114 protein-coding genes, 3 tRNA genes and 2 other annotated features (2 of these 119 only partly in view) are annotated in these 115343 nt (G+C 51.2%); of the genes, 31 read left to right on the forward strand and 86 right to left on the reverse strand.

Features of this window, described 5'->3' with window-relative positions; translation table 11 throughout:
• The 12 genes from alaS to merR form a co-directional block, all read right to left on the reverse strand.
• Positions 1-556, reverse strand: the 5' portion of a protein-coding gene (gene alaS, locus CTH_RS10230) for an alanine--tRNA ligase (protein ID WP_107753795.1). The gene continues 2108 nt to the left of window position 1, outside the view; the window shows 556 of its 2664 coding nt (coding positions 1-556); the start codon lies at positions 554-556; the stop codon falls past the left edge of the window.
• Between the two features lie 45 nt (positions 557-601).
• Positions 602-748 (reverse strand): hypothetical protein, encoded by a 147-nt coding sequence (locus tag CTH_RS14155; protein WP_159071924.1) that lies wholly within the window; start codon positions 746-748, stop codon positions 602-604.
• Between the two features lie 139 nt (positions 749-887).
• Positions 888-1040, reverse strand: a complete 153-nt coding sequence (locus CTH_RS14160; protein WP_159071925.1) for a hypothetical protein — start codon at positions 1038-1040, stop codon at positions 888-890.
• A gap of 66 nt (positions 1041-1106) precedes the next feature.
• Complete coding sequence (ptsP, locus tag CTH_RS10235; RefSeq protein WP_107753797.1) at positions 1107-2831, reverse strand: phosphoenolpyruvate--protein phosphotransferase; 1725 nt, start codon at positions 2829-2831, stop codon at positions 1107-1109.
• Positions 2831-3100, reverse strand: coding sequence for an HPr family phosphocarrier protein (locus tag CTH_RS10240; RefSeq protein WP_078665616.1), 270 nt, complete (start codon positions 3098-3100; stop codon positions 2831-2833). The genes ptsP and CTH_RS10240 overlap by 1 nt, the downstream gene beginning before the upstream one ends.
• Before the next feature lie 16 nt (positions 3101-3116).
• Positions 3117-3569, reverse strand: coding sequence for a PTS sugar transporter subunit IIA (locus tag CTH_RS10245; protein WP_078665617.1), 453 nt, complete (start codon positions 3567-3569; stop codon positions 3117-3119).
• Between the two features lie 76 nt (positions 3570-3645).
• Positions 3646-5010 (reverse strand): PTS fructose transporter subunit IIC, encoded by a 1365-nt coding sequence (locus CTH_RS10250; protein WP_078665618.1) that lies wholly within the window; start codon positions 5008-5010, stop codon positions 3646-3648.
• A gap of 29 nt (positions 5011-5039) precedes the next feature.
• On the reverse strand, positions 5040-5984 hold the full coding sequence (pfkB, locus tag CTH_RS10255) for a 1-phosphofructokinase (RefSeq protein WP_078665619.1): 945 nt from the start codon (positions 5982-5984) through the stop codon (positions 5040-5042).
• An 11-nt stretch (positions 5985-5995) separates the two neighbouring features.
• A complete protein-coding gene (locus CTH_RS10260; protein WP_174182996.1) occupies positions 5996-6763 on the reverse strand; it encodes a DeoR/GlpR family DNA-binding transcription regulator in 768 nt (255 codons plus the stop codon).
• A 126-nt stretch (positions 6764-6889) separates the two neighbouring features.
• A complete protein-coding gene (locus CTH_RS10265; RefSeq protein WP_078665621.1) occupies positions 6890-7375 on the reverse strand; it encodes a (2Fe-2S)-binding protein in 486 nt (161 codons plus the stop codon).
• 252 nt (positions 7376-7627) lie between these two features.
• Entirely contained in the window at positions 7628-9118 is a 1491-nt protein-coding gene (locus CTH_RS10270) for an IS200/IS605 family accessory protein TnpB-related protein (protein WP_107753799.1), read from the reverse strand.
• Between the two features lie 654 nt (positions 9119-9772).
• Complete coding sequence (merR, locus tag CTH_RS10280) at positions 9773-10171, reverse strand: Hg(II)-responsive transcriptional regulator (protein WP_078666418.1); 399 nt, start codon at positions 10169-10171, stop codon at positions 9773-9775.
• 129 nt (positions 10172-10300) lie between these two features.
• On the opposite strand from merR, the gene CTH_RS14385 reads away from it, so the two are divergent.
• The gene (locus CTH_RS14385; RefSeq protein WP_278307340.1) at positions 10301-10435 is read left to right on the forward strand and encodes a hypothetical protein; all 135 of its coding nucleotides are present in this window, start codon (positions 10301-10303) and stop codon (positions 10433-10435) included.
• A gap of 4 nt (positions 10436-10439) precedes the next feature.
• Here the strand turns inward: CTH_RS14385 and CTH_RS10285 are convergent, their stop codons facing one another.
• The 3 genes from CTH_RS10285 to CTH_RS10295 form a co-directional block, all read right to left on the reverse strand.
• Complete coding sequence (locus tag CTH_RS10285) at positions 10440-12803, reverse strand: endonuclease MutS2 (protein ID WP_078666417.1); 2364 nt, start codon at positions 12801-12803, stop codon at positions 10440-10442.
• 4 nt (positions 12804-12807) lie between these two features.
• Positions 12808-15255 carry a U32 family peptidase gene (locus CTH_RS10290; protein WP_107753801.1) on the reverse strand — a complete coding sequence of 816 codons (2448 nt, stop codon included), beginning with the start codon at positions 15253-15255 and terminating at the stop codon, positions 12808-12810.
• A 127-nt stretch (positions 15256-15382) separates the two neighbouring features.
• Positions 15383-16333 carry a Nif3-like dinuclear metal center hexameric protein gene (locus tag CTH_RS10295; RefSeq protein ID WP_078666415.1) on the reverse strand — a complete coding sequence of 317 codons (951 nt, stop codon included), beginning with the start codon at positions 16331-16333 and terminating at the stop codon, positions 15383-15385.
• Between the two features lie 128 nt (positions 16334-16461).
• On the opposite strand from CTH_RS10295, the gene CTH_RS10300 reads away from it, so the two are divergent.
• From CTH_RS10300 to CTH_RS10310, 3 genes are all read left to right on the forward strand, one after another.
• Positions 16462-16734: a hypothetical protein gene (locus CTH_RS10300; RefSeq protein WP_078666414.1), complete on the forward strand. Its 273-nt coding sequence runs from the start codon at positions 16462-16464 to the stop codon at positions 16732-16734.
• Positions 16735-16853: 119 nt separating this feature from the next.
• Complete coding sequence (locus tag CTH_RS14550; RefSeq protein WP_078666413.1) at positions 16854-17150, forward strand: DUF6922 domain-containing protein; 297 nt, start codon at positions 16854-16856, stop codon at positions 17148-17150.
• On the forward strand, positions 17060-17752 hold the full coding sequence (locus CTH_RS10310; protein ID WP_159071926.1) for a nucleotidyl transferase AbiEii/AbiGii toxin family protein: 693 nt from the start codon (positions 17060-17062) through the stop codon (positions 17750-17752). The genes CTH_RS14550 and CTH_RS10310 overlap by 91 nt, the downstream gene beginning before the upstream one ends.
• Positions 17753-17768: 16 nt before the next feature.
• Here the strand turns inward: CTH_RS10310 and CTH_RS10315 are convergent, their stop codons facing one another.
• The gene (locus tag CTH_RS10315; protein WP_242952074.1) at positions 17769-18152 is read right to left on the reverse strand and encodes a protease complex subunit PrcB family protein; all 384 of its coding nucleotides are present in this window, start codon (positions 18150-18152) and stop codon (positions 17769-17771) included.
• A 60-nt stretch (positions 18153-18212) separates the two neighbouring features.
• Positions 18213-18446 carry a cell division protein ZapA gene (locus tag CTH_RS10320; RefSeq protein ID WP_078666410.1) on the reverse strand — a complete coding sequence of 78 codons (234 nt, stop codon included), beginning with the start codon at positions 18444-18446 and terminating at the stop codon, positions 18213-18215.
• A 245-nt stretch (positions 18447-18691) separates the two neighbouring features.
• On the opposite strand from CTH_RS10320, the gene nuoE reads away from it, so the two are divergent.
• Genes nuoE through hydF form a run of 6 tightly spaced genes read left to right on the forward strand, consistent with a single transcriptional unit; the run spans position 18692 to position 26820 of the window.
• On the forward strand, positions 18692-19222 hold the full coding sequence (nuoE, locus tag CTH_RS10325; RefSeq protein WP_078666409.1) for an NADH-quinone oxidoreductase subunit NuoE: 531 nt from the start codon (positions 18692-18694) through the stop codon (positions 19220-19222).
• 16 nt (positions 19223-19238) lie between these two features.
• Positions 19239-21110 carry an NADH-quinone oxidoreductase subunit NuoF gene (gene nuoF / locus CTH_RS10330; RefSeq protein ID WP_078666408.1) on the forward strand — a complete coding sequence of 624 codons (1872 nt, stop codon included), beginning with the start codon at positions 19239-19241 and terminating at the stop codon, positions 21108-21110.
• Between the two features lie 22 nt (positions 21111-21132).
• A complete protein-coding gene (locus CTH_RS10335; protein WP_200803506.1) occupies positions 21133-22845 on the forward strand; it encodes an NADH-dependent [FeFe] hydrogenase, group A6 in 1713 nt (570 codons plus the stop codon).
• A 48-nt stretch (positions 22846-22893) separates the two neighbouring features.
• The gene (gene hydG / locus CTH_RS10340) at positions 22894-24276 is read left to right on the forward strand and encodes a [FeFe] hydrogenase H-cluster radical SAM maturase HydG (RefSeq protein ID WP_242952073.1); all 1383 of its coding nucleotides are present in this window, start codon (positions 22894-22896) and stop codon (positions 24274-24276) included.
• A 12-nt stretch (positions 24277-24288) separates the two neighbouring features.
• Complete coding sequence (gene hydE, locus CTH_RS10345) at positions 24289-25611, forward strand: [FeFe] hydrogenase H-cluster radical SAM maturase HydE (RefSeq protein ID WP_107753806.1); 1323 nt, start codon at positions 24289-24291, stop codon at positions 25609-25611.
• Positions 25612-25626: 15 nt separating this feature from the next.
• On the forward strand, positions 25627-26820 hold the full coding sequence (gene hydF, locus CTH_RS10350; protein ID WP_078666405.1) for a [FeFe] hydrogenase H-cluster maturation GTPase HydF: 1194 nt from the start codon (positions 25627-25629) through the stop codon (positions 26818-26820).
• Positions 26821-27027: 207 nt separating this feature from the next.
• On the opposite strand, the gene CTH_RS10355 is transcribed toward hydF, so the two are convergent.
• Complete coding sequence (locus CTH_RS10355; protein ID WP_107753809.1) at positions 27028-27837, reverse strand: class I mannose-6-phosphate isomerase; 810 nt, start codon at positions 27835-27837, stop codon at positions 27028-27030.
• 141 nt (positions 27838-27978) lie between these two features.
• On the opposite strand from CTH_RS10355, the gene CTH_RS10360 reads away from it, so the two are divergent.
• Positions 27979-28224 (forward strand): PGPGW domain-containing protein, encoded by a 246-nt coding sequence (locus CTH_RS10360; protein ID WP_107753811.1) that lies wholly within the window; start codon positions 27979-27981, stop codon positions 28222-28224.
• On the opposite strand, the gene CTH_RS10365 is transcribed toward CTH_RS10360, so the two are convergent.
• From CTH_RS10365 to CTH_RS10380, 4 genes are all read right to left on the reverse strand, one after another.
• A complete protein-coding gene (locus CTH_RS10365) occupies positions 28212-28832 on the reverse strand; it encodes a YigZ family protein (RefSeq protein ID WP_078665569.1) in 621 nt (206 codons plus the stop codon). The two genes, CTH_RS10360 and CTH_RS10365, sit on opposite strands and share 13 nt — an antisense overlap.
• Positions 28833-28862: 30 nt before the next feature.
• A complete protein-coding gene (locus CTH_RS10370; RefSeq protein WP_079906491.1) occupies positions 28863-29579 on the reverse strand; it encodes a DUF2935 domain-containing protein in 717 nt (238 codons plus the stop codon).
• Between the two features lie 241 nt (positions 29580-29820).
• Positions 29821-31059 carry an Nramp family divalent metal transporter gene (locus CTH_RS10375; RefSeq protein WP_078665567.1) on the reverse strand — a complete coding sequence of 413 codons (1239 nt, stop codon included), beginning with the start codon at positions 31057-31059 and terminating at the stop codon, positions 29821-29823.
• 71 nt (positions 31060-31130) lie between these two features.
• Complete coding sequence (locus CTH_RS10380) at positions 31131-31475, reverse strand: Smr/MutS family protein (protein ID WP_078665566.1); 345 nt, start codon at positions 31473-31475, stop codon at positions 31131-31133.
• Positions 31476-31950: 475 nt separating this feature from the next.
• On the opposite strand from CTH_RS10380, the gene CTH_RS10385 reads away from it, so the two are divergent.
• From CTH_RS10385 to CTH_RS10400, 4 genes are read left to right on the forward strand one after another with little or no spacing between them, the layout of a single operon-like run.
• Positions 31951-32346, forward strand: coding sequence for a DsrE/DsrF/DrsH-like family protein (locus CTH_RS10385; RefSeq protein WP_078665565.1), 396 nt, complete (start codon positions 31951-31953; stop codon positions 32344-32346).
• Positions 32347-32365: 19 nt separating this feature from the next.
• Complete coding sequence (locus tag CTH_RS10390) at positions 32366-32605, forward strand: sulfurtransferase TusA family protein (protein ID WP_078665564.1); 240 nt, start codon at positions 32366-32368, stop codon at positions 32603-32605.
• Positions 32606-32640: 35 nt separating this feature from the next.
• Positions 32641-33780, forward strand: a complete 1140-nt coding sequence (locus CTH_RS10395; RefSeq protein ID WP_078665563.1) for an NAD(P)/FAD-dependent oxidoreductase — start codon at positions 32641-32643, stop codon at positions 33778-33780.
• 15 nt (positions 33781-33795) lie between these two features.
• A complete protein-coding gene (locus CTH_RS10400) occupies positions 33796-34392 on the forward strand; it encodes a helical membrane plugin domain-containing protein (protein ID WP_107753814.1) in 597 nt (198 codons plus the stop codon).
• Between the two features lie 109 nt (positions 34393-34501).
• On the opposite strand, the gene hcp is transcribed toward CTH_RS10400, so the two are convergent.
• The 5 genes from hcp to aroF all read right to left on the reverse strand — a co-directional run bounded on the left by hcp (position 34502) and on the right by aroF (position 40757).
• The gene (hcp, locus tag CTH_RS10405) at positions 34502-35785 is read right to left on the reverse strand and encodes a hydroxylamine reductase (protein ID WP_078665561.1); all 1284 of its coding nucleotides are present in this window, start codon (positions 35783-35785) and stop codon (positions 34502-34504) included.
• Positions 35786-35899: 114 nt separating this feature from the next.
• Complete coding sequence (locus CTH_RS10410; protein WP_078665560.1) at positions 35900-36346, reverse strand: hypothetical protein; 447 nt, start codon at positions 36344-36346, stop codon at positions 35900-35902.
• Between the two features lie 120 nt (positions 36347-36466).
• Complete coding sequence (gene pheT, locus CTH_RS10415) at positions 36467-38893, reverse strand: phenylalanine--tRNA ligase subunit beta (RefSeq protein WP_107753815.1); 2427 nt, start codon at positions 38891-38893, stop codon at positions 36467-36469.
• Positions 38894-38910: 17 nt separating this feature from the next.
• Complete coding sequence (pheS, locus tag CTH_RS10420) at positions 38911-39933, reverse strand: phenylalanine--tRNA ligase subunit alpha (RefSeq protein WP_174183025.1); 1023 nt, start codon at positions 39931-39933, stop codon at positions 38911-38913.
• Between the two features lie 14 nt (positions 39934-39947).
• A complete protein-coding gene (gene aroF / locus CTH_RS10425) occupies positions 39948-40757 on the reverse strand; it encodes a 3-deoxy-7-phosphoheptulonate synthase (protein ID WP_079907358.1) in 810 nt (269 codons plus the stop codon).
• 49 nt (positions 40758-40806) lie between these two features.
• Positions 40807-41068 (reverse strand) — a binding site (T-box leader).
• Between the two features lie 165 nt (positions 41069-41233).
• Here aroF and phnD point away from each other — a divergent pair.
• From phnD to glgP, 4 genes are all read left to right on the forward strand, one after another.
• Positions 41234-42115: a phosphate/phosphite/phosphonate ABC transporter substrate-binding protein gene (gene phnD / locus CTH_RS10430; RefSeq protein WP_159073861.1), complete on the forward strand. Its 882-nt coding sequence runs from the start codon at positions 41234-41236 to the stop codon at positions 42113-42115.
• Positions 42112-42855 (forward strand): phosphonate ABC transporter ATP-binding protein, encoded by a 744-nt coding sequence (locus CTH_RS10435; protein ID WP_078665555.1) that lies wholly within the window; start codon positions 42112-42114, stop codon positions 42853-42855. The genes phnD and CTH_RS10435 overlap by 4 nt, the downstream gene beginning before the upstream one ends.
• Positions 42848-43690, forward strand: a complete 843-nt coding sequence (gene phnE / locus CTH_RS10440) for a phosphonate ABC transporter, permease protein PhnE (RefSeq protein WP_207656814.1) — start codon at positions 42848-42850, stop codon at positions 43688-43690. Before CTH_RS10435 ends, phnE begins: the two co-directional genes overlap by 8 nt.
• A gap of 119 nt (positions 43691-43809) precedes the next feature.
• Positions 43810-45477 (forward strand): alpha-glucan family phosphorylase, encoded by a 1668-nt coding sequence (glgP, locus tag CTH_RS10445; RefSeq protein ID WP_318262822.1) that lies wholly within the window; start codon positions 43810-43812, stop codon positions 45475-45477.
• Positions 45478-45576: 99 nt separating this feature from the next.
• On the opposite strand, the gene CTH_RS10450 is transcribed toward glgP, so the two are convergent.
• The 10 genes from CTH_RS10450 to CTH_RS10495 all read right to left on the reverse strand — a co-directional run bounded on the left by CTH_RS10450 (position 45577) and on the right by CTH_RS10495 (position 53657).
• Positions 45577-46374: a TrmH family RNA methyltransferase gene (locus CTH_RS10450; RefSeq protein ID WP_107753821.1), complete on the reverse strand. Its 798-nt coding sequence runs from the start codon at positions 46372-46374 to the stop codon at positions 45577-45579.
• A gap of 2 nt (positions 46375-46376) precedes the next feature.
• A complete protein-coding gene (locus CTH_RS10455; RefSeq protein WP_078665552.1) occupies positions 46377-47027 on the reverse strand; it encodes a potassium channel family protein in 651 nt (216 codons plus the stop codon).
• 15 nt (positions 47028-47042) lie between these two features.
• Positions 47043-48386, reverse strand: a complete 1344-nt coding sequence (locus CTH_RS10460) for a TrkH family potassium uptake protein (protein ID WP_107753823.1) — start codon at positions 48384-48386, stop codon at positions 47043-47045.
• Positions 48387-48487: 101 nt separating this feature from the next.
• The gene (rplT, locus tag CTH_RS10465; protein ID WP_078665550.1) at positions 48488-48841 is read right to left on the reverse strand and encodes a 50S ribosomal protein L20; all 354 of its coding nucleotides are present in this window, start codon (positions 48839-48841) and stop codon (positions 48488-48490) included.
• A 15-nt stretch (positions 48842-48856) separates the two neighbouring features.
• Positions 48857-49051 carry a 50S ribosomal protein L35 gene (gene rpmI / locus CTH_RS10470; RefSeq protein ID WP_078665549.1) on the reverse strand — a complete coding sequence of 65 codons (195 nt, stop codon included), beginning with the start codon at positions 49049-49051 and terminating at the stop codon, positions 48857-48859.
• A 16-nt stretch (positions 49052-49067) separates the two neighbouring features.
• Positions 49068-49565, reverse strand: coding sequence for a translation initiation factor IF-3 (gene infC / locus CTH_RS10475; protein WP_242946648.1), 498 nt, complete (start codon positions 49563-49565; stop codon positions 49068-49070).
• Between the two features lie 204 nt (positions 49566-49769).
• On the reverse strand, positions 49770-51689 hold the full coding sequence (gene thrS / locus CTH_RS10480; protein WP_078665547.1) for a threonine--tRNA ligase: 1920 nt from the start codon (positions 51687-51689) through the stop codon (positions 49770-49772).
• A gap of 48 nt (positions 51690-51737) precedes the next feature.
• Positions 51738-51970: a binding site (T-box leader), on the reverse strand.
• An 18-nt stretch (positions 51971-51988) separates the two neighbouring features.
• Entirely contained in the window at positions 51989-52579 is a 591-nt protein-coding gene (locus CTH_RS10485; protein ID WP_078665546.1) for a DUF445 domain-containing protein, read from the reverse strand.
• Between the two features lie 16 nt (positions 52580-52595).
• Positions 52596-53480 (reverse strand): putative sporulation protein YtxC, encoded by an 885-nt coding sequence (ytxC, locus tag CTH_RS10490; RefSeq protein ID WP_159071929.1) that lies wholly within the window; start codon positions 53478-53480, stop codon positions 52596-52598.
• Between the two features lie 102 nt (positions 53481-53582).
• A tRNA-Cys gene (locus CTH_RS10495) sits at positions 53583-53657 on the reverse strand.
• Between the two features lie 119 nt (positions 53658-53776).
• On the opposite strand from CTH_RS10495, the gene CTH_RS10500 reads away from it, so the two are divergent.
• From CTH_RS10500 to CTH_RS10510, 3 genes are read left to right on the forward strand one after another with little or no spacing between them, the layout of a single operon-like run.
• Positions 53777-54124 carry a PadR family transcriptional regulator gene (locus tag CTH_RS10500; RefSeq protein WP_079906396.1) on the forward strand — a complete coding sequence of 116 codons (348 nt, stop codon included), beginning with the start codon at positions 53777-53779 and terminating at the stop codon, positions 54122-54124.
• Entirely contained in the window at positions 54125-54604 is a 480-nt protein-coding gene (locus CTH_RS10505) for a VIT1/CCC1 transporter family protein (protein WP_078665543.1), read from the forward strand. It abuts the gene before it with no gap.
• Entirely contained in the window at positions 54601-55131 is a 531-nt protein-coding gene (locus CTH_RS10510) for a permease (protein ID WP_078665542.1), read from the forward strand. Before CTH_RS10505 ends, CTH_RS10510 begins: the two co-directional genes overlap by 4 nt.
• 64 nt (positions 55132-55195) lie before the next feature.
• On the opposite strand, the gene CTH_RS10515 is transcribed toward CTH_RS10510, so the two are convergent.
• The 12 genes from CTH_RS10515 to ftsE form a co-directional block, all read right to left on the reverse strand.
• Complete coding sequence (locus tag CTH_RS10515) at positions 55196-56170, reverse strand: hypothetical protein (protein WP_107753826.1); 975 nt, start codon at positions 56168-56170, stop codon at positions 55196-55198.
• Positions 56170-56586, reverse strand: a complete 417-nt coding sequence (locus CTH_RS10520; protein WP_078665540.1) for an OsmC family protein — start codon at positions 56584-56586, stop codon at positions 56170-56172. Before CTH_RS10520 ends, CTH_RS10515 begins: the two co-directional genes overlap by 1 nt.
• A 17-nt stretch (positions 56587-56603) precedes the next feature.
• Entirely contained in the window at positions 56604-59438 is a 2835-nt protein-coding gene (gene uvrA / locus CTH_RS10525; protein ID WP_107753828.1) for an excinuclease ABC subunit UvrA, read from the reverse strand.
• A gap of 17 nt (positions 59439-59455) precedes the next feature.
• Positions 59456-61441: an excinuclease ABC subunit UvrB gene (gene uvrB, locus CTH_RS10530; protein WP_107753830.1), complete on the reverse strand. Its 1986-nt coding sequence runs from the start codon at positions 61439-61441 to the stop codon at positions 59456-59458.
• Positions 61442-61530: 89 nt separating this feature from the next.
• Entirely contained in the window at positions 61531-62421 is an 891-nt protein-coding gene (locus tag CTH_RS10535) for a DUF8189 domain-containing protein (protein WP_107753832.1), read from the reverse strand.
• A gap of 38 nt (positions 62422-62459) precedes the next feature.
• Positions 62460-63725 (reverse strand): sugar ABC transporter substrate-binding protein, encoded by a 1266-nt coding sequence (locus CTH_RS10540; protein WP_159073862.1) that lies wholly within the window; start codon positions 63723-63725, stop codon positions 62460-62462.
• Positions 63726-63757: 32 nt separating this feature from the next.
• The gene (locus CTH_RS10545) at positions 63758-64330 is read right to left on the reverse strand and encodes a uracil-DNA glycosylase (protein ID WP_078665535.1); all 573 of its coding nucleotides are present in this window, start codon (positions 64328-64330) and stop codon (positions 63758-63760) included.
• Positions 64321-65475, reverse strand: coding sequence for a hypothetical protein (locus CTH_RS10550; RefSeq protein WP_078665534.1), 1155 nt, complete (start codon positions 65473-65475; stop codon positions 64321-64323). The genes CTH_RS10545 and CTH_RS10550 overlap by 10 nt, the downstream gene beginning before the upstream one ends.
• A gap of 26 nt (positions 65476-65501) precedes the next feature.
• Complete coding sequence (locus tag CTH_RS10555) at positions 65502-66653, reverse strand: S41 family peptidase (protein WP_318262676.1); 1152 nt, start codon at positions 66651-66653, stop codon at positions 65502-65504.
• A gap of 82 nt (positions 66654-66735) precedes the next feature.
• Positions 66736-67896: a murein hydrolase activator EnvC family protein gene (locus CTH_RS10560; protein ID WP_159073863.1), complete on the reverse strand. Its 1161-nt coding sequence runs from the start codon at positions 67894-67896 to the stop codon at positions 66736-66738.
• Between the two features lie 16 nt (positions 67897-67912).
• Positions 67913-68800 carry a permease-like cell division protein FtsX gene (ftsX, locus tag CTH_RS10565; protein ID WP_078665573.1) on the reverse strand — a complete coding sequence of 296 codons (888 nt, stop codon included), beginning with the start codon at positions 68798-68800 and terminating at the stop codon, positions 67913-67915.
• On the reverse strand, positions 68790-69476 hold the full coding sequence (ftsE, locus tag CTH_RS10570) for a cell division ATP-binding protein FtsE (RefSeq protein ID WP_078665532.1): 687 nt from the start codon (positions 69474-69476) through the stop codon (positions 68790-68792). Before ftsE ends, ftsX begins: the two co-directional genes overlap by 11 nt.
• A gap of 148 nt (positions 69477-69624) precedes the next feature.
• On the opposite strand from ftsE, the gene CTH_RS10575 reads away from it, so the two are divergent.
• The 3 genes from CTH_RS10575 (at position 69625) to CTH_RS14165 (ending at position 73055) form a co-directional block, all read left to right on the forward strand.
• Positions 69625-71358, forward strand: a complete 1734-nt coding sequence (locus CTH_RS10575; RefSeq protein ID WP_159073864.1) for a two-component system sensor histidine kinase NtrB — start codon at positions 69625-69627, stop codon at positions 71356-71358.
• Positions 71359-71374: 16 nt separating this feature from the next.
• Positions 71375-71842 (forward strand): hypothetical protein, encoded by a 468-nt coding sequence (locus tag CTH_RS10580; RefSeq protein WP_107753839.1) that lies wholly within the window; start codon positions 71375-71377, stop codon positions 71840-71842.
• A gap of 496 nt (positions 71843-72338) precedes the next feature.
• Complete coding sequence (locus tag CTH_RS14165) at positions 72339-73055, forward strand: ATP-binding protein (protein ID WP_159073865.1); 717 nt, start codon at positions 72339-72341, stop codon at positions 73053-73055.
• A 34-nt stretch (positions 73056-73089) separates the two neighbouring features.
• Here the strand turns inward: CTH_RS14165 and CTH_RS10590 are convergent, their stop codons facing one another.
• From CTH_RS10590 to CTH_RS10660, 15 genes are all read right to left on the reverse strand, one after another.
• Entirely contained in the window at positions 73090-74148 is a 1059-nt protein-coding gene (locus CTH_RS10590) for a Gfo/Idh/MocA family oxidoreductase (RefSeq protein WP_318262823.1), read from the reverse strand.
• Positions 74079-75023, reverse strand: a complete 945-nt coding sequence (locus CTH_RS10595) for a transketolase family protein (RefSeq protein WP_107753843.1) — start codon at positions 75021-75023, stop codon at positions 74079-74081. The genes CTH_RS10590 and CTH_RS10595 overlap by 70 nt, the downstream gene beginning before the upstream one ends.
• Before the next feature lie 15 nt (positions 75024-75038).
• Positions 75039-75857 carry a transketolase gene (locus CTH_RS10600; RefSeq protein ID WP_107754323.1) on the reverse strand — a complete coding sequence of 273 codons (819 nt, stop codon included), beginning with the start codon at positions 75855-75857 and terminating at the stop codon, positions 75039-75041.
• Between the two features lie 22 nt (positions 75858-75879).
• Positions 75880-76731, reverse strand: coding sequence for a YitT family protein (locus tag CTH_RS10605; RefSeq protein WP_078664646.1), 852 nt, complete (start codon positions 76729-76731; stop codon positions 75880-75882).
• A 68-nt stretch (positions 76732-76799) separates the two neighbouring features.
• A protein-coding gene (gene prfB, locus CTH_RS10610) for a peptide chain release factor 2 (RefSeq protein WP_177592992.1) occupies positions 76800-77910 on the reverse strand; the annotation gives its coding sequence in 2 pieces (ribosomal slippage) (positions 76800-77840 and positions 77842-77910; 1110 coding nt in all).
• A 1-nt stretch (position 77911) separates the two neighbouring features.
• Positions 77912-80581 (reverse strand): preprotein translocase subunit SecA, encoded by a 2670-nt coding sequence (gene secA, locus CTH_RS10615; RefSeq protein WP_078664647.1) that lies wholly within the window; start codon positions 80579-80581, stop codon positions 77912-77914.
• A gap of 102 nt (positions 80582-80683) precedes the next feature.
• The gene (locus tag CTH_RS10620) at positions 80684-81217 is read right to left on the reverse strand and encodes a DUF5317 domain-containing protein (protein ID WP_242947934.1); all 534 of its coding nucleotides are present in this window, start codon (positions 81215-81217) and stop codon (positions 80684-80686) included.
• An 11-nt stretch (positions 81218-81228) separates the two neighbouring features.
• Complete coding sequence (locus CTH_RS10625; protein WP_159073866.1) at positions 81229-81813, reverse strand: HD domain-containing protein; 585 nt, start codon at positions 81811-81813, stop codon at positions 81229-81231.
• Positions 81814-82051: 238 nt separating this feature from the next.
• Complete coding sequence (locus CTH_RS14170; protein ID WP_159073867.1) at positions 82052-82798, reverse strand: HD-GYP domain-containing protein; 747 nt, start codon at positions 82796-82798, stop codon at positions 82052-82054.
• A gap of 761 nt (positions 82799-83559) precedes the next feature.
• A complete protein-coding gene (locus CTH_RS10635) occupies positions 83560-84204 on the reverse strand; it encodes a hypothetical protein (protein ID WP_078664651.1) in 645 nt (214 codons plus the stop codon).
• A 159-nt stretch (positions 84205-84363) separates the two neighbouring features.
• Complete coding sequence (hpf, locus tag CTH_RS10640) at positions 84364-84888, reverse strand: ribosome hibernation-promoting factor, HPF/YfiA family (RefSeq protein ID WP_078664652.1); 525 nt, start codon at positions 84886-84888, stop codon at positions 84364-84366.
• A 93-nt stretch (positions 84889-84981) separates the two neighbouring features.
• Positions 84982-85701, reverse strand: coding sequence for an amino acid ABC transporter ATP-binding protein (locus CTH_RS10645; RefSeq protein ID WP_078664653.1), 720 nt, complete (start codon positions 85699-85701; stop codon positions 84982-84984).
• A complete protein-coding gene (locus tag CTH_RS10650) occupies positions 85688-86368 on the reverse strand; it encodes an ABC transporter permease subunit (RefSeq protein WP_207656839.1) in 681 nt (226 codons plus the stop codon). Before CTH_RS10650 ends, CTH_RS10645 begins: the two co-directional genes overlap by 14 nt.
• Before the next feature lie 57 nt (positions 86369-86425).
• On the reverse strand, positions 86426-87223 hold the full coding sequence (locus tag CTH_RS10655; RefSeq protein WP_107753851.1) for a basic amino acid ABC transporter substrate-binding protein: 798 nt from the start codon (positions 87221-87223) through the stop codon (positions 86426-86428).
• 123 nt (positions 87224-87346) lie between these two features.
• Positions 87347-87868: a CPBP family intramembrane glutamic endopeptidase gene (locus CTH_RS10660; RefSeq protein WP_079933478.1), complete on the reverse strand. Its 522-nt coding sequence runs from the start codon at positions 87866-87868 to the stop codon at positions 87347-87349.
• Between the two features lie 112 nt (positions 87869-87980).
• Between CTH_RS10660 and CTH_RS10665 the strand changes: the two genes are divergently transcribed.
• The 3 genes from CTH_RS10665 to CTH_RS10675 are packed head-to-tail and all read left to right on the forward strand — an operon-like array spanning position 87981 to position 90634.
• On the forward strand, positions 87981-88616 hold the full coding sequence (locus tag CTH_RS10665; RefSeq protein WP_159073868.1) for a DUF4912 domain-containing protein: 636 nt from the start codon (positions 87981-87983) through the stop codon (positions 88614-88616).
• Positions 88585-89022, forward strand: coding sequence for a DUF4912 domain-containing protein (locus tag CTH_RS10670; RefSeq protein WP_078664657.1), 438 nt, complete (start codon positions 88585-88587; stop codon positions 89020-89022). Before CTH_RS10665 ends, CTH_RS10670 begins: the two co-directional genes overlap by 32 nt.
• On the forward strand, positions 89015-90634 hold the full coding sequence (locus CTH_RS10675) for a glycoside hydrolase family 57 protein (protein ID WP_107753855.1): 1620 nt from the start codon (positions 89015-89017) through the stop codon (positions 90632-90634). The genes CTH_RS10670 and CTH_RS10675 overlap by 8 nt, the downstream gene beginning before the upstream one ends.
• On the opposite strand, the gene CTH_RS10680 is transcribed toward CTH_RS10675, so the two are convergent.
• From CTH_RS10680 to CTH_RS10715, 8 genes are all read right to left on the reverse strand, one after another.
• The gene (locus tag CTH_RS10680; protein ID WP_107753858.1) at positions 90631-93048 is read right to left on the reverse strand and encodes a sugar phosphate nucleotidyltransferase; all 2418 of its coding nucleotides are present in this window, start codon (positions 93046-93048) and stop codon (positions 90631-90633) included. The genes CTH_RS10675 and CTH_RS10680 overlap by 4 nt on opposite strands.
• Before the next feature lie 20 nt (positions 93049-93068).
• Positions 93069-94241, reverse strand: coding sequence for a glycosyltransferase family 4 protein (locus CTH_RS10685; protein ID WP_174182997.1), 1173 nt, complete (start codon positions 94239-94241; stop codon positions 93069-93071).
• 80 nt (positions 94242-94321) lie between these two features.
• Positions 94322-94699: a carbohydrate-binding protein gene (locus CTH_RS10690; protein WP_318262679.1), complete on the reverse strand. Its 378-nt coding sequence runs from the start codon at positions 94697-94699 to the stop codon at positions 94322-94324.
• Positions 94700-94711: 12 nt separating this feature from the next.
• Positions 94712-95035: a carbohydrate-binding protein gene (locus CTH_RS10695; RefSeq protein WP_242946644.1), complete on the reverse strand. Its 324-nt coding sequence runs from the start codon at positions 95033-95035 to the stop codon at positions 94712-94714.
• Between the two features lie 14 nt (positions 95036-95049).
• Positions 95050-95361, reverse strand: coding sequence for a carbohydrate-binding protein (locus CTH_RS10700; protein ID WP_107753860.1), 312 nt, complete (start codon positions 95359-95361; stop codon positions 95050-95052).
• A gap of 89 nt (positions 95362-95450) precedes the next feature.
• Entirely contained in the window at positions 95451-96203 is a 753-nt protein-coding gene (gene sdhB, locus CTH_RS10705) for a succinate dehydrogenase iron-sulfur subunit (protein ID WP_078664663.1), read from the reverse strand.
• A complete protein-coding gene (gene sdhA, locus CTH_RS10710) occupies positions 96203-97963 on the reverse strand; it encodes a succinate dehydrogenase flavoprotein subunit (protein ID WP_079933481.1) in 1761 nt (586 codons plus the stop codon). Before sdhA ends, sdhB begins: the two co-directional genes overlap by 1 nt.
• Positions 97964-97979: 16 nt before the next feature.
• On the reverse strand, positions 97980-98594 hold the full coding sequence (locus tag CTH_RS10715; RefSeq protein WP_078664665.1) for a succinate dehydrogenase cytochrome b558 subunit: 615 nt from the start codon (positions 98592-98594) through the stop codon (positions 97980-97982).
• A gap of 251 nt (positions 98595-98845) precedes the next feature.
• Between CTH_RS10715 and CTH_RS10720 the strand changes: the two genes are divergently transcribed.
• Positions 98846-98922: transfer RNA gene (locus CTH_RS10720), tRNA-Pro, on the forward strand.
• A gap of 6 nt (positions 98923-98928) precedes the next feature.
• Positions 98929-99015, forward strand: a tRNA-Leu gene (locus CTH_RS10725).
• Positions 99016-99247: 232 nt separating this feature from the next.
• Here the strand turns inward: CTH_RS10725 and CTH_RS10730 are convergent.
• From CTH_RS10730 to CTH_RS10780, 11 genes are all read right to left on the reverse strand, one after another.
• Positions 99248-99673 (reverse strand): Hsp20/alpha crystallin family protein, encoded by a 426-nt coding sequence (locus CTH_RS10730; RefSeq protein ID WP_318262680.1) that lies wholly within the window; start codon positions 99671-99673, stop codon positions 99248-99250.
• 47 nt (positions 99674-99720) lie between these two features.
• The gene (cydB, locus tag CTH_RS10735; RefSeq protein WP_078664667.1) at positions 99721-100737 is read right to left on the reverse strand and encodes a cytochrome d ubiquinol oxidase subunit II; all 1017 of its coding nucleotides are present in this window, start codon (positions 100735-100737) and stop codon (positions 99721-99723) included.
• Between the two features lies 1 nt (position 100738).
• Complete coding sequence (locus tag CTH_RS10740; protein ID WP_078664668.1) at positions 100739-102061, reverse strand: cytochrome ubiquinol oxidase subunit I; 1323 nt, start codon at positions 102059-102061, stop codon at positions 100739-100741.
• A 70-nt stretch (positions 102062-102131) separates the two neighbouring features.
• Positions 102132-102527, reverse strand: coding sequence for an RrF2 family transcriptional regulator (locus CTH_RS10745; RefSeq protein WP_078664669.1), 396 nt, complete (start codon positions 102525-102527; stop codon positions 102132-102134).
• Between the two features lie 126 nt (positions 102528-102653).
• Positions 102654-103220 (reverse strand): GNAT family N-acetyltransferase, encoded by a 567-nt coding sequence (locus CTH_RS10750; protein WP_159071936.1) that lies wholly within the window; start codon positions 103218-103220, stop codon positions 102654-102656.
• Between the two features lie 135 nt (positions 103221-103355).
• Positions 103356-104549, reverse strand: a complete 1194-nt coding sequence (locus CTH_RS10755; RefSeq protein ID WP_078664671.1) for a pyridoxal phosphate-dependent aminotransferase — start codon at positions 104547-104549, stop codon at positions 103356-103358.
• 16 nt (positions 104550-104565) lie between these two features.
• Positions 104566-104973, reverse strand: coding sequence for a hypothetical protein (locus CTH_RS10760; RefSeq protein ID WP_078664672.1), 408 nt, complete (start codon positions 104971-104973; stop codon positions 104566-104568).
• Positions 104970-107129: an HD domain-containing phosphohydrolase gene (locus tag CTH_RS10765; RefSeq protein WP_107753862.1), complete on the reverse strand. Its 2160-nt coding sequence runs from the start codon at positions 107127-107129 to the stop codon at positions 104970-104972. The genes CTH_RS10760 and CTH_RS10765 overlap by 4 nt, the downstream gene beginning before the upstream one ends.
• Positions 107126-107488, reverse strand: a complete 363-nt coding sequence (locus CTH_RS10770) for an STAS domain-containing protein (RefSeq protein ID WP_159073869.1) — start codon at positions 107486-107488, stop codon at positions 107126-107128. Before CTH_RS10770 ends, CTH_RS10765 begins: the two co-directional genes overlap by 4 nt.
• Positions 107489-107499: 11 nt before the next feature.
• Entirely contained in the window at positions 107500-109503 is a 2004-nt protein-coding gene (locus CTH_RS10775) for a FapA family protein (protein WP_107753864.1), read from the reverse strand.
• Entirely contained in the window at positions 109385-111616 is a 2232-nt protein-coding gene (locus tag CTH_RS10780; protein ID WP_159073870.1) for an HD domain-containing phosphohydrolase, read from the reverse strand. The genes CTH_RS10775 and CTH_RS10780 overlap by 119 nt, the downstream gene beginning before the upstream one ends.
• 132 nt (positions 111617-111748) lie before the next feature.
• Between CTH_RS10780 and CTH_RS10785 the strand changes: the two genes are divergently transcribed.
• The gene (locus CTH_RS10785; protein WP_159071939.1) at positions 111749-112342 is read left to right on the forward strand and encodes a flavodoxin family protein; all 594 of its coding nucleotides are present in this window, start codon (positions 111749-111751) and stop codon (positions 112340-112342) included.
• On the opposite strand, the gene CTH_RS10790 is transcribed toward CTH_RS10785, so the two are convergent.
• The 3 genes from CTH_RS10790 to CTH_RS10800 form a co-directional block, all read right to left on the reverse strand.
• Complete coding sequence (locus CTH_RS10790) at positions 112323-114314, reverse strand: HD-GYP domain-containing protein (RefSeq protein ID WP_107753868.1); 1992 nt, start codon at positions 114312-114314, stop codon at positions 112323-112325. The genes CTH_RS10785 and CTH_RS10790 overlap by 20 nt on opposite strands.
• 63 nt (positions 114315-114377) lie before the next feature.
• Positions 114378-115097 carry a PIG-L deacetylase family protein gene (locus tag CTH_RS10795; RefSeq protein ID WP_159073871.1) on the reverse strand — a complete coding sequence of 240 codons (720 nt, stop codon included), beginning with the start codon at positions 115095-115097 and terminating at the stop codon, positions 114378-114380.
• Between the two features lie 5 nt (positions 115098-115102).
• Positions 115103-115343 carry the 3' portion of a DMT family transporter gene (locus CTH_RS10800; RefSeq protein ID WP_078664681.1) on the reverse strand. 650 nt of this gene lie beyond the right edge of the window, so 241 of the gene's 891 nt are visible here — the last part of the coding sequence; its start codon lies off the right edge, out of view — the gene reads right to left on this strand; the stop codon is at positions 115103-115105.

Below are 115343 nucleotides of genomic sequence, written 5' to 3' on the forward strand. Positions count from 1 at the left end.
CACAGCGAAACTCTTCCCCGCGGTCAATCAGGATTTCTGAACAGGGACCGCAGGGCCCGGTGTCCCCCATGGCCCAGAAATTGTCCTTTTCCCCCAGTCGGATGATTTTTTCCGGCGGCAAACCGGCGATTTCCTGCCAGAGCTGGAAGGCTTCCTCATCATCCAGATAGATGGTAGCATAGAGGCGCTCTTTGGGTAAACCCAGCTCCTCGGTGAGAAACTCCCAGGCAAAGCGGATGGCATCCCGCTTGAAGTAGTCCCCGAAGGAGAAGTTGCCCAGCATCTCAAAGAAGGTATGATGGCGGGCTGTGCGCCCTACCGTATCCAGGTCATTGTGCTTGCCCCCGGCCCGCACGCACTTCTGAGCGGTAGTAGCCCGCCGATAGGGTCGCTGCTCCAGCCCTAAGAAGACATCTTTAAACTGGTTCATCCCGGCATTGGTAAAAAGCAAGGTGGGGTCATTGTGCGGCACCAGCGACGAGCTGGCAATGCGGGCATGGCCCTGCCGCTCAAAATAGGACAGAAATTTTTCCCGAATCTGGTTTCCTGTCAGCATCTGTGTCTCTCCCTTCTAAAACTGCGCACTTAAAAGAAAAAACTCTCACCCCCACAGGGACGAGAGTTTCTCTCGCGGTACCACCCTGGTTACCGGCCTGAAACCGGTCACCTCATGGAAAGCGCTGCTTTCCTGGCTGTAACGGGCCCCCCGGGCCCGGTCCTCCCGGGCCGGCTCCGGACTGGCTGTCACCCGCTCACGCCAGAAACCTTGCAGCCTGTGGGTTTCCTCTCTGGTGACGGAGTAATGGGCAACTCGGTCCTTCTTCGCCTTTGCTCTCAGTCATGATGGAATATTGTAGCATAAGATGGGAGAATTGTCAAACTGGTACTCAATATTCGAGCCCTTCATTAGCTAACTCTCTTAGAGCTAGTTCATATTCTTTTATAAAACTAGTTACCAGACTAACATAGTTGTTATCTATATCATTCTGCATTTGTGCATTATCTTCTTCGTGGCTGTTTTCAGTGTTGCGAATTAGCATATTACCACCTCCCAACTACTATGTTAGTACAGTTCTTACAAATGTAAAGAAAAAACCTTCCACCCTTTAGTGATGGAAGGTTTGCAGTAATTCTCTCACTTCAGCTGTGGTATTGAGTTGCAGGGCCCGCTCCGCCAGTTCAGCACATGCCCTGGCATCCAGTCCGGCAATAATCCGCTTAATCTCTTTGATACTGCCAGCTGACATACTCCACTCATCCAGCCCCAGCCCGACCAGCAACGGTGCCGCCAGGGGGTCTCCCGCCATACTGCCGCACATTCCTACCCACTTGCCTTCCCGATGGGCAGCATCAATTACCAGTTTAATCAAGCCCAGCACAGCCGGATGGAAATAGTCATAGAGATAGGCGACTTTTTCATTCATCCGGTCAACGGCAATGGTGTATTGCACCAGATCATTGGTCCCGATGCTGAAGAAATCCACTTCTTTTGCAAACCTGGCAGCCAGCACAGCGGCAGAAGGTACTTCCACCATAATGCCCAGCTCCAGGCCAGCTTTGAATTCTTTCCCTTCCTGTTTCAAATCAGCTTCGGCTTCCTGATAAATCCGTCTGGCCTCCCGCCATTCCTCCAGACTGGAGATCATGGGGAACATAATCTTGATATTGCCATAAACACTGGCCCTTAAAATGGCCCGCAACTGCGTTTTAAGGAGCTGGGGCTGATTCAAGCCAATGCGGATTGCCCGGTAACCAAGGAAGGGGTTCATTTCTTTTTCCAGCTCCAGGTAGGGTAATTCCTTGTCCCCGCCAATATCCAGAGTCCGGATAATTACCGGGCGTTCGCCCATGATTTCAGCTACCCGGCGATAAGCCTGGAACTGCTCTTCTTCATCAGGCATTTGTTCCCGGTGCATAAAGAGAAATTCAGTACGGTAAAGGCCAATTCCTTCTGCTCCCTGTTCCAGAGCCAGTTCTGCCTCTTCCGGAGTGCCGATATTGGCCACAATCTCAAAGCATTTGCCATCTACTGTACAGGCAGGCCTGTGGGCAAAAGCCTGCAGTTCCTGCAAACGTAACTGCTCTGCTGCTGCCTTCTCCTGATATTCTGTCAGTGTAGCCTGTTCAGGATTGATTATACACAAACCTGCCTGTCCATCAATCAAAAGGTTATCGCTGTGATTGATGCTTTCAATTTCGGCTCCAACTCCCAGAATAGCCGGTATCCCCAGGGAACGGGCCAGAATGGCGGTATGGGAAGTCTTGCCCCCCACTCTGGTGACAATCCCCTTGACCAGGTTCCGGTTTAGCTGAACAGTATCAGAAGGAGTCAGGTCGTCAGCGACTAAAATCACTTCCCGGTCAAGCTCAGCTAAGCTCAGCTGCTGCCCTCCCTGCAAGAGAGTTAACAGCCTCCGCCCCACATCCCGGATATCCGCCGCCCTTTCCCGCAGGTATTCGTTGGGCATCTGTTCGAAGATGCGGGCAAACTCTTCAGTTACTTCCTGAACAGCTCTTTCGGCCGGATAAGAACGGGTCTCCACCCGTTTTATCATTTCCGGATAAAAACCAGGGTCGAGTAAAAAGCTAATCTGGCCTTTAATAATGGTGGATTTTTCTTCCCCCAGTGTTTCCCGGGTATAGTCCACCAATTTGTGCAAATCAGCTTCACACTGCTCTTTCGCTGCCTGCAGTCGCGCCAATTCCCCGGCAATATCCTGTACCTCAGTCAGTTGAGGCTGTTGCTGACTGAGGTGCGGCCGGTAAAGAAACGCCGGGCCCAGGCCGATACCGGCTGAAACCCCCAGCCCATAAATGCGTTTTTCTGCCATTATTCCTCACCAAACTTGCTTTCTATTAATTGAACCAGGGCTTCTACTGCCGCCTGTTCATCATCACCTTCAGCTTCTATGGTAATTTTATCCCCTTTGCTCAGGCCCAGAGCCATCACCCCGAGAATGCTCCTGGCATCAGCCTGATGACCACTGGCGGTTTTAACAGTAATCCGGGAGGTAAAGCGACCGGCTGTTTCAATCAACAACTGGGCCGGTCTGACATGGAGACCGGAGGCGTTTTGAAGTTCCACTTCGCGTGCATACATAGTTATTACCTCCAAACTACAGATTTTGTAGCAGGTTGACCAGTTCTTCAGCAGAAGCTACGGTGTGCAATTTTTGCCGGAAATCTTCATGCATCAGTTTGCGGGAAATGGCGATCAATATTTGCAAATGCTCATTTCCTACCTGTTGTTCCGGTACAGCTATCATAAACACAGAAGTTACGGGTTGTCCATCCATAGCCTGCCAGTCTACCGGCTGAGCCAGGCGGGCAAAAGCCAGTCCGGGAGCTTGAACTGCTGCCGATTTTCCATGGGGGATAGCCACTCCGAATCCAATCCCGGTAGTACCGGTTTCTTCCCGTCTTTTTACAGCATGCAGATACTGGTCAAGGTCTGAAACAAATCCGGCTGCAGCAAGAGCCGCTGCCATTTTTTCCATGCATTCTTCCTTGCTGTTAACTGTCAGGTCCAACAAAGTCGTGTTTTCATTCAGCATATTGCTCAGATTCATGGTTATTTCCTCCTCAAATGGTTGGGATAAGGAACAGGAAAACCTGCCCCTTATCCCATTATGCCCTGTTAACAACTTATTTTTGCTTTTTCAACAGGTTGACCAGTAAAGCGGTAACAACAGTACCTATGACAATGGCCAGCGCATACATCGGCAAATTGCCTACCGCATTGGGAATGGGGAGTACGAAAATACCGCCGTGGGGTGCCCGCAAGGTACAGCCAAAGGCCATGGAAAGAGCACCGGTTACAGCTGAACCAATCATGATAGAAGGAATTACCTTGAGGGGATCAGCGGCAGCAAAGGGAATGGCTCCCTCGGTGATGAATGAAATCCCCAGGACTGCGGCTGCTTTACCAGCTTCTCTTTCTTCCTCGGTGTATTTGTGAGGAGCCAGCAATGTAGCCAGCCAGAGACCCAGGGGCGGAGTCATCCCGGCCGCCATGACTGCTGCCATGGGCCCATAAACATCACTGCCCAGCAAACCGACAGCAAAAGTATAAGCGGCTTTGTTGACCGGACCACCCATATCAAAAGCCATCATCGCGCCCAGAATCAGGCCCAGCAGCACGGCATTGCCGGCACTCAAGCTCTTCAACCAGGCAGTCATCGCATCCATGATAGTTTTAATCGGAGTACCAATTACATAAATCATCAGCAGGCCTACAATCAAGGTAGCAAAAAGAGGTATGATGAGTACAGGTTTAAGGCCTTCCAGATTTTTGGGCAACTTAATGTTATCCTTTAGCCATTTCGCTACATAACCGGCCAGGAAACCGGCAGCGATACCCCCCAGGAAACCGGCACCGATCTTAGAAGCCAGCATACCGCCTACCAGACCAGGAGCCAGACCGGGCTTTTCAGCAATGGAAAAAGCGATAAAGCCGGACAGTACAGGCACCATCAGAGCAAAGGCAGAACCGCCGCCGATATCCATCAGGGCTGCCGCCAGAGTCCCTTTTTGTTCGAAAGCCTTGATGCCAAAAACGAAGGAGAGGGCAATCAACAAACCACCGGCTACGACAAGAGGAATCATATAGGAAACCCCATTCATCAGGTGCTTATAGGCGCCAGTCCGCTGTTTGCTTCTTTCTTCCTTGATTTGCTCTACCTGAGCTACATAAGCGCTGGCAGCCGCCTTTTTGTTAAGGGCCTCGTCCAGCAGTCTTCCCGGGTTCTTGATAGCTTCACCAACTGAGGCTTTGACAACCGGCTTGCCGGCAAAACGGCCTTCATCGACATCGGTATCAGCAGCAACAATAATGGCATGAGCGTCGGCAATTTCCTGAGGAGTAAGCGCATTTTCCACTCCCACTGCTCCTCTGGTCTCTACTTTCAGGTCGATGTTTTTTTCCTTAGCTGCTTTAATCAATGCTTCTGCTGCCATGTAGGTGTGGGCAATCCCGGTCGGACAAGCAGTAACGGCTAAAATCTTTTTCATAAAATTTCCTCCCCCTCTTGCTATATAGCTCATCTCCAATTGATAACCTTGACTCGGGCCAGATTGGCCTCCACTTCTTCCCGGGTACAGACCTGGGTTCCCGCTTTGGAAGCTGCAATGGTGCCTGCTGCTGTGGCCCAGGCTGCAGTTTCAGCCAGAGGCTTTTGTTGCAACAGAGCATAGACCAGAGCTGCCACCATGGTATCCCCGGCTCCCACTGTACTCTGCGGCACTATGGGAAAGGGCTCGGTTACGATCACTTCCTCCCGGTTTAACACTACCGCCCCTTTACTGCCTCTGGAGATTACCGCCAGCTCCACTCCTTGTTCCAGTAGTTGACTGCCTGCAGCGATGATAGCTTCCGTATCTTGCAATGAACGGCCCAGCAGATTTTCCAGTTCTGCCAGGTTGGGCTTGACCGCAAAGGGTTGAGCGGCAAGACCAGCGCGCAGGGCCTCTCCATCGGCATCCAGGACTACTTTCACCCCCTTTGCTTTTGCTCTGCTGATCAGTTCCCGATAAGTATCAGCAGCAGCTCCCTGGGGTAAACTACCGCCCAGAATCAGGTAAGCCGTCTGTTCCAGAACTGAATCAAGCAGCTGGTAAAACGTTTGCATACGAGCAGAATCCACTACAAATCCAGGTTCATTGATTTCCGTAGTTTGTCTGGTGGCAAGATCAACCACTTTCAGGTTGGTGCGGGTTTCCCCCGGTACGCTGACAAAAGCAGTCGTTATCCCCTCATCCTCCAGAGCCTTTAACAGCAGTTTACCCTGCATTCCAGCAATGAACCCGGTAGCCAGTACGCTTACCCCGAAATTTTTCAGTACCCTGGCCACATTTACCCCTTTGCCCCCGGGGTCCAGCCGTACCTCCTGAACCCGGTTTAAGCTTCCTGCGGTAAAGCCTTCGACAGTTACCGTCTTATCCAGAGCCGGGTTTAAAGTTACCGTGACTACTGCAGCTGAATTCATTTTGTTTCCTCCTATGGCTGTGCAAGATGAACCTGAACTCCTTTTTTCTTCAAAGCCATCACCACCTCAACGGGAGCAGCAGCATCCATGATGCAGTGATCAATATCGGCCAGACCGGCAAATCTGGCAAAAGAAATGCGACCGATTTTACTGTGGTCAGCCAGCAGAATTACCTGGGTAGCCGCTGCAATCATTTTGCTTTTTACTGCCGCTTCCAGCAGATTGGGAGTGGTTAAACCTTTTTCTAAATCCAGCCCATTGGTAGCGATAAAAACCTTGTCCACCCGTACCTGCTCCAGGGCCCGTTCGGTTATGGGCCCGACCAGGGCCAGCGTCTCCCGGCGCAGACTGCCTCCGGTCACCAGTACCTCGATACCGGGATTACCCTGTAATTCCTGGGCAAAGAGCAGGGAATTGGTGACCACTGTCAGGTGATTGAAGGTTTTAAGCTGCTGTACCAGATGAAAGGTGGTTGTGCCGGAATCCAGTAAAATGGTATCGCCATTTTCAATCAGCTTAACTGCTTCACGGGCAATGGCTTCTTTTTCACTTTTAAACCTGTCTTCTTTTTCCCAGTAAGTGGGTTCAAAATTAACTGCCTGCAACGAAATGGCTCCACCATGGGTCCGGTTTAACAGTTTGGCTTCTTCCAGTTCTTTCAAATCCCGGCGGATAGTGGACTCCGAAACCTGCAAAAAGTTACTGAGCTCCTGTACTGATGCACGACCATGCTTGTTGACATAGTCCAGAATCAGTTGTTTGCGTTCCTCCCCAAACACCTGCCAGCCCCCCAGTGATTGCCTGATTTTGCTCATTTGTTGATTGTTTTTGATTGTTTCTGCTTATTTTTGATTGTAATTGATTGTTCTGGTCTTGTCAAGAGCAGAAAAAAACTTCGGCCCGTTTTAGCCGAAGTTAATATTTCCCTCCAGTTCCTGAAGATATGCCTGAATCGCCGAACTACAACAGCGTCCCGCCGGGTTTTCGTATTCACAGCGCCTGCCACCCATGGCACCGGTGGCCTTGACTATTTCGGCAAAAGTTCTGGCTCCCTTTTCCCAGGCTTCCCGGATCTGTCCTCTGGTTACCCCCTTGCAATAACAGAGGGGAACATCCAGCCCCGGGTCCTTCCACCAGACCTTGACTGTCAGGGCATCGCGGCCAAAAATCTGACCCAGCTCCCGGTGAAAATAAACCACCTGGCATTCCGGATTCTGACAGAGATGATAGTCTTCCTCCACAATCTGTTCGATTAGTCCGGTTTTGAGCAGATTGCGTAAAGTACGGGGGCTTACGGGCTGCCCCTCATTTCCACAGATAGGGCAGCGGGGAATTTGATTCTTTTCTCCGCAACCTTCCTGGCTACAACAGGCTTGTCCACATCCGGCCATGGCCTGACCTGGTTCAAAAAACTTGACTATTTTTATTTTCAGTCAAGTCGGCCCCCAGACCAGGATTTCGCCTCCTTTCCGAATACTTGATTTGCCCCCGCAGGGCAGGGCGACAGGGGACCTCGGCCCGGGAGTTCCACCCGGACGGGAGTACTGCACCGGTTTTTGCTGACCTCCCCGGTGGGAGTATAACTCCGCCTCCCGCGTCCTGTTAGGACGCCTACCGGTTTCTCCGACACCGGCTAAACTGGGTCACCGTACGGACAGGGCCAATAACTTCAGGTCAGACCAGACGGAGTTATACGCCTCCTGCTCACTCTGGGCAAGCCCGTTATGCACAGAAAGCCTCTCCTCCAGCCGCCTCAAGCAGGCCCTGACCCCACGGGTCATCCCTTTTCCTTCCCCAGGTCTATCAGGATTAACCTTCCGGGTCAGGTTTTGCTTGATTTGCGATACCAGTTGCCTGAGTTCTTCAGTCACCCGTTCCCTGAACCCCATTGCCCGGCGTCCTATAACCAGTGCCGCCGCACAATGCACCGGAACGGCGTAACGTTTCATATACTTCCAGTAACCTATGGTTGAAGTATGCCGGGGTGATACTAACTTGAAAGGCACCCCTTCTTTTGTCGCTCTCCGATACATTGCTCCTACCATTTTCGCAAATGGAAAATTGGAGGCCATGCGGTTAAACTTTTTATTAGTGTCCAGTCTGTCTTTGCTAAAGTTCAGGTTTTCTAAAACAATGGGTTTGCCTGAAAAGAAAGCTATATCTACCATTACTCTGGCTAAAACGCCTATCAGGTAGCTACGCCGGAAGCTGGAAGCATGGGCTAAGTCTGGTATTCTGATATAAAGAAAACCGTTCGGGTAAGGGATAACCTGAAACTCTCCTTCGTACTTGCCCAGGTTGCCGGGATAAGGAACGCTGAAACCCTCCGGCCACGGCTCCGGCTGGCCGGAAGCGCTAACGTTACACAGGGCTACCCCATCAGGGTTTGTGTCTATAGCCAGACAACCTTTAGCAAAGTCCGGTTCCTGCACCCTGACCACTTCAAATGTCAAATGTACCAAGTAGCGTCCTTCATAAAATATCTTAATGTTGGGGTTGCCTCCCTTGCTCTCGTCTCCCCGGGAGTAGAGGCGGTTCCTGCGGGCGTGCCGCCATTTTTCACGGGCGGCCCGGCCCTGGCAGACCTTTTCCCACAGCCTTCTGCCCCCAAAGACTACCTCTGGTATTGTACCCTTCTCCCGGTAATCCTTCAGTTCAGCCAGCCTTTTTGCCAGTGAAACCACCCGCTTGTTCCGCCCCTTGACTGCCAGGCGGAGCTTTTCAATAACTTCTGAAGCAGCCCCCTTTTCCTCTGCCTTCGCCAGTTTCCTCATAGCCAGGCTGAGCTTCTTTCTGGCCCGGCCCAGTTTCTTTTCTGTTTCTTCATTTTCTAACTTCAGCAGTTCTGTTTGGGAGTCCAGCAGGGCCTGTGCTTTAAGTCTGGCATCATCCGCATAGCGGGAGTTCAGCCCGAAAAGTTCTTGTCCTGCCTTCTTGATTTCATGGCGGGAAGCACCTTCCAGGAGCCGGTTAAAGGCCCACCGCATACAGGCACAGAAGAGACGCATCTCCGTAGTCAGCGGGTCTTCTTCACCCCTGCTCCACTTCGAAGACCGGTGAGCCGGGTAAATCTCTGGAAAAAACTCCCTGCACACAGTTATGCTAAATTTGTTCTTCTCGTGTTTCATTGACATTCCTGATCAGCTCCCCGAAACCCTGCCGGACTTTGCTGCTTCTCCAATGGATAATAGTTCCATTTTTTTATTGTAACAAAACAGTTAAATACAATCAATTATAGTCTAGTTTTCTGAAGCTGCTGCATACCTCCTTATTAACTCCTTATAGAGTTCGAACTGTAGTATAAAGCAAAATTCCCACAGCCATTAAAGTAGAAACCCATAAGATAACTTTATTATACTTATTATCGCTAGGATTTTTCGAGGCCCAATAATGAGACATACCCAACAGTATGATAGTTAAAATAAAAAAGAGTGTCCGATACCTGGACAGGGAAGCTGCTAAAATACTACTGAGGCCACTTAGACCAAGTGGTACCAATATAACTGGCCCCAGTCAGCAAATAGATGCGAAGAAAGCGGAGAATACTGAACCGATGCTGGCTATTTTCTCTTTCATATATTTTTTTCCTCCTCTATCTACAATAAAATGGGCAGTTTTAGGTCATGCCCAGGACCTTAAGCCCAGGACCTTAAGTCAGCAGCCACCTTTACAGTGAGCTACCGGCCGCAACATATACCGTTTCCTCAGCATGTTTCTACCCTCCCTTTCCCGTATACGTAATTTCTTGGAAAGATCAAAATCAGTTGTCATCCTCAACAGCTTTAAGTTCAATCATCTTTTAAAGTTTCAAGGATTGGACATTCTTGTAGCTCTTCCTTATTGGGACAGCGTTCTTTCAATTCGTTCAATATTTTTTCAATCCGTCTTAAATCTTTTATTCGTTGTTGAACTTCATCTATTTTTTGAGAAATAAAATTATACATATCCTTACATCGAATTTCACCTTCATCTATAACCTTTAGTAAGTTATGAATTTCACCCAGAGAAAACCCTAGTTCCTGCATGCGTTTAATAAAAAATATACGCTTTACAGTCTCTTCCGAGTACATTCGATACCCAGAATCTGTTCGTAAAGTTTCTTTGATTAATCCTTTTCTCTCATAATACCTGATAGTTTCTTTATTGACATTACATTTAACAGCCAGTTCACTAATACGATATTTCATCTTATTATCACCCCCTGGATAAAGTATAAACCCTGTACTACGGTACAGGGTCAATAACATTTTTTAACGCGTTTTTTTCAGTTCAAAGGGGATAAACTAATAACAAACCGGCAAAGGAGGTTAAAAACTATGCACCTTTTGTTTGGTCGCCGCCGTGAAAAAGATACCTTCGATTTTCCCAATGCCGGCTTCTGGGCCCTGCATCTGGCCACTATTCCCCTGGTTTACATGCTGGGTAAAATGGCCGGAAGGGACCGGGAATAGGAAATTATAACTCGACTACCGTCACGCCGATGCCGCCCTCATTGGCTGCACCGTGACGGTAATTTTTTACCCGTGGATGTTCTTTTAACGCCTGGGTGATGGCTTTGCGCAAAGCCCCTGTCCCTTTGCCATGGATGACATAGACCTGGTTCAGTCCGGCCACCAGGGCGTTATCCAGATATTTTTCCAGTTCATAAAGAGCCTCATCGACCGTCATGCCCCTTAAATCCAGTTCCCGCTTGATAGCAGCGGTTTTGGCCGACATGAGGCTGCCTGCCCCCTGCACTTGCCCCGCTTCCGGATCAGAACCGGCCCGCAAGCGCAGATCCTCCCAGCGTACCGTCATTTTCAGGGCTCCTACCTGAACTACGGCACTAACACCGGGTTTTATCCCACCGACCACAGTGCCTTCCTGGTTTAAACTCAAGACCTTGACCCGGTCCCCCACTTCCAGCTCCCGCGGTGGTCTGCCTCCGGTAGCAACAGACGGGGTTGTCGGGGTGACAGCCTTGTCCGCTTGCAATTTGCGTAAACGGGAACGGGCATCATAGGCTGCTTGCAAGGTCTGGGCCGAAGGCGCCTCTGCCAGTCGGGCCTTCAACTCTGCCACGATATTTTCCGCCTCCTGGCGGGCCTTTTTCACCTCCGCCCAGGCCTCTTCCCGGGCTCTGGCCAGAATCCGTTCCCGCTGAGCCTCCAGTTTTTCCTTGAGCTGCGCATACTCCTGCCGCAGGCGCTCGCTTTCCCGGCGCAACCGCTCGGCTTCCTGGCGTTCCGCTTCTGCTGCCCGCTGGCTGGCCTCCAGGCTCTGGATCAGATCGGCCATTTCCGTTTCCGCCTTGCTCATAAAGGAACGGGCCCGTTCCACCAGCTCCGGAGCCAGCCCCAGCCGGGCGGCAATTTGCAGGGCATTGGAACTCCCCGGCTGACCGATGAGCAAACGGTAAGTAGGCTGCAGGGTATTGACATCAAACTCCACACTGGCATTTTCAATCCCTGGCTGGCTGAAGGCAAAGGTTTTGAGCTGGCTGTAGTGGGTAGTAGCGATGGTTTTGGCTCCCCGCCGATGCAGCTCTTCCAGAATGGCCTGGGCCAGAGCCGCTCCTTCCGCTGGATCGGTACCTGCCCCCAGCTCATCCAGCAAAACCAAACTATCCCGGTCAGCCTCGGCCAGAATGGAGATGATATTGGTCATATGGGAAGAAAATGTGGAGAGGGATTGTTCGATGCTTTGCTCATCCCCGATATCGCAAAAAATCTGCTGATAGAGGCCAATTTCCGTTCCCAGCTCAGCGGGCAGATGCAAGCCCGCCTGAGCCAGAATCACAAACAGGCCTACTGTCTTTAGAGTCACAGTTTTACCGCCGGTATTGGGCCCGGTGATAATCAGGGTGGTGAAATCCCGGCCCAGCCAGATGGTAACCGGCACTACCCGGCCTTTGATTAAAGGATGGCGCCCGCCTTTAATGTAAATATAGCCATCCCGGTTCAGTTTTGGCCCTACGCCATCCCAGCGCTGGCTCAAAGTCCCTTTGGCCAGGGCAAAATCCAGATGGGCCAGGGCCTCCACCGCCAGTTCCAGCTGGTCAATTTCCGCCACCACCCGGGCCGTCAGTTCCTGCAGAATGCGTTCAATTTCCTCTTCCTCTTCCGCCTTCAGCCTTTTCAGATCATTATTGATTTCCACCACGGCCATGGGTTCAATAAACAGGGTCGCCCCGCTGCCTGACTGGTCATGGATCAGACCGGGGAACTGGCCGCGATATTCATTTTTCACCGGCACCACATAGCGGTCCCCCCGCTGGGTGACAATGGGGTCCTGCAGCATTTTCTGCCATTCCGGGGAACGGATAATCTGTTCCAGTTTTTCCTTCACCCGGACACTATGGCTGCGAATCTGCCGCCGCAGGGCAGCCAGCCGGGGAGAAGCTTCATCAGCCACTTCCCCGCCCGGTAAAATCGCGCGGTAAATGGCATCCTCGACCGGTTTAAAGCTGGCCAGGTTAGCGGCATATTCCTGGAGCAGCGGATAATGTTCCTTCAGTTCTGCAAAAAAGCGCTTCAAGCGGCGGCTGGCCCGCATGCTGTCTGCAACAGCCAGCAGTTCCTCCGGAGCCAGCACCGCGCCCCGTTTGGCCCGGCCCACAGCCTGACGCGGGTCTTTTAAACCGGACCAGGGCAGATCGGGATACACGCGCAACAATTCCCGGGCTTCCTGAGTCTCCTGCTGGCGGCGGCGAATTTCCGCCTCCTCGGTAGTGGGTAACAGGTTTTCCGCCAGCTCCCGGCCCAGGTTGCTCATGGTGCAATCGGCCAACTGGGCGATGATTTTGCTGTATTCCAGTTTTTCCAGAGCGCGATTGTTCATTGTCTTAATCCTTTTCCTCCTCTTCCACCTGCAATACCCCCCGGTACCAGTGGCCTTTGGTCAAACCGCCCGGACTGAGTTTTTGCAGGAATTCCCGGGCCTGAGGCAGCACCTTTCCGGCCAGAGCCTGCCGGTAAACCGCCACCACCTGCCGGATTTTCTCGGAATCTGCTAAACGCAAATCCAGCCGCAGGGCTTTGAGCCCGGACAGGCCGGGAAGGGGCAATTCATCCAGCAAAGCCAGTTCCCTGGGATTAAAAACATGCATGTGACAGAACTGGTCCATGCGCAAGGGGAACACCAGATTGAGGCGGTCTTTCAGCCCGTAAGTTCCCTGGCGACAGGGCTGGGAACACTTTTTGCCGGGCCGCCGTCCCCCCAGCAAACTGCCCACTGCACAATATTCGGAAACCATCATGGTAATATGGCCGTGAACCAGGACCTCCAGCGGCAAGCCCGTGGCCGCCAGCTCCATTACCTGTTCCCCCGTCAGTTCCGGGGAAAGGGTGATGCGGCTGGCTCCCAGCTGCTGCAAGATCTGGACTGTGACTTGATTAAAGGCATTTAAGGGCCAGTCTGCTACTAATTCGCCCTGGTAGCCCTGGGCCCGCAACCAGTGCAGCAAACCCAGATTGCTGACCAGCAAACCGGCAGGGGGCTGTTGCTGCAAGATCTGCTCCAGCCAGGGAATATACCCCTGCCATTCTTCCTCCTGCAGAATGCGGGGAGTAGCCAGCCAGAGCCGCTCCGTTCCGGGCAGTTGCGCCCAATCTGTTTTCTCCCGCTGGTGCCGCCACCATTCTGCACCCAGATAGACCAGGTCCGCCCCGGCGGCCAGGGCCGCTTCCGCTCCTGACCAGCTGGCTACCTGGACGGTGAGCAGTGGTCTGCCCTGATTGCGGCTTTCTTGCCGGGGTAAAGGTTGCCAGTGTACTGCCGGTGCTGCCGGTCTGGCCCAGGGTTTAAGCCGGGCGGCCGTCAAGCGGGATATAGCCTGGCGGCGAGCCTCATTGAGCAAACTGAGGGGCACCATAATCTCCCCTTGCAGCCGGGCCTCCAGCCCTATCAGCTGATAGGGGGTATTGCCCAGGCGTCCCAGCTGCTGCCACAGTACCTCCTCGGTCAGGGGACGCTTCTGGGCCTGCTGGGCTGGTTCCGCTGTCCAGGCTTCCCCCCGGTTCCCCTGTTCATCCAGATAGACCAGGTGTAACGGCTGTCCCACTGACCCCTCTACCTGTACCGTTACCGGCAGGGGTTTAACTTCCCTGCGGGCCCGTTCCATCAAATCTATATCCAGGGTCTTGAAGACCCGGTCACCTACACTGACCTGGCCTGGACTGGGTAACCAGACCTTTTCTCCGGCAGCTGCCGCCACCGGACTGGTCAGCCCCAGCCGTCCGCCTATTTTGACCCAGATTTCCAGACCGTCCCCTACCCGCAGGAGTTCCTCCAGGACCAGCTCAAACCGGCGTTTGGCCCGATCCACCCGGGACACCCGGCCGATTTTCAGGCCCCGGTTATTGGGCCGTTTATAACTCATCAGTTCTGCCCCGGGATTGCCGGCAAAATAGCCGCGGGTGAAATCCCGGTTAAAAATCTGGGCCAGATCTTTTTTCTCCTCAGCTGTTACCTGGAAGGCCCCGGCCGCCAGGCGGTCCAGAGCCTGGCGATAAACCCGCACTACAGTAGCGACATATTCCGGCCGTTTCATTCGACCTTCAATTTTGAGAGAAGTAATCCCTGCTTCGACTAAACGGGGCAAATCTTCCACCAGATTCAAATCCCGGGGACTGAGCAGATGTTTACCCACTTCCTCAGCGGTTAGCTCCCGTCCCTGCTGATCCACGAGGGTATATTGCAAGCGGCAGGGCTGGGCACAGCGGCCCCGATTGCCACTGCGGCCGCCAATCAGGGAAGACATCAAACACTGGCCGGAATAGCAAATACACAGGGCACCATGGACAAAAACTTCCAGTTCGGCCCTGGTCCGGGCCCGAATCCGTTTCATATTTTCCCAGCTGACTTCCCGGGCCAGCACCACCCGCTGAAAGCCCAGTTCTTCCAGCTGCCTGACTCCTGCTGCATTGTGAATAGTCATCTGGGTAGAAGCATGCAACTCCAGATCAGGGAGATATTTACGGGCCAGGGCCGCCAGCCCCAGGTCCTGCAGTATAACCGCATCTGCTCCTCGCTCATAGAGAAAACCCAGGTAATCCAGAGCTTCCGGCAGCTCCTGGTCTGCTACCAGGGTATTAACGGCAACAAATACCTTCACTCCGCGCAAGTGGGCAAAATCCAGCGCTTCCCCCAGTTCCTGGCGGTCAAAATTGGCGGCATACTGGCGGGCACTGAAGTTTTTGCCCCCCAGGTAAACGGCATCAGCCCCATTGGCCACCGCCGCTTCCAGTGCCTCCCAGGAACCTACCGGGGCCAGCAATTCGGGTAGTTTCACAGCAATTACCTCCACCTTATCACTTAAACAATTCTATTCTATCCTAATGGCCAGCTGGCTTCAACTTGGTTTCCATAAAAATACACCTCCAGCCATAGTATGGCTGAAGGTGTCCTGTCCTAAACGGTTAGCGCTTGACCCGAATCAGGCCAGAGCAGGGAATGATTTCAATCCCCGCCGCTTCCAGCCGGTCCAGGAAAAGGTTCATGCCCAGGGAGTCACTGGCAATGTGGCCGGCGATCACTACATTGACACGGGCTTTTTCTGCCCGCTCCCGGTGTTTTTCGCTGATATGCATGCCCACCAGAGTGCCTACTCCTGCTTTAGCCCATTCATCATAGGCATCCTCAGAACCGCCAGTGCCACCGGTCATGTCCACGAAAATCCTACCACAGCGGCGGGATTCATCCCCGACAAAAATGGTGGGGCCTGCCCCCTGCCGGGCTGCTTCGGCATATTCGGGGATGGTTTTCAGTTCTTTCAGCAAATCGGCAATGGTTTCCGGCTGTTTCTCGTCCAGATATTTTTGCAGCCAGGAAGTTACCAGGTTATCCGAAGGAGTATGACAGCACATCAGGGGGATTTCCAGCAAACGGGCCACATCCACCGGCCGCTGGTGGTTATAGGGCATGATATTGCGCATGACTTCCTTGATGCGTCCAGCCATAATGCTTTCAGCGATATTAACCGGCACCCCCCACTGATAGAGGAGGTCGGACTGGATATGCATGACCTGATGCAGGGCCGCAAAAGCCCGCCCCTCCGGATGGTGGGCCAGCACCAGGTCGATTTCCTTGCCTTTTTCCCGCAGCCGGTCAGCCAGCAATAATTCACCGGCTTCGATATCGATGCCCACCAGAATCCGCTTGACTTCCTTCTCCGGGTCCCCCCAGAGAATCCTGGTGTCACTGTAAGGATTGGTCAGGGACTCGGTATCGAAAAAAGCCTTATCTTCCGCTTCCAGTTTTTCGTAGCTTTTCCGGGTCAGGCGCAAATCCCTTTCTACTGCCTGTTTCCCCCGCGGGTCAGCTTCCATTCCCATTTCTACCGCCAGCTGATAGATCTCTTTCAGTTTCATTAAATAGTCCTCCTCTGTCTACGGTATCCTGAAATATTTTACCACAGTATGTCGTAAAGGGCAAATTGACTTGCCAGGGTATGTATATTATGATGAAATTAACCTCTGGGCTGTAAAGGAGAATGGAGATGGCAAGCAAAATTCTTGGCCTGACTGCGGAAGAAATACAGGTGGAATTGAAACGTATTGGTCAGCACTGTCACTGGACGCTACTGGAAGAAAAAAACAATTCGCTGATCTTCCGGACGGAGTTCGGAAACCTGACCTTGACCTGGTCTAGCTTGCCTCCTGAGCAACTGGGCAGTTTCTTTTTGCCAAGAACGCAATTGTTTATGGAAGGGGAACCCACTGCTCTGGTACGGCTGGATGAGGCCCTGCGCTGCCTGCGGGCGGGGGGGTAGGGTTGTTAATTCTATTGTAGTTTCACGCTATTCAACTTATAGCAATTATAATTACGTGGTATAATTATATTAAGATAGTGATTGTCTTGAAGTATAATACAACCAGAGGGTGATAAACCATGCTACCCGTGGAATTGCATCAATTTTTTTGGGAATATGATGTGCAAACATTAGACCAAACCGCCCATTGGTTTCAAATTATAGAACGGATCCTGGAATACGGAGATCTGGAAGCCAACCGCTGGCTTTACCGAACCTATACCAGGGAACAGATTGCAGAAGTAGTCAGGAACAGCCGGAATATATCCAGGAGGACGGCTATTCTGTGGCAAAACCTATTGGGTATACCAAAGGAGGAAGTGGTTTGTTTGAACACATCATGTCAAAGGAACGATATATCCTTCTTGAGCAATTAGCAAGACACTCCCTGGTACAAACCTTTTATTTAGCAGGAGGGACCGGGGCAGCTCTTTATCTGGGCCACCGTTGGTCAGAAGACCTGGATTTTTTCTCAGAGCAAGAATTTGACCCTTTTCAACTTGCCGGAAAACTGGCCAATTTTGAGGGGTTTCTTTTAACCAGCCAGGGACCGGGAACTCTCCACTGTTTTATTTACGGCGTAAAAGTAAGTTTTCTCTATTATCCCTATCCCCGCCTCGAAACCGGGCTTACCTACAAAAACATTCAATTAGCATCATTAAAGGATATTGCCTTAATGAAACTGGTTGCTTTAGTGCAACGGGGGACAAAAAAAGATTTTGTGGACTTATTCTTTTTGGACAAGGAACAGATTAAGTTCGAAGATATTTTTAAAGCTTATCCGGATAAATACCCGGTTAAAACCTTTCAGCCACTGGTTTTTTTAAAATCCCTCGGATATTTTGATGATGCAGAATTAGAGCCAATGCCCAGGCTGTTTCGGGAGGTATCCTGGTCAGAGATCAAAAAATATTTTTTACAACGCCAAAAAGAATTAACAGATTATTTTATATGTAAAGACACTAATTTAGAAAAATAGTAAGAGCAATAAGTCTCTAGCGACACCGTACTTCTACCGCCTGCCGCTCCTTCTTGGCATTCCAGTAATATTTAATACTGATCCGGCTACCCTTGCGGAAATTGAGCTTACCCTGGTAACGAAAAACCAGCACTTTCCCCTGCACCCGGGCCTTGAAAGCCATAGCTCCCTGCCGTCCCAGATACTGCCCCTGTACGGTATAATAGACCGGCGGGGCTTTTATTTCTTGCAGCAGCTTGAATTCAACCCCACTTTCAGACACTATCCGCCAGCGCCAGCCTGCCAGAGGTTTAACCCGGATTATCAGCTGCGGATAGGTAAGCACAGCGGCTGTCACAGCATCAGGAGGCGGTACCTTTTCCCGCACCCGTACCGTGACCACTCCTTCGATTTCTTCCACCCCTGCTACCTCCAGCCCGTAACCAGCCGAGGGCTTTTGCCCCAGATTAATCACCACCCCTCAGGGCAGCATTTTCACCAGACTCTCATATTCTTCCTTTAATGTCAGGTAATCATTGGCCAGATTCAAGGCAGCCAGCACAGCCACCTGGTGTAAAGGCAGAGAAGGATTGCCCGCCAGAATCGAACGCATCATTTCATCCAGCAGGGCAGCTGCCTTTTCAATCTGCTCCGGACTGGCCTCCCCTTTTATGCGATATTTTTCTCTGACAATCGTCACTTCTACCGTGTTCATACCTGATCCCTCCGCCCTGTTTAATTATACCATTCGCCAGTAAATGTTGAACTCCTTTTTTTGTGATAATTATCAAAATTACAACTTTTAGTCCTGGTCTTGTCTCAAGGCCAGCTAATATGTAAAATTAGTTTGTGAAAGTGAAGCTGCGAACAATCCTTTTTATTTTACCATTCTAGGGACCAACATTGTCCCTCCGGGACAAAAATTGTACTAACACAATCACGGAAAGAGAGGGATATGCTATGACTGAATGCACATGTAAGTGTGGCAGCAAAAGCGCCGACCCCAGATTCAAGGAACTGGATGCTATTATCGCCAAACACCGGGAGGAAGCAGGGGCCCTGATTCCGGTACTGCATGCCGCCCAGCAGCTGTTTGGCTATTTGCCCCGGGAGGTCATGGAATATATCGCCAGAGAACTGAATGTCCCGGCCAGTGAAGTCTACGGCGTTGTTACTTTCTATTCCTATTTCTCCACCCAGCCTATTGGCAAATACAAAATCGGTGTCTGCCTGGGCACAGCCTGTTATGTCAAAGGTTCCGGCCTGCTCCTGGAAGATCTGAAAAAGCAACTGGGCATTGACGTCGGTCAGACCACCCCTGACGGTTTGTTTACCCTGGAAGCCACCCGCTGTATCGGTGCCTGCGGTCTGGCTCCTGTTATCGCTATCAATGACCAGGTCTATGGCCGTCTGACCAGTAAAGACCTGGCTGCTATCCTGGAAGAATATCGCCAGCGGGAAGGTCAGGTTTCTCCCGCTATTGCAGGTTAAGCGGAGGTGCAAATTCATGCTAAGTATTAACCAGCTGAATGAACTCAAGGAAGCTGCCCTGGCCCAGCTGGCTTTGCGCCAGGGTCAGGCTGCTGCTGATGGTTATCGCTGGCACATCCTGGTCTGTGCCGGTACCGGTTGTACCTCATCTGGCAGCCTTAAAGTTGCGGAAGCCCTGGAAAGCAGTCTGGCTGAGGCCGGTCTCAGTCAACAGGCCAAAGTGGTTAAAACCGGTTGTTTCGGTTTCTGTCGCTTAGGACCTATTGTAGTAATCTATCCCGACGAAACTTTCTACACCTCTGTCTCTCCAGCTGATGCCGCTGAAATCGTCAATTCCCATCTCCTGCAGGACCGACCGGTAAAACGTTTGCTTTATCACGGGCCTGAGGCAGAGGAAGTGATCGAGAAATTCCGGGACATCGATTTCTTCCGCTATCAAAAGCGGATTGCCCTGCGCAACTGCGGGCAAATTGACCCGGAAAATATCCATGAATACATTGCCCGTGATGGCTACCAGGCCCTGGCCAAAGCATTGACCAGCCTGACTCCTGCTGAGGTTATTGCTACTGTCAAGGCCTCAGGCCTGAGAGGCAGGGGTGGTGGTGGTTTTCCCACCGGTCTGAAGTGGGAATTTACCGCGAATGCACCAGGTGAAATCAAGTATGTCGTCTGCAATGCCGATGAAGGCGACCCCGGGGCCTTTATGGACCGTTCCATCCTGGAAGGGGATCCGCACAGTGTGCTGGAAGCCATGGCCATTGCCGGTTATGCCATCGGGGCCCAGCAGGGTTATATCTATGTCCGGGCCGAATATCCCATTGCCGTGGAACGGCTGAAAATTGCCATTGCTCAGGCCCGGGCCCTGGGTGTGCTGGGCAAAAACATCTTCAACAGCGGTTTTAATTTTGATGTAGATATTCGTTTAGGGGCTGGTGCCTTTGTCTGTGGTGAGGAAACCGCGCTGCTCACCTCCATTGAAGGTCACCGCGGCGAACCCCGGCCCCGGCCGCCTTTCCCGGCAGTCAAGGGTTTGTGGGGCAAGCCTACCCTCATCAATAACGTAGAAACCTATGCCAATATCCCGATGATTATCCTCAATGGTGCTGACTGGTATGCCGCCATGGGGACAGAAAAAAGCAAGGGCACCAAGGTCTTTGCTATCGCCGGCAAAATCAACAATACCGGTTTGATCGAAGTGCCCATGGGCACTACCCTGCGCCAGGTTATCTTCGAAATCGGGGGCGGAATTCCCAATGGTAAGGCTTTCAAAGCCGCCCAGACCGGGGGACCTTCCGGCGGGTGTTTGCCTGCCAGCCATCTGGATACCCCCATTGAATACGATTCCCTGCTGGCAGCCGGTTCGATGATGGGCTCCGGTGGCTTGATTATCATGGATGAAACTGACTGTATGGTGGACATTGCCCGCTTCTACCTGGAATTCACTGTCGATGAATCCTGTGGCAAATGTACCCCCTGCCGGATTGGTACCAAACGCATGCTGGAAATTCTGGAGCGGATCACTTCCGGTCAGGGCACCATGGCAGATCTGGACAAGCTGGAAACCCTGGCCCGCAATATCAAGAACAGTTCCCTTTGCGGCCTGGGCCAGTCCGCTCCCAACCCGGTACTCAGTACTCTTAAACATTTCCGGGATGAGTACCTGGCCCATATCCAGGAAAAGAGATGCCCGGCCGGAGTCTGTCAGGCCTTACTGAACTATGTGATTGATCCTACCCTCTGCAAAGGCTGCAGTCTCTGTGCCAAAGCCTGTCCCGCCGGGGCGATCAGCGGTGTGGTTAAGTCACCCTTTGTAATTGACCAGGAAAAATGCCTCAAATGCGGCGCCTGTGTCAGCAAATGCAAATTCGGAGCCATCAGCAAGAAGTAATGAGGTGAAGATAATGACTGAAATGGTGCAATTGACCATAGATGGACAAACGGTAGAAGTACCAGCAGGCACCACCGTGCTGGAGGCGGCCCGCCAGCTGGGCATCAAAATCCCTACCCTCTGCTATATGAAAGAACTCAATGAAATCGGGGCCTGCCGGGTTTGTCTGGTAGAGGTACAGGGGGCCCGTACTTTGCAGGCTGCCTGTGTCCTGCCCGTTAGCCCCGGCATGGTGGTCAATACCAAAAGTCCGGCAGTACGGGAAGCCCGGCGAACGGCAGTGGAGCTGATTATTTCCGACCACCCCCAGGAATGCCTGACCTGTGCCCGCAACCGTACCTGTGAATTGCGGGTACTGGCCGAGGAAGTGGGAGTACGGCAGATTCCCTATACCGGAGCTACTACTCAGCTGCCTGTTGATGCCAGCTCCCCCTCTATCGTCCGCGATCCCCGCAAGTGTGTCCTCTGTCGCCGCTGTGTGGCAGTATGCCAGCAGGTGCAGCAGGTAGGCTGTCTGCAGGCAGCCGAGCGGGGCTTCGACACCAATATCACTCCGGCCTTTGGGGATAACCTCAATGAGGCAGTTTGCACCTTCTGCGGCCAGTGTGTGCTGGTCTGCCCCACCGGGGCCCTGACCGAGAAAAATGAAACTGCCCGTGTCTGGTCCGTCCTGGCCAATCCCGAAAAGCACGTAGTGGTTCAGGTGGCTCCTGCCGTGCGGGTTTCCATCGGGGAAGAGCTGGGCTATGAACCCGGCACTGTCCTGACCGGTAAACTGGTGGCCGCTCTGCGCCGCCTTGGTTTTGACCGCGTTTTTGATACCAATTTTGCTGCTGACCTGACCATCATGGAAGAAGGTCACGAACTGCTAGAACGGCTGGAAGAGGGCGGCTCCCTGCCGCTGATCACTTCCTGCTGTCCCGGCTGGGTCAAATATATAGAGCATTTCTTCCCCGATTTGCTAAAACATCTGTCCAGCTGCAAATCCCCGCACCAGATGTTCGGGGCGGTGGCCAAAACCTATTATGCCAGCAAACACGGGATTGACCCGGCCAGCATAGTGGTGGTATCCATTATGCCCTGTACCGCCAAGAAGTTTGAAATCCAGCGGCCGGAAATGCAGGCCTCCAGCTACCAGGATGTGGACATCGTCCTCACCACCCGGGAACTGGGCGCCATGCTGCGGGAAGCCGGTCTGGATCTCAGGAATCTGCCTGACGAAGATTTTGATCAGCCTCTGGGCCAATCCACCGGTGCCGGTGTCATTTTCGGCACCACCGGCGGGGTAATGGAAGCGGCCCTCAGAACAGTGGCAGAAGTGACCAGCGGCCAGCCCCTGGCTGAGATTGAATTCCAGCAAGTGCGGGGCTTCAATGGCATTAAGGAAGCGGAAGTAGAACTAAAAGGGCGCAGGCTGAAACTGGCGGTAGCCCACGGCCTGGCCAATGCCAAACAGCTGCTGACCGCCCTGCAAAAAGGCGAAGCGGAATACCATTTTATCGAAATTATGGCCTGTCACGGCGGCTGTATCGGTGGTGGCGGCCAGCCGATTCCTACCACCTGGGAAGTGCGGCAAAAGCGGGCCCAGGGTATTTACCAGTGCGACTCCCAGGCCCGGTTCCGCAAGTCCCACGAAAACCCGGCTATCAAGGAGCTGTATGCCGAGTTTCTGGGCCATCCTTTGAGTCACAAGAGCCACCAGCTTTTGCATACCAGGTACCAACCACGCCGCTAATGTGTTAAAATATTAGACAGAGGTAAATCAGAATCGGAGGTAATGATTATGCAAATTCCAACCTGGCTGGCGGAAGCTGATCTGGAAAATCTGCTCAGGGAAGCGGCTAAGCCTTCTGCTCCCCGGGTGCGGGAGATTCTGGCCAAAGCAGCAACTGCGCAGGGCCTGACTCTGGCCGAAGCGGCTCAGCTTCTGCAAATCGAAGATGAAGAACTGCTGACCGAGCTGTTCCAGGCCGCCGGTCAGGTGAAGGAACGGATTTACGGGCGAAGGGTGGTCATCTTCGCCCCCCTTTATCTAACCAATGAGTGCCACAATAATTGCCTCTACTGCGGCTTTCGGGCAGCCAACCGCAGTTTGGCCCGCCGCACCCTGACTGTGGAAGAGGCCGTGGCTGAAGCGAAAGCCCTGGAAAGCCAGGGCCACAAGCGCTTGCTGCTGGTAGCCGGTGAAAATGGCCGCCAGGCCGCTGTAGACTATATCGTTCAGGTGATTGAAGCCATTTATCAGCAGGCGGATATTCGCCGCCTCAATGTCAATATCGCCCCACTGGATGGGGAGGGCTTCCGCCGCCTGAAAGCGGCCGGAATCGGCACCTATCAACTTTTCCAGGAAACCTATCATCTCGACACTTACAGGCAGATGCACCCTGCGGGAGCGAAAGCCGATTATCACTGGCGGGTCAGCGCCCCGGAACGGGCCCTGCAGGCCGGTATCGATGATATCGGGATGGGCGTCCTCTATGGTCTCTATGACCACAGGTACGACACCCTGGCGCTGCTGGCCCATGCCCATTATCTGGATCGCACTTATGGGGTTGGCCCCCATACCCTGTCTGTACCCCGGCTGCGTCCGGCTCCGGGATCACAGCTCCAGGCTGCGCCCTATCCCGTTTCCGACCGGGATTTCAAGAAAATCGTGGCCGTTCTGCGCCTGGCTGTTCCTTACACCGGCCTGATTCTTTCGACCCGGGAGACGCCAGCCTTCAGGGATGAACTCTTGCATCTGGGTATTAGCCAGATTTCCGCCGGTTCGGCTACTTCCCCCGGCGGTTACCGGGAACGGGCCCGGACTGCCGACCCGACAGAACAGTTCGCTATCGAGGATCATCGCACTCTGGATGAAGTGATTACCTGTGTCCTCCAGGCGGGGTTCATCCCCAGTTTTTGCACCGCCTGCTATCGCAGCGGCCGCACCGGGGAACGCTTTATGCAACTGGCCAAGAGCGGTAATATCCAGAATGTCTGCCAGCCCAATGCCCTGCTGACTTTACAGGAATATCTCCTCCACTTTGGCAGTGAGGCTGCCCGCAACGCAGCTGCCCCTGTCCTGGCTAAAGAGCAGGAAGCCATCCGGCGGGAGGATATTCGCCGTCTCACCGCTGACCGCTTGCGCCGTCTGGAGCAGGGCGAAAAAGATCTGTACCTGTAAGGCGGTGAAGTCATGAGTCTCCTGCAAAAATTCATGGCTAAGGCCAGAACAGAGCCATCATTGCTGCTGGTCTGTGCCTCCACCCAGCATATGTTGAAAGCAGACCACGCCTTGCGGGAAGCGGGAATTGCAACGGAACTGCTGCCTACTCCCCGGGGCATAGGTTCAGCCTGTACCACTGTCATCCGCTTTGCTGCCAGCCACCGGACCGAAGTGGAAAAAATCCTGGCCGCTGAAGCCATTGAGTGGGAAGGCATCTATCCTTATTCCACCCAGCCCCGGCGCATCGACTGGTCACCAGTCTATGCCTACCCCCTGGCCGCTGATTACCGGGAATTGCTGCAGCGTCTGGAGCGGGAAGAACCCTTGAGTCAGGAGGAGCTGGCCCGTTTACTGGCTGTGCAGGATGAAGCGGAAGAACAGGCTTTGCTTACCGCCGGTGATCTGGTCCGCCAGGAATGTGTAGGCGACATGGTGGATATCCGGGGTGCCATCGAGTTTTCCAACTACTGCCGTAAAAACTGTTACTACTGTGGCCTGCGCCGGGATAATACAGTTCTGCCCCGCTATCGCATGAGCGAAGAGGAAATTCTGGCCACAGTGGATGAAATCTACCGTCTGGGCTTGCGCACCGTGATCCTGCAATCGGGCGAAGACCCCTATTATACTACGGAAAAAATCCTGCGTCTCATCCGGACCATCAAGGAAAGATACGGCCTGCGCATCACCCTCAGTCTGGGAGAACGCAGGGCGGAAGAATACCGGCTACTTCGGGAAGCAGGGGCCAACAACTATCTGCTCAAACTGGAAAGCGGCTCCCCCTGTCTGTTTGCAGCCGCCCATCCTGATGATGATTACGGGGAACGGCGGCGACATCTGCAGTTAATCAAACAGGCCGGACTTTTAAGCGGATCCGGCAATATCGTGGGCCTTCCCGGGCAGACAGTAATGGACCTGGCCGCCGATATTCTCCATTTTAAAGATGATGGCATTCACATGATCGGTATCGGCCCCTTTTTACCGGCAGCCAATACCCCCTGGGCCGATCAGCCGCCAGGGGATTTGCACCTCTGTCTGCGGGTAGTGGCCCTGACCCGGATAGTCTGCCAGAATGTTTTCCTGCCCGCCACTACCGCTATGGCTACCCTGCATCCCCGCGGCCAGGAACTGGCTCTGCGCGCCGGTGCCAATACCATTATGTTGATTATGACCCCACCCCAGTACCGGGGTAATTACCAGATCTACAGCAACAAAAATCCCGTCAATCTCAACTATGCACTGGAGCAGATCGCCCGGGCCGGCCGCCGGCCCCCCCGGTATCTGCGCCAGGGATGAACAGGAGGAACACTGATGCTGGAAACCCCTCGTGCCAATCGCCTGCATATTGCCCTTTTCGGTCGCCGCAATGCCGGTAAATCCAGTCTGATCAATGCCCTGACCAACCAGGACATCGCCCTGGTCTCCCCTATCCCCGGCACCACCACAGATCCAGTCTACAAAGCCATGGAAATCCTGCCCCTGGGCCCGGTAGTGCTGATCGATACCGCCGGTCTGGATGATGAAGGGGAACTGGGCCAGCTGCGGGTACAAAAAACCCGGGAAGTGCTGCCCAAAGCCGATCTGGCCCTGCTGGTGGTGGATGCTACTACCGGGATAACCAGCTTTGACCGGGAGATCGCCGCCCTCTGCCGGCAGCACAACCTGCCCCTGGTCGGCGTGCTAAACAAGAGCGACCTGGCTGACCCCGATCTGGCTGCTGCCCGGGCCGTCCTCGACCTCCCCTGGGTAAAGGTTAGCAGCCGTACCGGCGCCGGAATCGAAGAACTGAAACAGGCGATGATCGAGCAGGCCCCGCAAAACTGGGAGCCGGAAACTATCCTGGGCGACCTGGTCAAGCCCGGTGATACAGTGGTACTGGTCGTCCCCATTGACTCCGCTGCTCCCAAAGGCCGCTTGATACTGCCGCAAGTTCAGGTACTGCGGGATTGCCTGGATCATGGGGTAATGGCCTATGTTTGCCGGGAATTCGAACTGGAACAAACCCTGGCCAATCTCCAGCAGCCCCCGGCCCTGGTGGTCACCGATTCCCAGGCCTTTGGCCTGGTCTCCCGGCTGGTGCCAGAAAATGTACCATTGACCAGCTTTTCCATCCTCTATGCCCGCTACAAAGGAGATCTGGCCACCCTGGCCGCAGGTGCACGAGCGATCTCAGCGTTAAAACCCGGGGACCGGGTGCTGATCGCTGAAGCCTGTACCCATCACCGGCAACCCGATGATATCGGCAGGGCCAAAATTCCCCGCTGGCTCAATCAGCTGGCAGGCGGAGAACTGCAGTACACCTGGTCATCCGGGCAGGGCTATCCCGATAACCTGGAGGATTTTAAATTAATCGTCCATTGTGGTGCCTGTATGTTAAACCGGCGTTCCATGCTACACCGCCTGCAACAGGCCCGCAGTCGCCAGGTGCCCATTGTCAACTACGGGGTACTGATTGCTGCCGTCCATGGCATTCTGGAACGGGTTCTGAAGCCTTTTGGGGTGTAAAACAGAAAATTTAAGACCCTTTGTCAATATATCTGGCAAAGGGTCTCTTATTCGTCTTCCAGCAATTGTCTGGCATTTTCACGAATATACAATTCAATGTACTTTCCGATAGTCCCAAAGTTAACAAGGTCTGGAGTCCTGCTTGCGGTGCATACTCCATAATGGGAAAATCGCTGCCATACAAGAAACTAAAATTATTATATTATATCAAATATTTCCATTCAAGATTAAAACCTCTATCTTGCCTCCTAACCAAACCGGTGTTGAATCCAGCCAATACACTGTTCCCGGTTTCACCTGATAGAGCCACCGGCCACTGCTAAGCTGCCCCTCCCCCTTTAGACCGACCAGGAAAAACCAGGAACCGCCGGGGGATAGTTGCATCTGCCCTTGCAAATTGAGTTTCTGTAATCTGAAAGCCGGACAATGCAATTCCGTCAGCTGCCGTTCCAGGGTAGACACCACGATATTTTCTTCTACAGCAGCAGTGTTAAGCAGCGCCAGTCCTTTCTCTATCTGCAGTTTCCTGCCCCGTCCCCAGTCGTACAGCCGGTAGGTCAGGTCTACCGCAGTTTGTACTTCCACCAATCTTACCCCGGCGCCAATGGCATGGATAGTCCCGGGAGGCACAAAGATCATATCCCCGGCCCGCACTTTCACTTTTTTCACCAGTTTTTCCAGCTGGCCCGCGCGAATAGCCGCTTCCACCTCTTTTTTTTCCACTGGACGCTGAAACCCATAATAGATATACGCTCCTGGTTCAGTGGACCAGATATACCAGGCCTCCGTTTTACCCCTTTTGCCCTCACTCTGCCAGGCCTGGGCATCGCCCGGATGGACCTGCAGGGAAAGGGGTGCCGCTGCATCGATAAATTTCACCATCAGGGGCATACCCGGTACCGTATACCACATTTCCCCTATCCGTCTTCTCCCCTCCTGGTGCAGTCCCTGGCGCCAGAACCAGGTACCGCCCCACAGGGTTTCCTTTAACTCAGGCTGGACTGGAAGAATGCTCATTCACTGTCCCCTCGATTGTGCTGTGTGTGATTGTGTAATATACTATCGGGGACCAGGAATCCGGGTGCCAGTCCCATTGCTTTTGCCCGGTTAATCAGTCATAATAGAAGTGTGAAGAAGTCCCAAAGGAAGGAGACGCTCATGAGAGAAAAAGCTAAAAAGCTGTTGCGCCTCAGCCTGGGCCTGATTTTTCTAATCCTGGGCATCGCCGGTCTCTTTTTACCAGTTCTGCAGGGAATTCTGTTTTTGCTGCTGGCCCTCTATTTGCTGGCCCCCGATTGGCCCTGGGCCCGGAAATGGCAAAAAAAATTACAGGCCAGATATCCCGGCCTGGCTAATAGATTGCGTTTCTGGAAGGGACCGCTGAAAGGCATTTACGGCAAGTAACAGCTTTCCCCCCATTCCACCTGCAGCTGTCCCTGCCCCAGTTCCGCCACTTCCTTTTCCAGCTTGTTTTGCAGCTCAGGGAGTAACCAACCCCTTACCTGGACTTCTGCTCCATAAAGCGGTTCTTCCAGTTTACCCTCCAACTTTTCCAGCAGATGGAGGATGGAGCCCAAAAGCGGGTAAGGAACTATAATGGTAAATCGCCGATAAAGGTGATAGGTAACAATCCCGGCTGCCTCCAGCCCCTTAACGGCACTTTCCGTATAAGCCCGCACCAGGCCCCCTGCTCCCAGCAAAGTGCCGCCAAAATAGCGGGTCACTACCAGTACGCAGTTGGTTACCTCCTGTTTGCGCAATACCTCCAGTACCGGCATGCCGGCTGTTCCCGCCGGTTCGCCATCATCACTGAACCTTTCTGCCGGTACCGGCATTCCCACCCGCCAGGCTGGAACATTGTGAGTAGCATCCCAGTGTTTTTTGCGAATAGCCTCGACAAATTCCTGGGCTGCCTCGGCAGTTTCCACAGGCTTTACATAACAGATAAACCGGGATTTTTTGATCACAATTTCCGCCACCGCTTCCCGGCCTACCGAACGATAGCTGTCCATCCCTTGTCCTTCCTTTCTCTTTCTGTTTTCCTATGGCCAGAGACTGAGAAAATAACGTCCTTCCCGCAACAGATGTTCCGGCCAGTCAGCCGGAAAAACCGCCAGCAACTGACACCGTCTGGCCCGCCGCGCTACTTTTTGTTTGTATTTCAACACCGCCAGCACCGTTTCCCGGCTATCCGCCAATGCCTGGCCCAGGGTGAGGGGGAAATCTCTATCCTGCCCCACCAGAGACTCCCAGTTACTCAGAGTCAGGCGACATCGTTCCAGTCGCCGCAACAACAGGGCTGCTTCAGCCTGAAGTAACTGTTCCGTAGGATCCAGCTGCTGGCTGAGCAGTTGCAGGTGTTCAGCAAAAATACGTAACCAGAATAAACTCTCCCTTAACTGTCCCAGGCGGGCATGGGGGTTACCGGTGGCACTCAACCGCAATAACTGACAGAAAAAGCGGGTCTCCCGGGCCCAGTGGTCCACCAGCAGGGGATACAGGCTGGCCTGCACCTGACAGCGCAACATGCGATAAAGCAAACGCCGCAGCCAGCGGCAGGTTTCCCGGGCCAGGGCCAGAATATCTGCCTTGCTGACAAAATAGCCTCCCCGCAGCTGGTCCTGCACGGCCTGGAGGCGTTGTTGAATTTGTTCCGCCTCCTGCCGCCAGGCTTTTTCCCCTTCCGCCAGCCGGTTTTTCGCTGTCTGCAGATGTTCCTGTAATATTCCCAGCCAGAAGATTAGTTCTTCCTGTGGCATTTTCCTCCCCCCAGTACCTGTCTTCTGCTTCAATGTATGCACCCCTGGGCAGGATAGTGCATATATTGCCAGTGTAAAGGGGAGTAGTTGGTGGTATTAACCTGCCACAGGCAGAATCGACATACTGGTAGCAATACCCGGTTCTGCCACCGTCCAAACCCGGGGACGGGCAACGAGACCTTTACCTCGACTGCAGGTCGGGGTAAAGGTCTTTTTTCTGTGAAAAGGGGAAATGGGGGGCTCACCCCCCAAAACCGCTCAATAATAGTATGCCGTTAAAAGCCAGCACCACAGTCACCACACTCCAGCCCAGCAGCTGTTCCCAGGGCCGGTCCGCCAGTTCCCCCAGTAAATCCCGGCGCCGGGTCAGCAGAAGCAGCGGCACAATCGCCCCTGGCAGGGCAAAACTCAAGACCGCCTGGCTGAACACCAGGGCCTGCAGGGGATCGGCTGCCCAGAGCAAAACCGCCAGAGCCGGGCCCATGACCAGAAGCCGTCGCCAGGTCACAGGCAGGTCAAGGCCGATAAAGCCTTTTAGCACCAGCTGGCCACTCATCGTCCCCACCACAGAGGAGGAAAGGCCGGAAGCCAGCAGGGCAATGCCAAACACCAGCTGGGCCAGACTGCCCAGCATTGGCTGTAAACTGTGGTAAGCACCGGTCAGACTGTTTACTGCAATCTCCTGCCGGTGGAAAACTGCCGCTGCCACCACCACCATGGCCCAGTTGATGAAAAAGGCGGTATTCATGGCCAGGGCAATATCCCGGCATTCCCAGCGAAACAGCTGGCGTAAAAAATCTGCAGATGCTCCCTGGGGGCGCCGGTCCAGCACCAGCTGAGAATGCAAAAACACTACATGGGGCATTACCGTTGCCCCCAGCATAGCCACCGCTACCAGAATCGAGCCGGCAGGCAAACGGGGAATTACTGTATGGGCCAGCACCTGCGGCCAATCAGGTTTGGCCAGAAACAATTCTATCACATAACAGAACCCAATTAAAGCTACAATGGTGCCTATCACTATTTCCAGCAGTCTTTGCCCATAGCGTTCCAGGGCCAGAATGGAAACAGTCACCACCGCTGTCAATAGCCCGGCCAGCCAGAGGGGAACCCCAAGCAGCAAATAAAACCCCAGGGCCGCTCCCAGAAATTCAGCCAGATCAGTAGCCATAGCGGCGATTACCGCCAGTAACCATAACAGGCGATTGACTCCTGGCCGAAACTGTTCCCCGCACAGTGTGGCCAGGTCTTTCCCGGCGCCAATCCCCAGTTTGGCTGACTGGCGCTGCAGAAAAATTGCCATTAAATTGCTGAGCAGCAGTACCCAGAGCAGGCTGTAGCCGAAACGGGCTCCCCCTTCCAGGTTGGCAGCAAAATTGCCTGGATCGACATAGGCCACCGCTACCACCACGGCCGGGCCCAGGCTGGATAGCCAGCTGCGGCGGGCAGGTACAGCTGCCAGATATGTCGCTGTCTTCAACCGGCATCACCCCCCGTTCTGTCAGGACTTCATTTCAGCCTATGACAGAGGGGGTAAAAGGGTGCTATTGCCTACAAAATAACAATCGTTATTCCCGGATTACCCCGGTCCAGGTCCCGGTCCCCTTTCAGTTCCGGCACCAGTTCCAGAGCCCTCCGCCCTTCCGGCGTAAAGATGGACCATTTATCACCGGAAACAAAGTGACGAATTAAGCCTGAGCGGCGGTGAGCAGCCAGGGCTTTTTGCATTTCCCCCCGCAAAGTGCCACCCACCCCACTGGAACCGTAGCCGTGGATTACTTTTACTGCCTTGGCCCGCCGGGCTTTGGCACCCCGCAGGGCCTGCAGCAAGCGCAGCCGGGCCTGCTCCACCGTGGGCATGCCTTGCTCAATATTGGCTGTTTCCAGAATCGCCATCAGTGGTCACCTCGTGTCATAATATCTCCCCTAACATTATTTTAACTCTAAAGAGTCGTAGTGTCTTCTTTTTTTTGCAATATCATACCTAAGAACTTTGAACCTTAGCAAACATTAAAAAGTGTTAGTTATCTAAAATAGAAGACTTCTCAAAAACTTCATGCTTCAGCGCTGACTTTTCAATAAATGATTGACAAAGCGAATTTAGTGAATTATAATAATAAAAGAATACATATACGGGGTATATGTAATAACTTAAAATACGGATTAAGTAGTATGATAAAGTTTTCCCTGCGTCAAATAATTTATAAAAAACAAAAATATAAAGTGACGGGGGAAATTTATTAAAACTTACATAATACCAATCTAAGATGTATCAAGGTGGTGAGAATCTCAAAAAGGTAAGAAAATTTGTCAAATAAAAAAGCGGTTGAAAAGATTCACAAAACTAAACTAAAAAAGGAGAGAAGATAAAATGGAACAACCAAAATTAACTGTTATCCTTATTTCCGGAGAAATGGAAAAATTACATGCAGGTTGCTTGGTGAGCTCAGTAGCTGCCGTATCCGGCATGGAAGTAAACATTTTTGTAACAATGGATGCACTTAAAGCTTTCCGCAAAGATGTAATTGAATCCAAAAACTTCAAAACCGGTGAAATTGGCCAAGAGATGCTCAATAAGAACGTTGAACTTTTTTATCAGTTGTTAGAAAATGCAAGAGATATGGGCACCTGTAATGTATACGGTTGCGCAATGGCAATGGACTTAATGGAATGGAAGAAAGAAGATTTAGTAGACGTATTTGATGATATTATCGGTGTCACTGCTTTCCTTGGTAAAGCTGTAGGCAGTCAAATTATTGTAATGTAAATTAAAGGAGGGTAATAATATGTCTGAAGTACAAATTACAAAAACTATTGATGCTCGTGGTGCATTTTGTCCAGGACCATTGATGGAGTTAGTAAAAACAATTAAAAGAGGTAACGTTGGCGAAGTATACGAATTGTTATCCAGTGACAGTGGTTCGGCTAAAGATGTTCCGGAATGGGTTAGCAAGATGGGACATGAGCTTGTTTACAGTAAGCAAGACGGGAATTTTTGGCGTATAGCTGTTAAAAAATTGAAGTAATTTATTTTTTATTTTCGCACAGGGAGGTGAACCTGATGGCCAAACGCATTATCGTTTTAGGGAGTGGCGTGGCTGGTAGCATGGTGGCCAACCGCTTGGCAAAATCCATGCAAAAGGAAATATATAGTGGCGAAGTAGAAGTGTTGGTTATTGGGAACAAAAAACAGCACCTTTATCAACCTGGTTTTTTATTTATGTCCTTTAACGAAGGCACATTAGAGCAATTTTCCAGGGAACAAAAACATCTTTTACATCCAAAGGTTAAGTTTATACTTGAAGAAGCAACAAAAATTGATACAGCCAACAACACTGTAACCACTACTAAGCAATCCTATAATTATGATTTTCTGGTGATTGCAACGGGGTCGTACCCGGATTTCAATTCAGTTCCCGGGCTGGCTGAGGCTTCACATAATTTCTATACGCCTGAAGGTGCTGCGAAGTTACGTGATGAACTCTTCAAATTTAAAGGTGGTACAATCTTAATGACCATAGATGTTCCACACAAGTGTCCTGTTGCTCCGCTTGAGTGGATTTTTATGGCAGATGAACTGTTCAGAGATTTAGGAATTCGCGATAAAGTAACACTTAAGTATACTTATCCTATTGGCCGTATTCATTCTCTGGAACCTGTTGCCGAATGGGCAGAGGCGGAATTTGAAAAACGCGGCATCGAGTATGAAGTTTTCTTTAATCTTGAAGAAGTTGATCCAAACAAAAAACTGGCATACAACATGGACGGAACCGCGCATCCTTATGATTTGCTTATCTCCGTACCGGCGCATGTCGGAGCAAAAGTGGTTAGGGATTCCAATATTGGAGATGAAGACGGATTTATTCCCACTGACCGTTACAGTTTAAAAATGATTGGTCAAGACAATGTTTATGTTTTAGGTGATGCAACCAATCTTCCAGTAAGTAAAGCTGGTTCTACTGCCCATTATCAGGCGGATGTAGTTGTTAAAAATATTATTAGCCAGATAAAAGGACTCCCTGCTTCTCATCGTTACAGCGGTAAAGCGTTTTGCTTTATTGAGTCAGGTTTGAATGAGGCAACCTATATTTGGTTTGATTATAAGACACCACCTCAACCTATGCCATCTTCTGAAATGTTGCACTGGTTTAAGCTTGCTTACAATGAATTGTACTGGTTATCCGTTCGTGGGATCATGTAAAGGGGGTGGTGAACCATGTCCCAACCCGCACAAAATGTTGTACACACCGTTCAAAATGACTCTGAAGCAGCAGGAAAAACCAATCAGCTGTTAGGCCTTATCAATGCCGCCATTGATTCAATGGATGCTTCGGTAGTGCAAAACCTGGTCAGTACCGTGGTTCAAATCGGTGAAGTTGCCGATGAATTAAATACGCCGGAAATGATTGAGCTTTTGCGAGAGGTTCAAAAGGCCGGTAAAAACCTCCAGTCTTTAATTGCTGAAGTAAATAAACTGCAGGAATCAGGCGCATTTGATGTTTTAATTGAACTAGTAGGAATAGTAAAATCTGTAAAAGATTCTTCTACAGCAGGGGTTGTTACTGATATTCTGAAACAAGTAGTGGAATTAGTTTCGATGCTGGACCAAGTACTGGCTTTAGGTGGCGGCGAGCTTTTACTGGGTATGATAAATTCTTTGAATGAAGCCATAGAAGAAAACAAAAACAAACAACCCAAAAGCATGTTTGCTATAATACGGCAGTTGAATTCAGATCCTGATATCAAGAAGAGTGTGAATGTGCTGGTTTCATTCCTGAAAAAGTTTTCAGCTCATTTGAATCTGGAAAGGTAAGATAAAAATAAAACGTGTAATTGACCTTACCATAATTTTGCGGACCCTTATAACAGACAAAATACTAAAAACCCCCACCGGTCCAGTAAACCGATGGGGGTTTTCCTGCTTAGCCAAGAATCGCTTTCAGGTCTTCTTCCGGAGTTGTGATCAGCTGCAGGTTGTAGTTTTCCTGCAAGACCTTGAATACATTCGGAGTCACAAAAGCCGGAGGAGTAGGACCTAAGCGCATATTCTTGATACCCAGGTAGAGCAGGGTGGTCAGGATAGCAACGGCCTTCTGTTCAAACCAGGACAGCACCAGGCTCAGAGGCAGGTCGTTGACTCCGCAGTTAAAGGCATTGGCCAGGGCCAGAGCGATCTGGATCGCAGAGTAGGCGTTATTGCACTGGCCGATATCGATCAGGCGGGGAATACCATCGATATCCCCCAGATCCAGGTGGTTGAAGCGATATTTACCACAGGCCAGGGTGAGGATAACGGTGTCCTTAGGAGCCTTTTCCACGAATTCAGTGTAGTAGTTACGTCCCGGCCTGGCACCATCGCAGCCGCCTACCAGGAAGAAGTGCTTGATTTTGCCTGCTTTCACCGCTTCAATGATCTTATCGGCCAGGCTCAGTACCGGCACATGATGGAAGCCGGTGGAAAGAGTGCCTTTAGGCGCTTCCGGCAAGGGCGGCAGGGATTTGGCTTTTTCAATTACCTGAGAGAAATCCCGGTTCTGAATATGGGGTACACCGGGCAGCTTCGCTACACCACAGGTGAAAATCCGGTCTTTATAGGCTTCAGCTGGCAATAGCACACAGTTGGTGGTTACCAGGATAGCGCCAGGGAACTCGGACCATTCTTTTTTCTGGTTCTGCCAGGCAGTGCCCCAGTTGCCCACCAGGTGGGGGAATTTCTTCAGTTCCGGATAAGCATGGGCCGGCAGCATTTCACCATGGGTATAGATATTGATCCCGGTGCCTTCAGTTTGCTTCAACAGCTCATACAGATCCAGCAGGTCATGGCCGGTGACCAGGATACCAGGGCCAGGCTTGCTGCCGGTTTCAACAGTGGTAGGTACGGGAGTACCAAACCGTTCGGTATTGGCCTTATCCAGCAGCTCCATAGCCTTCAGGTTAATACGACCAGCTTCCAGTACCATTTCGATATGATGGTTCAGGTCAAAGTCCACGTTGGTAAGAGTAGTGAACATTGCTTTTTCCATAAAAGCATCAATTTCTTCATCGACATAACCTAATTCCCGGGCATGATAGGCATAGGCAGCAATTCCTTTGAGGGCAAAGACCAGCAGGTCCTGCAGAGCCGCAATATCTTCGTTCTTGCCACAGACCCCTACAGTGGTGCAGCCTTTGCCGCCAGCGGTTTGTTCACACTGGTAACAGAACATGTTTCCATCATCCTCCTCTTATCTTTTCTTGTAGTGGTAAGCTCTGGCTAAATTGTAACACAGTCCAAATAAAAAAAGTGTGACCGTAGCCACACTTTGAAATGTTTTTTCGCACTAGATGTTTTTACTGATATTATCGATCACAGCATCCAGGAGATCTGCATCATCGATAATTCGCGGCCGGGCGATATTTGGATCCTTCAACTCGCCACCTTCCTGGCGTAGCAGCTGGCGCGCCTCTTCTGCTTTGCCCTCTTCTACCTCCACAATTACCTTGCAGTTAACATCAGCTATTTCCTCGAACCGCCCATAACCACTGGCCATGGGGCTGGCCGCTGCCAGGGGAGATTTGCTCATATCCACCGCATGAGCGGCAGAGCGCAAAGTCAGGCCAGCCAGACTGGGTGCTCCCTCAGCACCGGCCAGATTGGTGTCCACATTCAGGTCTTCATTGTAATGGTCATTGATATCCATATAAACTTTGTTAAAGCCAGCAGCTTTCAAGCGGGCTACCGTTTCACTGGCCCGTTTGAGATTGCCAAAATAGGCCTCAATTTGCATACACACCCCTCCAGCATTGCTGTTTAATGATAGTGTGGCCGGAGGGGTGTAGAAAGATACTAAAGGGAAATTTTTTCCTCGGTCATTATATCTGACCCCCCATCGCGGAACAAAATCCGCCTAGCGCAGCTTGCCACCAAACTCCGCAGCTACAGCAGTCAGGATCCGCTCCTGCCGGGCATTTACTTCTTCATCGGTCAAGGTACGGTCAGCCGCCTGGTAATAGAGGCTGAGAGCCATGCTCTTCCAGCCCGCCGGCACCTGGGTCCCCTGGTAGACATCGAAGATTTCCACCCGCTCCAGGATTTCACCGCCCTGTTCCCACACTACCCGCAACAGTTCTTGCGCCGGGGTTTCCACCGGTACCAGCAGGGCCAAATCCCGGGCAATGCCGGGGAAGCGGGCCAGGGGCTGGTATTGTTTCACTCCACCTGCAACAGCAAAGAGATTTTCCAGGTACATTTCGCCAGTTACAATCTCCCCGCTCAATTCATAGTTTTCCACCACATCAGGGTGAAGCTGCCCGATCAAGGCCAGTTCCCGGCCGCCAGCTACTGCCCGTGCCGTACGGCCCGGATGGAAGGTGGGCAGGAAATCCACCGGCTGCCAGCGTACATCAGTAATACCTAGCAGCTGAAATAATCCCTCGGCAATGCCTTTGGCCCAGTAGAAATCATAGGGCTGGCCTGCCCCCAGCCAGCTGCGAGGGCTGCTGCCCAGGCCCAGGAAGGCCAGCTCCAGGCTTTCCCGTGGCAATTCTCCTTCCCCCAGGGGCAGGAAAACATGACCCTGTTCAAAAATGGCCATTTCCCTGAGCCGCCGGTTATAATTGCGTCGCGCTGTCTCCAGCAGGCCCGGCAGGAGAGTGGTCCGCATTTGTGATGCTTCCTCACTGAGAGGATTCTGGATTACTACCGCCCGGGCCAGGGGACTGCCCTGGGGCAGGTTCAACTTCTCCAGCTGGCCGGGATTGGCAAAGCTGAGATTGATCACTTCCGTCAGGCCCGCTCCTACCAGATAGTCCCGCACCCGGGCCGCCAGGGCCTGTTCCCGCTTCAAGCGTCCCTGGGTGGTAGCCATTACCGGCAAATCAGTAGGAATGCGGTCGTAGCCATAGAGCCGGGCTACTTCCTCAATCAGATCAGCTTCAATGCTCAGGTCCTGGCGCCGGCTGGGAACTGTTACTACCAGTACGCCCGGTTCCGCTTCGTTCACGGTCAAACCCAGGCGTTCCAGCAGCTCAGCAATTTCTGCAGAGGTCAGCTGCAGCCCCAGATAGGAATTAACCCGCTGGGTTTTCAGCCTGATCACCGGTGCCTGCCACTTTACCACCTGTACATCTACCATACCGGCTGCCACTTGCCCGCCAGCCAGCCGTTCCAGCAAATGGGCCGCCCGCCGGGCAGCTAATGGTGCCAGCTCAGGATCCAGTCCCTTTTCAAAGCGCAGGGATGCTTCTGACCTCAGCCCCAGTTTGCGGGAGGTCCGGCGCACAGTGGCTCCGGCAAACCAGGCCGATTCCAGCAGAATATGGCTGGTAGCCGCTGTTACCTCAGTATCCAGTCCACCCATGACCCCGGCCAGAGCCACGGCCCGCTGGCTGTCGGCAATGACCAGGTCATCATTGCTCAGCGTCCGCTCTTGCCCGTCCAGAGTGGTCAGCTCTTCGCCCTCTGCTGCCCGCCGCACCACAATCCGCTGTCCCTGCAAGGTATCATAATCGAAAGCATGCAGGGGTTGGCCCAGTTCCAGCATAACATAGTTGGTAATATCCACCACATTGTTGATGGGACGTACTCCCGCTGCTTGCAAACGATTTTGCAGCCATAGGGGTGAAGGCCCCAGCTTGACTTCCCGAATAACCGTTGCTGTGTAGCGTTTACATAGATCAGCAGCAACGATTTCCACCTGGACCTGTTCCGCTGCCCCCGGCTGGTATTCCCGGTACTCCAGGGCCGGCAGACGCACTTCCCGGCCCAGTAAAGCCGCCACCTCATAGGCTACTCCCAGCATGGACAGGCAATCCGACCGGTTGGGGGTGAGTTCCAGCTCCAGAACCACATCATTTAAGCCCAGAATTTCCTTGATATCTGCTCCCAGGGGGATGTCCGGAGGCAGAATCAGGATCCCGTCCTGTTGTCCTTCCGGCAGCAATCGTTTTTCAATCCCCAGTTCTTCTCCGGAACAGAGCATGCCATTGGACTCTATCCCTCTGAGTTTGCCCCGCTTGATTTTGATATCCCCCGGCAGCCGCGCTCCCACCAGGGCCACGGGCACCACATCCCCGGCCTGGACATTGGTGGCACCGGTAACGATTTGCAGCCACTCAGCTTCCCCGACATTGACCTGGCAAATCCGCAGCTTATCGGCATTGGGATGGGCTTCAATTTTTTCCACCCGGCCCACGACTACCTTTTCTATCCCTTCCCCCCGGTAGTGCAGGTTTTCCACTGCTACCCCGGAACGGGTCATTTTTTCTGCCAGTTCCTCGGGGGTAATCCCCGTCAAATCCACATATTCCTGTAACCAGTTAAAGGAAACACGCACTCTCTCTTCCCTCCAGTCTAAAATTGTTGCAGGAAACGCAAGTCATTATCAAAGAGCAGGCGCAGGTCATCGATACCGTATTTCAGCATGGCAATCCGCTCTACCCCCATGCCAAAGGCAAAGCCAGTCACTTCCTCGGGATTATAGCCGGACATGGCCAGTACATTGGGGTGAACCATCCCGGCCCCTAAAATCTCCAGCCACCCTGTCCCTTTGCAAACCCGGCAGCCCGCACCGCCGCACATCATACAGGAAATATCCACCTCGGCACTGGGTTCCGTAAAGGGAAAGAAACTGGGGCGGAGGCGGATTTCCCGCTCCGGTCCGAACATTTGCCGGGCGAACAGTAGCAGCGTACCCTTGAGATGGGCAAAAGAAATATCGCGATCTATCACCAGCCCCTCCACCTGGTGGAACATGGGAGAATGGGTAGCATCATCATCGCGTCGATAGACTTTGCCCGGAGCGATAATTTTCACTGGCACCTGGGGTCGCATGGCCTCCATGGTACGTACCTGTACCGGTGAAGTATGGGTACGCAGCAGAATTTCCGAGGTTACATAAAAGGAATCCTGCATATCCCGGGCCGGATGATCCCTGGGGATATTCAATGCTTCGAAATTATAGTAGTCATATTCTACTTCCGGGCCCTCCGCCACGGCAAAGCCCATACCCAGGAAGATTTCCTGGATTTCCTCCAGCACCTGGGTGAGAGGATGCTTATGGCCTCTTAATACCGGGCGGCCGGGTAAAGTAACATCAATTTTTTCCCGGGCCAGCCTTTCCTGCTTGGCTTTTTCCTTCAGCTCAGCGGTTTTGCTTTCCAGAGCTGACTCCAATCGCTCCCTTACCGTATTGGCCAGCTGGCCGATGACCGGCCGCTCTTCCGGGCTTAGTGTTCCCATGCCGCGCAGGATTTGAGTCAGTTCCCCTTTCTTGCCCAGATATTTTACCCGTATTTCATTTAAGGCGTTCAGGTCCTGAACCCCGCTGATTTCCTGCAGGGCCGTCTGTTCCATTTGCTCCAGTTGTTGCCGCACAGTCGCTTTCCTCCTTATGCCAAACTTTTTCCAACCGCCCTCGCCACAGGCTCCAGTTCCTGTAAGAGGCGGGCAAATTGCTCGAAATTGAGGGATTGTTGCCCATCACACAAAGCCTGGTCAGGCTCCGGATGCACTTCAATCAAAAGCCCATCAGCACCACAGGCTACCGCTCCCCGGGCCAGCGGCCCCACCAGCCGTCTTTGCCCGCTGGCATGGCTGGGGTCCACCACTACCGGAAAACCCACTTCCTGTTTGAGCCAGGCTACCGCCCCCAGGTCCAGGGTATTGCGGGTAGCCGGTTCAAAGGTGCGAATCCCCCGTTCACAGAGGATAATCTGATCATTGCCTTCCGCCAGAATGTATTCGGCTGCCGCTAACCATTCCTGCAGGGTGGCCGCCAGGCCCCGCTTCAGGAGTACCGGTTTACCCAGGCGACCGACTTTGCGCAAAAGGCTGAAATTTTGCATATTGCGGGAACCGATCTGGATGATATCCAGCACTTCTGCTCCCGCCCGCAGGGAATCCTCATCGATTACTTCCGAAACCAGCAAAAGTCCGTATCTGGCCTTGGCTTCAGCCAGTAATTCCAGGCCAGCTTCCCCCAGGCCCTGAAACCCCCTGGGACTGGTACGGGGTTTAAAAGCACCCCCGCGCATGACTTTTATTCCTAATTTGTGCAGCGCTTCAGCACAGGCCAGAACCTGTTGACGGCTTTCCACGGCGCAAGGACCGGCCATGGGCACCACCTGGCTGCCGCCAAAAAAGATCTCACCCACCTTCACCGGTTTAGGATTGGGGTTTTTCAATACCTGCATTTCCATCCCATGACCCTCCTTTTGCTTTAGAAATAAAATAAGCTTCGTCCCAAAATAATGGGACGAAGCCTGTGCTCCGCGGTACCACCCAGTTTCCGGCTGATAGCCGGCACTCATTAAGCATACGGGACCGTAAGTCCGATATGCCCCCCGGGATAACGGTCAGGGTGACCGGCCGCACCTACTGGCCGAAATGGCGTTCAGCTGGCTGCTCAGGAGGGAACTTCGCTACGGCTAACCTGGCAGGGCTTCCAGTCGCCGACCCCGCCTCCCTGGGAGGTATGACCCGTGCTACTTTTCTCCGTCATCGCTTTTTATTACTTTGTTTGCTAAGTATTATATACAGTTTATGCGGTCAATGTCAATGTTATAAGCAAAATTTATCACCAGCTCAATCTGATAAAAAACTTTAATTGGACGAAAAAAAGTAATTTATGCTATAGTAACCATGAAACAAGATTAGCTTGAAGGAGATGAGGGTTGTGATTAGAAAAGCACTCACCCTGTTGATCATACTGGTGGCCTTGCTGTCCGCAGCTTGCAGCCAGCAAACAGCCACTACCAGTGAGAAGAAAGAGCAGCCCAAGGTATTACGGGTCGGCCTCATACCCAACCAGGCCCCGGAGAAAATTAAAGCCAAATATGAGCCTTTCCGCAAATATCTCGAGGAAAAGCTGGGCATGCCGGTAGAGCTGTTTGTTGCCACCAACTATGCCGGTGTAGTAGAAGCAATGGCTGCAGATAAACTGGATATGGCCTATTTCGGCGGTCTCACCTATGTACAGGCCAAACAAAAAGCGAAAATTCATCCTATCGTCACGGAGATTGACAGTGAAACCAAAACTACCAAATACTACAGCCTGATTATTACCCCGGCCAATAGCCCTATTAAAACCCTGCAGGATTTGAAAGGCAAAACCTTCGCCTTCGGGGATATTAACTCCACCTCCGGTTCCCTGTATCCACGGATTATGCTCGACCGGGCCGGGCTGAAGGTACCGGATGATTTCGCCAATATCATCTATACCGGCAAACATGATGCCACTGCTCTGGCTGTTCAGAATGGCAAAGTGGATGCCGGTGGCCTGGAGGGCCGAATTTTGAACAAGCTAATTGAAGATGGCAAAATCGACAAAAACAAAATCCGCATTCTGGCCAAATCTGACCCCATTGAAGGGTATCCCTGGTGTGTCCAGGACAGCATGGACCCTCAGCTGGAAGCAAAAATAGTGGACGCTTTTCTCAGCATCAAAGATCCGGAGTTGCTCAAGCTTTTACGGGCTGAAGGCTTTGCCAGGGTTAAAGCCGAAGACTACGCCTATGTAGAACAGGAAGCCAGACGACTGGGGTTGTTAAAACAATGAAGCCGATCATACAGGTAGAGAATGTCAGTAAGGTCTATGGCAATGGTACCAAGGCCCTCAAAGAAGTGTCTTTTTCAATCAAGGCGGGAGAACGGGTGGGAATTCTCGGGGCCAGCGGCTCAGGGAAAACCACCCTTTTCCGCCTTTTAAACGGCTCGCTTTTACCCACTTCCGGCAGGGTCTCGGTGCTGGGTCAGGACCTGGCAGAACTCAGCCACCGCCAGCTGCGCCAGCTCCGCACCCGCATCTCCCTGGTCTATCAAAACTATAATCTGATTCCGGGACTCAGTGTTGCCCACAATGTCTATATGGGCCGCCTGGGCAGTATCTCTCCCTGGCAGGTTATGCGCTCCCTCGGCTGGCTAACCGTTCGGGAACGGGAGGAGATCCAGGCAGTACTGGCCAGTGTCGGCCTGGCCAATAAACTGGAAGTGAAGGCCAGTGAACTTTCCGGAGGTCAGCAGCAACGGGTAGCTATTGCCCGTACCATCCTGGCCCGGCCGGAGATCATCCTGGCCGACGAGCCCATTGCCTCGGTGGATGTCCATACCGCCCATCTCCTGCTCAATATCTTTAAGGAACTGAATGAAAAACAGGGAATAACTTTAGTGTGCAATTTACACCAGGTGGATTTTGCTCTAACTTACTGTCAACGTTTACTGGTGCTACAGAAGGGGCAACTGATCTATGATGGCCCACCGGAGGCTTTCCCCGGACCGGGGAGGTGGGCTGATGCTTAAGCGAATGATCCGCCATCTGACTCTGATCCTCTTTCTGCTGCTGCTGGTCAGCTGGAGTTTCAGCTATACTAAATTCCAGCCCGCTGCTTTCCGGGAAGCCGGTAACCTGAAGAACATGCAGGCCTTTCTGCTGGGCCTCTGGCCCCCGGATTTCAGCCCGGAATTTCTCAGAACTGTGGGCAAACTTCTGCTGGAAACCCTGGCTATTTCCACTGCCGGTACCGCCCTGGCAATCATGGGAGCCATTCCCCTGACTATCCTGGCTACCCCGCCCCGGGGTGAAGAGCTCTCCCGGGTCGCGCAGGGAACCCTGCCCTGGCTGCTGCGCTGGGAATTGTATTATCTCAGCCGCTCGCTTTTGAATCTCTGCCGGGCCGTCCCCGAGCTGCTCTGGGCCCTGATCTTTATCACCGCTGTCGGTCTGGGCCCTTTTCCGGGTGTACTGGCTCTGGCTACCCACAGTCTGGGCATTCTGGGCAAACTCTATGCCGAAATTCTTGAGGCGACTGACCAGCGGCTGGTAGATACGGTGCGGGCTACTGGCGCCTCTGAGCTGGCGGTGCTGCTTTATGCCCGTATTCCTGTAAATCTGCCGGTACTGCTCTCCTATACCCTCTTTCGCTGGGAATGCAACATGCGAGCTGCTACCGTCCTGGGTTTTGTGGGAGCCGGCGGGATCGGTACCCAGCTAACCCTCAGCATGCAGTTGTTTGCCTATCACGAAGTAGCTACTCTGGTGCTGGTTATTCTCCTCCTGGTTCTGGGGCTGGATTTACTGGGACAATTTATCCGCAACAGCCTGCTAAACCAGCCAGCCAATCACCTGCAAAGATGAACTGGAATAGAATAATGTTTTTCGCCTCTAGAAAAACTAATGCTGATCAAGGAGACAGGAGGCGAGAAACTTTGCAGTACCAGCAACAAAAAACCCTGCCCAGGGTAGCATATTTTTGTATGGAATATGGTCTTCACCCCCAGCTCCCTATTTATGCCGGTGGACTGGGAATTTTAGCCGGTGATTATCTCAAGGCGGCCCGGGACATGGGCTTGCCGGTAGTAGGTATCGGTATCCTCTGGGCTCAGGATTATACTGAACAATACATCGGGGCCGATGGTCGTCCCTATGATGTTTTCCCGACTTATGACTACAGTTTCCTGCAGGACACAGGTGTAACGGTTACCGTGAATGTGCGGGGCGAGGAAGTGGTTTGCCGCATCAAAAAAGTGGACCAGTATGGCAATGCTCCCCTATACCTGCTGGACACCAACTATCCCGGCAGCCGTCACGGCTGGATTACCTCCAAACTCTACGGCGGCAGCAACCAGGACCGGGTGGCCCAGGAAATTGTGCTGGGTATCGGCGGAGTGCGGGCTCTGAGGGCCCTGGGCATAGAAGTGGATATTTATCATTTCAATGAAGGCCACGCCGTTTTTGCCGGGCTGGAACTGGTCCGGGAAAAAATGGCCCAGGGCCTCTCTTTTCAGGAAGCCTGGCGGGCCGCCCGGCGGCAGATAGTGTTTACCACCCATACTCCGGTGCCGGCAGGCAATGAAATCCATGATCACGGCCTGTTACAATATATGGGCGCATATAATGGCCTGACTTATGAGCAAATGAAAATGATTGGTGGCGATCCCTTCGGGATGACGGTAGCCGGTTTGCGGCTCTCCTGTATTGCTAACGGAGTCTCCCGTATCCACGGGGAAGTAGCCCGCCGGATGTGGAAGGAGGTAAGCAATTCTGCCCCCATCATTTCCGTCACCAATGGAGTACATGATCGCACCTGGCAGGATCCGGCCATCTGGGATGCCTATCAGAAGGGACAAAGTCTCTGGCCGGCCCACCAGGCAGCCAAACAGCGCTTAATCGATTTCATCCGCCAGCGTACCGGTACGCCTTTAAATCCCAGTGCCCTGCTGGTAGGATTTGCCCGGCGGGCTGCCCCGTATAAACGCTCGGACCTGATTTTTCGCAATACTTCCCTGATCGAGCCCCTGCTGCTGAACGGCAAATTGCAGCTGGTCTTTTCCGGTAAAGCTCATCCTGCTGATGAACATGGCAAAAATATTATCGCCGACCTGGTCAAAATGGACCGCCGCTTTGGCGATGCCGTCGTCTTCCTGGAAAACTACAACATGGAAGTGGCCAAATACCTGGTTCAGGGCTGTGATGTCTGGCTCAATAACCCCAGGCGGCCCTTAGAAGCCAGCGGTACTTCGGGCATGAAGGCTGCCATGAATGGAGTGCTGAACCTGAGTGTCGTGGATGGCTGGGTAGCCGAAGGTCCCCAGCATGGTATCAGCGGCTGGCTGCTGGACCATGTAATTGAGAAAAATGCCGCCCACTGGGATCAGGACGCCGAGGATCTGAAGGCCCTCTATCATATTCTGGTCAATGAAGTAATCCCCACCTACTATGAAGACAAGGACCGCTGGGGCCGGATGATGCGGGCCAGTATCGAAATGTCCCGGGAAAAATTCTCCGCCCATCGTATGATCCGGGAATATTATGAACAGCTCTACAGCAAAGGGGGGCGTGACCCTGAACGACGCACCTTTATCCATATCACTCCCGAAGGTATGGATATTTTTCAGTCTGTGCTGCCGGAAGCCGCCCATTAAAAAAGAGCCCATCTCCGGGCTCTTTTTTACAGTCCTTTACCTTTTTCCCTGGCTATGCGCAGCATTTCACCCACCGAGGCCCGACAGGCAAACCCCCGCCTAAACGGCGGAGTTCTGACGAATGGTTTCATACATCAGGATACCGGCAGCCACAGCCACATTCAGGGATTCGGCCCCTCCCGGCATGGGAATGGTTACCCGCTCCCGGGCCAGAGCCAGCAATTCAGGACTCAACCCCCGGCCTTCATTGCCCAGCAAAAGCAAGCGGGGCTGTCGCCAGTCTAACCGGTAATAGGGCACTGCTCCTTCCAGGGCAGTAGCTGTTACCCACCAGCCCAGTTCTGCTGCTGCCCGAACAGCGGCCAGGCTGTCGGTCAACTCCCGGCAGGGCAGGTGAAAGATGGCACCCATGGTGGCCCGTACCGTTTTAGGATTATACAGGTCGCAGCTGTCCGGGGTGGTCCAAACCTCCCTGATACCGGCGGCAAAGGCAGTGCGAATGATGGTCCCCAGATTACCTGGATCCTGAATCCCATCCAGCACCAGTATTATTCCCCGCCCAGGCCGGGGGAGGGTAAAATCCTGCTGCCGTACCGGCACCACCGCCACCAGACCCTGCGGCGTCTCAGTGGCACTGAGTTTGGCCAGCACCCCTTCACTAACCTCCTGGCAAGGAATGGCTCGTTCCTTTAACTGCCGAAACAAGGCCTGTCCCCGCTCTTTACCAATCCCGACAGCGGTATAATAAACTTTAGTAACCGGATAATCGGCTTTCAGGACTTCTTCCAGCAAGCGCACTCCTTCCACCAGAAAAGCTTGCTGTTCGCGGCGCCCTCTGGCTGTCAGCAGGCGAGCCCGCTCCTTGATTTCCGGATTGGCTGTGGAGGTAATTATCACTTTTAGCCCTCCATCCGCAGTTTTTTCAGGGATTTGTTATCTCCGATCACTACCAGGATATCATTATTCATAATCATGGTCTGACCGCCGGGAGCGACGATGATTTCCTCCCCGCGCTTAATAGCCATGATGTTAACCTTGTACTTGTTACGAATATTGGACTGCGCCAGTGTCTTCCCCACCAGGTCATCGGGGGCAATGATTTCCAGGATACTGTAATCCCGGGAAAGTTCAATATGATCCAGCACATTGCAGGAAACCAGGTTTTGCGCTACCCTGACGGCCATATCCCGTTCCGGATATACCACCTGGTCAGCTCCTACCCTGGCCAGCACCTTGCCATGCAGTTCATTCTGGGCTTTGGCGATTACTTTTTTTACTCCCATTTCTTTCAGCATGACAGTAACCAGAATGCTGGCCTGCACATCGGCCCCGATCGCCACGATAACCTTGTCGAAGTTGGTCAGGCCCAGTTCCCGCAAGACAGCTTCATCCAGTACGTCCGCTTCCACAGCATGGGTAACAAAATCGCGGATTTCCTGCACCCGGTCTTCATCCTTGTCCACCGCCAGTACCTCATGCCCCATAGTCGTCAGGGTCTTAGCCATTGCGGTGCCGAAACGCCCCAAACCAATAACGGCAAATTGTTGCATTTTGCCTGCCTCCTTTTAACCCACCAGAATCTTCTCTTCTGGATGTCTGATCAGATTCGGCTTTTCCATCTGGGCCAGAGCCATAAACATGGTCAGGGGCCCCAGCCGCCCGATAAACATAGTCATGGTGATCAGCAGTTTCCCGGCCAGAGATAGTTTAGGAGTAAGCCCCAGGGTTAACCCCACAGTGCCGAAAGCAGACACTGTCTCAAACAGGACAGTAAGATAATCCGCTTCCTCTGTGACGGTCAGAATCATGCTGACCAAACTGACTACACCAATGGCCAGGGCAGTGATGGCCATGGCCCGGTAGATTATTTCCTGGCCCAAACGGCGTTCAAACACTTCCACTTCCGTTTTGCCCCTTACCACAGACCAGACTGCCGCAGCCAGGGCTCCGAAGGTGGTGGTCTTGATCCCGCCCCCGGTCGACCCCGGGGAAGCCCCGATAAACATCAGCATAATCAGGATGATAACCGTAGTCGGACGGATATGGGCCAGATCCAGGGTATTAAAACCGGCAGTACGCGGGGTAACTGCCTGAAAGAGACTGGCCAGAATTTTGGTATCCCAGGCCAGGGGCCGCAAAGTAAAGGGGTTACTGAATTCCAGAAAATATACGGCAACCGCACCAATGATCACCAGAGCCGAAGATATAGCAAAAACCATTTTACTGTGCAGGGACAACTGTTTCCATTTCCGGTGTTTCCCCCGGTGAATTTCAGCAATAACAGCAAAGCCCAAACCGCCCATGGTAATCAGAGCCATCACCGTCAGATTGAGGCCCCAGTTACCAACTTCACTGGTAAGACTGGAAAAATTGCCGAACAGGTCAAACCCGGCATTGCAAAATGCGCTTATACCATGAAAGATACCATACCAGAGAGCTTGTCCCCAGCCCAGGCGCTCATGCAGAAAATATGCAATCAAAAGGGCACCTGTGCCTTCAATGATAATTGTGGTAACCAGCACATACCGGGCCAGCTTGACCATCCCCTGTAATGACCACTGGTTCAGAGATTCCCTGATCAGGATCCGTTCCTTTAACCCAATTTTCCGCCCCAGCAAAACAAAGATGTAGGCGGTCATGGTCATAAAGCCCAGTCCCCCTATTTGAATGAGGCTGAGCAACACAATCTGCCCAAACAGGGTAAAGGTGGTGGCTGTATCCACCACTACCAGTCCAGTTACGCAAACGGCTGAAGTGGCTTCAAACAGGGCATCCACAAAAGCTAAGCCCTGCCCGTTTTTAGTGGCAATGGGTAAGGTAAGCAGGAAAGCACCCAGCAAAATAACAGTTGCAAAACCAATTACCAGTACCCTGGCCGGAGCTGTCAGCCAGGTCCAAATCCTTCGCATAAAATGCGCCTCCCCGGTTTTTTCAGGGTTTTTCGTCAAAGATGTAAAGGGCATGGCAATGCCATACCCTTTTCTATTCTTACCCGGTATTCAGCTTGCAATTACAGGCTGGCCTTGGCTTTTTCCACCAGCTGGCTGAAAGCCTGCATATCATTGACAGCCAGGTCGGCCAGCATCTTCCGGTTGATTTCGATACCGGCCTTTTTCAGGCCATTGATCAAGCGGCTATAGGAGATGCCATTCATCCGGGCAGCAGCATTGATCCGGGCAATCCACAGTTTGCGGAATTCGCCCTTGCGATCCTTCCGGTCCCGGTAGGCATACATCAGGGACTTCATCACCTGCTGGTTAGCCATGCGGAATTTCTTGGACTTAGCACCCCAGTAGCCTTTGGCCAGTTTCAAAATCTTTTTATGTCTTCTCCGTGTTACGGTACCACCTTTAACGCGCGGCATTGACCTTTACCTCCTTTAGTAGGGCAACAAGACCCGCAGTTTTCTTTCATTGGTTTTGTCAACTACTGTAGCAGTGCGCAAACGGCGCTTGCGAGCCGGAGCTTTCTTCTCCAGAATATGGCTGTGGAAAGCTCTTCTTCTTTTGAACTTTCCAGTTCCGGTTTTCTTGAAACGTTTAGCTGCACCGCGGTGGGTTTTCATCTTCGGCATAGCAGGATCCTCCTCCCTAGTCGTGTTGTTTTGGTGCAAGAATCATTATCATATTCCTGCCTTCCACTTTGGGGGCCCGTTCCACAACGGCATAGTCCCGGACATAGTCGGCCAGCCGTTCCAGCAGCTGTTGGCCCAGCTCGGGGTGAGTGATTTCCCGGCCCCGGAACATGATGGTGGCCTTGACTTTGTCGCCATCCTTCAGAAAGCGCAGGACATGATTGGCTTTAACTTCAAAATCATGCTGCTCAATACTGGGACGCAGCTTAATTTCCTTAACACTGATCACTTTCTGTTTTTTCCGAGCTTCCTTTTCCCGTTTAGACTGCTCATAACGGTATTTGCCGTAATCCATAATCCGGCACACCGGCGGTTTGGCAGTAGGAGCCACCTCCACCAGGTCGAGATTACGCTCGGCCGCAATGCGCAGGGCATCCTTGATAGGCATGATGCCCAGCTGTTCCCCGTTTTCGTCCACTACGCGGACTTCCTTGACCCGGATCTCCTCATTGATACGCAATTCCTTGCTAATAATCAGTCACCTCCTGCTGAAATTACAAAAAGGCGGATGGATATCCATCCGCCTGAAAGTCCTCACTCTACGGCCAAGCCGTAATGTTCGACCCTATCAACCTCAGTGACCCGCTGTCCTGAGGTGAGAAGCGGATGGCTTCTGCTTGGTTGTCTCACTCAGCATAGTATAACATCCAGACCGGGATTAGTCAAGAGCTTTTTCCCGAATTTCCAGCAAGACCCTTTCCTGCAGTTCTTCCGGAGTCATGCTGCCCAGATCTCCCTGGCCCCGACGCCGTACGGCAACGGTACCAGCTTCCACTTCCCTGTCCCCCAGTACCAGCATATAGGGGACTTTCTCCAGCTGGGCCTCCCGGATTTTGTAGCCAATCTTTTCATTGCGGTCATCCAGCTCTACCCGGATGCCAGCCCCCTGCAGCTGCTGATACAGTTTCACGGCGTAATCCCGGGCCCGGTCGGTTACAGTCAACAGCTTAACCTGAACCGGTGCCAGCCACACCGGGAAAGCCCCGGCAAAATGTTCGGTCAGAATGCCAATAAAACGCTCGATAGAGCCAAAGACCACCCGGTGAATCATTACCGGCCTGTGTTTTTGCCCATCTTCACCCACATAGGTCAGGTCAAATTTCTCCGGCATCTGGAAGTCCAGCTGAATGGTACCGCACTGCCAGGTCCGGCCCAGGCAATCCTTGAGGTGGAAGTCAATTTTAGGTCCGTAAAAGGCGCCATCCCCTTCATTGACCTTGTATTCCATCCCTCTGGCCTCCAGCGCCTCCCGCAGGGCACTGGTAGCCAGCTCCCAGATCTCATCTGACCCCATGGAGTCCTCCGGTCGGGTGGACAATTCCACTTTGTATTCGAAGCCGAAAGTGGAGTAAAATTTGTCGATTAGCTCGATTACTCCCAGAATTTCGTCCTTAATCTGCTCTGGCAACATGAAGATATGGGCATCATCCTGGGTAAAACAGCGCACCCGCATCAAGCCATGTAATACCCCCGATTTTTCATGGCGATGGACCAGCCCCATTTCCCCATAGCGCAAGGGCAAATCCCGATAGGAATGGAGCTGGGACCGGTAGACCAGAATAGCTCCAGGACAGTTCATCGGTTTGACAGCATAATCTTCGTCATCGATTTTAGTAAAATACATATTTTCTTTGTAGTGGGCCCAGTGGCCAGAACGCTCCCAGAGCTGCCGGTTCAGGATGATAGGAGTACGGATTTCCTGATAACCCGCCTTGCGATGCTCTTCCCGCCAGAAACTCTCCAGTTCATTGCGAATTATCATCCCTTTGGGGAAGAAGAAAGGAAAACCAGGGCCTTCATCCATAATATCAAACAGCTTCAATTCCTGGCCGATTTTGCGATGATCCCGGCGTTTGGCCTCTTCCAGCCGGAACAGATACTGTTCCAGGTCTTCCTTTTTGAAAAAGGCAGTAGCATAAAGGCGCTGCAGCATCTTGTTCTTTTCACTGCCCCGCCAGTAGGCTCCGGCAATGCTCATGATCTTGAAAGCCTTGATCCGGCCACTGGAGGGCAAATGGGGCCCGGCACAGAGGTCAACAAAATCCCCCACCTGGTAAATGCTGATCACCGCATCTTCCGGCAGGTCATTGATGATCTCCACCTTGTAGATTTCTCCCCGTTTCCCGAACAGGGCCAGCGCCTCCTCCCGGCTGATTTCCTTACGGATAAAGGGCAAATCCTCTTTGACCAATCGGGCCATTTCCGCCTCGATAGCGGCAAAATCCTCGGGAGTAAAGGTATGGGGGCTGTCAAAGTCATAGTAAAAACCATCGGCGATGGCCGGACCAATCCCAAATTTAGTACCAGGGTAAAGTTTCTGCACGGCAGCCGCCATAATATGAGCGGCACTATGGCGCAGGATTTCCAGCGCTTCCGGGCTCTCAGCTGTGATAATCTCCAGCGCCCCCGAACCAGGTAAAGGCTGATGCAAATCGATAATCCTGTCATTCATTTTCCCCGCCAGAGCGGCTTTGGCCAAACCCCGGCCGATACTGGCCGCTACCTCTGCTACTGTAGTTCCCTGCGGATACTCTCGCACTGAGCCATCTTTCAAAGTAATCTCTAACTGTTCAGCCATTGATTAAACCCCCTTTTTCTGCAAACCAAAAATAAAAAGCTTTCATCCCTATGGGACGAAAGCTCTGCTTCCGCGGTTCCACCCAAATTGTTTTGCCAGCTGGCAAAACCTCTCCATCCCGATAACGGCGGGCGCCGTCCGTCACTACTCACCAACCGGTTTTGGCAACGGCACTCCGGGGTGGTTTCATCTGCTCCTCTCCCTGGCAGGGCTTGCAGCCGGTGACCCCGCCTCTCTGGAAGGAGGTAAGAGAGACTACTTATCCCCATCCTCGCTTTCACTTGATTATACATTATATCCTAAATAAACAGAATCTGCAAGAGCCCGATAAAAAATCCCAGCACTCCGCCCAGCACTTCAATATGCCGCAATTCCTGGGCGGCAATCTTCAGGATCAGCTGTTCCAGCTGGTCCAGGTCCAGGGCCAGCACTTTCTCCTCCACCAGCCGGGCCAGCTCCAGGTCCTGCACCACCTGGCCCTCCAGCTTGTCCAGGGTTTTGCCCAGTAAGGCCGGTATCTCTTTATCCACCAGCTCACCGATTAACTCCACCGCCACTGTCCGCATGGCTAAAGGCAAAAAGGAAGGCAATTTTTCCAGCGCCCTCTTTTTCACCCCCTGATTGATCGCCTGCAAAACCGAAGGTTTCAATATAACCTGACGCAATTCCTCCGCCAGTTTCTCCGCTGTCAGCAGCTCTTCCGCCACAATCTGGCCGATCACCCGGGCCAGTTCCGCCTGACGCTTGGGGATCAGTCCCTGCAGAGTAAAATTGATCAGGGGAAAATGCCAGGCCCGCCGTGGTCGGAATAACATGCGCACTGCAATGTAGTTAGTAGCATATCCGATCAGAGCCCCAATCAGGGGCAAAACTACCCATTTCGGTAACAAGCCAAGCCCTCCTCGTTTAATGGACCAGACAGCGATGGCAGCCTGAGCACTCCTGCAAGCGGGTGCCGAAAATCTCCTTCAGCATCCCCCTGGTTTTGAGCCGGTTGGCCGGGGTTTTGTGGATAATTAGCCGTTCGGGAGCCAGTGTAATCAAGGCACTAACCAGGATGTCATCCAGGTTTATTTCACTGGGCGGCTGGTATTGCAACCAGTCATCCACGAAATCCTCCGCCAGGGCCCCTCCCTCCCTGTCTTCCAGGCGGAACTGGCGGTCGAGGGGAAAAAAAATATGGACTTCCGGGGTGCGCGGTTCCTGGATGTCGACAAAGTAGCGCAACAGGCGGATGAACTCCTGGTACTCCCGATCCAAAAGAAAGGCATCAACGGCATTTTCCACTGCCTGTTCCAGTTCCTGCAAATATTCCTGTAAACGAAAACGCAAAAAGCCATCTACTACCAGTTCTTGATTGGTAGCCAGATAATCCAGCACTTTGGCGGTAATCCGGTTCTTACGTAACAGCTTGCGCACCACCAGCTGCTCCTGTCCTTCCCCATTCAGTTCCCGCCAGGCCAGGGCAAAGATGCGATGCTGTTCTTCCGGGGCAAAGTAATAGTAGTTGCTGTGAATATAGCCCCAGAGCAAATCCTCTTCCCAGCGGTCCACAATCAGGTCGGCCACGGCCCCGGCCACAAAATGGCGGATGATCTGGCGAATTTCCTTGTCGGCATAACCTAACTGGCCAGTATCGTGGACCGATAAACCCAGGAAGGTATATTCTCCGGATGTAAATTCATTCAGGGCAAAGCGAAAGCCTTCTTCTTTCAGCCGGTCAAACTGCTGTAACAGGTGTTTTTTCAACAGGTTGGTATCACTGGCTGAGCCAATGGCATAAGGTTCCACGGTCGGCCACCTCCTTATGGATAGTGTCCGACGGGAAAGGTCCCCTTATGCAGAAAAGCTGAGTTTCGTAAATCTTACGAAAACTCAGCTTCAGCAGTCAGATGGAGGCGGCGGTCGGAATCGAACCGACGCATCTCGGTTTTGCAGACCGCTGCGTTACCACTTCGCCACGCCGCCGGATTGCATGTTCTATGTTACACAAAAAGCGGGGTTTTGTCAATAGTTAATTTGGTGATTGCGTAAAAGGAATGTCTCCATCTTTTTATATAATTATTATATCGAAAGGGTGAAATTCAATGTCAAATGGTAAATATGGTCGTCATGTACCTGCATTCGTTTTATTGTTGTTAGCAGAAGAACCAGCCTATGGTTCAATGCTTTTAAATAAGATGAACGAAAGACTACCTTATAACAATATTGATGGTGCGGCCTTGTATAGAGCTTTAAAAGACCTTTTAAAAATGAATGCAGTTACTGCCTATTGGGATACAACAGAACCAGGCCCTCCAAAGAAATGGTACAAAATAACTCCTCTGGGATTAGAAAAACTAGCAGAATACAACGAAGATATTCAGCAAAGAATTAAAAATTTACAGTTTTTTTTATCCCACTATAAAAAAATGTTTGTTCAGGAGGAAAAATAAATGGATAATTTTATTCTTTATATAGCTTCTATAGGTTTACTTTTTTCGTTTATTAAAGATAAAAAGAAAACAAGACAAGCCTTAATTAAGGCAAAAAATTCTTTTTTAAATTTATTACCTGAAGTATTGTCTATTATGTTTTTTGTAGGAATATCCTTATCCATCATCAATCCTCCTACTGTTTCTAAAATCATTGGTAAACAGTCAGGAATACTAGGTGTTATCATTGCTTTGTCTATAGGCTCCATTACATTAATTCCAAGCTTTATCGCCTTTCCCCTTGGGGCTACTTTATTAAGCAATGGTGCCGGTTACACTCAAGTTGCTGCCTTTGTATCAACCCTTATGGCGGTAGGAATTGCAACCCTTCCTGCCGAGATCAAATATTTTAATAAACCTACTGCAATACTGAGAAACGGGTTAGCCCTTATCATATGTATACTCTTTACTTTTTTGATAAGTCAGGTGATGAATAAATGATTATAGTCAAAAAATACAAATGGGCCATCTTTTTATTTATTATTACAATTGCTATTTATTTTTATGATAAACCTACAGGAACAAAGGCCTTTAGCATTTTTCTTTCAAACATAATAACCATGCTCAAAATACTTCCTCCTACCTTTGTCCTCGTTGGACTATTAGATGTATGGACACCAAAAGAAACTATGATAAAATACATGGGACAGCATTCAGGAATAAAAGGAATAGCCGTTGCATTTTTCTTAGGCACAGCAGCTGCTGGACCCTTATATGCAGCCTTCCCTATTGCTGCCCTTTTATTAAAAAAAGGCGCTCGTCTAGCTTATGTATTATTTTTTTTAGGAGTATGGTCAAGCACAAAACTCCCTATTGTACTTTTTGAAATTGCCTCTTTAGGCTACAAGTTCACTTTCCTACACATTGGCATAAGCCTCCCTGCTTATTTAGTTTCTTCATTCTTTATAGAGAAGATACTCTCTTCTAATTCTAAAAACGAAATTTATAGAAAAGCAGTTACTCTTTAAATAGATTATGACGAGGTAATTAAAAAAGCCAGGCCTGACCGGTTTACCGGCAAGGCCTGGTTTCTCATTTCTTCACCTGTTCCAGCTTCCCCGTAGCCAGGGACCATTTCCAGATTCCTTCTGCCCCCTGCTGGGGTACAGTCCCCTGAGCCGCCGTCACCCGGAAATAAAGCTCCGGACCAGTCGGCAGCCAGTAGAGAAAATTCAAATCATAGTTAGTCCAGGGAAACTGCTCATCAAAAGGGGTTTTCAACACCTTTTTCACTCCCGGCTCATAAATTACCAGACGCCGGGTCCCGGCAGGCGTATCCAGATTGGCTGCCAGATATTTGCCCTCCGGTGACCAGGCCAGAGCCGCCACTCCTCCTTCAAAGTACAAATCCAGGGGCTTTAAGGCCGGCCTGGCAGCAGCTTCAGTCGGCAGCAGGGCAATAAAGGCATGGAGGCCGCGGGTGGACAGGGCCAGCTCCTTCCCATCCGGCCGCAGGGCCAGGGGGCCAAAGCCTTCCCGCCCAACACCGAATTCCGTCCCCGGCTCCGCCCCCAGGGGAGAAGCTACATTGGGCAATTGTTCCAGGGACAGCAGGGTACGGGCCTGCCCGCCCTTTTGCTGCAATACCAGGGCAATATCCCGGGCGGTTACCAGCCAGTCGGGGGTCAGGTCCTCAATGCCATCTACCCGCCACTGGCCTTCCTCTTTTTTCAGTTTGAGCCGGCTTTGATAGACCCGGGTATAACTGCGGTCGGAGTAGGTTTCCTGCCAGCGGACAGTCACTGTTTTTTGCTCTGTATCCACTGCTCCGATTTGATAGCCGACCCAGTGGGGATTAAGGGGGCCTAAGATTTCCGCTACCTGACTCCGTCGGACCGTGGTCAGGGTATTGCGCAAACTCTGTTCCTCCCGGCTCAGGCGGGCTTCAGCAAACTGGCTTGCTGCTTTGCTCAAATCCTCGGCAGCTGGCCCCATACCGGGCAAGCTGCATCCGCCGAGCAGCAAGGAGAAAAACAGCAGCCAGCTCCAGCACTGCCGTTTTTTCATCATACCACCCCGTTAATTTCGTAGCGATAATTGATTTTAGCTACCCCTTTGACGGTGTTAGAAGCACTGCAGTATTTATCCAGGGACAGTTCAATGGCCTTGACCAGCTTCTCCTCTGGAATTTCGCCCCAGACCCTGTAAACCAGGGTGATTTCAGTAAATACTTTGGGGTGATCAGCAGCCCGCTCCCCTTCAACCTCTACGACAAAATCCTGCAAATTGAGGCGCATTTTCTCCAGAATGGAGACAATATCAATGGCGGTACAGCCCGCAACCCCCATTAGCAATAACTCCATGGGCGAAGCGCCTTTGCCTTCACCACCGGCAGCCGGAGCAGCATCGATGGGAATATCCACCTCCTGGGCCCCCCGCCCTAGAAAATGCATTTTCCCCTGCCATTTAATGTTTACCTTCATGTTAACTACCTCCCTCTTTATGCTAGCTGGCGCTCCCGGGCCAGCAGCCGGGCCAGGAACTGGCCGGTATAACTCTGAGGCTGGGCCGCCACTTCCTCGGGAGTGCCCTGGGCGATTATCTCTCCGCCCTTATTGCCTCCTTCCGGCCCCAGATCGATGATATAATCGGCGGTTTTAATTACATCCAGGTTGTGTTCGATCACCACCACCGTGTCACCGTTTTCCACCAGCCGGTGTAGTACCTGTAATAGTTTGTCCACATCAGCCATATGCAAACCGGTGGTGGGCTCATCCAGAATATAAAGAGTGCGGCCGGTGCTGCGGCGGCTGAGCTCGGTAGCCAGCTTGACCCGCTGGGCTTCCCCGCCGGACAGGGTGGTGGCCGGCTGCCCCAGTTTGATATAGCCAAGGCCCACATCCTGCAGGGTCTTGAGTTTACGGTGGATTTTGGGGATATTCTGGAAAAATTCCACCGCCTCATCCACTACCATTTCCAGCACATCAGCGATGGTTTTGCCTTTGTACTTCACTTCCAGCGTCTCCCGATTATACCTCTTGCCTTTGCATACCTCACAGGGGACATAGACATCGGGCAGGAAATGCATCTCAATCTTGATAATCCCATCCCCGCTGCAGGCTTCACAGCGGCCCCCCTTAACATTGAAACTGAATCTTCCGGCCTTATAACCTCGCACCCGGGCTTCCGGAGTCTGGCTGAAAACCTCCCGAATAGCGTCAAAGACCCCGGTATAGGTAGCCGGATTGGAGCGGGGAGTACGGCCAATAGGGGACTGGTCGATATCGATTACTTTGTCGATATGCTCCAGGCCCCGGATTTCCTGATGGGCACCGGGCTTATCCTTGGCCCGATAAAGATGGGCAGCAACTCCCTTGTAGAGTATTTCATTGACCAGAGTGGATTTGCCGGAACCGGAAACCCCGGTGACACAGACAAATACCCCCAGGGGAATGCGGACATTCAGGTTTTTCAGGTTATTCTCCCGGGCCCCGATGATCTCCAGATATTTGCCATTGGGGGGCCGACGCAGGGCCGGCACCGGAATGCGTTTTTTGCCACTCAAATACTGACCGGTCAGGGAGCGGGGATTGGCCATGATTTCCGCCACTGTCCCCTGGGCCACCACTTCCCCGCCATTGGCCCCGGCTCCAGGGCCGATATCGATGACATGGTCGGCGGCCAGAATGGTATCTTCATCGTGTTCCACCACCAGCAGGGTATTGCCCAGGTCCCGCAGCTGTTTCAGGGTAGCCAGCAGGCGGTCATTGTCCCGCTGGTGCAAGCCGATGCTGGGTTCATCCAGAATATAGAGCACTCCTACCAGGCCGGAACCGATCTGGGTGGCCAGCCGGATGCGCTGGGCTTCACCTCCGGATAAGGTATGGGCCGCCCGGCTCAGGGTCAGGTAATCCAGACCCACATTATTGAGAAAACCCAGGCGCGCCTTGATTTCCTTGAGGATCTGACGGGCAATCAGCTGTTCCCGCTCAGTCAGCGCTAATTCCTCAAAGAAGCGCAGGGCCTCTTCCACCGAAAGGTCAGTCACTTCCCGGATGTTCTTGCCTCCCACCAGCACGGCCAGGGCTTCCGGCTTCAGGCGGGCTCCCTGACAGGCCGGACAGGGTTTGGTGGTCATGTATTCCTCAATTTCCGCCTTGACGCTCTCGGAAGTGGATTCCCGGTAACGCCGCTCCAGGTTGGGAATGATCCCCTCCCAGACCGAATCCATGGTATGTTTGCGACCATAACTGCTGTAAAAGGTCCAGTGGATTTTCTGCCCCGGAGCACCATAAAGGAGGACCTTTTTTTGTTCAGGGGTAAAACGGCTGATGGGGGTATGGAGATCAAAACCAAAGTGTTTGCCCACCGCCGCCAGCAGTTGCCACATCCACTGGTTAGTGCTGCTGCTATATGGGAGGATCGCCCCTTCAGCGATGCTTTTTTCCGGGTCCGGAATCACCAGCTCCGGATCGATTTCCATCTTCTGCCCCAGCCCCGTACATTCCGGACAGGCCCCAAAAGGGGAGTTGAAGGAAAACAGCCGGGGCGCAATTTCCTCGATACTGATACCGCAATCGATACAGGCGAAATTTTCACTGAAAGTTAGTTCTTCGCCGCCAATTACATCCACCACTGCAATCCCTTCCCCCAGCTTCAGGGCCACTTCCAGGGAATCGGCCAGGCGCTGGCGAATGCCTTCCTTCAGCACAATCCGGTCCACCACCACCTCAATGGTGTGCTTTTTATTCTTTTCCAGGCTGATGGGTTCATTCAGGTCATAAATCTGCCCATCTATCCGCACCCTGACATATCCCTGTTTGCGAATTTCCTCCAGCAGTTTGGCATGTTCCCCTTTACGCCCTCGTACCAGGGGAGCCAGGATCTGCAGGCGGCTGGCTGACGGCAGGCCCAGAATCTGGTCCAGCATCTGGTCCAGGCTTTGCTGTTGAATGGGCTGGCCGCAGCGGGGGCAATGGGGACGACCGATGCGGGCAAACAACAGCCGCAGGTAGTCATAGATTTCCGTCACCGTACCCACCGTGGAACGGGGGTTGCGGCTGGTGGTTTTCTGGTCAATGGATATAGCCGGGGATAGTCCCTCAATGTAATCCACATCCGGCTTGTCCATCTGACCCAGAAACTGCCGGGCATAGGCGGAAAGGCTTTCCACATAACGGCGCTGGCCCTCGGCATAGATGGTATCAAAGGCCAGAGAGGACTTGCCGGAACCGGATAAACCGGTGAGCACCACCAGCTTGTCCCTGGGGATGGTAATATCTATATTCTTCAGATTATGAACTCTGGCACCTTTTACAACAATATCTTTAATCAATGCTGTTAACCTCCTGTTTAGCTCAGGTATTCTGCGCGCAATTCCAGGATAGCATCCCGCAATTCCGCTGCCCGCTCAAATTCCAGGCGCCGGGCAGCCTCTTTCATTTCTTTCTCCAGTTGCCGCAGCAGTTTGTCTACCTCTCTTTTGTTCAGCTTTTTCTTCTTGCCAGTGGATTCACCATATTTAGCCGCTGCTTCGGCTACCGCCTGGGTGGCCTCAATTACATCCCGGACCGCCTTGCGCACCGTCTGGGGCACAATGCCATGGGCCTGGTTGTAAGCCATCTGTTTACTGCGGCGGCGGTTGGTCTCCTGGATGGCTCTGGCCATGGAATCGGTAATACGGTCAGCATACATGATCACCTGACCATTGGCATTGCGAGCCGCCCGGCCGATGGTCTGAATCAGGGACCGTTCAGAACGGAGATAACCTTCCTTGTCAGCATCCAGAATGGCGACCAGGCTTACCTCCGGCAAATCCAGGCCTTCTCTGAGTAAGTTAATGCCAACCAGGACATCGAAGACCCCCAGGCGCAGATCGCGCAAAATCAACATGCGCTCCAGGGTTTTAATATCCGAATGCAGGTAACGGACTTTGATGCCCAGTTCCCGCAAGTAATCAGTCAGGTCCTCCGCCATTTTCTTGGTCAGGGTAGTGACCAGCACCCGCTCATCCCGTTCCACTCGTTGCCGGATTTCCCCTACCAGGTCATCGATCTGCCCTTTAGTGGGACGAACATGAATTTCCGGATCCAGCAATCCGGTGGGACGGATGATCTGTTCCACTATTTGCGCACTCTTTTCCAGTTCATAGGGACCGGGGGTAGCAGAAACGAAAATAATCTGATTGATTTTCTGCTCAAACTCGCTAAACTTCAAGGGTCGGTTATCAAAGGCAGAGGGCAAACGGAAACCGTGATCCACCAGGGCCTGTTTGCGGGAGCGATCCCCTTCATACATGGCTCCGATCTGGGGAATAGTGACATGGGATTCGTCCACCATAATCAAAAAGTCATCCGGGAAATAGTCCAGCAAGGTATAAGGCGGTTCCCCCGGCGTCCGCCCTGTTAAATGCCGGGAATAGTTTTCAATCCCCTGGCAAAAGCCCATTTCCCTCAGCATCTCCAGGTCATGCCGGGTCCGCTGCTCCAGCCGCTGGGCTTCCAGCAGTTTATTCTGAGCCCGCAGTTCTTCCAGCCTTTCTTTCAGCTCTGCTTCAATGGAAGCCAGGGCCCGCTCCAATGTCTCACGACCGGTCACATAGTGAGAGGCCGGAAAAAACACCACATGCCGGCGCTCCCCGAAAATTTCTCCGGTCAGGGGGTCGAACTCCACTATGCGCTCCAGTTCATCCCCGAACAGTTCCAGCCGAATGGCCCGCTCACTGGAGGCGACCGGGAAAACTTCGACTACATCTCCCCGCACCCGGAATGTACCCCGGGTAAAATTGAGGTCATTGCGATTATACTGCATGTCTACCAGGCGGTGTAAAATCTGCTCCCTGTCCCAGATCTGCCCCGGCCGCAGGGAAAACATGTTTTCCCGGTATTCCTGGGGGGAACCCAGGCCGTAGATACAGGAAACACTGGCCACAATAATGACATCCCGCCGCTCAAACAGGGCTGCCGTGGCCGAATGGCGCAATTTGTCGATTTCATCATTGATAGAGGCATCTTTTTCGATATAAGTATCAGTCTGAGGAATATAGGCCTCTGGCTGATAATAATCATAATAGCTGACAAAATACTCGACCGCATTGTCCGGGAAAAATTCCTTGAACTCACTGGCCAGCTGGGCTGCCAGGGTTTTATTGTGAGCAATCACCAGGGTCGGCCGCTGTACCCGGGCGATTACCTGGGCCATGGTATAGGTTTTGCCGGTGCCGGTAGCACCCAGCAGGGTCTGATAGCGATAACCTTTATTTAACCCCTCTACCAGCCGGGCTATAGCCTCCGGCTGGTCCCCTTTGGGGGTAAACTCGGATTTTAGCTTAAACTCCATCTGCCTTCAACTCCGTATATTTGTTCTCACATAGTATATGATACAGCGAAATTGTCTCCGAGTAAACAAAAAGCCCGGCCAAAACCGGGTTAAAAGACTTTGACATTAAAATATATGCTGTCATCCATCCCCCGCACCACCAGCCAGAGCAAGTTGCGGAAGTTTTCCGCTGCCGGTCCGGAAGGAGTACGACCCTGACCGGGGACTTCCGACCAGCCGCTCCCGAGGTCCCGACGCAGGATATTCTGGTAAATACCATTATCCGTGCCTCTGACAAATAGGTTCAATTCCGAGCGGAATACCACCGCCTCCGGTTCCGCCAGGGTCAAGCCGCCGCCGGGAACCTCTGACCAGCCGCTCCAGATCCCCAGGGGTGACAGGCGGTTGAGATAAATGCGGTCATCAGTACCGCGAACAAACAGGTAGAGATAGCCGCGATAACTGGCTGCACCGGGCCCGGACAAAGTACGGCCATTGCCAGGCACCTCCGACCAGCCGCTCCAGATTCCATCGCGGTTGAGCCGATTAGAGTAGATACGGTTGTCAGTTCCGCGGACAAACACCCAGAGGAAACCGCCATAGTTCACAGCCTCCGGGCTGCCCGTCGTGCGGCCACCGCCGGGCACTTCTATCCAACCGTCCCAGTCTTCATCATCATCCATCCGGTTATACCAGATCCCATCATTTAAGCCCCTTACTACCAGGTAAAGGCGATTGCGATACACCGCCGCTCCTGGTCCACTGCGGGCCCTACCGCCTCCTGGCACTTCCCGCCAGCCGCTGAAAGGGCTGGGATTAAAGGGCCGCAGGCTATTTATCCAGAGGCCATCATTAAGCCCACGAACAAAGAAAAAAAGGCGATCATCAAATTCCACCAATTCCGGTTTATCCGGAGTTTTTCCTCCTCCGGGCATTAAGGTCCAGCCAGACCAGTTATTGACCATATGCCTGGCTACCAGGTCATAGGGATGGTAAAACATGGCTCCTCCCCCGCTTTGCTTCGGGTTACTGCTTTATCTTATGTTCCCTGACCTGATTCTGTGCCTCCCTGCTGTCCTTCCTGTTCTTCTCCTTTCACCCGTTTCATGGCCTTGATTTCCCCATCTATCTCCAGCTCCAGGCTCTCCCCGGGTTTCAACTCCAGTTCCAGGGTTTTGCCTTCCTTGCCTTTTATCTTTATTTTACTGGGCGTGCTTTCCCCTGCACTTTGACCTTTCTTTTCGCTTTCTCCGGATTTAGAATCTCCCTGGCTACCGGAGCCGCTTTTGACGGCAAGGGGTTTAATCTTACCCCAGCGTTCTTCCAGCAGATAGAGATTATCCTTGCGAATCAGGCGTACCGGAATAACTTTGACCGGCACATCCGCCCCATCATTTTTGATTTTCTGATCATATTCCAGCATTTCCTTTTTGGCCAGTTTGCTGGCCCCCGCCAGAGCATAATAGGCCAGTAAATCGGGCCGGGTGTCTACGTCTGCTGTCAGCAGGTCGCCGGCGATAGCTGCCGCCCCTTCTTTGCTGGCCCCCAGGGCCACCGTCACTGGCAGAGTTTCCTGCTTTTCCTTTTTCTCCTTGAGGTATTTGATCAGTCCTGGGACCAGCAAACTATGCTGAACCACTATACCCTGAATGCCTGTCTGGCTTTTTAATGCCTCATATGCCCGTGTGGCTACATCTTCCGGCTTACCAGTTACATCCAGCGGGGCTTGTTTTACCTTTATTCCCGTTAGCCCCTGCAGGCTGCGTTGCAAGCCAGCAAACAGGGCTTCTTCCACCATGGAAGGCTGCGCTGCTGTCAAAACCAGGAGATTGCCTTTGAATTTTTGCTTTACTAACAGCTCCCCCTGCAATTCCCCTGCCCGCAACCAGTCTGGAGACAAAAAACCATCGGCATTGACGTCACGGGGCAAATTCTCCAGGATCAGAACCTTAACCTTTTTCTGCGCAGTTTTGCTGACTATATCTCTGGCAATGGCGGCATCCGCCGGCAGCAGAACCAGGGCCTTGATTTTTTTCTCTAATAGTTTTTCCACCTGTACTGCCTGAGTCGGACCATCATTTTTGGCATCCTGCCAGAGCAGCTTGACTTTGGCAGGCTTTGCTCCTTTGTCCATCTCCTTTTTGAAAAAGGGATAGCCATCCCCCGCCATGTTAGCCATGGCGACTCCGATGGGAATTTCATTTTCTTTTTTGCTGAGTGGCTTTTTGGCCTTTTTCAACAAACCACAACCGCCCGTCAACACGACCAGGAGCACAAGCGAAAAAGCAACAATGCGACGGCCCATGTTCATCCACCCCATTAAAAAAGACTTCATCCTTAGTATGAATTAGGATGAAGTCCCATATACTCCAGGGCGGCCATCACCTGTTGTAAATCCTGCCAGCATTCTGCCTTTTTGGCCGGATCCCGCAGCAAAGCAGCCGGATGATAGGTGGGCATAACCCAGATACCGCGTTCATCAACAAACCAGCGCCCGCGATATTGAGTAATAGCCGCCCCGGGTTTGATCAGATTTTGCAGAGCTGTACTGCCCAGCAAGACGATAATTTTCGGCTGCACCAGGTCGATTTGTTGATATAGCCAGGGCAAACAGGCCCGGGCCTCTTCCGGTTTAGGGACGCGGTTGCCCGGCGGCCGACATTTGACGATATTGGCGATATAGACCTGGTCCCGCCGCCAGCCCATGGCACTAATCATCCGGGTCAGCAGCTGACCCGCAGCCCCGACAAAGGGTCGCCCCTGCCGGTCTTCTTCCGCTCCCGGCCCTTCCCCGATAAACATCAGATCAGCCCGGGGATTGCCTTCCCCGAAAACCACCTGGGTAGCCTGTTGCCTCAACCCGCATTTATTGCATGCTAACGCCTGTTCCGCTAACCGGGTCAAATCCATCGGGAGTCCTCCTTTTGCCGGAACAGTTTTTGCCACAACCTTTTCGCCAGTCCTTCAAAGGAAAGCCGCACTTCTGGCTGGTCTTCCGCCCGCGGGGAAAGAGTCATCCCCCACTGATGGTGCTGAGCCAGAAAGCCGATTTTGCGCTGCCATTGGCCCTGAGCGGTAATAAAGTCCACCGTCACCCAGCCCCTAACTGCTAGCAGATCTTCCCCCACCGGCTGCCCGTTGATATTCAACAACCAGTCACCCTGGCGCAGGCCCAGCCACTCGGCAAAACTGCCCGGCTGGGTGGCCAGTACCTGCCAGCCCCGTTCCGCAGTGGATTGCCAGCGCGGTTTGCCTGCCATTTCCTCCCGGGGACTGGCGTGCACCACCAGTTCATGTCCCAGGGGACTGAACAGGGCTGCCAGCGGCAATAGCCCGGGATAAAAACTGGCCAGCCAGGTCAAACCGCCCAGCACCAGACTGAAACCGGCTAACTGCCAGGCTGTACGCCGTGCCCGCTGCCAGGGCAGCCGGGTCAGAGCCAAATCGCTATAGCCAAGAGCAGCCAGCAATGGTAAAAGATAGAAATCAGCGCCGGATTGAACCCAGATCACCAGGGGAATGGGCCAGAAAGCCTGAAGATAAAAGCCTCCCACCGTACCCTGGCGGGGATGGGCCACAGTAATGGGCGCCGCATAACGGGCCCCGGTAAACCAGATCAGCACTGCCTCCAGCAGATGCAGGACAGCTACCAGGTACATCAACTGGACACCATTGACTTCAGGCCAGCCCCAGAGCAGGTTGCTCAGAGTTAGTATCCCGGCAGCATAGGAAAAACATAAAAAGCGGTGATGGAATAACATCAGAATCAAAGCCAGGGGCCAGAGCCACTGTACTCCCAGACTATCAATATCAATGCCCAGGCCCAGCAGCAACCAGCTGCCCAGGATTCCGCCAGCCAAACCCCAGAGGGCCTGGCTGGCCAGGGCTTTGCTATAGGCCAGTAAACCGGCCCTATCCCCGAAATAGCGTTTAAATTGCTTTTTTTGGAGAAGAAAGAGGAGAACCAGGATAATCAGTACTGAAGCGGGGGCTTCAAAAGGGATGAGCAAGACCTGTTTGGCAATAACCCACAGGTCAGATACATCAACCAGCATCAAAATGCCCCCTTTCCCCTCGTAAATTAATACAGTTTAGCCCGGATTATTTCCTTGGCTTTGGCTAGCTGCAGGTCCTCCCCGTTTTCCGGCTGTTCTACAACTATATCAGGAGTGATTCCCTTTTTGTGAATATCTCTGCCTTTGGGAGTAAAATATTTGGAAGTAGTCAATTTAAGACCAGTGGTGTTATCGATGGGATAAATAGTCTGAACAACCCCTTTACCAAAGGTCCTGGTCCCAACCAGTACCCCAGCTTGATAATCCTGGATCGCACCAGCAACTATTTCCGAAGCACTGGCACTGTTGCCATTGACCAGTACCACCAGAGGTAAATTGAGTTTGCCGGCATCGGATTCCTCGACCTGTACTACTCCCTTCCGGTCACGGATGGTTACCACCGGCCCCTTGCCAATAAACTGGTCAGCAACTTTGACAGCAGCGGTCAACTCACCCCCGGGGTTATCCCTGAGGTCGAGAATTATGCCTTTATAATCCCCTTCGGTTTTCAGATCATTCAGGACCTTGACCAGCTCATCACCGGTATGCTCATTGAACATGCTGATGCTGATATAAGCCACCGGCAGGTCTGGCAATAATTTACCATCCACACTGGGAACATTGATAATCTCCCTGGTCAGAGTAAACTCCAGGGGTTTGCTTTCATTCTTGCGTACAACCGTGATTTTTACCGTTGTACCAGGCTTGCCCCTAAGCAGCTGCACAGCCCGCTCAATATCCATATCCAGGGCATCTTCTCCGTTAATTTTGGCAATCACATCCCCGGCCTTAATGCCAGCCCGGTAGGCAGGAGTCCCTTTAATGGGCGCAATTACTGTAATATGTTTGTCTTTTACGGCCACCTGGATACCGACCCCGCCAAATGCCCCGGAAATCTGTTCCTGCAAATGTTTAAAAGTTTTGCTATCCATGTAAACAGAATAGGGATCATCCAGCGCCTCAACAATGCCTTTGGCTGCTCCCTCCACCAGACGCCCGCTATTCACTGGTTCAATATAATTTTCTTCTACCAGGTCAACTACCTGTAATAAATGGCGTACTTCTGTCCAATTCTGCACTATGGCAAATAGAAAGGGCAATGCCACCAGACCTACCACACTGAGGAAGACCATGATAATCAGAATTATTCTTTTCAGCGCTTTCAAGAACCAGTTCACCTCCAATACTTCACAACTACTATACTACAATACCGGGCAAGAAAAAACAAGAAAGGGCCAGATTTGACCCTTTCGCAAATTCTTACACATATCCCAGCGGATTGACCGGTTCTCCATTTTTTCGCACTTCAAAATGCAGATGGGGACCTGTGCTGCGGCCAGTACTGCCCACCAGACCAATGGTTTCGCCCTTACTAACCTGCTGCCCTACACTGACACTGCGGGCTGACATGTGGGCATAAAGGGTGCTGATGCCACCCCCATGGTCGATGATCACCACATTGCCATATCCGCTCATCCAGCCTGAATAAATCACTTCCCCATCCTGGGCCGCTACAATGGGTGTGCCCTGGGGAGCGCCGATGTCAATACCCCGGTGGAAACGGGCTTCCCCGTAAATGGGATGTACGCGCCAGCCGAAACCGCTGGTAATCCGCCCATGCCCAGGCACCGGCCATTTCATTGCCCCTTCCCCGCGCGGGGTATTCTGCTGATTTTCCTGCCGCTTTCTTTCTTCCCGAATGCGGATAATTTCCGCTACCTTGCGGCTTTCTTCCTCCTCCAGGCGCTCAATTTCCTCCTGGAACTTGTCCAAATTGGCTTCTGCCTGTTGTTTTAACTGTTCATGTTCCGCCTCTTTGGCCAGGCTTTCTTCTTTCTTAGCTTCTGTGGCCTGTTTTAATTCAGCCACTTTTTGTTTACGCTCCAGCAAACTCTTTTTCTTGGCCTTAATCTCATTTTGCTTGGCTTCAATCTGTTCCACCAGCTGCCCGTCCTGCTGGATAATGGCCTGCATGTAGTCAACTCTGGTTAAAAAGTCAGAGAAATCCTCAGCGGATAGTAGCACTTCCAGATAGCTGACCGCCCCGTTTTCATAAAGGTCCCGCAAGCGGTTGTTAAGCTGTTCCACCTGTTCATTCAGTTCCTGGTTGGCCTGAGCCAGCTCCTCTTCCGCTGCCGCTATCTGCTCTTCCAACGTCCGGATAGTCTTCTCCTTGGCCTGAATATCTTCCTGGAGATTATCTATTTCCGATTTAACCCGGTCGATAGCATCGGCCAGGCGTTTGATTTCTTCTTCAGTGGCATCCTTTCTCTTTTCTAATGTCTTTTTCTGGGCCCTGATTTTATTAAGTTCCTTGATGGCCTTTTGCTCCCGACTGCGGCTGCTGTCAGCCCCAAAAGCACTGCTTACCGTAGTAAGAGTCAGTACGGATATTAGCAGTAACGAAACCAGACGACGCAATTTAATCCCTCCCCCATCAGACATGTAGATAGCGGCGAACAGCTATAAAGCTACCTGACACCCCCAGTAAAACCCCTGCTCCCAGCAGGCCCTCAAACACCAGGGCCAGCTGCCGCCAGTCCCGGGTCAGGGGCAAGGTGGGCAGGGAAACAGTTACCGTTTCCAGCAAAGAGGTATAGGAAAAATAAAGAATTCCCACAGCTACTCCGGCCCCAATCAGCCCGATTACCAGCCCTTCCAGAACAAATGGCAATTTGATAAACCAGTTGGTTGCCCCCAGGTATTTCATGATATTGATTTCCTTGCGGCGGGCGAAAACAGTCAACCGAATAGTAGTGTAAATCAGAAAGACTGACGCCAGGGACAGGAGTCCGATCAAGACTGAACCGGCCACTCGAACCCAGTTAGTAATAGCAAACAGCTTTTCTACTACACCCTGGCCATATTTAACCTTGTCCACTCCAAACATGGTCTCTATCTCCTGGGCCGCTGGCTTAACCTGCTCGGGTTTTTGCATCTTCACCCGATAAACATCAGGCAAAGGATTTTGTCCCTTGATCGCTTCCAGCACCCCGCGGCGATCGGAGAAATTTTCTTTAATCTTCTCCAGGGCCTGTTCCTTGGAAACAAAATCCACTTCCTTGACTCCCGCCAAATTTCGTAATCGCGTCCCCAGTTCTTCCACCTGTTCCCGGGGTAAATCTTTTTTGACAATTACCGAAATTTCCACCTGAGATTCCAGATGGGTGGCCACCGAATTGGTATTCAACACAACCAGCAGAGCCGCCCCTAAAATCAGCAAAGCGATAGCAACCGTACCGGCAGAAGCCGCTGCCAGCCAGGCGTTACGGCGCAGGGAGACCATGGCTTCCCCGGCCAGGTAGCCCATGGTCCTAATCTTCATAGCCATATACTCCTTTCTCCTCATCGCGGACAATCTGCCCGTTTTCCAGAGCCACCACCCGTTTTTGCATCATATTTACCATTTCTTTATCATGGGTGGCCATGAGAATGGTTGTCCCCAGTTTGTTGATATCAGCCAGCAGTTTCATAATCCCCAGCGATGTATCGGGGTCCAGGTTACCGGTAGGCTCGTCTGCAATAACCATCAGGGGGTTGTTGACCATGGCCCGGGCAATAGCTACCCGTTGCTGTTCTCCACCGGACAATTCCCGGGGAAAGGAATTTTCTTTTCCCTTCAGGCCCACCAGTTCCAGCATGCCTGGTACCAGCCGCTTGATTTCTTTTCCGGACGCCTCCGCCACCCGCAAGGCAAAGGCCACATTTTCAAAAACCGTTTTATCCTGTAACAGGCGGAAATCCTGAAAAACCACCCCGATTTTCCGCCGCAAATAAGGCACCTCACTGTTTTTCATGCGCACAATGTTTTTACCATTGATATAGATCTGGCCCCTGGTGGGATTTTCCTCTCTGGTCAACAGTTTCAGTAAAGTGGATTTCCCCGCCCCGCTGGGTCCGACCAGAAACACAAACTCCCCTCTGCCGATTTTAAGGGTCAGATCATGCAGGGCTTTGACACCATTAGGATAAATTTTGGATATATTGTAAAGTTCAATCACCTAATTTCCCTCCTACAGGCATTCCCTGAAAAATATTCGACACCGGGTAGCAAATTCCTTCCCGGTGTCGATGAAATAAATTTCCTGTGTTATAATGATATTATTATAATTAATATTTTCAATTAAGATGTTCAGGAGTGGTCGAACTTTGCTGCAATCCAACCGTTCCATCAAAATACTGGCATTGCTTTATTTTATAATTGGTATTATTTTTCTGACCCAGCATCTGTCCTTCTGGTACCAGCCCCTGAGCAACGAATTGCTCCTATTATTCCTGGCTGCAGGAATTACCACTTATTTATCAGCCCTTAATCTGGGGGTAACATTCAACCTGGTGAGCGGTCTGGATTTTATCTGTTTTTACTTTTTCGGTCCGGCAGCCCTGGTCTGGCTGGGAACAGCAGAAGTTGTTATTGACAATATCAGCCGCAGGGATGGCTGGGTCAAACTGTTGTTCAATCTGGGACAGACGGCAATCTTCCTGACCCTGACAACTACCATCCTGCAAACCCTGAATCAACCTTTCCTATTACCGATATTCATTAACTTTCTATTCTTTTATTTAATCTCTACTGTATTAAATGGACTGCTTTACCTGCCATTGCTTTTACTAAGCGGGCAATATTATTCTTCCTTGCTCGGGAATATTAGCTCAACTTTGTTATTTTCCTTACCCTTTTATTATCTGATTTTTGCTGCCTATCAGGCCGGTCCTACGGAAACCCTGATCCTGGTACCTGCTTTCCTTTATCTGATCAAAAAACTGTTACAACCCACTTTGCCTACAACTCAGCCTGAAGTTCTGGATAATAATGTACTCCTTTATTCACGAAAACACTTATTCTATACTCTGGCCCAATTAGCCCAGAAGAAGCAGTCTTCCCACTGGATTACCCTGCTGGAATTGCCGGACTACAGGGATATTGAAGAAATCCACGGCAGTCTAGCCGCTGAAGATGGATTGCGCCAGTTTGTCCGCTCCCTGTATAAGTCCAATACCAGAATAACTGTCTACCGCTATACCAGCAATCAGCTGGCTATTTTGAGTATGGACCAAATAAAACAACCAGCTGCTGAGCCTCCTTGTCTGGTAGCCACGTTAGCTTTCACTCCCGCTTTGATTTCAGTAGAGGAAATTCTGGATCAGCTGGAACAAAAGCTGGGGGAGTTGCGTCAGGAATATCAGCAGGAAAAAGAAAAACAATTGCAACAGTCCATTCGCCTGGCCACTATTGGCCAGCTGGCCGCCGGTATTGCCCATGAAATCCGTAATCCTCTGACCACTGTCAGCGGCTTTTTGCAGTTACTGGAATGGGGCAGGGAATTACCTGTTGATACGATTAAGATGATGGAGGAAGAACTAGACCGCGTTAACCAGCTGGTTACAGGGTTACTTTATTTATCCAATCCATCCCTGGAACATAAACAAAGGGAAAAGCTGAATTTGAATGAGCTAGTGACCTCAACAGTAGAACTGGTTAAGCCGGAACTTTTACTGCGGGAAATCGAATTGAAAATAGAACTGGATCCCGGTCTGCCTGAGCTTTATCTAAATGCTGCCCAAATTCGGCAGCTGCTTATCAATTTGCTGCAAAATAGCTACCTGGCTGTGGAAAGTAAAGGCTGGATTAAAGTGAAAACCGGTCAGGACCAGGCCCATGTTTTTCTGACCGTACAGGATAGCGGACCTGGCATTGAGCCTGATAAGCGGGAGCTGGTTTTCCAGCCATTCTTTACAACCAGGCCCAATGCGATTGGACTGGGCCTGACTATTTGCCAGCAAATTGCCGCCAATCATAATGGTCAACTGGAACTGGCATCTGAAAGTGACTATACTACATTTATCCTTAAGTTGCCACTGTTTTTAAACATTGTTAGCTAGTGGAGGCTATTTAGCGATGAAATTAGCCTGGTATGCCAAGTTGTATATTTTAATGTTGTTTTTTGCCGGAATACTTTCATTTTTTTACAACTTAAAGCCATTTCATATAGATTTTAATTTTGTAGCATTGTTTTTTTCAGCTATTGTAGTCTCATATATTGGTGTTTTGCCTTTAAAAAATTCAATTAATTTAGTTTCTATACTCTTTCCAGTAATATATTTTAACTATGGAATTATCCCGGTAATAATTCTAGATATAGTTTCAATATTTTTGGATAAATTGATTAATCGTTCAGTATACGTTATCTTTTTTAATATAGGCCAGCTTATTATTTCTAATTTAGGAACTGATTTTTTATACAAGTTAATGAAAGTCTATTTACCAAATTTTGAGCTATTTCACATTATATTTTTTATTAGTGTTTATATAATTATTAATAATATATTAGTTATTTCTATTCTTTGCTGCAGATATTTTCCATAAAAATTTAATTACTGAGTTAGCTACAATTTATAGTCTCTGTATGCCAATCTACATCATTATTTTTTATTCATATAAGTCAAGCCCTTTAATTACGATAATTCTATTCCCATTAATACTTTTTTTCGCAAAAAAAATGTTTCTCAAAAAAATTAAAATCGTTTTTGAAAATGAACTATTGGAAAGTAGATCTTTTCTCTATTCGCGGCAATTCATTTTTCAATTTTTTGTAGACGATAACAACACAGTAAATACTTATTGGTTATACTTAATCGAAGAAATTCCTTCAAAAAATCCACCATCTCAACAAATTAATAATAATTTTATTAAAAATTTACGTAATATTTGTGGTCCACAAATTTATTGTCGTTATACTAATAATCGAATCTTAATAATAAGTAAATTTTCCTTATCGGAAAAATTAATTAATGCTAACTTACAATTTATAGAAATGATACTGGATAAAAGAAAAAATAATCTTGAAAACACTTTAAATGACATGGAACAAAAACTAAACCAGCTTACCAGAAAATCCGCCAAACAACGGGAAATTGCTCTCAGCAATTCAGTGCGCCTGGCCACCATCGGGCAGCTGGCTGCTGGCCTGGCCCATGAAATTCGCAACCCCCTTACTGCTGTTAAAGGCTTTCTACAGCTTTATAGCCTGGGCAACAAACTGGATACTGAAACTATACAGCTAATGAAAACCGAACTCAATCGTATCAACCAGCTGGTCACTGACCTGCTTTATCTTTCCGCTCCTCTCACTGAGCCAAAAAATAAGGAGCAGCATGACCTCAACCAGCTGGTCTGTGAGGTAGCTGAGTTGCTTAAGCCGGAACTCAAGACAGGTGTCCAGTTGAAATTACAGCTTGCTACCCTGCCGCCGGTAGCCATGGATTGCAACCAGATCAAACAGGTCATTCTCAACCTGGTTCAGAATGCCCTTCATGCCGTTTCTAACAGCCAGGGCGAAGTGCTTCTGGAAACTGTTCGGAACGGTCCACAGGTTATAGTGCGGGTAAGAGACAACGGTCCTGGTATTCCTCCTGACTTGCAGGAGCGCATTTTTGACCCTTTCTATACCACCAAAGAATACGGTACCGGTCTGGGACTCACCATCTGTCGCCAGCTGATAAACGCTCATGGCGGTCAAATCCGGATAGATAGCCATCCTGGCCGGACGCTAGTGGAATTTACTCTCCCTCTAAGCTGAAAAGGCTCCTCCTGCATAGCAGGAAGAGCCTTTTTTATAAGTGAACCACCTGTTCCTGTTGTAGAGAAGCAAAGCAGGCTTCCAGTAATCGAGCCTGTTCGATCAGCCGGGACATTGCAGCCCCGTCATTGTCCTCTGTTCGCAAGTTAGCATGATAAACCTGTAGCTGCAACAGATAGGGATCGCCTTGATAGACTTCCTCTTGTTGTTTGCCCCCGGCATCAGTGAACAGGATGATACCCTGGCCGCCGGCTTTATCGGGGCGAAAGGCCCGGGGTAACGTGATCGTTCCCCGTTCGCCGAAAATCTCACAATAATCGCTAAAGGGCTGTTGAAAGCTGAATTGTAATTGGGCTAGAATACCCTTTTCCAGCTTCAAATTGACAGCCGCTGCTATGTCTATTTTGTACTCAGGGTGAAAGACTCCAGTAGCATAAATCTCCTCAGGTTTCATCCCGAGTAGGAAATTCAAGGCATCGAGACAATAGCAACCGATATCAAACAGACAGCCTCCGCCCAATTGTGGATCTAAACGGATATTTTTCTTTTCCCAATTCATAAGATAGCTGAAACCAGCGCGAAAGTATTTGACCTCTCCAATCACACCCTGGGCCAGAAGCATCTTTACCCTCTGAAGCTGCGGATGGTAGCGATACATAAAAGCCTCTGCCAGAAAAACCCCATTCCGTTTACAGACTGAAACCATCTCCTCGGCATCAGCAGCTGTTAAAGCCAGGGGTTTTTCACACAGGATATGTTTTTTCGCTGCTGCGGCCCGAATTACCCACTCTTTATGCAGAGCGTTAGGCAGGGGTATATAGACTGCATCTATTTCGGGGTCCTGCAGTAGTTCCTCATAACTGGAATATACCCTCTTACTGCCCAGCTGCCGGGCCTGTGCCTGCCCTTGTTGACTGGAGCTAGCAACTGCCAGAAGTTCACCATCCTCAGTAACGTGCAAAGCAGGAATGAATTTTTCCCTGGCAATACGGGCCATGCCCAGGATACCCCAGCGAATTCTTTTTATTTTCCTTCCCTCCGTTTCAGGACCCGGAATGCTGCTGCTCTTATAGCTTCTGCAGTCAAACCATATTTTTGCAGAAGTTCGGCCGGTTGTCCCGACTCGCCAAAAGTATCTTTAATCCCTACCCTTTCCACCGGGACAGGATAATGCTCAGCCAGGGCCTCGGTAATAGCGCTGCCCAGACCACCAATGATACTGTGCTCTTCTGCAGTTACTACCGCTCCTGTTAACCGGGCAGCCTGAACCACAGCCTCAGCATCCAGCGGCTTAATGGTGGGCACATTGATGACCTGGGCCTCAATACCGTCAGCTGCCAGGTTTTCTGCAGCATTCAGGGCTTCGGCGACCATGATACCACAGGCAAAAATGGTTACATCCCGACCTGGGCGCAGTTCATAGATTTTGCCGATTTCAAAGCGATAGTTATCCGCATTGACCTGAGGTACTGCCGAGCGGCCAAAGCGGAGATAAACCGGGCCCTGATGGACAGCAGCTGCAAATACTGCCTGCTCCGCTTCTATGCCATCAGCAGGTACAATCACTGTCATTCCTGGTAATACCCGCATCAGGGCTATGTCCTCCACCGTCTGGTGGGAACCCCCGTCCTCGCCAACGGTGATCCCTGCATGAGTAGCGGCAATCTTAACATTCAGCCTGGGATAGGCGATGGAGTTACGAATCTGTTCAAAGGCTCTGCCGGTAGCAAACATAGCGAAAGTACTGGCAAAAGGAATTTTTCCGGCAGCGGCCAGACCGGCGGCAATACCCATGAGATTTTGTTCAGCTATACCAACATTGAAAAAACGTTCCGGAAACACTTTGGCAAAGTCTGCTGTCTTGGTGGATTTAGACAAATCAGCGTCCAGGACCACTACCGCAGGATTCTGGGCTCCCAGCTGGGCCAGCGCTTTCCCATAAGCTTCTCTCGTAGCAATTTTACTCATCTGTCTTCCTCCTCATCAAGCCAATTCAGCCAGTGCTGCTTCAACTTGTTCCGGTTTGGGAGCAGTACCATGCCAGCCTACCTGGTTTTCCATGAAGGAAACCCCTTTACCCTTAATGGTTCTGGCTATGATAATTGTCGGCTGCCCCTTGGTCTGCCGGGCCTGAGCCAGGGCCCCGATTATGGCCGTAATATCATGGCCATCAATCTCCAGGACGTGCCAGCCAAAAGCCCGCCACTTCTCGGCAACTGGTTCGGAATTCATCACTTCGCAGCAGGGCCCATCTATCTGCAGACCGTTATAGTCCAGAATAGCGCACAAATTATCCAGCTTGTAATGAGCAGCAGCCATGGCCGCTTCCCAGACCTGTCCTTCCTGGATTTCTCCGTCACCTAGCAGGGCATAGACCCGCCAGGCAGCCTGATCCAGTCTTGCCGCCAGAGCCATGCCTACGCTGACTGAAAGTCCCTGTCCCAGAGAGCCAGTAGACATTTCTACTCCGGGCAGTTTTTTCATATCAGGGTGACCCTGTAAGCGGGAATTAATGCGACGCAGGGTTAACAGCTCTTCTTTGGGGAAGAAGCCCTTTTCCGCTAGAGCCGCATAGAGAACCGGGGCAGCGTGGCCTTTACACAGTACAAACCTGTCTCGTTCTGGCCAGTGAGGTTGGGCCGGGTCTACCCGCATTTCATGGAAATAAAGGGTAGCCACGATATCCGCAGCCGAAAGGGAGCCGCCGGGGTGTCCGGACTGGGCCGCTCCGATCATACGGATTATTTGACGGCGCATTTCTTTGGCTTTTTCCGCTATCAACCTGACATCTGCCTCTACCATTGTCATCATGCAAAGCCCTCCATTAGTTGAATTTTTTAAATCCTTCGCCCAGAACTTCGTGTACATCTGTAACAATCACAAATGCCTGCGGGTCGGTTTCATAGACCACCTCTTTCAGCCGGCTGACCTCGGATTGACTGACAACAGATAAAAGGACATGCCGACTGATGCCCGTATAGGCTCCTTTACCAGCCAGAGAAGTTACGCCCCTGTCCAGGCGGGTCATAATGTTGCAGGCAATTTCCTCACTGTGATCTGAAATAATAAAAGCTGCTTTCGCCGAGATTATTCCTTCCTGGACCAGATCAATTACCCGGGCTGCCACAAAAACCGTAATCAGCGCATAAAGGGCTTTTTCTACCCCAAAAACCAGGGTCGCCCCCAGGATAACCAGCCCATCAATAAACAACAGAATCTGCCCCAGCGGTAAACCTACAAATTTATGTAATAAGGCCGCCAGTTCATCGGTACCACCGGTACTGCCCTTGCTGCGAAAAACCAGACCAATCCCCGCCCCGGTTACCACTCCGCCATAAAGGCTGGCCAGAAGCAAATTGCTGGTTGCCGGCTGAAGATAGGGAGTAAGCAAATCAACAAAAATAGGCAGGGTAAGGGCACCCAGGAATGTGCGAGCTGCAAAACCCCAGCCCAGAGCCAGCGTACTGGCAATAAACAGGGGAATTTCCATGGCCAGCATCGAGCGGCCAACCGGAAAACCAAACAGCTTATTGAGGATAATGGCGATCCCGCTCACACCTCCGGCTGCAATCTGGTTGGGGGCCAAAAACCAGACTATCCCGGCAGCAGTGATCAGAGAGCCCAGCAGGGTGCCAAGGGATTGCAATATGAATTTGCTTTTTCTCCAGGTTGTCAAGTTATCACCTCATTTAATGTTATCCCCCAAAAGGAAAGGGGAAATGCACTTTCCCCTTTCCCCTCTCTCTATTCCTTGCGCTGGCGGGCCTGTTGAATAAGATAAGCACTGATAAATTCATCGATTTCTCCATCCATTACTGCCTCAACATTGCCGATTTCCACATTGGTTCGATGATCTTTAACCAGACGATAGGGTTGAAAAACATAGGAACGAATCTGACTCCCCCAGGCGATATCCTGTTGCTCTCCCCGTAAGGCTGCCAGTTTGGCTTCCTGTTCCTTCAGTTTCAGGTCCAGGAGTTTGGCCTTTAGCATTTTCATTGCCTTGGTGCGGTTGCTGATCTGACTGCGCTCGCTCTGGCACTGTACCACGATGCCAGTAGGAATATGGGTAATTCGCACAGCCGAGTCGGTTTTATTGACATGCTGTCCCCCCGCTCCCCCGGACCGGTAAGTATCGATGCGCAGATCCTCAGGGTTAATTTCAACCTCAACTTCATCTTCCACTTCCGGTATGACATCCACAGAAGCGAAAGAGGTATGCCTGCGCCCGGAGGCATCAAAGGGGGAGATGCGCACCAGGCGGTGCACCCCTTTTTCTGCCTTTAGATAACCATAAGCATGAGGGCCACTGATTTCCAGGGTAGCACTTTTGATACCCGCTTCATCTCCCGGCAATAAATCCAAAACCTCCACTTTATATCCCCGGTTTTCGGCCCAGCGGGTATACATCCTGAGCAGCATCTGACACCAGTCCTGGGCCTCTGTACCACCGGCACCGGCATGCAGACTGAGCAGAGCATCATTCTGATCATAGGGTCCGGAGAGCAAAACCTCCAGCTCTTTCTTTTCCACCGCCCGGGTCAGCTGCCGGACAGCCTGGGCTACTTCTGCCTCCATCTCTTCCAGGTCTTCTTCCGTTGCCAGCTGGTAGAGGGTCCAGGCATCTTCCCATTCCCGGTATAAGTCCTGGAATTCCCGAATTTGTTCCTGTAAGGAAGTAATCTGTTGCATCAGTTTTTGCGCTTCCTCCGGCTGGTCCCAGAAATCCGGAGCCATTGTTTTCGGTTCCAGTTCCTTCAAACGAGCTTCTTTACCAGCCAGGTCAAAGAGAAACCCTCATTTCTTCCAGTCTTTCCTGCAATTCTTCCAGTGGGCGCTTCCAGTCACCCAGCATGTTATGCACTCCTTCCACAGCAGCGTTTATATTTCTTGCCACTGCCACAGGGGCAGGGATCATTGCGGCCTACTGTCTTTTCACCTCTTACCGGTGCTTTGGGCTGGTCCTGGTAGAGATTTTCCTGGACATCCTGGCGTTCCTCCGGTTCCTCTACCACGGTAAGGCGATAAACATAGCGGACCACATCTTCTTTAATGCTTTCAATCATGTTCTGGAACATTTCATAGCCTTCAAACTTGTACTCAACCAGCGGGTCTTTTTGACCATAGGCTCTGAGACCAATGCCCTGGCGCAGCTGGTCCATGGCATCTAAGTGGTCCATCCATTTTTCGTCTACAACCCGCAGCATGATAATGCGTTCCAGCTCCCGCATGGTCTCCTGGCCCAATGCCTTTTCCTTGTTTTCATAATAAGCCAGGGCCGCTTCCAGCAGCTGGCGGCGGATTTCTTCCCGCCCAACATCCTGCAGAGCTTCCACAGTCAGATTATGCTCTGGCAGATAGAATTGCTCACTGTAGCGTAACAACCCGGCCAGATCCCACTCTTCCGGATGGACACCGGCATTGCAGTAGATATCCAGGGCCCGGTCGATCAGGTCCTCCACCATGCCCAGCACTGTTTCCCGCAGGTTTTCCCCGAACAGCACCCGGCGCCGCTGTTCATAAATCACTTCCCGCTGCTGGTTCATAACATCATCATATTCCAGCACGTGTTTACGAATTTCGAAGTTACGGGCTTCCACCCGCTTCTGTGCTGTTTCCAGGGAACGGGTGACCAGAGGATGTTCGATAGGTACATCTTCTTCCATCCCCAGCTTGTCCATTAAGCCAGCTATATTATCTGAACCGAATTTACGCATTAAGTCATCTTCCAGAGACAGATAAAAGCGGCTGCTCCCCGGGTCTCCCTGCCGGCCAGCCCGTCCCCGCAGCTGGTTATCGATTCGGCGGCTCTCATGCCTTTCTGTCCCGATAATATGCAGGCCACCTAACGCCACTACCTTTTCCTGTTCGGCATCGGTTTCCCGTTTGGCTTCCTCATACAGCCTTAAGAAATGCTCTCTGGCCTCCAGCACTTCGGGAATATTGGGCGGCACCTTTTCCGCTGCCAGATGGACGATTCTTTCATCATAACCCATTTGCCGCAGGCGCTGTTTAGCCAGAAACTCCGGGTTACCCCCCAGCAAAATGTCGGTACCCCGACCAGCCATATTGGTTGCAATCGTTACCGCCCCCAAACGACCGGCCTGAGCTACTATCTCTGCCTCTTTTTCATGGTATTTGGCATTCAGCACCTGATGCGGTACTCCGCGCTTGCGCAGCATCTCACTCAGCATTTCCGATTTTTCAATGGAAGTAGTACCAACCAGAACTGGCTGTCCGGTACGGTGGCGTTCCACTATTTCCTCAACAACAGCCTTGTATTTGGCCTTTTCAGTTTTAAAAATCAAATCCGGCAAATCCACCCGGCGGTTGGGCCGGTTGGTGGGTATGACCACTACATCCAGGTTGTAGATCTTGCGGAATTCCATTTCTTCCGTTGCCGCTGTACCGGTCATACCCGCCAGCTTTTTGTACATGCGGAAATAGTTCTGGAAGGTAATGGTAGCCAGTGTCTGGCTTTCTCGCTCTATTTTTACCCCTTCCTTGGCCTCAATGGCCTGGTGCAGGCCATCACTGTAGCGGCGGCCAAACATCAGGCGCCCGGTAAATTCATCCACGATGATGACTTCCCCATCTTTTACCACATAATCCCGGTCCCGCTTCATCAAGGCCTTGGCCTTGACGGCATTGTGCAGGTGGTGGGTTAACTCCGTATGGTCATCTTCGTAGAGGTTATCCACTCCCAGCATTTTCTCTACTTTCTCGATGCCTTTTTCCGTCATGGCAATAGTATGAGCCTTTTCATCTACGGTATAGTCTTCATTTTCCACCAGCTTTTCGGCAATGCGGGCAAAAACATAGTAGAGGTCAGTTGCCTTGTCCCCGGCTCCGGAAATGATCAGGGGCGTCCTGGCCTCATCTATCAAAATGGAGTCCACCTCATCCACAATGGCATAATTCAAGGGCCGCTGTACCATATGGTCAGCGTGCATAACCATATTATCCCTTAGATAGTCAAAACCGAATTCATTATTGGTACCATAAGTAATATCCGCAGCATAGGCTCGCTTCCGTTCCGCATAATCCAGGCCGTGAACAATCAAGCCAACTTCCAATCCCAGGAAACGATAAACCTGACCCATCCATTCCGAGTCCCGCCTGGCCAGATAGTCGTTTACAGTGACTACATGAACCCCCTTGCCCTCCAGGGCATTGAGATAGGCAGGTAAAGTAGCAACCAGGGTTTTTCCTTCCCCGGTTCGCATCTCCGCAATCTTCCCTTGATGCAATACCATACCGCCGATAAGCTGCACATCAAAATGGCGCATCCCCAGAACCCGTTTGGACGCTTCGCGAACAACCGCAAAAGCCTCTGGTAAAAGGTCATCCAGACTGGCCCCACTGGCCAGCCGTTGTTTAAATTCACCAGTCCTGGCCGCCAGTTCTTGATCAGACAGTTTTTCCATTTCCGGCTCCAAACCGTTAATTACATCCACCACTTTGCGCAATTTCTTAATCTCTCTGGCATTATCGTCTAGTAAGTTTTTTAAAAAATTTAATACCACTCCGTTTGCCCCCTTATAATAACGAAGGAACCCACAAGGGTCCCTTTTGCCTGAACTCTTGCAATATATAATTTTATCATTACCTCAGGATTGACGCAACTTTCAGCTGCTTTTTTTCCGGCCACTGCCCACCATTCCTTCAGCAATAATCCAGAAAAGACCTACCGCCAGCAAGACATCACCAATGCTGAAAACTTCATTCAATCCGGGAATATAAAAAATGTCTCCCAGAAAAGGCAGGGCATCATCTACCTGCAACAGACGGTGGGTACCATCTTCATAGAGGGCCAGCCTCTCCTTGACATGGGCCGGTAAAAAGCGGCCACTGACCGGCATATAACCACCATTAAACAGAATCACCAGGAAGTTAAGAAACAAGCCCAGTCCCAGTATTCTGACCCCAATCAAATGCCGGTTAAGATAGAGCCAGTAGAAAAGAAAAAAATAACTGACCACATGGACCCAGCCCCCCCAGAGAATAACAGGATAAAATCGGGCCCGGGCCAGAATATCCAGCAGAAATTGCAGGGCGAAGGCAATCACCACCAGCATCAATCCCCGTAATTCCAGTTCACCCAGTCTGGCCAGGCTGCCCCGGCGCAGCCAGCCAAAAATCAAGGCAGCCACCAGTGCCATCCAGAACACTTTTATTCCTCCCTCCACCACCCGGAAATAATCAGGTCCACCAGTTTGGGGTCAATCAGCTTGCCTTTCTCCGAGGCGAGGATTTGTTTAATTTCCTCTCTGTTTTTACCCTGAACTAACAATGTATCAACAAAATCAGCTACATGCAAGATGCGTGCAGCTAATTCAATTTTCTCTCCCTGTAAACTAAAGTAACAGTTAGCCCCATCATAGCGCAGATGGTGCATCCCTACCCAGCGGCTGACATCAACCAGAAAAGGAATGCGCTCCAGTATGCGCTGGCCAGCCAGCGCATGCGCATCCTGATCCAGCTCATCGCCTCTTAGAACCAGTTTACCGATATCGTGGTAGAGAGCAGCCCTCCGTAGCTTTTTGCGCTCCGGTTCTGTCATTCCCTTTTGTAAAGCCAGCCAGTCCGCCAGTTGGGCGACCCGCTGGTTATGGCCTTCCTTGCCGTCTACTGTGCGCTCGGTTATAGATGCCAGTACTTCCAGGGTCTGCAGCAACTGAACTTTCATGCGCCGGTAGCTGTAATAGGCATAGCCAGCCAGTGCGAGAGGAATTAGATAAAAACTAAGAAGCATCATCCCTTGTGTTATGCTGGTTTGCCATTTAACTGAGAGTAGAGCAATTGCAAGAAAACTGAATGATATTAAAAGCAAAGTTTCTCTATTTTTCGACAACAGATACCATAGAAAAAAGCCCTTCCCGTTGGCTTGGGACGGCTTTCTGCCTGATTGCATATAGCCTTACTCTCCTTGTTTCGCATTTAGCTCACTCCACTGTAAGGCTTTCTATGTACCGCATCTCAATTTATGTAAATGTCTATTCTTCCGCTTGTGCTGCTGCTATTTCACCCCTGGCTGCACCGGTTTCTATTTCCGTTAGTATTTGTTTTTCCCACTTCGGGGCTAACCGCTTTTCCCAGGCCTGCACAAATGCCTGAACCACCTGGCTGTCCAGTTCAGCACCACCGCATTTTTGCAGTTCCTGAATGGCCTCCCGGGGAGACCGTCCAGCCCGATAGACCCGGTTAGAAGTCATGGCATCAAAGCAATCTGCCACTGCAATGATTCTGGCACCCATGGGAATTTCCTCACCTTTTAGTCCATCAGGATAGCCGGAGCCATCCATGCGTTCATGGTGGTGGCGGACCATAAGATAAGCATCTCCCAGATTTTTGACCTGTTTGATAATCTCTGCCCATACTACGGCGTGGTCCTTGATGCGATTATATTCCTGGGGGCTAAGACGGGTGCTTTTGTTAAGGATAACATCAGGAATGGCAATTTTGCCAATATCATGGAGCAAAGCCATATAGCGCAAAGTCTCAATTTTATGTTCCGGCCAATCCAGTTCCCGGGCGGTTTCCACTGCAAATTCAGCTACTCGCTCGGAATGTCCTTTGGTATAGAGATCCTTGGCCTCAATAGCGGTAACCAGGGCCTGGACTGTGTCCAGGTACATTTGCCGGGTGTCCATGTAGAGTTTGAAGGAATGACGGGCCAGCATGAGGGGCAGGATGAAAAGAATTATCCCCACTGCCCCCCATGTTTCATAGATCTTGGCCATTAATATCCCCATAGGTGTAAGGGCTATAAAATTAGGTGCCACCCATTTAAAATTCAACATCCATATACCATATGGTTTCGCATTTTGGCTTAATGCTAAAACTATCGTAACCAGCGATAAATTGATAATAACATGACAAAAAGCAGCAATTATTGTCGCATATACTGCACCAAGCTTAATTAATCCAATTTTAATAATGCCTGAGAATGTTATTGAAATTATTAATTGACTAAAGTTAAAAAAAGTCTTAATTATTTTTTTGTTCTTTGATTTGAGGTGAATCAAGCATTCGCCTATAAAAACGGTAAAAATAGCAACGGGTAAATCAAATAAATATAAAATAGCAACAGTAAGAGCTATACTTACAGATACACTGCCACCTCTAGGCAAATGTACCGGAAACAACTCAATTATGAAATAAATCAGAGAAAAAATAATAGTATTAATTATTGTTTTCTGGCTGAAATTGATGCTATTAAGTGTATATAAAAGAATGACACCCGTTACTATACTCAAAATTACCACATACCAGTTTAAAAGCTTCGCTTTTATAGGCTCTTGCATAAACTCACCTCAATCGGTTCTAAAGAGTTACCATCTCGCGTTTGCCCCACCTACCAGTACAACAGCGATCAGAGCCAATACAACTTTCAGTACTTTTTGCATCGCGGTACACCTCCTTCTGTTTTTTTATTTCAGGTGACCGCTCCTCTCACTCTCATTTATGCCATGTCTCCCATCAAGGAGACGAATGGCCCTGTTTAGGGTTTAACCAGCAATGACAGACGCCGGTTTACGGCATTGAGGGTAGCCTTTACCACAGTCTCCCACTCATCAACCCGGACGTAGGCGGAACCAATCAAGGCCTCTTCCTCTTCCGGGGTAACCAGGGTCACAGCTACCACTGCGGCTTGCTTGCGTCCCAGATGAATGATGGCTACATCATCCACCGCGAAGGTGCAATTGCCGCGCAGATAGCGCTCCAGCGCATCCAGAGTGGCCTGAGCCACCAGGCGCAGTTTATTGTTATAGGCTCCCGGGCCCTGGGCTCGACCAAACATGGTATCATCACCGAGCTGAAGTTCCACTTCCGCCTTGGCTTGTACCCCTTCAGTAAACAGCTCAGCCCGTATCAGTTTGGGGCGAACCTCGGTGACGGGAATCTCTTCTTCATTAGCCATTTGAGCTACGGAAATTTTCTTGTGGTCCAGGGCCACGCCAAACTGGGCCATCACCGCCGATTCTATATCCCGCACCAGTTGTTTGGGGCTGCGGTTTTGCTTGGCCAGAACATGGACTTCCTGAACTTCACCGTATTCATTGGAAACTATTTTAGCAGAAACTACATCCTTTATCTGGCGAATAATAGCTTCAAATTCTCTGATCATTTCCGGAGTTACACCCATTTTCTATCATCCGTCCTCTCCTGGTATTCTCGCTCACTCTCGATTAGTGTAATATTTTCTACAAAATTTCAATTTTTCCTGCTTGTTAATTCAAAAAATACAACTTTTTTAAAAAAGGCCAGTCCCTGTGGACCGGCCTATTTCCTTACTGCCAAAACTTTAAAATTCAGGTTCGATCAGACCATATTTGCCATCGCGCCGCCGGTAAACCACATTCACCTCATTGGTATCTGCATTACGGAAAACGTAGAAGGAATGACCTACCAGATTCATTTGCAAAATGGCTTCCTCGACAGGCATCGGTTTGACCGCAAAGCGTTTGGTCTTGACCACACTGTCATCAATATCGGCTGTCTCCACATCAGCTGCCACTGGCTCCAGGGAAGCCAGGTTGCGCAGCTTTTTGCTGAGGCGGGCGCGATATTTTTGAACCTGACGTTCCAGCTTTTCCACCACCAGGTCGATAGAAGCATACATATCATTGCTGGCTTCCTCGCCGCGGATAATCATACCTTCAACGGGAATGGTCACTTCTACCCGATGCATGTTCTTTTCCACTACCAGAGTTACCTGCACATTCGTTATTTCACCCAGATATTTCTCCAGCTTACCAATCCGCTTTTCCACATAATCTCTGAGTGCGTCCGTTACTTCAATGTTTTTCCCCCGTACAACAAACTTCATAACAGTCACTCCTTTCTCGTCTGTAAGTATAATATTTTCTGTTTGCCTGTTAAAAAATCCTGCTAATTTAAAACAGAAAGTAGAAAATTTTTCTTACAGAACTTTGCTGAGAAAAGAGCGAGTCCGTTCCTGCTGGGGGTTCTGGAAAATCTGTTCCGGGGTTCCTTCTTCCACTATCCGCCCTTCATCCATAAAGATGACCCGGTCACCCACTTCCCGGGCAAACCCCATTTCATGGGTAACCACCACCATGGTCATCCCTTCCCGGGCCAGATCCTTCATTACGTTCAGTACCTCACCCACCATCTCCGGGTCAAGCGCAGAAGTGGGCTCATCAAAAAGCATTACTTTGGGCCGCATGGCCAGGGCCCGGGCAATCGCCACCCGCTGCTGCTGACCGCCGGAAAGCTGGTCCGGATAGGAATCGGCTTTGTCGGAAAGGCCGACTTTAGCCAGCAGTTCCCGGGCGATTTTTTCCGCTTCTGCCTTACTCTGCTTCCGAACCTGAATGGGCGCCAGGGTAATGTTCTGCAAAGCGGTCATATGGGGAAAAAGATTGAAGCGCTGAAAAACCATGCCCACTTCCTGGCGAATGGCATTGATGTTGGCCTTGGAGGTGAGAGGAATATTGTCCACGATAATTTCACCAGCAGTAGCTTCTTCCAGTTTATTGATACAACGCAACATGGTGCTTTTGCCGGAACCGGAAGGACCGATAACCACCACCACTTCCCCCTCCCGGACATGGAGGTTGATGTCCTTTAACACTTCCAGGTCACCGAAGCGTTTATAGAGGTTTTTAATGACGATCACTGACCCTCAACCTCCTTTCCATATAGGCCACCCACCGGGAAATGGTCATGGTCATGATAAGATAGATCACAGCAACTGCAATATAGATTTCAAAGAACTTGTATTCCCGGCCAGCTACGTTCTTGGCCTGCATCATCAATTCCGGCAAAGCGATGACGGAAACCAGGGATGAGTCCTTGAGCAAAGCTATAAATTCATTGCCCAATGGCGGAATTACCCGTTTAAAAGCCTGAGGAAGGATAACAAAACGCATTGCCTGGCCATAGGACATGCCCAGGGAGCGGGCTGCTTCCATTTGCCCTTTATCAATAGACTGAATACCGGCCCGGAAGATTTCCGCCACATAGGCACCGCTATTGAGGGTAAAGGCAAGAATACCGGAAAGAAAAGGATTAGGAACATATTCCCAGGAAGTTCCCTGGACCAGCTGGGGTATACCGTAATGGATGATCAAGATCTGTACCAGCAAAGGAGTTCCGCGGAAAAAGTCCACATAGGCAGCAGCTCCCCAGGACAGGACCCGCCAGTGAGACAGGCGACAGAGGGCCAGGAACAGGCCCAGGAAAGTGCCGAGGAACACTGAAACAATGGTCAATTCCAGCGTCAACCAGGTGCCCTGCAGCAAAACCGGCAGGTTACGCAGGGCAATGCCAAAATCCAAATCCAGCATACTTTTTCCTCCATCGATGAAAAAAGCAGGGAAATCCCTGCTTTTTATTTATTTTTAAACGCCAAAGTATTTTTTATACAGTTCGTCATATTTGCCGCTTTCTTTTACCTTCTTCAAACCTTCGTTGATTTTGTTCAACAGCTCGGTGTTTTCCTTTTTAACCGCAATACCATAGTTGTCTTCCTGCGGAAATTTGGGGTCAAAGTAAGTCACTTTAGCATTGGGGTTCTTTTTGATGAACTCCAGCACCACCGGGCTATCAGCCACTACAGCCTCAACCCCGCCATTAACCAGCTCAGTCAAAGCGGCCGGGGTAGTATCAAAAGTACGGATATCAGCCTTGTTCACACCGGGAATTTTTTCAGCAGCAAAATGACCGGTGGTATTGAGCTGAACCCCGATTTTTTTACCTACCAGGTCTTCAGGCTTGCTGTAAGGAGCCCCTTCCCTAATGGCAATATACTGAACAGCCTTGAAGTAAGAGTCAGAGAAGGAAACTTCCCTGGCTCTTTCCTCGGTAATGGTCATGGCTGAAATGACAGCATCAACACTACCACTCTTTAACCCGGGAATCAGGCCATCCCAGCCTATGTTTTTCATTTCCACTTCCAGACCAACGGCTTCACCAATGGCCTGCATTAATTCGGCATCGAAACCGACGATTTTGCCAGTACCTTCTTCTACATATTCGAATGGAGCATAAGCTGCATCAGTACCGACAACAATTTTCTGCTTGCCACCTTCATTTCCTTGTTTTTTCTCCTGGGTAGCCTGTCCGCCGCCACAACCGGCCAGAGTCAGCACCAGGCTGGCTGCAAGCAACATGGAAGCCAGCTTTTTGTAAAATACCATGTTATCAGTCCTCCAAAGCCTTGTATTTATTCTGTACGTTTTATAATTATACATCTGCCGTGCACAAAAATCAATAAAATTTTATGTTTATTCATCCCAAAAAGACAACCTTTGACCCTGCAATTATTGCCAGTAAGCGAAAAATACCAGCAAATTCCACGAAGTGTGCGCCAACCAGGGGTAAAAAATCGCCCTTTCCCTGTAAAAAAGCCAGAACAGGACCATCCCAGCCAGGGTAAAAGGCAAAAGCAACCAGCCACCACCATGAAAAGCGGCAAAAATCAGCCCATTCCCACAGGCTGCCGGCCAGAATGAGAACCGGTTTAGCAAAAAATTGCCCAGCAGACCGCGAAAGAAAATTTCTTCCACCAGTGGTCCCAGGCCAATCAAAGCCAGTGCCGGCCAGTACCAGTTTGTACTCAATCCCAGTTGTTCCACTGCTTGCTGGCGAGGAAAATAGGGAGCCAGCCAGAGCATCCCCTGGCCAATGAGTAAACCGCTTAATACCGCAATCATTCCCAGTTTAGCCCTGAAACCCTGAGTGGGAAAAAATTTTATTCTTTTTTTGCTGATAAGCTGCAATATAATTAAAAAAAACAGCCATAATATTTGTTGGTTAAACATTTCCTGCCAGTAATTTTTCATCTTACTATCCCTTCCTTCAGCTTCCTCCTGACTGCAGACATAATGGACTTTGAGCGGGGCAATACTAAATAAAGCTTAAGAATGGCAAATTTGCAGCAAAGGAGGATGCGGGGTGACTACCATCGATTGGTTGATTTTTTTCACCGGCCTGCTGGCTCTAGTGGCTCTTTTGTATTATCTTTTCATCCCCACCTGGCCCAGGCCAGCGCCCAAACCTGAACGGCAGGACCAGGAGTTCGCCAGTGAACTGGCCCCAGCCTTCCCGGTCAAAGAAATTGTAACAGATTTGCCCACCTATTACCAGGGAGATAATCGGCTAGTAGCTGTGGCCCGCGACCCGGAAACTATTTTTGTCTACTGGCAGCTGGATCCGGTTTACCTGGAAAGCCTGGAGGCGGAATTACCAGCCCTGAAAAGCGGCATAACCCAGCTTCGTCTTTATCGATATGATGAAACTACCGGGCAATGGCTGCTGGAAGATTGTAAAAACCTGACCAGTTTTGTGACCAGTTTTTATTTCCATCTGGCCCGCCCCGATGCCAGATATAAGGTGGAGTTAGGGCGATTGCTCAACAATCAACTCTTTTATTGCTTGCTGGTTAGCAATGAAGTAGTTACACCCAGAGCTTATTTTTCAGCTCTGATTGATGAGAACTGGCCCCCCTTGCTGCCTTTATATCAACAATTACCGCAGAAAGAAAGGATGATTGGCTCCTATGTCCATTTCACAATTGCCCCAGATGTATGAGGAGAACCGTCTGGTCCTGTTAACCCGGGATCCCTGGTGGCTGTTTGCCTACTGGGACCTGCGCCATCCTATCGGGCCGCCTGATTTGCCCCGGTTTATTCGCCTTTATCGCGGGGGCTTGAACGGCCCCCATTTTGATTATCCGGTACATCCCATGGCCAACAATTATTACCTGCGGGTTCCGGCCGCTAACTCCACATATGTCGCCCAGCTGGGGCATCTGGAACAGGGGCAGTTTGTACCCTGGCTTACCTCCAATCCCGCCCTGACCCCGCGGGCAGAAGCCTCCGGCCGCTGGGATCCCGACTGGCCCCCTCTGGGCGTAGGGCCGGAAATTAAAGCCGGTACAGCTTCAGGCTGGGGAACTTCGCCCGGTTTCTGGAAAGCAGGTGAAAAACATGCCTAAAGGCTATTTGGCTTTAGTGTTACATGCCCATTTACCCTATGTCCGGCATCCGGAAGATCCTGATGCTCTGGAAGAACGCTGGCTGTTTGAAGGCATCACTGAAACTTATATACCTTTACTGGCCAAATTTGAAAAACTGGTGGAGGATGGGGTGGATTTTCGGCTGACCATGTCTTTCAGCCCCACCCTGACCTCCATGCTCCTGGATCCTCTGTTGCAAGAAAGGTATTATGTTTATTTAAGCAAATTAAGAGAGCTTATCTACAAAGAACTGGACCGTACCTATGGCGATCCTCGTTTCCATCGCCTGGCTCAGATGTATCATTATCTGGTTAACCAGTGTTTTTATTATTTCTTTGAAAAATATGCCGGTAATTTATTAACCGGCTATCGTCGCTTACAGGAAGCCGGACGATTGGAATTGATCACCTGTGGTGCTACCCATGCCTATTTCCCTTTAAATGGTTTGACCCGTCAGGCTGTACGGGCCCAGGTGGCTCTGGCCGTAGAAAACCACTGGCGGGTGTTTGGCAGTCAACCCCAGGGGATGTGGTTGCCAGAGTGTGCCTATCATCCCGGAGATGATGAATTTCTGGCGGAATTCGGCATTAGATACTTTTTCCTGGATACCCATGGTGTATTGTTTGCTTCCACCCGACCCCGTTACGGGGTCTATGCTCCCATTGTCACTCCCGCCGGGGTAGCAGCTTTCGGACGGGATGTGGAATCTTCCAAACAGGTCTGGAGTGCCGATGAAGGTTATCCCGGCGATTTCGATTACCGGGAATTCTACCGGGACATCGGTTATGATTTGGATTATGACTATATCAAGGACTATATTCACCCCTCCGGTATCCGCTTACATACCGGCATCAAATATTACCGGATTACGGGCAAGAAGAGCGAATGGAAAGAACCCTATGTGCCCGAGTGGGCTACAGAAAAGGCAGCCATCCACGCCGGCAACTTCATGTTCAACCGGGAACGCCAGGTTGAATACCTGGCGTCCCTGATGGACCGTAAACCCATTGTGGTAGCTCCCTATGATGCGGAATTGTTCGGTCACTGGTGGTTTGAAGGGCCTCAGTTCCTGGATTTTCTCTTGCGTAAAATCCATTATGATTCCAAAATCCTGAAAACTGCTACCCCTTCTGACTATCTGGCCGAATATCCCCGTAATCAGGTTACCGAACCCTGCATCTCTTCCTGGGGCCATAAAGGATACCATGAAGTGTGGCTGGAAGGCAGTAATGACTGGATTTATCGGCATTTACACAAAGCCGCCGAACGGATGACCGAATTGGCCCGCCGGTTTACTAATCCTACGGCAGAACAGGAACGGGCCCTCAACCAGGCCGCTCGTGAACTCTTACTGGCTCAGGCTAGTGACTGGGCCTTTATTATGAAAACAGGCACCATGGTGAATTATGCCATCAGACGTACCAAAAATCATATCCATAATTTCACCAGACTTTATGAACAATTGTTGCAAAACCAGCTGGATCTCCACTGGCTTCAAGAACTGGAAACTAATAACAATCTTTTCCCCTGGCTCAATTACCGCATTTATGCCTGGGAAGCTCCTCCTCAAAAAGCGAGGGCGTCGGTTTAACCGACACCCTCGCTTTCTTTCTGGATTTCCGTAATTTTTTGCAGCAACTGCTCAGTCAAGCTTTCTGCTATTTCCATGTCAGGTCCTTCCGCATAAATACGGCAAACGGGTTCCTCCGAATCGGGCAAAACCAGGGCCCAGGCGCCATTGTCCCAGAGCTTGATGCCATCCAGCAACTCCAGCTCCCGATCCTGCAATTCTTCCATCAAGCGACGCATGACCAGGCCCTTGGCTTCCCAGGGACAGGCAGTGGATTTAGCAACCCAGTTAAAGTCAGGCAGCTCCTGTAACAGCCTTTCCAGCCCTTGCTCTTCCGCCTGCCTGAGCAGAACCAGCAGGGTATAGAGATCATCGGCCAGCAGGTAGAACCCCTCTTCATCCTGCGCCCACTGATTCTGAATCAGGCCGGGATTAGTCTTGACCGGCTGAATCACCGCCCCCCGCTCCTGCAGGCGGCGGGCCAGGGCCTGGGGCCAGTGAACAGGATAGGGAATAACAGCTTGCTCTTTCCTTTGGGCATAGAGCCAGGTTTTCAGTATCTGAACCTGAGCGGGAGCCAAATACATTCCCCCGGGCAGAACCAGGGACAATCGTTCCCCTTCTTCCCCAAACCAGAGCCCCAGGTCCAATCTTTCTGTTTGTACCAGACTGATCAGCTGTTCCAGCTGCTGTTCCCCGTCCTGGAGATAGATGAGACGAAAACCGGTATCCTGAAAGATCCGGGGTAAAATCTGGGCCAGAGCCGGAGTCAGGGCCCCTACCCCAATTCGCCATTGATAATTTTGTCCCCGCGGACGGAAATTGAGCAAAAAGCCGGTATATTCATCCAGTCCACTGGGCAAAGGCATAACCCGCCCCAGATGTCCGGCAGCTGTGCGCCGCATCCCTTCCCGTCCCAGCAGATTTTCCACCTTGCGTTCTTCTGCCGGAGTTAAGCTGGCTCCCTGCTGATTGAGGAGCAAAACCCGGGCCCGGTTGCCCTGCCCGCTGCCCTGAATATGCACCCCGCCACTGGCAGCCAGACTGCGAATCAAGTAGCGGCTGGCACCACCGGTCAGAATGCCGGCATCCCAGACCACCATCCCTGCTCCCAGCAATCCCGCCAGAACAGCATGTTTCAGCATTGCTGCCGCCGGAGAATGGTCAGTGCTGACTAACAGGGCAGTTTCCGGCTGGAATAGAGTGGCAAAAGCAGCCGCCACTTTCACCGCCTGTTCCGGAGTCAGTTCCCGGTTAATTTCTCCCACAATCCCCTCGCGCCCGAAGAGCGTACGGGGCTGGCGTTCTCCCCAAACCAGGTTTTCCCGCAGGCGGGCTCCGCTTTCCACCCGTTTCTGGGGCCAGATTTTTACCCCGGCATCTACATAAACCCGTTCGCCCAGTACCGTACCATCTCCGATCACCGCACCTTGATAAATCCGGCTCCCCTGACCCACCTTTACCTGACGGCAGAGGATAGCCCCGCGGATTTCTGCTCCGGCACCTATATTTACCCCTTCCCAGAGAACAGCCCGTTTAAGGCTGGCTTTGCTGCCGAGATGACAATTGCGGCCAATCACCGTAAAAGGCCCCACATAGGCCTCCGCATCAATAACGGTATCCGCTCCGATAAAAGCCGGCCCTTCCAGATAGGCCCGGGGATGGATTTTTGCCTCTGCCTCAGCCCAGACCCCCGGAGCTACCTGTTGACCGCCCAGTTCCAGCTGCACCCCACCGGCCAGCACGGCATAATGGGCTTCTGCATATTGTTGCAAATTGCCGATATCACACCAGTACCCCGCCAGGATACAGCCGAAGAGCGGTCTCCCTTCCGCCAGCAAGCGGGGAAAGAGATCTTTACTGAAATCAAACTGCTGACCTGCCGGAATATATTGCAATACCCGGGGTTCCAGGATATAGATCCCGGTATTGACCGTATCACTGAAAACCTCACTCCAGCTGGGTTTTTCCAGGAAACGATAGATACTGCCATTTTTATCAGTCATCACTACCCCGTATTCCAGAGGTGTCTGGACCCGGGTCAAAACCAGGGTTGCCCAGGCACCCTTTTGCCGATGAAACTCAATGGCCCGGCTCAGGTCAAAATCCGTCAGCGCATCACCACTGATAACAATAAAAGGTTCATCCAAAAATTCTTCTGCATTTTTGACACTGCCAGCAGTGCCCAGGGGAGTTTCCTCCAGAAAATAGCGCATTTCCACCCCCCAGTCACTGCCATCGCCAAAATATTCCATAATGGCCTCCGGCAGATACTGCAAGGTAACCCCAATCTGACGGATGCCATGTTTTTTCAGGAGATTGACAATGTGTTCCATCACCGGCCGGTTCAGTAAAGGCGTCAGAGGTTTGGGCCGGTCACAGGTTAATGGTCTCAGTCGGGAACCTTCCCCTCCCGCCATAATAATGGCTTTCATAGCCAGACCTCCGTTCTCTATTATTGTTCTGCCAGAATTTCTTCATAAACTGCTACCGTAGTGCGGGCAATTTTGTCCCAGTTATAGATTTCCAGCACCTCCCGGTAGGCCCTTTCTTCCACCTGCCGGGCAAAGGGCGGATCACAGAGAATTTTCAGCACATTATCGGCCAGGGAATCAGGAGAACCTACATAGCATTTCAAACCATTTACGCCATGTTTAATAATTTCCCCCAGTCCACCGGTATCACTGACTACCACTGGCGTCCGGGCCGCCATAGCTTCCAGGGCCACAATACCAAAAGGTTCATACAGGCTGGGAAAAACCGCAACGGAAGCAGAACGGTACAGTTTATTACGGGTCACATCATCGATATAACCGGTAAAATAAATTCTCTCTGTCACGCCCATCTCCCAGGCCTTTTGCCGCAAATAACCTTCCGCCGGCCCTCGACCGGCGATAACGAACTTGGTCTGGGGATGGTAATGGAGAATTTTCGGAATGGCATCCAGCAAGACATGCGCCCCTTTTTCATGCACCAGCCGTCCTACGAAAAAGACGATTTTTTCGGTAGGATGGGCATATCGATTGCGAAAATCCGGTTCAGGTTCGGTTTGAAAATCCTCCGGCCTTACGCCGTTCGGTATGATACGGATTTTGTCTTCCGGCAGAGAGAATATGTATCTCACCTCATTATGCATATATTGACTGCAAACAATCACCCGCCAGGCTTCATAAGTCAGCCACCACTCCACATCACTGATATAGCGCTGGTTATCATCATGCAGCCCCCAGTTGCGCCCGAATTCAGTGGCATGAATGGTAGCTACCAGTGGAATGTTCTGAGCGTGTTTAACCGCCCGGCTGACATATGCAGTTAACCAGTCATGGCAGTGAACAATATCCCAGGGGGCTGATTGGCTATCCCGCAAAGTCATGGTGAATTCCAGCATGGCCAGGTTCAACTGCAAAATCCAGGTGCGAAAATCCGGAGCCCGCAAATGATATGGCTGGACGCGATAAACCTCCACCCCCTCTATATTTTCATAGGCAGGCAGGTTATCTCCCCCGCAGGTGACAACCTGAATTTCATGGCCCTGTTTGGCCGTGGCCAGAGTCAAATCATGCACATGCCGGGCCAGACCGCCTACGCTTTTGGGCGGAAACTCCCAGGAATACATTAATATACGCACTGTCATCCCCCTTTCGTTCTGGATTTACTTGATTAGTTTATCCAGCGGGACGGAAAAATATGATAAAAAAAGGGCATGGTTTACACCATGCGCCCATTGTGAACAATAAAGGACCAGTTATTGCCATTGTTATTATCCCAGTTATTGGCACTGTCCTTGAAGCAGAAATTAAGCCTGGTCCCTTCGGCCACGGTTATGGTTTTTTCCCAGCCATGGCCGGTAAAATACATGGGATAGTCGGTTACCATCTGCCAGTTGTCATTGGAACCATACCCTACATGCAGGTAGATTTGCTGGGCTCCGCTTTTAGCCAGCAGGCCGTTATACAGGATTGTCACTTCCTGACCAGCCGTAATCGGGGTAGGATCCACAGTCACACCGCCCTGTAGCTGGCTTCCTGCCATCTCCTTCAAGCGGTGATCACTATCGCGGAAATTGGTGTGTTTCATTTCCACCATCATTTCACCTCCTCAGGAGATAACTTCCAGCCGCCAATTGTGGCCATTGTTGTTATCCCAGTTATTGGCCGCATCCCGGAAGCAAAAATTCAATTCATGGACATCCTGGACCTGGATGGTATTTTCCCAGCCCCGGGCAGTCCGCACCATAGGCATGTCCAGGGAATCATGCCAGTCCGGACCATAGCCGGCATGCAAATATACCTGGCTAGCACCGCTATTGGCCAGGAGGCCATTGTAGATAATGGTCACTGAACCCCCGCGGGCTACCGGCAGGGGCCCGGCTACTACACCATTGACCAGGTGCCCTGTGCCCTCAATGGCGATATGATGCACCGTCTTCACCTCCATTAGGCTCGCAAATTGTTGTTGATAGCTACTGACCAGTTGAGGCCATTATTGTTATCCCAGTTATTGGCACTGTCCTTGAAGCAGAAATTGAGGCTGCCGGGATGTTCTACTGACAGCACCTTCTGCCAGCCATTGGCCGTTTTCTGCATGGGGTAATCACAAACATATTCCCATTTATCCCCATAACCCACATGCAAGTACACCTGGTCAGCTCCCGACCGGGCCAGTAAGCCATTGTACTGAATCCGGACCAGATCACCCGCCTTGATAATGTCCGGAGTAACCTCAATTCCCTGTTGTTCAATCCGCATATAAATCACCTCCGGCATTAGTATGATACCAGCAGGGCAAATCTATGCTAAAAAAATAGCCCTCGGTTTAACCGAGGGCAAAAAACTGGCTATTTTCTTAACCAGCGTTTAATGGCATATTTTACCGTTTCTTTATTCATATCCGCAATGGAGGTAGTCAGGGGAATCTGTTTGGGACAAACCCGCACACAGTTCTGGGAATTACCACAATCCGTAATCCCCCCATCTCCCATAATGGCTTCCAACCGCTCTTCCTTGTTCATTTCCCCGGTCGGATGAGTGTTGAACAAGCGCACCTGGGAGATAGCTGCCGGACCGATGAATTTGGATTTGCTGTTCACCTGGGGACAGGCTTCCATGCAGCAACCACAGGTCATACAGCGGGATAATTCATAGGCCCATTCCTGGGTTTTGGCCGCCAGTTTGGGCCCTGGCCCCAGATCATAGGTACCATCGATAGGAATCCATGCTTTGACTTTTTTCAGATTTTCAAACATGATGCTGCGGTCTACCATCAAATCGCGAATCAGGGGAAACTTGGTCAGAGGTCTCAATTCAACAGGCTGTTGTAACTGGTCAATCAAAGCCGAGCAAGCCTGTCTGGGAACCCCGTTTATTAGCATTGTACAGGCCCCGCAAACTTCTTCCAGACAATTGCATTCCCACACTACCGGCGTAGTTTTTTCCCCCTGGGCATTGACGGGATTTTTTTGAATTTCCATCAAGGCGGAAATTACATTCATATTGGGCTTATACGGGATTTTAAACTCTTCCCAGTAGGGTTTGGCCTGGGGACTTTCCTGCCGCCGTACCCGCAGGTGAATGTATTTTTGTTCAGCCATCAGGCCTTCACCTCCGATTTATCCACATCGTATTTGCGCGGCCGGGGCTTGATCAGGGAGACATCCACCGGCTCATATTCCAGCCGTGGCCCAGCGGGAGTATAGAAGGCCTTGGTGGTCTTCAGCCAGTTTTCATCATCCCGGTTGGGAAACTCCGGCTTATAATGGGCACCCCGGCTTTCATTGCGGGCAATAGCCCCTCTGGTAATCACCCGGGCCAGCTGCAGCATACCCCAGAGATGGCGCACAAACATCACACTCTGGTTGGACCAGCGGCCGGTATCCGCCAGATTGATATTCTGGTAGCGCTCCATCAATTCCTGAATTTTGGCATCGGTTTTTTCCATCCGGTCATTATAGCGCACTACCGTGACATTATCGGTCATCCATTTACCCAGCTCTTCATGAAGCAGATAGGGATTTTCCTTGCCATTCATCCGGTAAATGGCTTCCACCTTTTCCTCCTGCCGTTTGCGCTCCTGTTCAAACAGCCTTTCCTCCAGAGCAAAGGCCGACTTGCTCAAACCGCTGGCATAGGCCACTGCTGCCGGTCCCACTATCATGCCACTATAAATGGCAGAAAGCAGGGAGTTGGCACCCAGGCGGTTAGCACCATGGTACTGGTAGTCACATTCCCCGGCAGCAAACAATCCGGGAATATTGGTCATATGATTGTAATCCACCCAGAGCCCGCCCATGGAATAGTGGACACCCGGGAATATCTTCATCGGCACTTTGCGGGGATCTTCCCCAACAAATTTTTCATAGATCTCCAGAATCCCGCCCAGCTTGCGGTCCAGCACTTTAGGATCTATATGGGAAACATCCAGATAAACCATGTTCTGACCATTTATCCCCAGTTTCAAATCCACACAGACATGGAAAATCTCCCGGGTAGCGATATCCCGCGGTACCAGGTTCCCATAGGCCGGATATTTTTCTTCCAGGAAATACCATGGTTTACCATCCTTGTAAGTCCAGACCCGACCGCCTTCACCGCGGGCCGATTCGGACATCAAACGCAATTTATCCTCTCCTGGAATAGCAGTAGGATGGATCTGAATAAACTCCCCGTTGGCATAGCAGGCGCCTTGCATGTAAACTGCCGCCGCCGCCCAGCCGGTATTGATAGTGGAGTTGGTACTCTTGCCAAAGATCATGCCCGGGCCACCGGTGGCCATAATCACCGCTTCACCCCGGAAGGCCCTGATTTCCATGCTAGCCAGGTTCTGGGCGGTAATCCCCCGGCAAATCCCCTGCTCATCCAGCACAATGGAAAGGAAATCCCAGCCCTCATACTTTTGCACCAGACCAGCTGCTTCCCAGCGCCGTACCTGTTCATCACAGGCATAAAGTAATTGCTGGCCGGTGGTCGCTCCAGCAAAAGCGGTACGATGGTGTTTGGTACCACCAAAACGCCGGAAATCCAGATGTCCTTCCGGTGTGCGGTTGAACATTACTCCCATCCGGTCCATCAGATGGATAATTCCAGGTGCCGCTTCACACATTTTCAGCACCGGTGGTTGATTGGCCAGAAAGTCCCCGCCATAAATGGTATCATCAAAATGCTCCCAGGGAGAATCCCCTTCCCCCTTGGTGTTAACGGCACCATTAATCCCCCCCTGGGCACAAACGGAGTGACTGCGTTTTACCGGTACCAGAGAGAAAAGATCAACCTTGAAGCCAGCCTCTGCTGCCTTAATGGTAGCCATCAGGCCGGCCAGGCCGCCACCAACAACGATAATCTTCTTTTCCGCCATCTTCCTTCTCACCCCTTTAGCCTCTGATAAAGCCGAACAGCGCATTCAAGCCTACAGCAGTAATAACGATAAAGAATATGCTCCAGATGATAGTACTGGTTCTCTGAGCTTTAGGCCCAATGGTAATCCCCCAGGAAACCAGAAAAGCCCACATGCCATTGGCAAAATGGAAAGTAGCAGCAATCAACCCGATAGCATAAAGAACAGCATTAACTGGATTGGAAAGCAAATTATGCATAAACTCAAAACTCATTTCAGTGCCAAAGAACAGGGTTTGCAAACGGGTATTCCAGACATGCCAGATGACAAAAATTAAAGTGATGATACCGGAAAGCCGCTGAATCCAGTAAAACCAGTTACGATAATACCGGTATTGAAAAACATTGCTCTCTCCCGTCAGAACAATCCAGGTCCCGTAAATACCATGGAACAGAAGCGGCAAAAAAATCAGGAGTAACTCAATGAAGATAAGATAAGGAATACTCTGAAAAAACTCCACCTTTTCATTAAAGGCTTGTGCCCCTTTCAGGGCAAAGGAATTGGTAAACAAATGCTCCAGCAGGAACAAACCAACTGGAATCACCCCCAGAAGGGAATGGAGCTTGCGGATGAAAAAATGATTATCCGCCATAAAGCCAAAACCTCCTCCCATGATGATTGCTTTTCAGTGATATCGTTTACTTGCAAAAAGCATGCCATAAAAAAATTAGACAGGTTAAGCCTCAGACTCACCGGCCTTTATTCTTATTTCTTGTTTTTATAAAAATGTGGCTAATGAATCGTCTTTTCTTTTCTATTTTCTAAAATTTTTAACCTATGCTGCTTGTTCCTGATTAAGGTATTGACTTCTGCCACCGCCTTTGCTATAATAACCTTTGTCTGCGGGGCGTAGCGCAGTTTGGTAGCGCGCCACATTCGGGATGTGGAGGCCGCAGGTTCGAATCCTGTCGCCCCGACCAGTGCCTGCGGACATGGCGGAATTGGCAGACGCGCTAGATTCAGGTTCTAGTGGGCTTACGCCCGTGGAGGTTCAAGTCCTCTTGTCCGCACCAAATCCCACGCAAAAAACCGTTGCCGAAAAGCAACGGTTTTTTATATTTTTAGATTTAACATAATCGTGCTATAATCCAGTAAATCAACCAGGTGTTTGTCTATAATTTGCTGAACTTAATTTCTTTTTCACCCAGGCCTTGCATTTCTCATCCCTCACTAATCTGCTTATATCCATATTTTACCCTATTTCCCGCCAAAACAAAAGAAAAAGGCCGGTAGTAACCGACCTTTTCAGTTAATATCCACTTTGATGCTGCGTCCTCGTCCCGCTTTGGGGATCCGGATTTCCAGGATGCCATTGCGGTAGGATGCCCGGGCTTCTTCTGCCTTTACCGCCGCCGGCAGGGTAAAGGTGCGGGCAAAGGCGCCATAGAACCGTTCAGCATGATGGTAGTCTTCATCTCTGGTTTCCGCACTGCGCTTGATTTCTCCCCGGATGGTAACCGCATCTTCGGTAACCCGCACATCCAGATCCTCCCTGGACTCAAGGCCGGGGATTTCCGCTACCACCACCACTTCATTTTCCGTCTGATAGATGTCCACCCGTGGCCCCGCTACCTGATAGCCCAGAAAGCCCTCCCGGCTGCGGCCTACCGCTTCCTGGACAAAGCGGTTGAACTCGCGAAAAGGGTCAAAGGGTATAAGGGTCATCTTCATCACCTCCCCTTATACTCTTTTCCCGTGACGGGCAGAATTATGCAGATTTAATAACCTTGAGCATCAGGTTTAACTTTTCCACGGAACAGCCAGTGGACAAAAACGGTATAACCCAGAACAATCGGCACGCCACAAAGGGCGATAATCAGCATGACCTTAAGGGTTAGGGGCGAAGAAGATGCATTATAGATAGTCAGACTGCGGGCCGGATCCAGGGCGGGAACCAGATTGGGATAAAGACCAGCAGCGGCGATCAGCACCAGACCAGCCATAGTAAGAGATGAAGCCAGAAAAGCGGATGTTCCCTGACCCCGGCGTCCAAAATAGATTACAGCTCCCATCGCCAACCAGGTCAGAAGCGGCAATATCCACAACCAGGGATATTTGCTGAAATTGGTAAAAAGATGGGGCGCAACCAGCCAGCTGAAGAGGGTAACCGCCAGATAGAGTGCAACCACTCCGCCCCAGATACCAGGCAGGAGCTGCCGGGCCCGCCCTGCCAGCGGCTCTCCTGTTTTCATCATCACATAGGTTGCCCCTTGCTGCAGGAAAGCTGCCAGTCCCAGCACCCCTACCAGCAAGGCAAAAGGATTAAGTAAACCGAAAAAGCCACCTGTATAATATTGCTGGCTATCGAGAGGCAGGCCTTTGAGTACATTGCCCAGAGCTACCCCGAAGAGAAGAGCTGGTAAAGCACTGCCCAGGAAAAAGGCCCTATCCCATAAATTATGCCAGGCCGGACTTTCATCCTTATTCCGAAACTCGATGGCTACAGCCCGGAAGATAAGGGCAAACAAAACCAGCATCAGGGCCAGGTAAAATCCGCTGAAGACGGTAGCATAAACCAGGGGAAAGGCGGCAAAAAGAGCTCCACCACCGGTTAACAGCCAAACCTCATTGGCATCCCAGAAAGGACCAATAGCATTGAGAAGCTGGCGCTTTTCGTCATCATTTTTGGCCAGCAGATAATAGATGGTACCTACCCCCAGATCAAACCCATCCAGAATGGCATAACCAACGATCAGTATCCCTACCAGCAAAAACCAGGCAGTGTTGAGGTCCATCCTACTTCACCTCCTGTACATCTTCAGCCATGGCCTTGTTAATGATGCGGCGAATCAGATATACCAGCATCCCGAAAAGGAAGGAATAGATGAGCACAAAGGCCAGGATGGTCAGCAATATCTGTCCCGCCGGCAATGGAGAAGCAGCAGCTTGAGTTTTTAACAAACCATAAACAATCCAGGGCTGCCGCCCAATTTCTGCCGCCATCCAGCCCAGCTCATTGGCCAGAAAGGGCAGGGGCAAAGACCAGAGTAAAGCTTTCAGGGTAAAAGTATGTTCATAGAGTTTGCCCCGATACAGCAGCCAGAGAGCCCAGAGCAGAAGTACAGCGAAAAAGCTGCCTAACACCACCATCAGACGGAAGGAATAGAAACTGGCAGCCACCGGCGGCCGTTCTTCGCGGGGAAAATCCTTCAAGCCTTTTACTTCCGCCTGAGGATCCCCAAAGGCCAGCCAGCTCAGCGCCCCGGGCACACCAATTTCCAGCAAATTGCGCTCCTGGGACGGGGCAGGAATACCTATCAGCAACAGTGGTGCCTGTTTTTTGGTCTCCCATAACCCTTCAAAAGCGGCCAGTTTGGCCGGTTGCGTTTCCGCCACCTGCTTGGCGTGAATGTCACCCAGAAATACCTGGAGCAAGCTGGCTACTAGTGCCACTACCAAAGCCAGTTTCAAGGAGTGCCGGGCCAATTCCACCCGTTTCTTTTTCAGCAGGAGATAGGCACTGATTGCCATCATGAAAAAGGCACCGGTGATATAAGCCCCATCCAGAGTGTGTAGATAGCGGGGGATAGTGGATGGGTTGAAGACAGCAGCAGCAAAATCGGTAAGAATGGCCCGCCCGCCTTCCACTTTGAAACCAGCAGGGGTTTGCTGCCAGGAGTTAGCTACAATAATCCAGAAAGCTGACAGACTGCTGCCCAGAGCTACCATCAGAGCCGCAAAGAAACGCAAGCCAGCAGAGATTCGTTCCCGGCCAAAGATGAGCAGAGCAATAAAGGTGGATTCCAGGAAAAAGGCAAAGACCCCTTCCGCTGCCAGCGGAGCACCAAAAATATCCCCCACGAATTTAGAGTATTCCGACCAGTTGGTGCCGAACTGAAACTCCATCGTGATGCCAGAAGCTACCCCAACGGCAAAACAGGCCACAAACAATTTGGTCCAGAAGCGGGACATTTCATCATAAACTTTTTTCCCTGTGCGCCAGTGTTTGTACTCAATAAAGGCCAGCAGGGCCGCCAGACCGATGGTCAAAGGCGGAAAAAAGAAGTGAAAAAAGGCGGTCAGACCAAACTGAATCCGCGAAAGCAAAACAGCATCCATCAAAACCCCTCCTTGTCGCTATTGTATACTAAATTAGTGAAGTTTATGCTCAAAAAGAAGCGCCCGCAGGCTAAAGGTTGGCAAAGTTCTGCTCCCTCAATGCCTCCACCAGTTTCCCCTGGATCCTGGCCAGAGCCTGGTGAATGGAACAGGCAGGCGCTCCTTTTTTATTGCAGGCAGCATAATCCAGTAAACACTTATTGATGGCCAGCGGCCCCTCGATGGCTTCCACTACCTCCAGAAAGGTAATTTCTTTCGGCTTTTTGGCCAGCTGGTAGCCTCCACCCGCCCCGCGGATAGATCGGACAATTCCAGCTTTGATCAAGGAAGGCATGATTTTCAGCAAAAAGCGCATCGGGATCACTTCCTCTCTGGCTATTTGCTGGGCCTCCACTTTTTCCCCCTGGTGCCGGACCAGACAGGCTACAGCCCGTAAAGCGTAATCGGTGGCCTGATTGAGTACCATAACCCATTCTCCGTTCATTGTTTACTATATCAGTAAACTTTCTGGTTAAATAATACCACTTTTCCAGCCTTCTGTCAAGATGCAAAAAAAAAAAAAAAAGAGACCCGGAGGGTCTCGTGCAGGCTGTTAGTGCCAGAGGGTGCGGGCCAGTACCCGAAAGAATCTCATCAGCATCTCCCGGTCCAGCTGTAAATCCTGCTGAAAAGGATGTATCATCAACACCAGACCGGATTCCTTGAGTTTGGCCGGCACATCCATTGATTGCAAATCAATCAGGGAAGCTCCCAGTCTCTGAAAGAACCGACAACGGCGGTCAAAATCATCATCAGTGCTCTTCACTTCCATTATCAGTCCCTGTGCCTCAGGATGCTGTTGCCGGATTTCCTGCAGCATAGCCTGATAAAGTCGGGCTCCATAACCCTGACTCTGAAAGGCAGGCAAAATGCCGATATAATCCAGAAAGGCCAGCTGCAAATCCTGGAGATAATAGTAGACAGCATAGCCTACCAGTTCTTCATCCTCTTTCAGGACCAGGTAATGCATCTCATTGGGGGCAATCAGGGAATGATCCAGCAGTTTCTGGGTAATTTCCCTGACCTCATAGTTGGACAGGTCAAACATCAACTGGCAATAACGGATGGATTCCAGATAATCCACAGTCTGTGGACTTTTCACTTCTCTCACGCGCAACATAGCCCCCACCCCTGATCGCTGAATAACCATTCACACTAAAATATATACCGTTCACTTATAATATATACCATTCACCTGCAAAAGCGCAATAGGGCACAAAAAATTAGGACGGAAAAACCGTCCCATTTTTTTGTATTATTTAACTTCCGATATTAATTGCCCAATCCGCCTGATGCCCTCCTCCAGTACTTCCAGACTAACGGCATAGGAAAGGCGCATGGTTCCCGGTTGACCAAAAGCCTCCCCGGGTACAGCAGCCACCTGGACCTCTTCCAGTAACAGTTCAGCCAGCTGAGCGCTGCTCTCTATTGGCCGCCCCTGCCAGCTTTTGCCCAGAACGCCACTGACATCGGGGAACAGGTAAAAAGCACCAGCTGGCCGAGAGCAGTAGATTCCGGGGATTTGCTGCAACAGTTCCCAGCCCCGCTGCCGCCGTCGGTCAAAAGCTGCCACCATCTCCTGCAAGGGCTGCTGGGGCCCGGTTAAAGCAGCCAGAGCCGCCGCCTGGGCGATAGAAGTGGGGTTGCTGGTACAATGGCTCTGTAAGTCCGCCATTGCTTTGGCCCAGGGCAAAGGAGCAGCTGCATAACCGATCCGCCATCCGGTCATGGCATAGGCTTTGGACACCCCGTTGATAACAATGGCCTGCCCGCTCAATTCCGGCACTACTGCCACGATGCTGTGATGCTGGTTACCATCATAAACCAGTTTCTCATAGATTTCATCAGAAATCACCGCCAAACCCCGTTCCAGCAGCCATTTTCCGATACTTTCCAGTTCTTCCCGACTGTACACTGCTCCTGTAGGGTTATTGGGGCTGTTTAATATCAAGGCTTTCGTTCGTCCAGTTATTGCCCTTTCCAGGTCTTCCACCCTGACTTTATAATTATTTTCCCGGCTGGCTGGCACCGGTACCGGTACCCCACCGGCCAGCTTGATCTGTTCCTCATAACTCACCCAGTAAGGTACAGGCATCAGCACCTCATCCCCGGGGTTAATTATAACCTGCAGGGCATTATACAAACTGTGTTTGGCCCCACAGGAAACTACTACCTGGGCCGGACTATATAAAAGGCCATTCTCCTGAGCCAGTTTGGTCACAATCGCTTCCTTCAGTTCTTCTATCCCTGCTACTGCGGTATATTTGGTCATCCCCCGCTCTATGGCCCGCATGGCCGCAGTCTTGATGTGTTCAGGGGTATCAAAATCCGGTTCTCCAACCCCGAAATTGATCACCTTTGCCCCGGCTCTGGCCATTGCCTTGGCTTTACTATCCAGCGCCAGGGTAGGTGATGGAGAAATTCTCAGCGCCCGTTCTGCCAGTTCCATGAAAGTACCTCCCGTTTTATGTATTCACAAGAAGGTCTTTCGACAGCGATTGGCGTTTTCCTTTCTCTTCAGCGAATGTATGCAAAAAACTTAAAGCAATGGGCCGTTGCAAACCTTCCGGAGCCAGGAAGATGCGGCCATCTACCAGTACAATCAACCCCATGTCAAATAGCAAACGGAAGGTATCCTCTCCTAAAAGACAGGAACTGGCATAGATCTGCTGTTGCTGCAATTCCAGCAGCCATTCCAGCAAAATATTAATCCCTGAACTGTCGGTAAAAGTAACATGGCTTAAGTCCAGACTAAACTCCGGCTGCAGCTGATATTTTTTCTCATTTCCCAGATTTTCAGCCAGCAGCAAATCCATTTCTCCCTCCAGACTAACTTTCTTGCCTTCCTGTTCTACTAAAACTTTAATACTCATAAGGTACCAGTAACCTCCATCCTGCTCTTCCCGCACTCCACCATTACGATAGAACCGGTACTATCTGTAGCCAGATAGACTTTGTTGCAGTGTTCCAGTATTACCGAGAAACCATACCCAAGGGATTTCTTGGTAGAAAACCCCTTGACCAGCAAGGACTGGGGCAGTTTTTCCACTTCAAAACCGCTCCCTTCGTCCCTGACGACAATATAGAGATTATCTCGATCATCCAGCCCCCAGTTAACCTGCCCGCCCCGGGCATGCTTGAGGGCATTGGTGGCCAGCTCAGAGAGAATCAGCAGCAGTTCCTTGCTGCGTTTCTCCGGATACTGACGCACCTGTAACCAGATCTGGAAATGTTCCCGCAGCTGGCCCAGATCCCGGGCCTCCTTAACCTCCAGCCACTCTCCCAAATTTAATTTATGCCAGAAATCCAGCATTTCTTCCTTTTCAGCAAGATGCAGTTTGGATTGAGTGACACTGGCCAGAATATCGCGGTAGATGCGGCGGGTGAACTTCAATTTCCAGTTAACCACCGATTTTTTGTTCGTACGCTCCCACCAGTTGAGGAAAACATCCACTATTTGCGGGTCCCACTGGGCCCCTGCTCCCCGGACCAGCTCCTCTAAGGCCTGTTCAGCCGTCCGCCCCTTCTGATAAATCCGGTCACTGGTCATGGCATCAAAGGCATCGGCGACAGCGATAATACGAGCCCCCAGGTCAATGTCCTCTCCGGCTATGCCAGCAGGATAACCCAGGCCATCCCAGCGCTCATGATGTTGTTCCACCGCCTGCAGGATCCCCTGCATTTCCGGGATGGCTTCCAGAATACGCCGGGATGTTACAGGATGCTGTCTGATCACCACCCGTTCCTCTTCCGTCAGCCGGCCCGGTTTATTCAAAATCAGCTCCGGCACCCCGATTTTACCGATATCATGCAACAAACCGGCCAGATAAATATTTTCCTTTTGCTGTGCCGTCAACCCCATTTCCTCAGCAATAATACGAGCATAGCGGGCCACATTCTCGGAATGACCTTTGGTATAGCGGTCCCGGGCCTCCAGAGCCTGTACCAGAGCCTGGATGGTAGCCAGAAAACGGGCTTTAATGGCCTGGTGCATCAGTTCGTGTTTGAGGATAGCTCCCATTTTTTCCGCAATTAAAGTAGCCACCATCACTATCTCCGGAGGATAGGGTCTCTTGCTGTCTTCCGCTTTTACCCGGTTGCCTATAAGCAAAGCTCCCCGGGTAGTACCATCAATGCGGATGGGAACCACCAGAATATCGCTGTATTCCGGGGAAAGCAAATCCAGTTGCACAGTTTGGGACGCAGTCCCCAGATTCAGTGTTTCCCCGGAAGCGCAGACCAGGGAAAGCAGCCCGACAGTCTGGCGGCTCAGGCTGGCTTCCTCCCCCAGCCCCCAGTGGGCCAGCAGGCGAAAGCCTTCTTCTCCTTCTTCCCTGACCACCACCGTCCCTATCTGGCTGCCGGACATTAGCATTAGAAACAATAAACCCAGCAAATAGGCCTGTTCTGCCTGTAATACAGGAGTGATAATTCCGGCTTGTAAAAACCTTCGTAGATTCTGGCGAAAATGATTAGCCAGTTCGGAATCATCCAGCAGACATTTTTGCCGGCAGCAGATATTTACCAGTAACAAGTCCCCGTAGCAGGAAGCATATAACTTATTCCAGCCCAGGGGAATAGGCTCAGAAAGATAACGATAATCTCCCTCTGCCCTTTTCAGCCTGCGGATTGCTTCCTGGATTGCCGGGCTAAAGCGGCTGGCTATTTGTCGATCACCGGCAATAATTTGCCACTCATACTCGTCATCAAACTTTATTATGGCAGCTGCCCAGGAACCCACCAGGTTTTTCTGAAAGCGGACAAAGATTTCCCAGGCTTCTTCAGCCATAACCTGCCCGTCCATAATTTTTAACACCAGCCGCACCAGCTCCGCCTGCTCCCAGCGCTGCTGCCACCAGGTTTTTTGTTGCTGAAATAATAGATAGTAAACACCGCCTAGAGCCAAAAGCAGCAAAAAGGTCAGTAACCATACAGAGGCCAGTCGATGACCATCATAATACAGCAGGGCCAGTAACAAAGAAAAAAGTATGATATAGAGGGTAGTAACCAGCCAGAAGCGGTTTTTCACTGCTGATCACGGCAAACCAGTGCCAGAGGTATCTCCTTGTCTGCCGCTTTCAGTACCCAGCCGTTCTCAGCCGGCACCACCATTCCCAGTAATTGCAGGATCTCAAACAAGGTCGGCCCGATTTCCCAGCCCGTAACGGTTACTCCCAGCAAAGTCAGTTCTTCCAGAAAGTCCAGCACCGCCCCCATCCCGGTGGAATCAATAAACTTAACTCCACAAAAATTGAATACTACTTCAGTTTCCCCCAGCAACAGGGGTACCAGCTGCTGCTTAAAGGCATCCGCCGTACCCAGGTCCAGCGCTCCGCTAATTTTTATTAAAGCCCGTTCACCCAGCCGCTCTTTTTCCACCTGTAACATATTCTTCCTCCTCATTGCAAGTGTTCTTTATACAGGTAATCCACCCGTAAAATCCCCTGTTCATCTACTGCTACCCGAACGTCTTGCAGACCTTCCTGGACCTTGAACAGCTGACGACCGACCCGGAAGCTGACCCCGGGATAGACCCGGTTAACCAGAATGCGGCGGCCGAAAACAAATTCCACCATCGTGGGAGTGGCCATGGGGCTCCCCAGTTCATTCAATACGGCATTACCGGTCACAATCAAACGCCCACCGCGAAAAATGCTGTCTTTTTTCTCCGCCAGCACATCGCCCCCGGCACTTACCTGACACATATAGGCACCCTGGCCGGTAAAGACTATCTTACCGCTGGCCTCCAGTTTACTGTTATGGGCATAAGCCAGCTTAATATCAGAAGCGGAATTGATGGTGGCCTCCAGGTCAATAATCTCCTTTTCCAGCCGCAAAATGGCTTCCTGAATTTCCAGCTCATCAGCCACTTCCAGTACACCTAATCCCACAAACTTGCGAGCCACCAGGCGGATGATTTCGTTCAAACTGTCACTGGGGCTCTGGTTTTGTAACATCTGAACAATTTGTAAAATCAGTTTCGGTAAAGTAGCAAATTTCTGATCCAGCAAAATGCGCAGCAAACGTCCTAAGCCATAGCGAGCCAGGTCTTCACTGCCAAAGGCCGGATGCTGTTTGAGCTGTACTACTGCCAGCAAGAGGGATTCCAGTTCCCCCTTGATTTCCCGCAGACGGTAGATAATTTCACTGTTAATGGCATCCATACCCCCTGCCACCAGGGTTGCCCCGACCACGTTCTTATGGACGGTGATATTGCCTCTGGCCTGCACTGAACCCTGGGTGACACTGCCATGGATTTCCACATCGCCTCCGGCGATGACACTGGCACCATCCATGACATTGCCCCAAACTACTACGTGGCCATCAAAGCGCACATTGCCGGAAGCCAGGTTAACATCCCCCTGCACCGTGTAGATGGGTAAAACACTGATGACCGAGTTTTTCAAAATCGGCCGTCCAGCCGTTACCGCTACCGCCACCTGGCCATCTTCCATCAACGTGGCCCCCTGCTTCACCAGCAGCTGTGGTTCTTTGTATTCCGGCACAGGAATAATTTCCCCGGTTACTGTCATCCCGGGCCGCCCCGGCCTGGCCGGATATTTGCGGGCCAGAATCTCCCCGGCTTCCACACTGGGAATGGTCCGGTGTTCATAGAAGTTAATCCGCTGCTCCTCTTCCATCTCATCCAGTCGTGCCTGCTGGGTTTCATCCAGAAAATAATACTCGATTTTTCCAGCCTCGCCTGGAACCATGGGGCGTCCCCGGGCCACCAGATAGCGACCCCCATTGATACGGGCCTGCTCCACCGCCTGGATATCCACTCCATATACAACCCCATGCTCCTTGAGGATGTTTACCAGCTCGGTAGTGGTGAAAGGAACCGGTTCAAGGATCTGAACTGCTTCGGCCCTGACAGTCAAACGGGTTTGGGGCGGTTGGTCTGGAATTTTCATTTTCGCCCCTGAAGCGTAAGTGATGGCCAGATAGGCCTCCAGTTTGTCCGGGGTCAGCTGCACTTCCGCCAGACGTAAAGGTGGCCTGTCCTCGGCACTGACCACCACCCGGTCCCGGGGACTGACCATGGTTTCCTTCTGAATCAGCTGGCCATTGACCATTACCCTGGTCTCGGGTCCCGGTGTGATACTGGGATAGCGTCCCCCTTTTACCGGTGCCCGTACCACCACCTGACCATTGCTGATAGCCACAGTGCCATCCTGGGTCTTTTCTTCCAGTACCGATTCTACCAGTTCCGCCAGCTGATGTTCATCCAGTTCTGTCTTCCCTTCCGGCAACTTCACCTTGATTTTTACCAGCTCATCCTGTTCATTCTGAACCAGCACCTGCACTTCCAGTTCCTCCGGGTGCCGGCCCAGTTCCACTGCCGCCCGGGCTATTGCCGCTTCTATTGTCCTGTCCTGAAAAATCCATTCCCTGACTGCCATCTCTATCACCTCCGCTTAGCCAGGAAGCGGCCACGGCTGCTTCCTGGGCCAGTTCCTGTACCCAGCGCAAGTCTCGCATCAGGTCATTGCCTTTGTGTTGTTCTTCATTAATAATAATAATAATAATTAAAACATCCACCAGCAAGGGGTCAAATTGCTGACCGGCTTCCCGCATCAGCTCTTCCAGAGCCTCCACCAAACTGCGGGGAGGCTGGTAATGCCGGAAATTGAGGATGGCATCAAAAGCTTCCGCCACCGCCAGGATTCGCGCCCCCAGGGAAATTTCATCCCCCTTCAGACCAGCAGGATAGCCCCGGCCGTCCCAGCGCTCATGGTGTTGTTCAACCATTTCCAGGATTTCTTTATCCACCATCTTCTGGCCCTGTAAAATCTTGCGAGCATACTTGACATGGTCCTGAACCAGATTTTTTTCCAGAAAACTGAGGGGACCCGGTTTGGTCAGCAGCTGGCGCTCTATGGCCAGCATTCCGATATCGTGGATCAATCCCGCCCGCCAGATTTTGCGGGCCTGATCCGTCGGCAAGCCCAGGGCCAGGGCTATTTTTTCTGCCAAATCGGCAGTACGATGCAAATGGCCACCCAGAAAGGAGACATAGGCCTGGCAGGCAGAGGCCAGTAATCGGTAGGCATCATCCTGTTTTTGCAACAAGCTGGCCACAAAATTTTTGATACCCAGATTGAGCCCCAGGCTGCGGGCCACGGTCCCCCCCAGCTGCCATTCTTCTTCAGTGAAAGGATGATACCCCCACTTGTTTTGCAACACCAGATAACCCTGAACTTCATTGTTGGACAATAAGGGATAGACCATGATGTTGTGCAGGGAATCTTCCTGTTCTCTGGACCATAGTCCTAACACGGCCAGGTTATTTACCAGCAAGCCCTCCTCCCGGCTTTGAGCCAGCAGCAACAGGGCCTCCAGGGTCTGGTCCAGACAGATAATGGGCAATTCATGTTCTTCATCTACCGCCACAGTCACCTGGTTCCTGGCAATGATAAAAGCCTGTCTGGCCCCGGTAGCAGCAGTTAAAAATCTGAGGACCATGCGGGGCAAAGCCAGCTCCAGTTCTCTTTCGATCCTGATGGGAGCGCCTGCTTCCCCCGGACCGGCAATCCCCGTGATATAAGCCCTGTTAGCCGCCTTTAAAACTGGTCCCTGCTGCCATAACTCTATCACCCGGGCCAGCCGCCAGCCTGTCTCCGGTGCCAGGGTTTCCGGCACCTGGTTGATATTCACCAGGGGAGCAAAAGCATATTTTTCTTTTTTTCCCTTGAATTTAACAGGCAGTTCCTGTAATTCCCCTAGCAAATAAGGAATATGTTCAATCCTGATGGTCCTGATCCCCCGGGGCAAAGGAAGCAGTTCCTGCTGCCCCCGGACTGCTACCCCGAAAGCCAGGTAAAGCTCCCAGGTTCCCTGTTCCTGGCGGCGAAAAACCGCACCGCCCGGCAAGCCGCATAATAATTCCAGCATTTCCTGCAACAGGTCTTTATACTCATTTTCAGTCAGCTGATGCTGTAACAGCCGGGTAGAATGATCGGCCAGACGCAAAGCCAGGCGCTGATAGTTTCTCTTCGCTGCCCAGAACTGGCGCTCCCTGATGATTTTATCCCATTGCCAGAAATTAGCCCCGGCCACAAACAGCAAACCCAGCAGATAGCGGGCGAGAAATTCTCCTGAAATCCAGCCTGAGTAATAAGCAATCAAAACTACCCCTTGATGAACCATAAACATCAAGGCCGCTTCCAGCTGTTCATAGGCCAGCAGAATGGTAAGAAGATGGAGATAATAAAAAATAATCAGGGCGCCAGCCTGTCCGGAATGATGAGCTGTTAGCCAGACCAGGTAACCCAGTTCTCCCAGAAAAACCATCCACATCATGGGCCCATGCAGAGGAGCCCGCAGGTAGCGGAGATACTGCAAACCCAGCAAAACCAACCAGCCCAGCAAGGCCAGCTGCCACCAGCCTTCGCTTTTATCCATTGCAGTTAGATAAAGAAACCCGCCATAACCCAGCCAGCGCAACCAGGCCATGGACATGGCCCAGAACCGTTTGTTGCGGGTTTTCAGCCATTGCCAGACTGGTTCGAACATTTTCATTCCACCTTTGCCGCTTACCGCTCTTTTTCCTGATTAGATAATCTTCGACAATATGTAACAGAATTCCTGCCGTAGACAGCCCTTTTAAGCTAGAATAAAATGTTAACTAGAAAGGAGAGGATAGCTATGACCTCAGTTGCTGCTCTGGCCCTGCTGGGCAGCCCCCGCCACGGCAATTCCTGGACCCTGCTCAACACCGCCTGTCAAATTCTGAGCGAACAGGGGATTAAGGTAGAAATGATAGAACTGCACCGTTTGCAGCTTCACCCTTGCCTGGGCTGCAATGCCTGTGTAACTACCACTCAATGTATCCAGCAGGATGATATGCAATCCCTCTACCCCAAACTGCTATCCTGTCAGTATCTTCTACTGGCAGCCCCAATTTATGCCATGGGCCTCAATGCCCAGACCAAAATCCTGATCGATCGTCTGCAGCCTTTCTGGGGCAAAAAATATGTGCAAAAACAGGCAGTCATCGCCGATCCGCTTCTGGCTTCCCGTCGCCGGGCCTGGTATATCGGTGTGGCCGGCTCCAATTTGCCGGATGTGTTTCAGGGCGCAGAACAAGTAGTAAACTATGCCTTTAAGATGCTGGAAATGAAAAAATTCCCTTCTTTCCTGGTCAAACAGCTGGAAGATAAGGATGCTGTCCTGCATAGACCCGAATTGCTGGCAGAAATAAAAAAAGCGGCAGTGTCCCTTATTGCCGCCGGGAATTAACCGCCACCTCTGCCTCTCCTGCCAGTTTTCTAGCCCAGGGAAAGCTGCTGGCCAAATCGCGCCCGTAAGCCTTTTCTTCCTCCTCCAGCACTTCCAGAAAGGCATCCACTACCCGGGGGTCAAACTGAGCCCCAGCCTGACTGCTGATTTCTGCAACCGCTTCTTCTTTGCTTTTCGGCATACGATAGTGCCGAAAAGATGTCATAGCCGAATAGACATCGGCTACTGCCAGTATGCGGGCATATAGATGAATTTCCTCACCGTGTAATCCCCGGGGATAACCCAGTCCATTCCAGTATTCATGGTGTTGTTCCACCGCCAGCAGCACCTCCGGCGGCAGGCCGTATTTTTTCAGGATCTCACCTCCAAACAGAGGATGCTTTTTTATTTCCAACCTTTCTCCGGTGGTCAATAGGGCCGGTTTTAAAACTATATCCTGCCTGATCCCGATCATACCGATATCATGGACCAGCGCAGCCTGAAACAATAATTCCAGTTCGCGCCCGGCCAATTTTAATTTTTCCCCTATTTTTACCGCCATTTTTGCTGTTTTTTCCAGGTGACTTTGTAAATAGGGGGCAAAGTGGCCAGCAATTTCGGTCAAAGCGAGCAAACGCTGTTTTTCCATATTGTTTAACAATACTGCAAACTTTCGCTTATCCAGGGTCCGGCTGATGAAATTGGCTAACATTTTGCCACATTCCCAGTCCAAACTGGTAAAGGGCATATTATTTGCCTTATTGGCAGCAATCAGATATCCGCCATTGGCAAGAGGAAACAACATTAAATTATTTATCTTGCCTGCCAGTTCCTGCAACCCGAGAATAGCGGGAGCGTTGATTACTATTCCCTCAGCATGGGTTTTCGTTAGAGCCAGTAACCCCTGAAAATAGTCCCGCTTGATAATTTCCTGGATATTGGCTGGCTCTTTGCCAGCTTCTGCTTTTGCCAGTTCCAGCTGACCGTTAGTGCTGGAAAACAACAGGATTCCGGTTTGCGCTTCAGTGCATGCCAGTAAAGTCTGAAACCAGAACTCGTCCCATGAATGGTAAAAAGCAGCTTCCAGAGTCAGCACCCGGGGAATAATACTGCTCAGGTCTTTTTCTTTTAGCCTGACCGATGACCGCAAAGTCACAAGATATAATTCTTCTGCAACAATTTCCTTAATCGGGTTTAAAGAATAATCAAATTCTGAAATTATAATCTTTTTTTCATAGCATGCTCGCTCTACACAGTCACGAATTTCCGGCCAGAAATCCTTTTCCTGTTCACTCAGAACGCCAAAAGCCAGTACAGGCTGCCAGCTACCTCCCATTTTTTTTATCACCAGTCCACCCGGACACGTTGTAACATAAACCAAAATAGCGCTTGCAGCTTGTTTTAGGTCTTTTTCTACTCCTTCGCCTGAATACTGCTTTCTCTCTATTTCCACCAGTATACGGACAAGATTGGCAAAAGCCTGTTTATGTACAGCATGTAGATAACTGTCGACCAGATTACGCCATCGAAAAAAAATCAATCCAAAGGCCAAAATCGTAAAGATAAAGTAAAGAAGCAAAAAATTTGAACTAATTAAGCCAGTTATTTTCAGCACGACCACTAATATTTGTTGAGCAATTACTATCGGTGTAAGTTCCACAAAGTCATAACTATATAACGCTAATAAAATAAGGGGAATCACACCATAATCAGCAAAACCATGACCATTCCACACCAGACCCAAACCGAGCAAATGCTCAATAACCAGTACGCTCCAGAACACTGTCCCCGCCAGTCTTCGTATCCAGATCCGATATATAATAATGAACCATATTGCTAAAATAACCAGCGCTGCTACTATCCAGGTTGTGGGTTTATGGAAATATAAATATCCCGCCAAAATCATACCCAGATAAAAGCAAAAACGCAAACAGCGGATGATAGCCAGCCATACCTGTCTTTGTTTCACATTTTGAGTAAAAAAATAGACCATAGCTGCCACCTCCGCTGTTAGGTATTACCTTTTTTTTTTTTTTTGTTTTATTTTACCATTTTTTTATTTATTGTTCAAGATTCCCCTTTCTTTTTCTCCGCCCGTCCATACCGGCCACACCCGGTGAAAACCCTCTTTGGATAGGGCTTTCTGCAACTGTTCCTCCGTCAGGCTGAAAAAGACCCGCTCCAGAGACAGGTGCTGGGTACGGTGACATAACAGAGCCTGTTTTTTCACTTCCACCCATTCCCCGACATCCAGTACCGTTGTAACCGGCAGAGAAGGCAAAGCCTGTCTTAACTGCAAATGTTCCCGCACTCCCTGCTCCCAGGCATAATAGTAGAGACGGGCCGGCCGCTCTTCCTCCGGCAGGCTCCAGAAAGCCAGGGTGGCAAAATGACTGATGGCCCGGTGGTCAACATGGCCGCTGATGCCATCCGGCCCGAAGGTCACCAGTACTTCCGGCCTTTCTTCCTTGAGCAGTTGCACTATTTTCCCCACAATTTCGGCCGGGTTAGCCAGCAGTACCTCCTTATCCCGATAACCCAAAAACTCCACCCGGCTGATTCCTAACACCTCAGCCGCTGCCCGCAGTTCCCGTTCCCGCACTTCTCCCAATTCTTCCTGGCGACAAAGAGGTGGGTCACCGCATTTACCCGCTTCCCCGCGGGTAGCGCACACCAGCACCACCCGGTGTCCCCGCCGGGCATAGCGGGCAATGGTGCCACCGGCCCCAAAGGATTCATCATCCGGATGGGCCAGCACAAACATTAATGTAGCCATCATCCTCACCCCCGATTGGTAAGATAGACGCCTCCAGCTACCAGGAGGCCACCTATAAGCTGGGCCTGTTGCAAGGGCTGCTGCCAGACCAGCCAGGATAAGAGGGCAGCAAATACCGGTATCAGGTTAAGAAAAACAGCGGCCCGGGCCGGCCCCAGGCCCTGTACTCCCTTATTCCAGCCGATAAAGGCCAGCACTGAAGCAAAAATCCCGATATAGAGGATGCCAGTAATCACCTCTGGCCGC

It is taken from the genome of Carboxydocella thermautotrophica (genome assembly GCA_003054495.1).
GTDB lineage: Bacteria > Bacillota.

Coding starts and splice junctions, on each gene's coding strand:
- CTH_RS10730 (WP_318262680.1), bottom strand. CDS start 99,673: ATGAAGATGACCCTTATACCCTTTGACCCTTTTCGCGAGTTCAACCGC.
- glgP (WP_318262822.1), top strand. CDS start 43,810: ATGGAATATGGTCTTCACCCCCAGCTCCCTATTTATGCCGGTGGACTG.
- hpf (WP_078664652.1), bottom strand. CDS start 84,888: ATGAAGTTTGTTGTACGGGGGAAAAACATTGAAGTAACGGACGCACTC.
- aroF (WP_079907358.1), bottom strand. CDS start 40,757: ATGGAAATGCAGGTATTGAAAAACCCCAATCCTAAACCGGTGAAGGTG.
- CTH_RS10355 (WP_107753809.1), bottom strand. CDS start 27,837: ATGAGCATTCTTCCAGTCCAGCCTGAGTTAAAGGAAACCCTGTGGGGC.
- CTH_RS14160 (WP_159071925.1), bottom strand. CDS start 1,040: ATGCTAATTCGCAACACTGAAAACAGCCACGAAGAAGATAATGCACAA.
- CTH_RS10625 (WP_159073866.1), bottom strand. CDS start 81,813: ATGATGCTTCTTAGTTTTTATCTAATTCCTCTCGCACTGGCTGGCTAT.
- CTH_RS10365 (WP_078665569.1), bottom strand. CDS start 28,832: ATGGACAGCTATCGTTCGGTAGGCCGGGAAGCGGTGGCGGAAATTGTG.
- CTH_RS10595 (WP_107753843.1), bottom strand. CDS start 75,023: ATGAGTAAAATTGCTACGAGAGAAGCTTATGGGAAAGCGCTGGCCCAG.
- sdhB (WP_078664663.1), bottom strand. CDS start 96,203: ATGGCTGAACAAAAATACATTCACCTGCGGGTACGGCGGCAGGAAAGT.
- CTH_RS10690 (WP_318262679.1), bottom strand. CDS start 94,699: ATGGTGGAAATGAAACACACCAATTTCCGCGATAGTGATCACCGCTTG.
- CTH_RS10550 (WP_078665534.1), bottom strand. CDS start 65,475: ATGCTGGTTGATGTATCTGACCTGTGGGTTATTGCCAAACAGGTCTTG.
- CTH_RS10400 (WP_107753814.1), top strand. CDS start 33,796: ATGTCCCAACCCGCACAAAATGTTGTACACACCGTTCAAAATGACTCT.
- CTH_RS14170 (WP_159073867.1), bottom strand. CDS start 82,798: ATGGCCAAGATCTATGAAACATGGGGGGCAGTGGGGATAATTCTTTTC.
- CTH_RS10520 (WP_078665540.1), bottom strand. CDS start 56,586: ATGAAGGTAAACATTAAATGGCAGGGGAAAATGCATTTTCTAGGGCGG.
- CTH_RS10750 (WP_159071936.1), bottom strand. CDS start 103,220: ATGTTGCGCGTGAGAGAAGTGAAAAGTCCACAGACTGTGGATTATCTG.
- hcp (WP_078665561.1), bottom strand. CDS start 35,785: ATGTTCTGTTACCAGTGTGAACAAACCGCTGGCGGCAAAGGCTGCACC.
- rpmI (WP_078665549.1), bottom strand. CDS start 49,051: ATGCCGAAGATGAAAACCCACCGCGGTGCAGCTAAACGTTTCAAGAAA.
- CTH_RS10580 (WP_107753839.1), top strand. CDS start 71,375: ATGAAATTAGCCTGGTATGCCAAGTTGTATATTTTAATGTTGTTTTTT.
- pfkB (WP_078665619.1), bottom strand. CDS start 5,984: ATGAATTCAGCTGCAGTAGTCACGGTAACTTTAAACCCGGCTCTGGAT.
- CTH_RS10655 (WP_107753851.1), bottom strand. CDS start 87,223: ATGGTATTTTACAAAAAGCTGGCTTCCATGTTGCTTGCAGCCAGCCTG.
- CTH_RS10460 (WP_107753823.1), bottom strand. CDS start 48,386: ATGCGAAGGATTTGGACCTGGCTGACAGCTCCGGCCAGGGTACTGGTA.
- hydG (WP_242952073.1), top strand. CDS start 22,894: ATGCAAATTCCAACCTGGCTGGCGGAAGCTGATCTGGAAAATCTGCTC.
- CTH_RS10700 (WP_107753860.1), bottom strand. CDS start 95,361: ATGCGGATTGAACAACAGGGAATTGAGGTTACTCCGGACATTATCAAG.
- CTH_RS10245 (WP_078665617.1), bottom strand. CDS start 3,569: ATGAATCTGAGCAATATGCTGAATGAAAACACGACTTTGTTGGACCTG.
- CTH_RS14165 (WP_159073865.1), top strand. CDS start 72,339: ATGGAACAAAAACTAAACCAGCTTACCAGAAAATCCGCCAAACAACGG.
- CTH_RS10395 (WP_078665563.1), top strand. CDS start 32,641: ATGGCCAAACGCATTATCGTTTTAGGGAGTGGCGTGGCTGGTAGCATG.
- CTH_RS10545 (WP_078665535.1), bottom strand. CDS start 64,330: ATGGATTTGACCCGGTTAGCGGAACAGGCGTTAGCATGCAATAAATGC.
- CTH_RS10455 (WP_078665552.1), bottom strand. CDS start 47,027: ATGCAACAATTTGCCGTTATTGGTTTGGGGCGTTTCGGCACCGCAATG.
- CTH_RS10715 (WP_078664665.1), bottom strand. CDS start 98,594: ATGGCGGATAATCATTTTTTCATCCGCAAGCTCCATTCCCTTCTGGGG.
- CTH_RS10240 (WP_078665616.1), bottom strand. CDS start 3,100: ATGTATGCACGCGAAGTGGAACTTCAAAACGCCTCCGGTCTCCATGTC.
- CTH_RS10620 (WP_242947934.1), bottom strand. CDS start 81,217: ATGGCACTGGTGGCTGCCTTGATTTTTGGCTGGCTGCGCCGGGGCAGC.
- CTH_RS10270 (WP_107753799.1), bottom strand. CDS start 9,118: ATGTCAATGAAACACGAGAAGAACAAATTTAGCATAACTGTGTGCAGG.
- CTH_RS10670 (WP_078664657.1), top strand. CDS start 88,585: ATGTCCATTTCACAATTGCCCCAGATGTATGAGGAGAACCGTCTGGTC.
- CTH_RS10360 (WP_107753811.1), top strand. CDS start 27,979: ATGAGAGAAAAAGCTAAAAAGCTGTTGCGCCTCAGCCTGGGCCTGATT.
- CTH_RS10510 (WP_078665542.1), top strand. CDS start 54,601: ATGATTATAGTCAAAAAATACAAATGGGCCATCTTTTTATTTATTATT.
- CTH_RS10265 (WP_078665621.1), bottom strand. CDS start 7,375: ATGGCCGGATGTGGACAAGCCTGTTGTAGCCAGGAAGGTTGCGGAGAA.
- CTH_RS10540 (WP_159073862.1), bottom strand. CDS start 63,725: ATGGGCCGTCGCATTGTTGCTTTTTCGCTTGTGCTCCTGGTCGTGTTG.
- ftsX (WP_078665573.1), bottom strand. CDS start 68,800: ATGAAGATTAGGACCATGGGCTACCTGGCCGGGGAAGCCATGGTCTCC.
- hydF (WP_078666405.1), top strand. CDS start 25,627: ATGCTGGAAACCCCTCGTGCCAATCGCCTGCATATTGCCCTTTTCGGT.
- merR (WP_078666418.1), bottom strand. CDS start 10,171: ATGAAATATCGTATTAGTGAACTGGCTGTTAAATGTAATGTCAATAAA.
- CTH_RS10790 (WP_107753868.1), bottom strand. CDS start 114,314: ATGGTCTATTTTTTTACTCAAAATGTGAAACAAAGACAGGTATGGCTG.
- CTH_RS10660 (WP_079933478.1), bottom strand. CDS start 87,868: ATGAAAAATTACTGGCAGGAAATGTTTAACCAACAAATATTATGGCTG.
- CTH_RS10755 (WP_078664671.1), bottom strand. CDS start 104,549: ATGGAACTGGCAGAACGGGCGCTGAGAATTTCTCCATCACCTACCCTG.
- CTH_RS10740 (WP_078664668.1), bottom strand. CDS start 102,061: ATGGATGCTGTTTTGCTTTCGCGGATTCAGTTTGGTCTGACCGCCTTT.
- CTH_RS14550 (WP_078666413.1), top strand. CDS start 16,854: ATGCTACCCGTGGAATTGCATCAATTTTTTTGGGAATATGATGTGCAA.
- CTH_RS10380 (WP_078665566.1), bottom strand. CDS start 31,475: ATGGCGATTCTGGAAACAGCCAATATTGAGCAAGGCATGCCCACGGTG.
- CTH_RS10770 (WP_159073869.1), bottom strand. CDS start 107,488: ATGTTACAGGTGGAAAAAGAGCGGCTGGGTGAACGGGCTTTAATAAAA.
- CTH_RS10500 (WP_079906396.1), top strand. CDS start 53,777: ATGTCAAATGGTAAATATGGTCGTCATGTACCTGCATTCGTTTTATTG.
- CTH_RS10515 (WP_107753826.1), bottom strand. CDS start 56,170: ATGAAAAAACGGCAGTGCTGGAGCTGGCTGCTGTTTTTCTCCTTGCTG.
- CTH_RS10320 (WP_078666410.1), bottom strand. CDS start 18,446: ATGAACACGGTAGAAGTGACGATTGTCAGAGAAAAATATCGCATAAAA.
- hydE (WP_107753806.1), top strand. CDS start 24,289: ATGAGTCTCCTGCAAAAATTCATGGCTAAGGCCAGAACAGAGCCATCA.
- ptsP (WP_107753797.1), bottom strand. CDS start 2,831: ATGGCAGAAAAACGCATTTATGGGCTGGGGGTTTCAGCCGGTATCGGC.
- CTH_RS10435 (WP_078665555.1), top strand. CDS start 42,112: ATGAAGCCGATCATACAGGTAGAGAATGTCAGTAAGGTCTATGGCAAT.
- CTH_RS10535 (WP_107753832.1), bottom strand. CDS start 62,421: ATGTTTTACCATCCCTATGACCTGGTAGCCAGGCATATGGTCAATAAC.
- CTH_RS10390 (WP_078665564.1), top strand. CDS start 32,366: ATGTCTGAAGTACAAATTACAAAAACTATTGATGCTCGTGGTGCATTT.
- CTH_RS10385 (WP_078665565.1), top strand. CDS start 31,951: ATGGAACAACCAAAATTAACTGTTATCCTTATTTCCGGAGAAATGGAA.
- CTH_RS10780 (WP_159073870.1), bottom strand. CDS start 111,616: ATGTTCGAACCAGTCTGGCAATGGCTGAAAACCCGCAACAAACGGTTC.
- cydB (WP_078664667.1), bottom strand. CDS start 100,737: ATGGACCTCAACACTGCCTGGTTTTTGCTGGTAGGGATACTGATCGTT.
- CTH_RS10410 (WP_078665560.1), bottom strand. CDS start 36,346: ATGCAAATTGAGGCCTATTTTGGCAATCTCAAACGGGCCAGTGAAACG.
- thrS (WP_078665547.1), bottom strand. CDS start 51,689: ATGGCTGAACAGTTAGAGATTACTTTGAAAGATGGCTCAGTGCGAGAG.
- CTH_RS10795 (WP_159073871.1), bottom strand. CDS start 115,097: ATGGCTACATTAATGTTTGTGCTGGCCCATCCGGATGATGAATCCTTT.
- CTH_RS10295 (WP_078666415.1), bottom strand. CDS start 16,333: ATGAAACTGAAAGAGATCTATCAGCTGGCGGTAGAAATGGGAATGGAA.
- phnE (WP_207656814.1), top strand. CDS start 42,848: ATGCTTAAGCGAATGATCCGCCATCTGACTCTGATCCTCTTTCTGCTG.
- CTH_RS10505 (WP_078665543.1), top strand. CDS start 54,125: ATGGATAATTTTATTCTTTATATAGCTTCTATAGGTTTACTTTTTTCG.
- sdhA (WP_079933481.1), bottom strand. CDS start 97,963: ATGGCGGAAAAGAAGATTATCGTTGTTGGTGGCGGCCTGGCCGGCCTG.
- CTH_RS10300 (WP_078666414.1), top strand. CDS start 16,462: ATGGCAAGCAAAATTCTTGGCCTGACTGCGGAAGAAATACAGGTGGAA.
- CTH_RS10635 (WP_078664651.1), bottom strand. CDS start 84,204: ATGGGTGTAACTCCGGAAATGATCAGAGAATTTGAAGCTATTATTCGC.
- CTH_RS10675 (WP_107753855.1), top strand. CDS start 89,015: ATGCCTAAAGGCTATTTGGCTTTAGTGTTACATGCCCATTTACCCTAT.
- CTH_RS10785 (WP_159071939.1), top strand. CDS start 111,749: ATGACCTCAGTTGCTGCTCTGGCCCTGCTGGGCAGCCCCCGCCACGGC.
- CTH_RS10285 (WP_078666417.1), bottom strand. CDS start 12,803: ATGAACAATCGCGCTCTGGAAAAACTGGAATACAGCAAAATCATCGCC.
- CTH_RS10370 (WP_079906491.1), bottom strand. CDS start 29,579: ATGCCACAGGAAGAACTAATCTTCTGGCTGGGAATATTACAGGAACAT.
- CTH_RS10250 (WP_078665618.1), bottom strand. CDS start 5,010: ATGAAAAAGATTTTAGCCGTTACTGCTTGTCCGACCGGGATTGCCCAC.
- CTH_RS10745 (WP_078664669.1), bottom strand. CDS start 102,527: ATGGTACTCAATCAGGCCACCGATTACGCTTTACGGGCTGTAGCCTGT.
- CTH_RS10600 (WP_107754323.1), bottom strand. CDS start 75,857: ATGGTAGAGGCAGATGTCAGGTTGATAGCGGAAAAAGCCAAAGAAATG.
- CTH_RS10760 (WP_078664672.1), bottom strand. CDS start 104,973: ATGAGTATTAAAGTTTTAGTAGAACAGGAAGGCAAGAAAGTTAGTCTG.
- CTH_RS10680 (WP_107753858.1), bottom strand. CDS start 93,048: ATGAAAGCCATTATTATGGCGGGAGGGGAAGGTTCCCGACTGAGACCA.
- rplT (WP_078665550.1), bottom strand. CDS start 48,841: ATGCCGCGCGTTAAAGGTGGTACCGTAACACGGAGAAGACATAAAAAG.
- CTH_RS10775 (WP_107753864.1), bottom strand. CDS start 109,503: ATGGCAGTCAGGGAATGGATTTTTCAGGACAGGACAATAGAAGCGGCA.
- CTH_RS14385 (WP_278307340.1), top strand. CDS start 10,301: ATGCACCTTTTGTTTGGTCGCCGCCGTGAAAAAGATACCTTCGATTTT.
- CTH_RS10335 (WP_200803506.1), top strand. CDS start 21,133: ATGGTGCAATTGACCATAGATGGACAAACGGTAGAAGTACCAGCAGGC.
- nuoE (WP_078666409.1), top strand. CDS start 18,692: ATGACTGAATGCACATGTAAGTGTGGCAGCAAAAGCGCCGACCCCAGA.
- uvrB (WP_107753830.1), bottom strand. CDS start 61,441: ATGGAGTTTAAGCTAAAATCCGAGTTTACCCCCAAAGGGGACCAGCCG.
- nuoF (WP_078666408.1), top strand. CDS start 19,239: ATGCTAAGTATTAACCAGCTGAATGAACTCAAGGAAGCTGCCCTGGCC.